75 protein-coding genes, 1 tRNA gene and 1 pseudogene (1 of these 77 cut by a window edge) are annotated in these 82246 nt (G+C 60.8%); 43 read left to right on the forward strand and 34 right to left on the reverse strand.

Annotation, left to right across the window (positions count from 1 at the left end; genetic code table 11):
• The 6 genes in view from M0654_RS13955 to M0654_RS13980 are tightly spaced (at most 47 nt apart) and all read left to right on the forward strand, a layout consistent with a single transcriptional unit that may run on beyond the window.
• Nucleotides 1-778, forward strand: partial view of an AAA family ATPase gene (locus tag M0654_RS13955; RefSeq protein WP_248683659.1) — the 3' portion only. 149 nt of this gene lie to the left of the window's left edge; only the last 778 of its 927 coding nucleotides appear in the window; its start codon lies beyond the left edge, outside the window; its stop codon occupies nucleotides 776-778.
• Nucleotides 779-825: 47 nt separating this feature from the next.
• Nucleotides 826-2052 carry a vWA domain-containing protein gene (locus M0654_RS13960; RefSeq protein ID WP_248683660.1) on the forward strand — a complete coding sequence of 409 codons (1227 nt, stop codon included), beginning with the start codon at nucleotides 826-828 and terminating at the stop codon, nucleotides 2050-2052.
• The gene (locus tag M0654_RS13965; protein ID WP_248683661.1) at nucleotides 2049-2375 is read left to right on the forward strand and encodes an XdhC family protein; all 327 of its coding nucleotides are present in this window, start codon (nucleotides 2049-2051) and stop codon (nucleotides 2373-2375) included. The genes M0654_RS13960 and M0654_RS13965 overlap by 4 nt, the downstream gene beginning before the upstream one ends.
• Nucleotides 2375-3070: an XdhC family protein gene (locus tag M0654_RS13970; RefSeq protein WP_248683662.1), complete on the forward strand. Its 696-nt coding sequence runs from the start codon at nucleotides 2375-2377 to the stop codon at nucleotides 3068-3070. Before M0654_RS13965 ends, M0654_RS13970 begins: the two co-directional genes overlap by 1 nt.
• A gap of 4 nt (nucleotides 3071-3074) precedes the next feature.
• Nucleotides 3075-4709 (forward strand): NTP transferase domain-containing protein, encoded by a 1635-nt coding sequence (locus M0654_RS13975; RefSeq protein WP_248683663.1) that lies wholly within the window; start codon nucleotides 3075-3077, stop codon nucleotides 4707-4709.
• Nucleotides 4710-4717: 8 nt separating this feature from the next.
• Nucleotides 4718-5038, forward strand: a complete 321-nt coding sequence (locus tag M0654_RS13980) for a TfoX/Sxy family protein (protein WP_248683717.1) — start codon at nucleotides 4718-4720, stop codon at nucleotides 5036-5038.
• A 165-nt stretch (nucleotides 5039-5203) separates the two neighbouring features.
• Here the strand turns inward: M0654_RS13980 and M0654_RS13985 are convergent, their stop codons facing one another.
• From M0654_RS13985 to bcp, 5 genes are all read right to left on the reverse strand, one after another.
• Nucleotides 5204-5623 carry an NUDIX domain-containing protein gene (locus M0654_RS13985; RefSeq protein ID WP_248683664.1) on the reverse strand — a complete coding sequence of 140 codons (420 nt, stop codon included), beginning with the start codon at nucleotides 5621-5623 and terminating at the stop codon, nucleotides 5204-5206.
• Nucleotides 5624-5636: 13 nt separating this feature from the next.
• Nucleotides 5637-7151, reverse strand: coding sequence for a DEAD/DEAH box helicase (locus M0654_RS13990; RefSeq protein ID WP_248683665.1), 1515 nt, complete (start codon nucleotides 7149-7151; stop codon nucleotides 5637-5639).
• 208 nt (nucleotides 7152-7359) lie between these two features.
• Nucleotides 7360-8649: a M23 family metallopeptidase gene (locus tag M0654_RS13995; RefSeq protein ID WP_248683666.1), complete on the reverse strand. Its 1290-nt coding sequence runs from the start codon at nucleotides 8647-8649 to the stop codon at nucleotides 7360-7362.
• 93 nt (nucleotides 8650-8742) lie between these two features.
• Complete coding sequence (locus tag M0654_RS14000) at nucleotides 8743-9570, reverse strand: ferritin-like domain-containing protein (RefSeq protein ID WP_118849681.1); 828 nt, start codon at nucleotides 9568-9570, stop codon at nucleotides 8743-8745.
• Between the two features lie 11 nt (nucleotides 9571-9581).
• Entirely contained in the window at nucleotides 9582-10049 is a 468-nt protein-coding gene (bcp, locus tag M0654_RS14005) for a thioredoxin-dependent thiol peroxidase (RefSeq protein ID WP_248683667.1), read from the reverse strand.
• Between the two features lie 127 nt (nucleotides 10050-10176).
• On the opposite strand from bcp, the gene M0654_RS14010 reads away from it, so the two are divergent.
• A complete protein-coding gene (locus M0654_RS14010) occupies nucleotides 10177-13578 on the forward strand; it encodes a YhdP family protein (protein ID WP_248683668.1) in 3402 nt (1133 codons plus the stop codon).
• A gap of 46 nt (nucleotides 13579-13624) precedes the next feature.
• On the opposite strand, the gene tyrS is transcribed toward M0654_RS14010, so the two are convergent.
• Entirely contained in the window at nucleotides 13625-14878 is a 1254-nt protein-coding gene (tyrS, locus tag M0654_RS14015; protein WP_118849684.1) for a tyrosine--tRNA ligase, read from the reverse strand.
• Between the two features lie 231 nt (nucleotides 14879-15109).
• Here tyrS and M0654_RS14020 point away from each other — a divergent pair, with 231 nt between their 5' ends.
• On the forward strand, nucleotides 15110-16306 hold the full coding sequence (locus tag M0654_RS14020) for a GGDEF domain-containing protein (RefSeq protein WP_248683669.1): 1197 nt from the start codon (nucleotides 15110-15112) through the stop codon (nucleotides 16304-16306).
• A gap of 69 nt (nucleotides 16307-16375) precedes the next feature.
• Here M0654_RS14020 and M0654_RS14025 read toward each other — a convergent pair whose 3' ends face one another.
• Nucleotides 16376-17053 carry an alpha/beta hydrolase gene (locus tag M0654_RS14025; protein WP_118849686.1) on the reverse strand — a complete coding sequence of 226 codons (678 nt, stop codon included), beginning with the start codon at nucleotides 17051-17053 and terminating at the stop codon, nucleotides 16376-16378.
• Nucleotides 17054-17288: 235 nt separating this feature from the next.
• Between M0654_RS14025 and M0654_RS14030 the strand changes: the two genes are divergently transcribed.
• The 7 genes from M0654_RS14030 (at nucleotide 17289) to sufA (ending at nucleotide 24320) form a co-directional block, all read left to right on the forward strand.
• Complete coding sequence (locus M0654_RS14030) at nucleotides 17289-18455, forward strand: cysteine desulfurase family protein (RefSeq protein WP_248683670.1); 1167 nt, start codon at nucleotides 17289-17291, stop codon at nucleotides 18453-18455.
• 145 nt (nucleotides 18456-18600) lie between these two features.
• Nucleotides 18601-20070 carry a Fe-S cluster assembly protein SufB gene (gene sufB / locus M0654_RS14035; RefSeq protein WP_118849688.1) on the forward strand — a complete coding sequence of 490 codons (1470 nt, stop codon included), beginning with the start codon at nucleotides 18601-18603 and terminating at the stop codon, nucleotides 20068-20070.
• A 64-nt stretch (nucleotides 20071-20134) separates the two neighbouring features.
• A complete protein-coding gene (gene sufC, locus M0654_RS14040; RefSeq protein ID WP_118849689.1) occupies nucleotides 20135-20890 on the forward strand; it encodes a Fe-S cluster assembly ATPase SufC in 756 nt (251 codons plus the stop codon).
• Nucleotides 20891-20907: 17 nt separating this feature from the next.
• The gene (sufD, locus tag M0654_RS14045) at nucleotides 20908-22182 is read left to right on the forward strand and encodes a Fe-S cluster assembly protein SufD (RefSeq protein ID WP_248683671.1); all 1275 of its coding nucleotides are present in this window, start codon (nucleotides 20908-20910) and stop codon (nucleotides 22180-22182) included.
• 39 nt (nucleotides 22183-22221) lie between these two features.
• Nucleotides 22222-23463 carry a cysteine desulfurase gene (locus M0654_RS14050; protein ID WP_248683672.1) on the forward strand — a complete coding sequence of 414 codons (1242 nt, stop codon included), beginning with the start codon at nucleotides 22222-22224 and terminating at the stop codon, nucleotides 23461-23463.
• A 10-nt stretch (nucleotides 23464-23473) separates the two neighbouring features.
• A complete protein-coding gene (locus M0654_RS14055; RefSeq protein ID WP_118849692.1) occupies nucleotides 23474-23854 on the forward strand; it encodes an SUF system Fe-S cluster assembly protein in 381 nt (126 codons plus the stop codon).
• Nucleotides 23855-23930: 76 nt separating this feature from the next.
• Entirely contained in the window at nucleotides 23931-24320 is a 390-nt protein-coding gene (gene sufA, locus M0654_RS14060) for a Fe-S cluster assembly scaffold SufA (RefSeq protein ID WP_248683673.1), read from the forward strand.
• Nucleotides 24321-24371: 51 nt separating this feature from the next.
• Here sufA and M0654_RS14065 read toward each other — a convergent pair whose 3' ends face one another.
• Genes M0654_RS14065 through M0654_RS14075 form a run of 3 tightly spaced genes read right to left on the reverse strand, consistent with a single transcriptional unit; the run spans nucleotide 24372 to nucleotide 27581 of the window.
• Nucleotides 24372-25577 carry an ABC transporter permease gene (locus M0654_RS14065; RefSeq protein ID WP_248683674.1) on the reverse strand — a complete coding sequence of 402 codons (1206 nt, stop codon included), beginning with the start codon at nucleotides 25575-25577 and terminating at the stop codon, nucleotides 24372-24374.
• Nucleotides 25567-26283, reverse strand: coding sequence for an ABC transporter ATP-binding protein (locus M0654_RS14070; protein WP_248683675.1), 717 nt, complete (start codon nucleotides 26281-26283; stop codon nucleotides 25567-25569). Before M0654_RS14070 ends, M0654_RS14065 begins: the two co-directional genes overlap by 11 nt.
• 8 nt (nucleotides 26284-26291) lie before the next feature.
• Entirely contained in the window at nucleotides 26292-27581 is a 1290-nt protein-coding gene (locus M0654_RS14075; RefSeq protein ID WP_248683718.1) for an efflux RND transporter periplasmic adaptor subunit, read from the reverse strand.
• Between the two features lie 202 nt (nucleotides 27582-27783).
• Here M0654_RS14075 and M0654_RS14080 point away from each other — a divergent pair, with 202 nt between their 5' ends.
• Entirely contained in the window at nucleotides 27784-28044 is a 261-nt protein-coding gene (locus tag M0654_RS14080) for a DUF2171 domain-containing protein (RefSeq protein WP_118851531.1), read from the forward strand.
• A gap of 55 nt (nucleotides 28045-28099) precedes the next feature.
• On the opposite strand, the gene M0654_RS14085 is transcribed toward M0654_RS14080, so the two are convergent.
• From M0654_RS14085 to M0654_RS14100, 5 genes are all read right to left on the reverse strand, one after another.
• Nucleotides 28100-28285 carry a hypothetical protein gene (locus tag M0654_RS14085; RefSeq protein WP_248683676.1) on the reverse strand — a complete coding sequence of 62 codons (186 nt, stop codon included), beginning with the start codon at nucleotides 28283-28285 and terminating at the stop codon, nucleotides 28100-28102.
• An 88-nt stretch (nucleotides 28286-28373) separates the two neighbouring features.
• Nucleotides 28374-28499 carry a hypothetical protein gene (locus tag M0654_RS22790; RefSeq protein WP_282571638.1) on the reverse strand — a complete coding sequence of 42 codons (126 nt, stop codon included), beginning with the start codon at nucleotides 28497-28499 and terminating at the stop codon, nucleotides 28374-28376.
• 117 nt (nucleotides 28500-28616) lie between these two features.
• Nucleotides 28617-28862, reverse strand: a complete 246-nt coding sequence (locus M0654_RS14090; RefSeq protein ID WP_118849697.1) for a DUF982 domain-containing protein — start codon at nucleotides 28860-28862, stop codon at nucleotides 28617-28619.
• A gap of 407 nt (nucleotides 28863-29269) precedes the next feature.
• Nucleotides 29270-30472 carry a hypothetical protein gene (locus M0654_RS14095; RefSeq protein ID WP_248683677.1) on the reverse strand — a complete coding sequence of 401 codons (1203 nt, stop codon included), beginning with the start codon at nucleotides 30470-30472 and terminating at the stop codon, nucleotides 29270-29272.
• Nucleotides 30473-30841: 369 nt separating this feature from the next.
• On the reverse strand, nucleotides 30842-31252 hold the full coding sequence (locus M0654_RS14100) for a DUF1515 domain-containing protein (protein WP_248683678.1): 411 nt from the start codon (nucleotides 31250-31252) through the stop codon (nucleotides 30842-30844).
• 396 nt (nucleotides 31253-31648) lie between these two features.
• Between M0654_RS14100 and M0654_RS14105 the strand changes: the two genes are divergently transcribed.
• A complete protein-coding gene (locus M0654_RS14105) occupies nucleotides 31649-32668 on the forward strand; it encodes a hypothetical protein (RefSeq protein WP_248683679.1) in 1020 nt (339 codons plus the stop codon).
• Between the two features lie 394 nt (nucleotides 32669-33062).
• On the opposite strand, the gene M0654_RS14110 is transcribed toward M0654_RS14105, so the two are convergent.
• The 5 genes from M0654_RS14110 to M0654_RS14130 form a co-directional block, all read right to left on the reverse strand.
• The gene (locus M0654_RS14110; RefSeq protein ID WP_248683719.1) at nucleotides 33063-33305 is read right to left on the reverse strand and encodes a hypothetical protein; all 243 of its coding nucleotides are present in this window, start codon (nucleotides 33303-33305) and stop codon (nucleotides 33063-33065) included.
• Nucleotides 33305-33508 (reverse strand): hypothetical protein, encoded by a 204-nt coding sequence (locus tag M0654_RS14115; protein ID WP_248683680.1) that lies wholly within the window; start codon nucleotides 33506-33508, stop codon nucleotides 33305-33307. The genes M0654_RS14110 and M0654_RS14115 overlap by 1 nt, the downstream gene beginning before the upstream one ends.
• Nucleotides 33505-34218: a hypothetical protein gene (locus M0654_RS14120; RefSeq protein ID WP_248683681.1), complete on the reverse strand. Its 714-nt coding sequence runs from the start codon at nucleotides 34216-34218 to the stop codon at nucleotides 33505-33507. Before M0654_RS14120 ends, M0654_RS14115 begins: the two co-directional genes overlap by 4 nt.
• A gap of 125 nt (nucleotides 34219-34343) precedes the next feature.
• Complete coding sequence (locus tag M0654_RS14125; protein ID WP_248683682.1) at nucleotides 34344-35192, reverse strand: FkbM family methyltransferase; 849 nt, start codon at nucleotides 35190-35192, stop codon at nucleotides 34344-34346.
• Nucleotides 35193-35259: 67 nt separating this feature from the next.
• Nucleotides 35260-37482: a hypothetical protein gene (locus M0654_RS14130; protein WP_248683683.1), complete on the reverse strand. Its 2223-nt coding sequence runs from the start codon at nucleotides 37480-37482 to the stop codon at nucleotides 35260-35262.
• A gap of 13 nt (nucleotides 37483-37495) precedes the next feature.
• On the opposite strand from M0654_RS14130, the gene M0654_RS14135 reads away from it, so the two are divergent.
• Both M0654_RS14135 and M0654_RS14140 read left to right on the forward strand, forming a co-directional pair.
• Nucleotides 37496-37693 carry a hypothetical protein gene (locus tag M0654_RS14135; protein WP_248683684.1) on the forward strand — a complete coding sequence of 66 codons (198 nt, stop codon included), beginning with the start codon at nucleotides 37496-37498 and terminating at the stop codon, nucleotides 37691-37693.
• Between the two features lie 214 nt (nucleotides 37694-37907).
• Complete coding sequence (locus M0654_RS14140) at nucleotides 37908-39098, forward strand: hypothetical protein (protein WP_248683685.1); 1191 nt, start codon at nucleotides 37908-37910, stop codon at nucleotides 39096-39098.
• Nucleotides 39099-39265: 167 nt separating this feature from the next.
• Here the strand turns inward: M0654_RS14140 and M0654_RS14145 are convergent.
• Nucleotides 39266-39341, reverse strand: a tRNA-Lys gene (locus M0654_RS14145).
• Nucleotides 39342-39542: 201 nt separating this feature from the next.
• On the opposite strand from M0654_RS14145, the gene M0654_RS14150 reads away from it, so the two are divergent.
• Both M0654_RS14150 and M0654_RS14155 read left to right on the forward strand, forming a co-directional pair.
• Complete coding sequence (locus tag M0654_RS14150) at nucleotides 39543-40295, forward strand: cytochrome c biogenesis CcdA family protein (protein WP_248683686.1); 753 nt, start codon at nucleotides 39543-39545, stop codon at nucleotides 40293-40295.
• 8 nt (nucleotides 40296-40303) lie between these two features.
• Nucleotides 40304-41266 (forward strand): AEC family transporter, encoded by a 963-nt coding sequence (locus tag M0654_RS14155; RefSeq protein WP_248683687.1) that lies wholly within the window; start codon nucleotides 40304-40306, stop codon nucleotides 41264-41266.
• On the opposite strand, the gene M0654_RS14160 is transcribed toward M0654_RS14155, so the two are convergent.
• Nucleotides 41243-42448, reverse strand: coding sequence for a UbiH/UbiF family hydroxylase (locus M0654_RS14160; protein ID WP_248683688.1), 1206 nt, complete (start codon nucleotides 42446-42448; stop codon nucleotides 41243-41245). The two genes, M0654_RS14155 and M0654_RS14160, sit on opposite strands and share 24 nt — an antisense overlap.
• Nucleotides 42449-42624: 176 nt before the next feature.
• Here M0654_RS14160 and pcsA point away from each other — a divergent pair, with 176 nt between their 5' ends.
• The 8 genes from pcsA to M0654_RS14200 all read left to right on the forward strand — a co-directional run bounded on the left by pcsA (nucleotide 42625) and on the right by M0654_RS14200 (nucleotide 52443).
• Complete coding sequence (pcsA, locus tag M0654_RS14165) at nucleotides 42625-43362, forward strand: phosphatidylcholine synthase (RefSeq protein ID WP_248683720.1); 738 nt, start codon at nucleotides 42625-42627, stop codon at nucleotides 43360-43362.
• 169 nt (nucleotides 43363-43531) lie between these two features.
• A complete protein-coding gene (locus M0654_RS14170) occupies nucleotides 43532-45106 on the forward strand; it encodes an ABC transporter ATP-binding protein (RefSeq protein ID WP_248683689.1) in 1575 nt (524 codons plus the stop codon).
• Complete coding sequence (locus M0654_RS14175; RefSeq protein WP_248683690.1) at nucleotides 45096-46184, forward strand: ABC transporter permease; 1089 nt, start codon at nucleotides 45096-45098, stop codon at nucleotides 46182-46184. The genes M0654_RS14170 and M0654_RS14175 overlap by 11 nt, the downstream gene beginning before the upstream one ends.
• Nucleotides 46184-47098, forward strand: a complete 915-nt coding sequence (locus M0654_RS14180; RefSeq protein ID WP_248683691.1) for an ABC transporter permease — start codon at nucleotides 46184-46186, stop codon at nucleotides 47096-47098. Before M0654_RS14175 ends, M0654_RS14180 begins: the two co-directional genes overlap by 1 nt.
• A gap of 43 nt (nucleotides 47099-47141) precedes the next feature.
• Complete coding sequence (locus tag M0654_RS14185; protein ID WP_248683692.1) at nucleotides 47142-48215, forward strand: BMP family ABC transporter substrate-binding protein; 1074 nt, start codon at nucleotides 47142-47144, stop codon at nucleotides 48213-48215.
• 129 nt (nucleotides 48216-48344) lie between these two features.
• Entirely contained in the window at nucleotides 48345-49706 is a 1362-nt protein-coding gene (gene glmU / locus M0654_RS14190) for a bifunctional UDP-N-acetylglucosamine diphosphorylase/glucosamine-1-phosphate N-acetyltransferase GlmU (protein ID WP_248683693.1), read from the forward strand.
• Nucleotides 49707-49827: 121 nt separating this feature from the next.
• The gene (gene glmS, locus M0654_RS14195; protein WP_248683694.1) at nucleotides 49828-51654 is read left to right on the forward strand and encodes a glutamine--fructose-6-phosphate transaminase (isomerizing); all 1827 of its coding nucleotides are present in this window, start codon (nucleotides 49828-49830) and stop codon (nucleotides 51652-51654) included.
• A gap of 90 nt (nucleotides 51655-51744) precedes the next feature.
• On the forward strand, nucleotides 51745-52443 hold the full coding sequence (locus M0654_RS14200) for a DUF502 domain-containing protein (protein ID WP_118849709.1): 699 nt from the start codon (nucleotides 51745-51747) through the stop codon (nucleotides 52441-52443).
• Here M0654_RS14200 and recG read toward each other — a convergent pair.
• The gene (gene recG / locus M0654_RS14205; RefSeq protein ID WP_248683695.1) at nucleotides 52421-54526 is read right to left on the reverse strand and encodes an ATP-dependent DNA helicase RecG; all 2106 of its coding nucleotides are present in this window, start codon (nucleotides 54524-54526) and stop codon (nucleotides 52421-52423) included. The two genes, M0654_RS14200 and recG, sit on opposite strands and share 23 nt — an antisense overlap.
• Before the next feature lie 89 nt (nucleotides 54527-54615).
• On the opposite strand from recG, the gene M0654_RS14210 reads away from it, so the two are divergent.
• Nucleotides 54616-54945, forward strand: a complete 330-nt coding sequence (locus M0654_RS14210; protein WP_248683696.1) for a succinate dehydrogenase assembly factor 2 — start codon at nucleotides 54616-54618, stop codon at nucleotides 54943-54945.
• On the forward strand, nucleotides 54942-58451 hold the full coding sequence (gene mfd / locus M0654_RS14215; RefSeq protein ID WP_248683697.1) for a transcription-repair coupling factor: 3510 nt from the start codon (nucleotides 54942-54944) through the stop codon (nucleotides 58449-58451). The genes M0654_RS14210 and mfd overlap by 4 nt, the downstream gene beginning before the upstream one ends.
• 89 nt (nucleotides 58452-58540) lie before the next feature.
• On the opposite strand, the gene M0654_RS14220 is transcribed toward mfd, so the two are convergent.
• On the reverse strand, nucleotides 58541-59212 hold the full coding sequence (locus M0654_RS14220; RefSeq protein WP_248683698.1) for a DsbA family oxidoreductase: 672 nt from the start codon (nucleotides 59210-59212) through the stop codon (nucleotides 58541-58543).
• Between the two features lie 35 nt (nucleotides 59213-59247).
• The gene (locus tag M0654_RS14225) at nucleotides 59248-61053 is read right to left on the reverse strand and encodes an extracellular solute-binding protein (protein ID WP_248683699.1); all 1806 of its coding nucleotides are present in this window, start codon (nucleotides 61051-61053) and stop codon (nucleotides 59248-59250) included.
• A gap of 278 nt (nucleotides 61054-61331) precedes the next feature.
• Here M0654_RS14225 and M0654_RS14230 point away from each other — a divergent pair, with 278 nt between their 5' ends.
• Nucleotides 61332-61979: an invasion associated locus B family protein gene (locus tag M0654_RS14230; protein WP_248683700.1), complete on the forward strand. Its 648-nt coding sequence runs from the start codon at nucleotides 61332-61334 to the stop codon at nucleotides 61977-61979.
• A gap of 77 nt (nucleotides 61980-62056) precedes the next feature.
• Here M0654_RS14230 and hspQ read toward each other — a convergent pair whose 3' ends face one another.
• From hspQ to M0654_RS14250, 4 genes and pseudogenes are all read right to left on the reverse strand, one after another.
• Nucleotides 62057-62386 carry a heat shock protein HspQ gene (gene hspQ / locus M0654_RS14235; protein ID WP_118849715.1) on the reverse strand — a complete coding sequence of 110 codons (330 nt, stop codon included), beginning with the start codon at nucleotides 62384-62386 and terminating at the stop codon, nucleotides 62057-62059.
• A gap of 87 nt (nucleotides 62387-62473) precedes the next feature.
• Nucleotides 62474-63402 (reverse strand): annotated as a pseudogene (locus M0654_RS14240) (DMT family transporter).
• An 85-nt stretch (nucleotides 63403-63487) separates the two neighbouring features.
• Complete coding sequence (glnA, locus tag M0654_RS14245; RefSeq protein ID WP_118849717.1) at nucleotides 63488-64897, reverse strand: type I glutamate--ammonia ligase; 1410 nt, start codon at nucleotides 64895-64897, stop codon at nucleotides 63488-63490.
• 69 nt (nucleotides 64898-64966) lie between these two features.
• Nucleotides 64967-65305: a P-II family nitrogen regulator gene (locus tag M0654_RS14250; protein ID WP_007753933.1), complete on the reverse strand. Its 339-nt coding sequence runs from the start codon at nucleotides 65303-65305 to the stop codon at nucleotides 64967-64969.
• Nucleotides 65306-65645: 340 nt separating this feature from the next.
• Between M0654_RS14250 and M0654_RS14255 the strand changes: the two genes are divergently transcribed.
• Complete coding sequence (locus M0654_RS14255) at nucleotides 65646-67133, forward strand: NAD(P)H-hydrate dehydratase (RefSeq protein ID WP_248683701.1); 1488 nt, start codon at nucleotides 65646-65648, stop codon at nucleotides 67131-67133.
• Here the strand turns inward: M0654_RS14255 and M0654_RS14260 are convergent.
• Both M0654_RS14260 and uvrA read right to left on the reverse strand, forming a co-directional pair.
• A complete protein-coding gene (locus M0654_RS14260) occupies nucleotides 67130-67936 on the reverse strand; it encodes a DUF72 domain-containing protein (protein WP_248683702.1) in 807 nt (268 codons plus the stop codon). The genes M0654_RS14255 and M0654_RS14260 overlap by 4 nt on opposite strands.
• A gap of 23 nt (nucleotides 67937-67959) precedes the next feature.
• Nucleotides 67960-70881: an excinuclease ABC subunit UvrA gene (gene uvrA / locus M0654_RS14265; protein ID WP_248683703.1), complete on the reverse strand. Its 2922-nt coding sequence runs from the start codon at nucleotides 70879-70881 to the stop codon at nucleotides 67960-67962.
• A gap of 246 nt (nucleotides 70882-71127) precedes the next feature.
• On the opposite strand from uvrA, the gene M0654_RS14270 reads away from it, so the two are divergent.
• Nucleotides 71128-71676, forward strand: coding sequence for a single-stranded DNA-binding protein (locus M0654_RS14270; protein WP_248683704.1), 549 nt, complete (start codon nucleotides 71128-71130; stop codon nucleotides 71674-71676).
• Nucleotides 71677-71736: 60 nt separating this feature from the next.
• Here M0654_RS14270 and M0654_RS14275 read toward each other — a convergent pair whose 3' ends face one another.
• The gene (locus M0654_RS14275; protein ID WP_118849721.1) at nucleotides 71737-72366 is read right to left on the reverse strand and encodes a MarC family protein; all 630 of its coding nucleotides are present in this window, start codon (nucleotides 72364-72366) and stop codon (nucleotides 71737-71739) included.
• A gap of 227 nt (nucleotides 72367-72593) precedes the next feature.
• On the opposite strand from M0654_RS14275, the gene gyrA reads away from it, so the two are divergent.
• Nucleotides 72594-75434, forward strand: coding sequence for a DNA gyrase subunit A (gene gyrA / locus M0654_RS14280; protein ID WP_390920324.1), 2841 nt, complete (start codon nucleotides 72594-72596; stop codon nucleotides 75432-75434).
• 178 nt (nucleotides 75435-75612) lie between these two features.
• Here gyrA and M0654_RS14285 read toward each other — a convergent pair whose 3' ends face one another.
• A complete protein-coding gene (locus M0654_RS14285) occupies nucleotides 75613-75792 on the reverse strand; it encodes a hypothetical protein (RefSeq protein ID WP_199925244.1) in 180 nt (59 codons plus the stop codon).
• A gap of 312 nt (nucleotides 75793-76104) precedes the next feature.
• Here M0654_RS14285 and coaD point away from each other — a divergent pair, with 312 nt between their 5' ends.
• From coaD to tgt, 5 genes are all read left to right on the forward strand, one after another.
• On the forward strand, nucleotides 76105-76599 hold the full coding sequence (gene coaD / locus M0654_RS14290; protein ID WP_248683705.1) for a pantetheine-phosphate adenylyltransferase: 495 nt from the start codon (nucleotides 76105-76107) through the stop codon (nucleotides 76597-76599).
• A gap of 25 nt (nucleotides 76600-76624) precedes the next feature.
• Nucleotides 76625-77197 carry a peptidylprolyl isomerase gene (locus tag M0654_RS14295; RefSeq protein ID WP_248683706.1) on the forward strand — a complete coding sequence of 191 codons (573 nt, stop codon included), beginning with the start codon at nucleotides 76625-76627 and terminating at the stop codon, nucleotides 77195-77197.
• Between the two features lie 61 nt (nucleotides 77198-77258).
• Nucleotides 77259-77768, forward strand: a complete 510-nt coding sequence (locus tag M0654_RS14300) for a peptidylprolyl isomerase (protein WP_118849726.1) — start codon at nucleotides 77259-77261, stop codon at nucleotides 77766-77768.
• A 72-nt stretch (nucleotides 77769-77840) separates the two neighbouring features.
• Complete coding sequence (gene queA / locus M0654_RS14305) at nucleotides 77841-78926, forward strand: tRNA preQ1(34) S-adenosylmethionine ribosyltransferase-isomerase QueA (RefSeq protein WP_248683707.1); 1086 nt, start codon at nucleotides 77841-77843, stop codon at nucleotides 78924-78926.
• Nucleotides 78923-80053: a tRNA guanosine(34) transglycosylase Tgt gene (tgt, locus tag M0654_RS14310; protein WP_248683708.1), complete on the forward strand. Its 1131-nt coding sequence runs from the start codon at nucleotides 78923-78925 to the stop codon at nucleotides 80051-80053. Before queA ends, tgt begins: the two co-directional genes overlap by 4 nt.
• 53 nt (nucleotides 80054-80106) lie before the next feature.
• Here the strand turns inward: tgt and M0654_RS14315 are convergent, their stop codons facing one another.
• The gene (locus M0654_RS14315; protein ID WP_248683709.1) at nucleotides 80107-80532 is read right to left on the reverse strand and encodes a DUF4864 domain-containing protein; all 426 of its coding nucleotides are present in this window, start codon (nucleotides 80530-80532) and stop codon (nucleotides 80107-80109) included.
• 208 nt (nucleotides 80533-80740) lie between these two features.
• Between M0654_RS14315 and M0654_RS14320 the strand changes: the two genes are divergently transcribed.
• The 3 genes from M0654_RS14320 to M0654_RS14330 are packed head-to-tail and all read left to right on the forward strand — an operon-like array spanning nucleotide 80741 to nucleotide 82161.
• Nucleotides 80741-81325: a J domain-containing protein gene (locus tag M0654_RS14320; RefSeq protein WP_248683710.1), complete on the forward strand. Its 585-nt coding sequence runs from the start codon at nucleotides 80741-80743 to the stop codon at nucleotides 81323-81325.
• Nucleotides 81326-81364: 39 nt separating this feature from the next.
• Entirely contained in the window at nucleotides 81365-81847 is a 483-nt protein-coding gene (locus M0654_RS14325; RefSeq protein WP_248683711.1) for a GNAT family N-acetyltransferase, read from the forward strand.
• Nucleotides 81847-82161, forward strand: coding sequence for a hypothetical protein (locus M0654_RS14330; protein ID WP_248683712.1), 315 nt, complete (start codon nucleotides 81847-81849; stop codon nucleotides 82159-82161). The genes M0654_RS14325 and M0654_RS14330 overlap by 1 nt, the downstream gene beginning before the upstream one ends.
• The last annotated feature ends 85 nt before the right edge of the window (nucleotides 82162-82246 follow it).

The following is an 82246-nucleotide window of genomic DNA, read 5'->3' on the forward strand; positions in this document are numbered from 1 at the left end:
GGCGGGTGTCGGCAAGACGGAGATCGCCAAGAGCATCGCCAAGGCGCTGGACCGGCCGCTGATCCGCCTCCAATGCTACGAGGGGCTCGATTTGTCCTCTGCTGTTTACGAGTGGAATTACCCGGCGCAGATGCTGGACATCCGGCTTTCGGAGGCGGCTGGCGTCAAGGATCGCAACGCTATTGAGGCCAACCTGTTTTCGGAGCGCCACCTGATCCGTCGGCCGGTCCTGCACGCGCTCGGCGAACCAGGCGGGAAGCCGCCTGTCTTCCTGATCGATGAACTCGACCGCACCGACGAGGCATTCGAAGCCTTCCTCCTGGAAGTGCTCTCCGATTTCCAGGTGACGATCCCCGAGTTCGGCACAATCAAGGCCGACGAGCCGCCGATCGTCATCGTGACGACCAACCGCACCCGCGAAATCCACGATGCCCTGAAGCGGCGCTGTCTCTACCATTGGGTTGATTATCCCGATGCCGCGCAGGAGCTGGAGATCATCCGGCGCAAGGTGCCGAACTGTCCGGACATGTTGTCGCAGCAGATCGTGGCTTTCGTGCAGAAGCTCCGAACGCTGCAACTGTTCAAGAATCCCGGTGTGGCGGAGACCATCGACTGGGCGACGGCGCTGACCGAACTTGATCGGGTGGCTCTCGATCCGGAAACGATCGCCGATACGCTCGGGACGCTTCTTAAATATCAGGAAGACATCGGCCGTGTGCGCGGCGGCGAGGGCGAACGTGTGCTGGCCGAGGTCAAAACAGAACTGCAGGCGGGGTAGGCATGTCGGCGGGGTCGGACAAAGCAGCGGGAAACGGTAACGGCTTGATGGTCAGTGACCAAGCCGCGGGTTCTGGCCGCTTTGCCGACAACCTTGTCTATTTCTCCCGCGTCCTGCGCCGTGCAGGGCTGAAGACGGGACCGGCCGCTGCGGCTGACGCAATCGCCGCCGTGGATGCGATCGGGATCGGTTCACGCGAAGAGTTTCATGCCGCGCTATCGGCGGTGTTCGTCAAGCGGCACGAGGATCAACCGGTTTTCGACGAGGCGTTCGAGCTGTTCTGGAGGCCGAGAGATCTTGTCGGCAAGATGATCGCACTGATGTCTCCCAAGGCACCGGCTGGGCGCCAGAGGGAAAAGCAGAGGGCGGGATCGACCCGGGCCGGCGAGGCGTTGACCGCCGAGCAGCAGGGCAAGCCTCCGAAACAAGAACCGCAGGTCGAGGTCGATTCCCGCTTCACCGTGTCCGCCAACGAAGTCTTCAAGCACACGGATTTCGCGCAGATGACGGCCGCAGAACTCGCCCGGGCCCGGCAGGAACTGAAGAAGCTCGCCTTGCCGCTCGACAAGGTTGCGACGCGCAGGTTCAAGAGTTCACATCGGCCACCGATCATCGATCCGCGCGCGACGATGCGCCACGCCATGCGAAGTGGTGGCGATCTCATCCTGCCACGTTTTCGCCAGCGGAAGATGATGCCACCGCCTCTTGTCATCCTCGCCGACATTTCCGGCTCGATGAGCCAATACACGCGAATCTTCCTGCAGTTCGTGCATGCGCTGACAGAGAAGCGGACGCGAGTGCATACCTTCCTGTTCGGTACGCGGCTCACCAACGTGACGCGCGAGATGCGGCGGCGCGATCCCGACGAAGCAATCGCTCTTTGCAGCGATGCGGTACGCGACTGGTCCGGCGGAACCCGGATCGGCTCGACCTTGGCCGAGTTCAACCGCCTTTGGTCGCGACGCGTGCTGGGTCAGGGCGCCGTCGTGCTTCTGATCACCGACGGCCTGGAGCGGGAAGGCGTGGAAGAGCTTGAAACGGAAATGGACCGGCTGCACCGGTCGTGCCGTCGGCTCATCTGGCTGAATCCGTTGCTGCGTTTCGATGGTTTCGAAGCCAAGGCGCGAGGCGTGAAGGCGATGCTTCCGCATGTGGATGAGTTCCGTGCGGTGCACAATCTACAGTCTCTTGCTGACCTCGCGTCAGCCTTGTCGGCAAACATGACGAATGCCGCAGATCCGCGGCGTTATCTGGACATTAGGAGGGTCGCATGACCTCGACAGCAACTTTGGACCCACTCACCACTGCGCAAACCTGGAAGCAGGCGGGACGTGACGTCGCCATCGCAACCGTGGTTGAAACCTGGGGCTCGGCGCCGCGGCCGGCCGGCAGCCATCTGGTGATTGACAGTGACGGCAACTTTGAAGGCTCCGTTTCGGGCGGCTGCGTCGAAGGCGCCGTCATCACCGAAGCGCTGGACGTGATCGGCAGTGGCGCGCCGAGGATGCTGGAATTCGGCGTGGCGGACGAGACCGCGTGGCAGGTGGGGCTCTCCTGCGGCGGGCGGATCAAGGTTTATGTGGAAAGGCTCGGCTGATGCAGCTTGACCTGCTGAAACGGCTGAACGCTGCCCGGAAATCACGCCAGGCGGCGGTGGTGGTGAGCGATCTCGCAAGCGACGAGGTGCGGCTGATCCTCGAAGGAGAGCCGGTCGCCGGTCCTCTCGGCGACGAAGTGGGCAAGGCTTTCCGCAGCGGCAAGGCGGGAACGGTCGAGGTTGAAGGAAAGAACCTGTTCCTGAACGTCCATCTTCCGCCGCCGCGCATCGTCGTTATAGGCGCGGTGCATATTAGCCAGGCTCTGGCGCGCATGGCGCCCGTTGCGGGATACGACCTGACGATCATTGACCCGCGGACTGCCTTTGCAACGGAGGAACGCTTCGAAGGCGTCGAACTCATCGCTGACTGGCCGGAGGATGTGCTGAAGGACCGCCCGCTGGACGCCTATACGGCGCTTGCCGCAGTCACCCACGATCCGAAGATCGATGACTTTCCGCTTTCGGAGGCGCTGCGGTCGGGTTGTTTCTACGTTGGAGCACTCGGCAGCCGAAAAACGCATGCCAAGCGCGTCGAGCGACTGAAGGCCTTGGGACGATCGGAGGCGGAGATTGCCCGCATTTCTGCACCGATCGGCTTGGATATCGGCGCCGCAAGCCCGGCCGAAATCGCGCTCGCGACGCTGGCGCAGATCGTGCAGGCCTTCCGCCGCCGCGAATTTGTCACTGCTGGGTGACCATATGAAGTATGGGCATTTTCCTCTCGCTGAAGCAGAGGGCACAATTCTCGCGCACAGCATCCGGCTGTCGTCGGGCCGCCTCTCGAAAGGCGATGTTGTGACGCGTGGGGAAGTCGAACGGCTGGAGGCCGAAGGCGTAGAGACGGTGGTCGCAGTGCGGCTTGATCCCGAGGATCTTCTCGAGGATCAGGCGGCCCAGGCCATTGCAGGCGCCATCGCGCTGGACGGTTTGCGTTTTTCTGCCGCTACGACGGGGCGCGTCAACGTCTATGCGAAGGAGAATGGCCTGTTCGTTGCGGACAAGGCGGTCATCGACCGGCTGAACCGCATAGACCCGGCCATTACGCTCGCAACCGTGGCTGATCACGCTGCAGTGCGTGCCGGAGACATGGTCGCTACGGTCAAGATCATTCCTCTGGCCGTTTCGGGTCTGAAGGTCCAGGAGGCTGTTGAACTTCTGCGAAATGCCACGCCCTTCGAGGTCAAGCCGTTCCGTCCTCATGCGGTGACATTGATCGCAACAGAGCTGCCGTCGCTGAAGACCTCGGTCATGGATCGAACGGCCAAATTGCTGGAGCAACGCTTGGCACCCTCGGGTAGCCGCCTGGTTCGCGAGATCCGGATCCCGCACAACGCGGACCGGCTGACGGAGGTGCTTACGGAACTCCACCTCGGTGGTCCAAGTGATCCTGCCATGGTCATCATTTTCGGGGCATCGGCCGTCGCCGATCCGCAGGACGTCATTCCCGATGCGATTCGCCGCGCGGGCGGAGAGGTGGAACAGGTTGGCATGCCGGTCGACCCGGGCAACCTGCTTGTGCTGGGATGGATGGGCGATGTTCCGGTTCTGGGGGCACCAGGCTGCGCCCGCTCACCGAAGGAAAACGGTTTCGACTGGGTCTTGAACCGTCTGTTGGCGGGCGAGGTGCCGACGTCGTACGATATCACCGGCATGGGTGTTGGAGGGCTGCTGATGGAGATACCGACGCGGCCCCGACCGCGCGATCTCGCCGAGAAGACGCCGGCAGTTGCCACGGTTGCTGCGGTCTTGCTGGCGGCCGGCCAGGCGCGGCGGATGGGTAGCGACGGCCAGCACAAACTGCTTGCGGAATTCGAGGGCGTGCCGCTGGTGCGCCGTTCGGCGCAGACGCTTTTGTCATCGCAGGTCAGCCCGGTTGTCGCCGTGACGGGCCATCGGCAGGAAGAGGTTGAGGCCGCTCTGGCTGACCTTGACCTCATCACGGCTCATAATCCGGACTTCCCATCGGGCATGGCGAGCTCTCTCGTCACCGGATTTTCACATCCGGCAGTCGCCGAATCGGATGGCATCCTGGTGATGCTCGCCGATATGCCGGGTGTGACCGCCGAGCACATAAGGATGCTCATCTCCGCGTTCCGTGACGCGGATGGCAGGGCGGTGGTTCGCGCGGTGTCGAATGGCAAGCGGGGCAACCCGATCATCCTGCCAAGAGCCACCTACGGCGCTGTCCTGCGGCTGGAGGGCGACGTTGGCGCGCGGGCGATCATCGAGACATCGGGGCTGCCGGTGGTTGATGTGGAGATCGGACCCGCCGCTCATCTCGATGTGGATACCCCGGAGGCCGTGACGGCCGCGGGCGGTGTCCTGAGGGCGTAACGATGGCGATGGACAATGCCGCCATAGAAGAGATGTTTGAAGGCCTCGGTCCCGTATCGATCCGACGGATGTTCGGCGGCAAGGGCATCTATCACCAGGGCCTGATCGTCGCGGTCGATCTTCACGACGAGATCCTGCTCAAGGCCGATGCCGTCAGCGGACCGGAATTTGCGGCGGCCGGCGCGCGGCAGTGGGTCTACCAGAACAAGAAGGGCACGCCGGTGCCAATGCCTTACTGGACGATACCGGATGAGGCGCTCGATGACCCGGACGAGATGCGAAAGTGGGTCCGCCTCGCATTTGAAGCCGCCGTGCGTTCAAGTGGCTAATCTGGAATACATTGTTCGGGGGAAAGGGGTTGATAACGATAGTAAGCCACGCTTACTATCGGGTTGTACTGGAGGCAGCCGGGACGGGTTCCCGGAGATGGCTCGCTTTGATCTATCGCTTTTCATGAAGAGTGCCGCTTCGGTCTTCCGGAGCGGCTTTTTCCTCTAACGGCGCGCGAGCTTTTCGAAAGCGACCTGCGCGAAGGCGGAAAGCGGCTGCGGCAGGTTGTCGAGGTCGAACCAGCCGATGTCCGAGAGCTTGTCCGGCTCGGTGAGCTGAGCCTCACCGGTGAAGTCGCTCGTGATATAGATGAGCGAGACCCAATGCTGCCGGTCCGCTTTGATGATCTGCTCGGTGGGGCAAAGAAACTCAACCCGGCGGATCGTGAGCCCGGTTTCTTCTTCCGCTTCACGGCGTGCGGCGTCCGCAGATGGCTCCATGGGATCCACCTTGCCGCCAACAATGTTCCAGAACCCGGCTTCCGGCGCCTTCAGGCGCTTGCACAGCAGGACCTTGCCATCGTCGCGCTGAAGCACAAGCCCCACGCCAACGCCGGGAAAGTCTGTCCCAGGTTTTGCGGACATCTTGATGACTGCATCAGGTGCGGGCGTTTGCGACGATCAGCATGAAAGCCGGGATATCGTCGCCGAAGCCGACCGGAGTCGGGCCGTCGTCGTGGTCGCGATGGTGGCGCGAACGACGATCGCGAGCGTCGTCGTTGGCAGGATAAGGCCGAGCACTGCGGTTGCCGCCGTTGTTCTGCGGCTTCCTGTCTGACTTGCGCTCAGGTCTCACGTTTTCCACTCTCTGTTCTTCGACAGCCTTCTCGGCCTCGATCTGGACTTCCGGATTCTTTGCCTCGACCGGCTCGGCACGCTCGCGGCTGGACGCACCACGGCGACCGCGGCCACGTTCCTTGGTTTCGTCGCGACCCTTGCGCCCACGACCGGTGTCATGGCTTTCCATTGGCGCGGGCAAGGCAGACAGGTCGCCGTTCAGCCACTCGATCTTCTCGTTGATGAGCTTTTCGATGGCGTCGAGATATTTGGTGTCCGACTTGGTGACGATCGTGAACGCCGCACCCGAACGACCCGCACGACCGGTACGACCGATACGATGGACATAGTCTTCGGCGTGAATCGGTACATCGAAGTTGAAGACGTGGCTAACGTCAGGGATATCGAGACCGCGTGCAGCGACGTCAGACGCTACAAGCAGCGTGATCTTGTTGTCCTTGAAGTTCGCCAGCATCGTGGTGCGCGAACGCTGGTCCATGTCGCCATGCAGCGCCCCGACCGAGAAGCCGTGGCGATCGAGCGACCGGAAGAGGTCGGCGACGTCCTTCTTGCGATTGCAGAAGATGATCGCGTTCTTGAGATCGTCCTGCGCCTTGATCAGCTCGCGGAGCACCGCGCGCTTCTCGTAGTCCTTGGAGTGGGACGCGACGAGGCGCTGGGTCACGGTCTTCGCGGTGGAAGAGGGCTTGGCAACTTCGATACGTTCTGGGTTCTGCAGGAACCGGTCGGCGAGCTTCTGGATCTCCGGTGGCATGGTCGCCGAGAAGAACAGCGTTTGCCGGGTGAACGGGATCATCTTGGCGATCCGCTCGATGTCCGGAATAAAGCCCATGTCCAGCATGCGGTCGGCTTCGTCAATGACGAGGATCTCGACGCCGGTCATCAAAAGCTTGCCGCGCTCGCAGTGGTCAAGCAGGCGGCCTGGCGTGCAGATCAGCACATCGGCGCCACGCTCAAGCTTGCGATCCTGTTCATCGAAGGACACGCCACCGATCAAGAGTGCGACGTTGAGCTTGTGATTCTTGCCGTATTTATCGAAGTTCTCGGCCACCTGCGCGGCCAGTTCGCGGGTCGGCTCCAGGATCAGCGTGCGCGGCATGCGCGCACGAGCACGACCCTTTTCCAGAAGCGTCAGCATCGGCAGAACGAAAGACGCAGTCTTGCCGGTTCCCGTCTGGGCAATACCGCAGATATCGCGGCGCTGCAGCGCAGGCGGAATCGCCCCAGCCTGGATCGGCGTGGGTGTCGAATAACCCGCGTCAGTGACAGCGGACAAGACTTTTTGGCTCAGGCCAAGTTCAGCAAATGTGGTCAAAGGAAGTTCTGTTTCCGTTCCGGTTCTACGCGAACATCTAGACAGGCAAGCCCCGGAAAAGGGGCGCCAACTGGCCGCGACATAGGACCTAAACGCCGGAAAGTCAAGGAAAGCGGGCAATTCCGCTGTGCATTTGGTGAATGAACATCCTAAAGATCGATCCCCCTACCGATATCGCGCGCATGACGAGAGAAGGCGCCTTGAGGGACTAGTTCAGGTAGCTGCCCAGCTTCATTCCAGCGTTGAGGAAATGGACCGGATCAACGGGATTGGAATCGCGCCGGACTTCGTAATGGACATGCGGGCCGGTGGAGCGGCCCGTCGACCCGGCGCGACCGATGACGTCGCCAGTCGCCACCGTGTCTCCTTCGCGAACGAGGATGCGCGACAGATGGCCATAACGGGTGGTGATCCCCTGGCCGTGGTCGACCTCGACGAGGTTTCCGTATCCTGCCGCAGGCCCGGCGATGGTGACCTTGCCGCTGCCGGTGGATTTTACCGGCTGCCCCGTTTCGGCCTTAAAATCGATACCCGCGTGGAGCGCCAGCCGCCCGAGGAATGGGTCGATTCGGTTGCCATAGCGGCTCGTCACCGGATGGCCCGGGGCAGGGTTCCCGAAGGGCAGATTGCGGGCGGTCTCGCGCACGCTCTCAAGCCGGCTTAATTGCGCGTCCAGTTCCTCAAGCGAGGCATCAAAACCGCTGATGTTGAGTTGCGGCGCGACATAGGGGCCGCCGACGCCTTCTTCCGCCTTGTCGCGCGTTTCCGCAGTTGCAACGGATACACCGGTCTTGCGCAGGATGGTGGCAATCGCGTCCGCCGTTTCCGCCGCTCCGGCAGCAAGGTTGTTGATCCGGACGAGCTGTTCCTTCTCGATGTTTTTCAGCGACAGCGTCACCTTTGAGAAGACACGGTCAGCACGATCCGCCATGTTTTCCCGAAGCGGCGTGTAGCCGAGGGCTGCAACGGAGGCAGCCGGCTTCTCAGCGGAGAGCAGCTTGCGAATCACAAGCGCTGCGTCACGTCCGCCCGACAACGAGGCCTGTTTCTCCTTGGTGTCTGCCTTCGGTTCTACCGTGGAATCGGTGAGGCCCGACTCCTCGGCACGGTTCAGGAGGGAGCCGAGCTTCCCGTGGCGGGAAAACAGCGCGTCCTGCTGTTCAAGAAGCTTTTCGACCTTCTGCTCGACGACCTGCTGATCGAGCAGCTGGCGCGACGTTATGCGATCGAGCTGCGCGCGGAGCGCGGCAATCCGGTCCTCGTATTCATGCTGCATGCGCGCCTGCCGCGCCATGGTGGCGCCGATCAGGTCGTCGCGGATGACGAGGTAGGAGGTGGCGGCGAGGTAGCCAATTGCAAAGACGCCAAGGGAGCCGAACACGAGACCGGCCATCCAGGGCCGGATCGTCATGTGGCGGATCTTGTCGCCGCTGGCGAGAATCAGAACGTGCTGCTGTGCGCGTTTACCAAAAACTCGACTGTCGCTTCCCTTACCCACGCGATTCTCCCGGAGATACGACTCATTCGGTCGCTTTCGCTGCGTCAGAAGTACACATGGATATGGTTAACGTTCGCTTTAGCAGGCGCCCGCTCAGGCGTTGCTGGTCGATGTCAGCGACCGGTAAAAGGACGGGGTGAGCCCCGCTTCGGCGCGTGCCACATCGTTGAACGGCGCCTTCAGCGAGCCGCGGAAATTCGCCCGCACCAGTTGCTGGAACGTGGCAGCAGGATCACGTCGTTCGCGGGCGCAAAGGAACCTGAACCACTTCGCGCCGATCGCCACATGGCCCTTCTCGTCGTTGTAGATGACGTCGAGCACCGCCGCCGTTTCCATGTCGCCGGTTTCTCGCATCTTAGCCTGCAGCGACGGCGTGACATCCAGCCCACGCGCCTCAAGGATCAGCGGAACGACGGCGAGCCGCGCCGTCAGATCGTTGCGGGTGGAATGCGCCGCCTGCCACAGACCGTCATGCGCGGGCATGTCGCCATAGTCGGCGCCAAGGTCGTTCAACCGCTCACGCACCATGCGGAAGTGCTTCGCCTCCTCGAACGCCACCTGCATCCAGCCGTCGAAGAAAGAATTCGGCACCGGTTCGGTGGCGAACCTGGCGACGATGTCGAGGGCAAGGTCGACAGCGTTGAGCTCGATATGAGCGATCGAATGGAGGAGGGCGATTCGCCCCTGCTTTGTATGCAGCGATCGTTTTGCCACGGCCTTCGGCGGTACTAGCTCGGGCTTCTCCGGCCGGCCGGGGCGATCCGGCAGCGGCGGATCGAGTGGCGAGCGCAGAGACAGCCGCCGTTCGAACCAGCGTGTGGCACTTTCCTGCGCCAGTCGCGTCTTTCGGTCGAGGTCGGCTGACATGATCGCCGCGGTTGCTCCACCGCGCAGGGACGTGATTGCAAACTCTCTGCTCATCGCTGCCTCGCTTAAAGTGCCTTTGCACTCGCCAGGACTTCTTCTGCATGGCCGGCGACCTTCACCTTCGGCCAGATCCTGGCGATCTTGCCATCTGTGTCGACAAGGAATGTCGTGCGCTCGATCCCCATGTAGCGGCGTCCATACATGGATTTCTCCTTCCAGACGCCATAGCGCTGTGCAACCTGAGTGTCTTCATCCGACCCGAGGATGAGGGACAGGCTGTACTTCTTGGCAAATTTGTCGTGCTTGGAGACGCTGTCAGGTGAGATGCCGATGACGGCCGCTCCGATCGCCTCGAACTCGGGCGCAAGCTCGGTGAAGGAGATCGCTTCCTTCGTGCATCCGCTCGTGTCGTCCTTCGGATAGAAGTAGAGGACGACCGGCCTGCCCGAGAAGGCGCTGAGGGATATCCTGTCGCCGCCGTCGCGCGGAACGTCGAAGTCCGGAGCTGCGTCGCCAACGGTCAAATCAGCCATGGATTTCCTTTCTTTCGCCTGTATCTTGAGTGATATTCGCCGCAATCGGTATATAGTGGCGGGTGCGTCGTCCAGACCAATTGCGTCCTGATGGGCTGCAGAAGCAGAAAGATGAGTTCTCAACCTGATGGCGGAAATTCGAGGTGAAAGGGTTCGTTTCAGCCGGAAAGAAATCCGCCCCTTGCACGAACTCCCTTCTGCCCAGGTAGAAGATCCACTCATCGTCCATTGCCCGCCGCCGCGGTCGCGGTTCAAGCGCATCGGCAAGACCTGCGTGCTGTTTTTCATGCTTGTCATGCTGGCGATCAGCAGCGCCGTTTTTGCCATCGAAGGCGGCATTGTGGACGGCGCCTTGTCATCGCGGGCGCAGACAGCCCTTAATTCGGCGATCGGGCCACGTTATGTCGCCTCGGTTGGCTCGGCCGCGATCCGATTTGATTCCCGTTTCCGCCTGGCTCTCGAAGCCCGCAATGTCGACATCGTGGAGCAGGCGACGGGTGAACACCTAAGCCGCGCCGGTGCCATGCGCATGGCGGTTGATCCCATCGCCCTCTTGAGCGGCCGGGTCTCGATCAAGAACATCGAGGCTGAAGACATACGCCTTGATACCGCGCAACTGCCAGACGGCGACCCGCTTCCGTTGTCGGATGTCCGCGTCGATGCCATGCCAGCCTTGCTGGAACAGGCGTTCCAGCGGTTTGATGAGGCACGAGGCCTGATCGAGCGTACGGGGACCGGCTCCGCCCGCATCTCCGGCATTCAGATTCTTTTGCCCGCCGCGCCTGGGCGCAAGCCTGTCACGCTGATGGTCGAAGATCTACAGGTCGCGCGTAGCGCCGAAGGCGAGATCGAAGTCGGCGGCGTGATCAGTCTGAATGATCGCAAGGCAAAGTTGACCGCAGCCTCGAGCACCGTAAACGGTGTGACGACCGCACTGTCAGCGCGGCTTCAGGGGCTGGAGGTCACGCCGTTTCTTCTCCAGCGCACCGATGACGGGCGTCCGCGCGAGGGGTTTGAAGGCAATCTTGACCTCGAGCTTGCCGCGACCCGCTCGCGCGAGCAGGTCAAGCCGTCGATCACCGCCAAGCTCCGCCAGTCTCCGGGGCACTTCTACTTCGACGGCATCCAGCAGACATTCTCGGGCGCTGAGATCAACGTCGCATACAACTTCGGCAAGAATTCCGTTGAACTCCTGGAGTCGGAAGCTCGCTTCGGGCCGACCATCGTACCCTTCACTGGCGCAGTCATCGACCTGAACCGCCTCGATCCGAACGATACGCGGCTGGGTTTCGGGCTCGACCTGCTGGTGAGCGGCGGCACGGCGGTCGGCGCGACGGAAGACGAGCAGCCGGCGCGTTTCGACCTCAAGGCCAACGGCCGTTACCTTTCGGCAGATCGGGAGCTTCAGTTTGACGAAATGGCCGTCTCCAGCCCGCTCGGGCGGATGGCCGGAGCGCTGAAGGTGCGGTTCAGCAACGAGTCGCCGGAGATCAGCTTTGGTGCGCAACTGCCGGAAATGCAGGTTACGGGCGTCAAGCAGCTCTGGCCGTTCTGGATGGCGCGAAAGCCACGCGACTGGGTGATGGAGAACCTGTTCGGCGGAACGGTCACTAACGGATCAATCGCAGTCTTCATCCCCGCCGGGCGTATGAAGGGCCCGGGGATCCCAATGGAGCTCAACAAGAACGAGCTTCAGATCAGCTTCGATATCGCCGAGGCGCGAATGAACCTTCCGGGCGACGTTCCGCCGCTCCGCAATATCAACGGTCGCTTCGACCTCAAGGGCGAGGTCATGAAGGTCGATGTGGCGCGCGCCGCCTCCTTCTTCCCGTCGGGTCGCTCCGTTGCGGTGGAAGGTGGACGCTTTGCCATTGCTTCAACCTATTCCCAGCCGCTGATGGCGGACCTGACCTTGAAGGTGGCCGGTTCCGCAGACGCCGTGACCGAGCTTGCGAACTTCGAGCCGATCGGCGCATTGAAGGGCACCGGGTTCAAGCCGGATGATTTTTCTGGGCAGGCTCGAGTCGATCTGACAGCGCGGATGGGGCTGATCAAGGCGCACAACCCGCCCAAGCCGACATGGAACGCGCACGCCGACCTCGACAAGGTCGACCTCAAGCCGGAATTCTCCGGTCGGAAGATTTCATCTCTCTCTGGAACGCTCGACGTGGACAACAAGGCCGCCCGCCTTGTCGCCAAGGGCAATATCGATGAGGTACCCGCTGATATCACGCTGGTCGAACCCGTCGATTCCTCTTCCGCCGTAAAGCGGGAGCGGGTCGTAAAAGCCGTGCTCAACAATGCGCAGAGGGAGAAACTTGCTCCGGGCCTTTCCGATGTCATTGACGGGACGATCACCGCCCAGTTCACCCGCATCGACGAGAAGCGTCAGGCGGTGTCGCTTGATCTCGGGCGCGCCACCCTTTCGGTGCCGTGGATCGGCTGGACGAAAGGCAGCGGCGTCCCGGCCAAGGCGGAATTCGACCTATCGGAGGATGGCGAACAGATCGATGTGCGTAACTTCAGGCTCGACGGAGAAGGCTTCGGCGCCAAGGGAGAGCTTGCGCTGGCCGGTGGCTCGCTTGTTTCTGCCAACTTCGCGCAAATGCAGTTGTCACCGTCGGACAGCTATGCCGTCTCCCTGAAGCGCACAAAGGGCGGCTTCGACGTCAGCATCAACGGATCGGTTGTCGACATGCGGCCGGTGATCACCGCGCTCCGTTCTGGCAGTGAGGGCAGCGGGTCTGGCAAAGGCGGGAAGAGCGATACGGACAACACCACCATCCGTGCCAAGGTCGACCGGATGATCGGCTTCCACGACCAGAGCCTCTCCGACGTCACCTTGCTGCTTTCGACCCGTGGGGGCGACATCAAGACGGCCGACTTTTCCGGCGTGACCGAAAGCCGGCAGGCGGTCGTCAGCCGCATGAATGGCGGCGACACGATCTCGATCACCAGCGGTGATGCCGGCGCCGTCACCCGCTTCCTGAACCTCTACGGCAACATGCGCGGCGGCCTTCTGAACTTGCGGCTGCGGGAACAGGGCGACGTCTGGACCGGCGCGATCGACCTGCGCAGCTTCTCTCTGATCAACGAGCAGAAACTGCAATCGCTCGTCTCCACCGCCGACCGTGAAGGGCGCTCGCTCAGTACCGCCGCCAAGCGGGATATCGACGTGACGTCGGCCAAGTTCCAACGTGGTTATGCGAGCCTGCTGTACCGCAACGGTTCTCTTGCGGTGGAAAACGGCGTCGTTCGCGGGGAGCAGATAGGCGCGACCTTCCAGGGCCTGGTCCGGGATGCCAAGGGGCGCATGGAAATGACTGGCACGTTTATGCCTGCCTACGGCCTGAACCGCTTGTTCGGTGAGCTTCCGCTGATCGGCGCGATCCTCGGGAATGGGCGCGACCGTGGACTGCTCGGCATCACCTTCAAGCTCGAAGGCCAGTTCGACAAGCCGAAACTGACGGTCAATCCTCTATCGCTGATTGCTCCCGGCATCTTCCGTCAGATCTTCGAGTTCCAATAGAAAGGCCCGCATGAGCGGGCCTTTCTATATGTTCTGTGCCTGATGATCAGGCGGGGCGCACGAGGATGTGCTTCTTCTTGCCGAGCGACAGCTTGATGACCTGATCGGCCGTCACTTCGCCGCTGCCGATCATTTTGCGTTCGTCGCTAACCGGCTGGTCGTTGATCCTCACCGCTCCGCCCTGGACGTGACGGCGGGCTTCTCCGTTTGAGGCCGCAAGGCCGGCGCGGACGATCAGCGAGAGCAGGCCGATACCGGCCTCCAGTTCGGCAGCCGGCACTTCGATCGAAGGCAGGTTGTCGGAGAGCGCACCCTCTTCGAAGGTCTTGCGAGCCGTTTCCGCGGCCTCTTCGGCAGCCGCGCGGCCGTGAAGAATCGCTGTCACTTCGGTCGCCAGGATCTTCTTTGCCTCGTTGATTTCGGAACCGCCAAGCTGGGCCAGCTTGTTGATCTCCGACATCGGCAGCGTCGTGAACAGCTTTGCGAAGCGGACGACGTCGGCGTCTTCCGTGTTTCGCCAGTACTGCCAGAAGTCGTAGACCGGCAGCAAATCCTTGTTCAGCCAGACAGCGCCGGATGCGGACTTGCCCATCTTCGCACCGGACGAGGTGGTCAGGAGCGGCGAGGTGAGGGCAAACAGCTGCGGCGTCCCCATGCGGTGACCCAGATCGATGCCGTTGATGATGTTGCCCCACTGGTCGGAGCCGCCCATCTGCAGGCGGCAGCCAACGCGCTTGTTGAGCTCCACGAAGTCATAGGCCTGGAGGATCATGTAGTTGAATTCCAGGAATGACAGCGACTGCTCACGATCGAGCCGCGTCTTGACGCTGTCGAAGGACAGCATGCGGTTGACCGAGAAATGGCGGCCGACATCGCGCAGGAACTCGAGGTAGTTCAACGGGCGCAACCAGTCGGCATTGTTGATCATCAGGGCCGGATTGCCGGGACGATCGTAATCGAGGTAGTTCGCGAAGACGTGCTTCAGCGACACGATGTTGTCCTCGATCATCTCGACGGTCATCAGCTTGCGGGCCTCCTCCTTGAAGGAAGGATCGCCCACCATGCCGGTGCCGCCGCCCATCAGCGAGATCGGCTGGTGCCCGGTCTGCTGCAGCCAATGCAGCATCATGATCTGTGTCAGGTGACCGACATGCAGGCTCGACGCCGTCGGGTCATAGCCGATATAGGCAGTCACTTTTTCCTTCGAGAAAAGATCGTCGAGACCAGCCTCATCGGAGACCTGGTGGATGAAACCGCGCTCATCGAGCGTGCGAAGGAAATCAGACTTGAACCTGGACATTGTTTATCTCTGGCAGATGTATGGTGGCCGCGCTCTACCATTATTTTCCGCGGCGTTCACTGCAAAAAGTGACGCAGGTTTTCCATTCGCATGAAGTCGCGAGGCATGAGCAGCCGGATAAAACTGCGGTTAGGAGCAAACTTCCCGCCGTCTTTAACATTTTCTTTTTGTGTATGCCCCTAGACGGGGAAAGGCGATTTCGTCCGGCACACGTTCCGCGATTGATAGGTTATGTCTTCTGCCGTGCTTTTCCTGGTGGTGAATTTTGTCATCGCCACCTGCTTCAGTGCAGTCTTTGCAGTCATCTCGGTTTATAGCCGGTGGCGCCGGGTCGCCATGTCCTTCGCAATCGGTCTTGGCGTCGCGTCGCTGACGATGCTCTTCGAATTTGGAGTTGCTTACGCGGCCGACGCGCGTCCCTGGTCCGCCGGGGTCTATGCTACGGTGCTGGCCGGCATCGTCTTCCTGTGGGCCGGCATCGAGGAACTCTATCGAAAGCCGGTATCGGTATGGCACGGCGTGCTGGTGTTTGTGGCCGGTATGGCGATCTATTTCATCACGCAAAACATTCCGCGTGGGACCTGGCTTTACCCCGTCCTGTATCAAGGCTCCTACGCTGCGGTCGTCTTCGCCGGCACCTACACCGTGTTTCGTTCGAGCCGGCGTGAGCCGCTGGATCGGGCTTTGGGTTTCGCGCTTCTGGTCGGCGCCCTGCATTTCCTCGCCAAGGCCGGCCTCGCCGTCGCACTTGGCTCCGGGGATTCGCCCAAGGATTACATTTCCACCCATTACGCCATTGCCTCACAGAGCATCACGGCCATCATCATCGTTGCCGTCGGGCTGTTGCTGCTTGCAATCCTGACCGTGGACCTCATGGCTGAAGAGCGTGGCAAGGCCGAGCGCGACAGCCTTTCGGGTCTGCGCAACCGCCGTGGTTTTGAGAAGGACGTGCAGGTCGCGATGCTGGGTCCCGTACGAGGCCCGCATTCAGTCATCCTTTGCGATCTCGACCACTTCAAGTCGATCAACGATACCTATGGCCACCACGCCGGCGATGCTGTGATCATCGCCTTCGGCAGCCTTCTCAATCGTGAGGCGCCCGCCGGCGCAATCCTAGGGCGGATCGGTGGTGAGGAGTTTGCGATCTTCCTGCCCAACACGGAGCTCTCTGCAGCCGTCGCGGTCGCCGAGCGGCTGCGATCCGGGATCCGGGCCATGGACGTTCCGGGCATGCCGCAAGGTTTTGTCGTGAGCGCGAGCTTTGGGGTTTCGACTTTTTCCGGCGACAAGGGCTTTGAGGATGCGGTGCGCAATGCCGATGCCGCGCTTTATGATGCCAAGCGGGCCGGTCGTAACCGCGTCCAGACCTTCCAGCCGGCGCGAGTCGCGGTTGCCGGCAAATGGGGCGGGCTCAGCATCGTCCGCTAACTGTCCGCGGCAGGGCGGATACAAAAATGGCCGCTCACTGGCGGCCACTTTCATTCATCTTTTAAGTGTTTAGCGGATGCGCTTGGCGGCCGGCTCCGGCACCAGTTCGCCGTCGAGGCGACGATCGAGGTAATCCTCGCACTCGGCCATCAGCTTTTCGACGTGTCCGTTGAAGAAGTGGTTCGCGCCTTCAACCGTACGGTGGGTGATCAGGATGCCCTTCTGCGTCTTCAGCTTTTCCACAAGACCGTTGACGTCCTTTTCGGGGGCCACCTTGTCGCTGTCGCCATTGATGATGAGGCCGGACGAAGGGCAGGGCGCTAGGAACGAGAAGTCATAGATGTTCGGCTGGGGAGCGATCGACATGAAGCCTTCGATCTCCGGCCGCCGCATGAGGAGCTGCATGCCGATCCAGGCGCCGAAGGAATAACCGGCAACCCAGCAGCTCTTGGAATCAGGGTGAAGGCTTTGCACCCAGTCGAGAGCCGACGCTGCATCCGAGAGCTCGCCCGCACCATGGTCGAACTCGCCCTGGCTGCGCCCGATTCCGCGGAAGTTGAACCGAAGGGTCGTGAAGCCACGCTTCTGGAACATGTAGAAGAGCTGGTAGACGATCTGGTTGTTCATCGTGCCGCCGAACTGCGGATGCGGATGAAGGATGATCGCGATCGGTGCGCTCTTTTCCTTGGATGGCTGGTAGCGACCTTCCAGGCGGCCTGCAGGGCCGTTGAAAATGACTTCGGGCATCGGTACTCCGGTCAACGTGCTTGAGGTTCTGGCCGGTTTTTCGCGTCGAGTTTGACTTGACGAAGCCGCTCAGCTTTTCTAGAACCCAGTTTAGAACCATTCGAAACTTTGGGCAGTCCCTTCGGACGCCCGATGGGACGTCTCATAAGGCAAGGCTGGCCGAAAATTCAAGGAAAATGCGGCCTTCGACTTCCCTTAGTTATCGACTTATTTAGATTCGGAACCTGATCAGGCAATGGCGTTGAACCGCATCTATCTGGACTGGAACGCAACGGCGCCGTTATCGGCGGCCGCTCGCGCGGCCATGCTGGACGCCTTTGACCTGCCGGGTAACGCATCATCCGTTCATGCCGAGGGTCGCGCAGCGCGGAACATGCTGGATAAGGCGCGCCGCCAGGTCGCAGCACTCGTTGCAGCAGAGCCTGCAAATGTGACCTTTGTCAGCGGCGCGACGGAAGCCGCAAACTTCCTGCTGACGCCGGATTACCGGATGGGCCGGGCACCGATCCGGATCGGCAGGCTTTATGTATCTGCGATCGAGCATCCAGCGATCCGCGAAGGCGGGCGATTTGAGCCCGTGGATGTGGTGGAAGTTCCTGTGACGCCCGCGGGCGTGCTGGATCTCGTGGCGCTGGAGAGCCTGCTGTCGGCGCATGACAAGACGACCGGCATGCCGATGGTCGCGGTCATGCTCGTCAACAATGAGACGGGGATTATCCAACCTGTCCGGGAAGCTGCAGCACTCGTGCATGCTGCTGGTGGGCTGATGATCGTGGATGCCGTGCAGGCGGTTGGTCGCATGGGGGTTGATATCCAGGCTCTCGATGCAGACTTTATGATCATCTCGTCGCACAAGATCGGCGGTCCGAAGGGCGCCGGTGCAGTTATTTCGCGCGGCGAAGTACTGATGCCGAAGCCGCTCATCCGCGGTGGCGGACAGGAAAAGGGACACCGCTCCGGCACGGAAAACTTCCATGCCGTTATCGGCTTCGGCGCGGCCGCGGAAGCGGCGGGAGCCGATGTCTCGGGACGCAATGCTGCTATCGAAGCTCTTCGTGCGCGGTTGGAAGAAGGCATGCGGCGGGCAGCGCCGGACGTCATCATTCATGGTGCGTCGGTTGCAAGAGTGGCAAACACCAGCTTCTTCACCTTGCCGGGGCTGAAGTCGGAGACCGGCCAGATCGCCTTTGATCTCGAGGGCGTCGCTTTATCGGCTGGCTCGGCCTGCTCGTCCGGCAAGGTCGGCGAGAGTCACGTGCTGACGGCCATGGGCCATGATCCGAAGCTTGGCGCGCTGCGCATTTCGCTCGGTCCGGAGACCACGCAAGCCGATGTGGATCGAGCGATCGCCGCCTTTGCGAAAATTGCTGGTCGTCGGAAAACGACCGGAGAGGCAGCCTAGCTGTCGACACTTTGCGGAAACGCAAATTTCCGCTTGCCAAAAGGTGTGAAAACCGCCTTCTGGCGCCTACATGAGGGAGGCTTACGTCCTCCTGAAAGAAAGACAGAATTGCCGGAATTTGACCCGGCAAGATTTGGAGTATGACATGCCTGCTGTCCAGGAAACCATCGATCAGGTCCGCGGGATCGACATCGATCAGTATAAATACGGTTTCGAAACCGTCATCGAAGTGGACAAGGCGCCCAAAGGGCTTTCAGAAGACATCATTCGCTTCATATCGGCCAAGAAGCAGGAGCCGGAATGGATGCTCGAGTGGCGCCTGGATGCCTACAAGCGTTGGCTGACCATGGAAGAGCCGACCTGGGCGCGCGTCGATTACCCCAAGATCGACTTCAACGACATCTACTATTATGCCGCTCCGAAGAACGTGACGGGACCGACCTCGCTCGACGAAGTCGACCCGGAACTGCTGAAGACCTATGAGAAGCTCGGCATCCCGCTTCGCGAGCAGGAGATCCTAGCTGGCGTCAAGACTTCGAAGGTGGCCGTCGACGCCGTGTTCGACTCGGTCTCTGTTGTCACGACCTTCAAGGAAGAGCTGAAGAAGGCCGGCGTGATTTTCATGTCGATCTCGGAAGCCATCCGCGAACATCCTGACCTGATCAAGAAGTATCTCGGCTCGGTCGTCCCGACCTCCGACAACTATTACGCAACGCTGAACGCTGCCGTGTTCACCGACGGATCCTTTGTCTTCGTTCCCAAGGGCGTTCGTTGCCCGATGGAGCTGTCGACCTATTTCCGTATCAACGAAAAGAACACCGGCCAGTTCGAGCGCACGCTGATCATTGCCGAGGAAGGCGCCTATGTGTCCTACCTCGAAGGCTGCACCGCGCCGCAGCGCGATGAAAACCAGTTGCATGCTGCCGTGGTCGAGCTCGTCGCGCTCGATGATGCCGAGATCAAGTACTCGACGGTTCAGAACTGGTTCCCGGGCGATGCCCAGGGCAAGGGCGGGATCTACAACTTCGTCACCAAGCGTGGCGATTGCCGTGGCGCACGCTCGAAGATCTCCTGGACCCAGGTCGAGACCGGTTCGGCCATCACCTGGAAGTACCCGAGCTGCATCCTGCGCGGTGACGACAGCCGTGGCGAGTTCTACTCGATTGCCGTTTCCAACGGCCACCAGCAGATCGACTCTGGCACGAAGATGATCCACCTCGGCAAGAACACGTCGAGCCGTATCATTTCCAAGGGTATTTCGGCTGGCAAGTCGAACAACACCTATCGCGGCCAGGTTTCCATCCATCGCCGGGCCGAAAACGCACGCAACTTCACCAACTGCGATTCCTTGCTGATTGGCGACAAGTGCGGTGCGCACACGGTTCCATACATCGACGTGAAGAACGCCTCAGCCAAGATCGAACACGAGGCAACGACGTCGAAGATTTCCGACGACCAGAAGTTCTACGTGATGCAGCGTGGCATTCCCGAAGAGGAGGCAATCGCGCTCATCGTCAACGGCTTCGTCAAGGAAGTCATTCAGGAATTGCCGATGGAATTCGCTGTTGAGGCGCAGAAGCTGATCGGCATCTCGCTCGAAGGTTCCGTGGGCTGATCGCCCTTTCAACGAATTCGCTCGCGCCCCGTGCGCCATGAACTATGTCCGGAAAGAAATTAAGATGCTTGAGATCAAGAACCTGCACGCTCGTATCGCTGAAGATGGCACTGAGATTATCCGCGGCCTGAACCTGACGGTTAAGCCGGGCGAAGTGGCCGCCATCATGGGCCCGAACGGCTCCGGCAAGTCGACGCTTTCCTATATCCTCTCGGGCCGCGAAGACTACGAAGTCACCGAAGGGGAGATCCTGTTCAACGGAGAGAACATCCTTGAACTGGATCCGGCGGAGCGCGCCGCCAAGGGCGTCTTCCTGGCCTTCCAGTATCCCGTGGAGATCCCGGGCGTTGCCACCATGCAGTTCCTCAAGGTAGCGATGAACGAGCAGCGCAAGGCACGCGGCGAAGCCGAACTGACGACGCCGGACTTCATCCGCCGCGTCAAGGAAGCTGCCGACAAGCTGAAGATCGACCAGGCCATGCTGCGCCGTCCGCTCAACGTCGGTTTTTCCGGCGGTGAAAAGAAGCGTGCCGAGATCCTGCAGATGGCGCTGCTTGAACCGAACCTCTGCATCCTCGACGAAACCGACTCTGGGCTCGACATTGATGCCCTGAAGATCGTGGCCGACGGCGTCAACGCGCTGAAGTCTCCGGACCGCGCCACGATCGTGATCACCCACTACCAGCGCCTGCTCGACTATATCGTGCCGGACACCGTTCACGTCCTCTACAAGGGCCAGATCATCCGCTCCGGCGACAAGTCGCTGGCGCTTCAGCTCGAAGAAAACGGCTATGCCGACATCATCGGGGAAGCTGCGTAAGGCGAAGGAGAAGCGTGATGAACATGCAGACGACACCTCGTCTCACCGCCGCCGAGTCAGCCCTGGTTGAAGCCTTCAGCGGCCAGATCGGCCAACTGCCGGGCAACGGCGCCGTTATCGGCAGCCGTGATCGCCTGCTCGACGACCTGAAGAAGTCGGGCCTGCCGACGCGCCGCATCGAGTCCTGGCACTATACAGACCTGAAGACGCTGCTCCGCAGCCTGCCTGCGACCGCACCGGCTTCTGCCATCGACCCGATCGCTCCAGTGCTTGAAGGCTCTACCGTTCTTTCGGTGCTGCAGGGCGCTGCGACGTCCGAGGCCTTGATCGACGGCGTCGAAGTCACGACCTACCACGATCAGCTGGTGGATGGCTCCGCTGCAGCTGCGCTGACGGCACTCGACAAGGACGACGCCATCGGGCGCATCAACGGCAGCTTTGTTCGCGATGGTTTTGCCCTCAACGTGCCGGCGAATATCGAAGTGGCGCAGCCGATCGAGTTGCAGGCGCTGCATGCCGGCGGCCAGATCCACACCCGCTTTCCCGCTACCTTTGGCGCGGCATCCAAGGCAACGATCATCGAGCGTCACCAGTCGGTGACGGAGGGTGATGCTTTCGTTTCGTCGATCAGCGACGTGGTGCTCGAAGACGGCGCGGAAGTCACCTGGATCATCCTGCAGCAGCAGGGTGCCACCGACACGCATCTCGGCCAGATTCGCATCAAGCTCGGCACGGAAGCGAAACTTCGGCTATTCGTGGTGAACGCCGGCGGCAAGCTGGTTCGCCAGGAACTACGGATCGAAGTTGAAGGCGAGGGCGCTGAGCTTACGCTGCGTGGCGTCAACCTTCTGGGCGGCGACAGCCACACGGACGTGACGCTGGTGCTTGGCCACAATGTGCCAAATACCAATTCGACGGAGATCATCCGCAACGTCGTGTTTGACAAGGCAAGCGGCGTGTTCCAGGGCATGATCCGGGTCGCGCCGGATGCCCAGAAGACGGATGCGAAGATGGCATGCAACACCTTGCTGCTGTCCGATGACGCGGATTTTTCGGCGAAGCCCGAACTTGAAATCTTCGCTGATGACGTGATCTGCGGCCACGGTGCAACCGTCGCCGATATCGATCGCAACCATCTCTTCTACCTGATGGCGCGTGGCGTGCGGGAGAACAAGGCGCGAGCCATGTTGGTCAATGCCTTCGTGGCCGAGATCGTCGAAGAGCTGGAAGACGAAGCGCTTGTCGAGGCGCTGGAAGCGATCATCTCGACCTGGCTCGAAAAGCACGCCTGACCGGCGTCGCTTTTCGACACGCGCTCAAGGAGAATGACGATGGACCAGAACGTGCAGTCTGGCGTCTATGACGTGGAAGCCATCCGAAAGGATTTTCCGATCCTGTCGACGATGGTGCATGGCAAGCCCCTCGTCTATCTCGACAACGGAGCGTCCGCGCAGAAGCCGCAGGTCGTGATTGATGCCATCAGTCACGCCTATTCAGCTGAATATGCGAACGTCCATCGCGGCCTGCACCATCTGTCGAACGCTGCGACGGAAGCCTACGAAGCGGCGCGCGCAAAGGTGCGCCGGTTCCTGAACGCGGGTTCGATCGACGAGATCGTCTTCACCAAGAACTCGACGGAAGCGATCAACACGGTCGCTTATGGTTGGGGCGTGCCAAAGATCGGCGAGGGTGACGAGATCGTCATCTCGATCATGGAGCACCACTCCAACATTGTGCCCTGGCATTTCCTGCGGGAGCGTCAGGGTGCAAAACTTGTCTGGGTGCCGGTGGATGACGAGGGCGCCTTCCACATCGAAGACTTCGAGAACTCGCTGACGGAAAAGACGAAACTCGTCGCCATCACGCATATGTCGAATGCGCTCGGCACCGTCGTTCCGGTCAAGGAAATCTGCCGCATCGCACACGAGCGGGGCATTCCAGTGCTCGTTGATGGTAGCCAGGGTGCGGTGCATATGCCGGTCGATGTCCAGGACATCGATTGCGACTGGTATGTGATGACCGGGCACAAGCTCTACGGTCCGTCCGGCATCGGCGTGCTATACGGCAAGACGAACCGTCTGAAGGAAATGCGCCCCTTCCAGGGTGGCGGCGAAATGATCTTCGACGTTACCGAAGACAACGTCACCTACAACGATCCGCCGCATCGTTTCGAAGCCGGCACGCCGCCAATCGTGCAGGCAATTGGTCTCGGCTATGCGTTGGACTACATGGAGAAGGTGGGTCGTGCCGCGATCGCTCGCCATGAAGCCGATCTTGCGGCCTACGCGGCAGAGCGGCTGCGGGCCATCAACTCGCTGCGCATCATTGGCAATGCGCCGGGCAAGGGCGGCATCTTTTCCTTTGAGCTTGCGGGGATCCACGCGCACGATGTGTCCATGGTGATCGACCGTAAGGGCGTGGCGGTGCGCGCCGGTACCCATTGCGCCATGCCGCTCTTGAAACGCTTCGGCGTCACCTCCACATGCCGGGCATCGTTCGGCATGTACAATACGCGCGCGGAAGTAGACGCGCTTGCCGATGCGCTGGAATATGCGCGCAACTTCTTTGCCTGAGGATGATGCCATGGCCGTCGAAGAAACCGAGTTCAAGTGGGATGCCCGTGAAGGGATCATCCAGTCGGCAATTCCAGCAGATGAACTCGCTCGCCTGTCCGACGATATCGTCGCGGCCCTGAAAACGGTCTATGATCCGGAAATCCCTGCCGACATCTTCGAACTGGGCCTCGTCTACAAGATCGACATCGAAGATGACCGCATGGTGAAGATCGTCATGACCCTGACCGCGCCTGGTTGCCCGGTTGCCGGCGAGATGCCTGGCTGGGTCGAGAATGCCGTTGGCGCCGTGGAAGGCGTGTCTGGCGTCGAAGTGGAGATGACGTTTGATCCGCCGTGGACGCCCGAGCGAATGTCGGAAGAGGCCCAGGTGGCCGTCGGCTGGTATTGATCCATTTACATCCAGATCTTACATTAATGCCATGAAGCGGCGGGCCTTGAACCCGCTTGCGGAAGGAGAATAGTCCATGGGTTTTGCAGTGATGACGATGACGGAGGCAGCCTCCGCGCGTGTCAGGCAGATCGTCGCCGGTTCCGGCCCTGATGCAAAAGGCATTCGTGTCGGCATCAAGAAGGGCGGCTGCGCCGGGATGGAATACACCATCGATCTCGTGACCGAGCCGAACCCGAAGGACGACCTCATCGAGCGGGAAGGTGCTCGGGTCTGGATTGAGCCCTCCGCAGTGCTTTATCTGCTTGGCACGGAAATGGATTTCGAGGTGACCAAAATGCGCTCCGGCTTCACCTTCGTGAACCCGAACCAGACATCCGCCTGCGGCTGTGGCGAGTCCGTGGAACTGAAGCCCGCTGATCTGGCAGCACTTGCCAAGCAGCGTGAAGCGGAAGCCCACGCCTGATCCAAGGCAACATTCTCGTTTTTTTTCAAAGGGCCGATTCGGGCCCTTTTCTTATTCGTGGCGCAGGGCCTCAATCGGATTGAGCTCCGCCGCCCGGCGCGCCGGGAAGTAGCCAAAAATCATGCCGATCGCTGCGGAGAAGGCGAAGGCGAGCATGATGATGGTCGGGCTGACCACGAACGGCACGCCGAGGAAACTGACGACGCCGAAGGCGAGGCCAAGGCCCGCTACAATCCCCGACACACCGCCGAAGATCGACAGCATCACCGCTTCTACCAGGAACTGCGTCAACACCTGACGTTCCAGGGCGCCGATCGCAAGGCGAATGCCGATCTCACGCGTTCGCTCCGTAACAGACACCAGCATGATGTTCATGATGCCGATGCCGCCTACAAGCAGGCTGACGGCTGCCACTGCACCGAGAAGACCGGTAAGCAGCACCGTCGTGCCGGTCATGGCCGCGGCGATCTGCGACATGTCGTTGACCGAGAAGTCATCCTGGCGGCCGATGCCGATGCGGCGACGTTCGCGCAGCAGGTTCTCGACATCCGATTGAACCTTGGCGGTCGAGACGCCATCCTGTGCCGAGAGGATGATGCTGGAAATGGTCGTCGTGCCACCGATGCGGCGCTGGTGCAGCTTGAGCGGCATGATCACCGTGTCATCCTGATCATCACCCATGCCGGATTGACCTTTGACCGCCAGCACCCCCACGACTGGGCAGGCGACATTGCTGACCCGGATATTTTGGCCCACGGGATTGGCCGACCCGAACAGTTCCTTGCGCACCGTCTCGCCGATGATGCAGGCCGCCTGGCTGCCGCGATCCTCGTTCGGCAGGAACTCGCGACCGAGCGCGATCGTCCAATCCTGGGCGATAAGGTAGTCATTGGTGGTGCCGATGACGCTGGAGGAATGGTTGGCGCCGCCCGCAATGATCGTTGCCGTGCCGCGGTTCACCGGCGCCACTGCGCGCAGGCCGCTCACCTGGTCCTGGATTGCCAGCACATCCTTGTCGCTAAAACGCTTGGCCTCACTGCTGGCACGCCCCGGGCCCCAGTGGCCCGGACGCACGAAGAGCGTATTGGTACCGAGCCGCGAAAGTTCTGCCTGAACCTTTGCAGTGGTGCCATTGCCGACCGTGACCATGGCAATCACGGCAGCGACGCCGATGACCACGCCCAGCACGGTGAGGAAGGACCGCAGCATATTGCGGCTGATGGCCCGCCAAGCGAGCTTCGCGGTCTCAAAGAACATGCTCGGCCTCCGCGTTCTGGAGTTCGTCCGACGCAAGGTGCCCGTCCACGAAGCGCAGCAGGCGCTTGCCGTAGGCGGCGATGTCTTCCTCGTGCGTCACCATGATAACCGTGATGCCGTTCTCACGGTTGAGTCGGGTGATGAGGTCCATGATCTCGACGCTGGTCTTGGTGTCCAGGTTGCCGGTCGGCTCGTCGGCAAGCAATACGGCCGGATCCGTGACGATGGCGCGGGCGATTGCCACGCGCTGCTGCTGGCCGCCGGACAACTCCTGCGTCGTATGGTTCTCGCGTCCGGCAAGTCCCACCTGTTCAAGTGCCAGCAGCGCACGCCGCCGTCGCTCCCGTTGCTCCATGCCACGATAAACCAGCGGCAACTCCACATTCTCGACCGCCGAGGTGCGGGCAAGAAGGTTGAAGCCCTGGAAAACGAAACCGAGCATGTGACGGCGCAGCAGCGTCAGCTGGGAACGGTCGAAGGCGCTCGTCGGGATTCCCTGGAAAAGGTATTCCCCGGATGTGGGCACGTCCAAGCCGCCAATGATGTTCATCGCGGTGGACTTGCCAGAACCCGACGGTCCCATGATCGCGACGAACTCGCCGGAGGTTATGGACAGGTTGATCTTGTCCAGCGCGCGAATGGTGGCTTCACCACGACCGTATGATTTCGACAGGTCCTTGAACGTGATGAGGGGAGGCAGCGTCATCTCGGCCCTCAGTTGTTACGTGCGACGGCGTCCGTCACCAACTGGTCGCCAGGCTTGATGTCACCGGAGGTGACAACCGTGAACTCACCGTCTGTCGGACCTGTTTCGACCCGAACCCGCTGCGGTGGCGCACCATCGCGACGGACGTAAACGGCCCGGGTGTTTGCCGCGGCATCATCGGCACTGCCGCCGCGGTTTCCACCACGCGGCCGCGGAGGCGAGAAGAGACGGGTCAGGAAGTTGCCGCGAGCGCGTGCGGTCGTTGGCGGCGAGTAGCGAAGCGCCGCATTTGGCACCAGAAGCGCGTCTTCAACAGACTTGACGGTGATGTCTGCCGTTGCCGTCATACCGGGGCGCAGCAGCAGATCACTGTTGTCGACCGTCAGAACCGCCTTGTAGGTGACGACGTTGGAGACGGTTTCCGAGGCGAAGCGCACGGCCTGGATGGTCGCCGGGAACTGCCGCTCCGGATAGGCATCCACCGTGAAAACGGCACTTTGCCCTTCCTGCACCTGGCCGACATCGGCCTCATCGACCGCCACTTGCAACTCCATCTGCTTCAGGTCGCCGGCGATGGTGAAGAGCACCGGCGCATTGAGCGATGAAGCAACTGTCTGGCCCGGATCAACGGCCCGCGTCAGCACGATGCCGTCGATCGGCGACACGATCTTGAGCTTTGCAAGATTGAGCTCGGCCAATCGCAAAGCTGCCTCGGCGGACAGCACGGACGCTTCCGCCACCGATTTCGCTGCAAGCGCCGACTGGTAGGCAAAGCGGGCGGCATCGAGTTCCTGTTGCGTGGAGATGCGGTTCGTCACCAGGCCGGTCAGCCGGTCGAAGGTGTTCTTGGCGGAAGCCGCTTCCGCTTCTGCGCGCAGCACGCTCGCCTGCGCCGATGCCAACTGGGCGCGGGCATTCTGCACATCCGCTTCCTGCTTGCTCGTATCGAGCTCCGCCAGCACCTCGCCCTGCGTTACCGCGCTGTTGAAACTGACATTGACCTTGCGGACGGTGCCGGAAAGCTCGCTGGAGATGTCCACCTGGTCGGTGGGCTGGACAGACCCGGTTGCCGTGACCACCACTGACAAGTCACCCACCTTGGCGGGGCGCGTTGGATAGTCATAGCGTGGACCGCTGCTGCCCATGTAGAAGTAAGCGACGCCGGCTACCACCAGAATTAGCAGCGTTAGCAGCGGCCAAAGGAACCTGCGTTTCTTCCGTCCACCCGGGGAGCCGGCCAGGATCGCGGCCAGATCAGGCTCGGAACGTTTTGCCGCTGGGTCAGGCGCATTCTGCATGTTCAACCGATACTCCTTGCAATGCGGCTGCATCATGACGGAAAGCAGCCACCGTCTTGCGCCTTCCATGACATAGGTCGCGCCTGCGTCCTACTTAAACATAGGTAAGGTGACATGCGGCGCGTAACCGCCAGCTTCTTTTGTGCACCATGCATCCATCGGCATGTTCACGCGTTCCTCACGCGCAACAAAGGAGATCACCATGATCGAAGCAGGACAAATCAAGGAACATGCCGAAGTGATCGGCGCCGATGGTGCGCATGTCGGCACGGTTGATCGTGTCGAAGGCGGTCGCATCAAGTTGACGAAGAAGGATAGCGGGCAGGGCAGGCACGAAGGCCACCACCACTTCATCCCGCTTGATCTCGTCGCTGATATCGAAGGTGACCGCGTGCGCCTTTCTGCAAACGGCGACGTGGCCATCACTTTCGAAGAAGAAGACGGCGGCAAGAGCGTCCAGTAAAAGCGTTCGAAACGAAGAAAACCGGCGACCTAAGATCGCCGGTTTTCTTTTGCCGCTACTGCGACAGGGCAGGCACTCCGAAGCGTTCGGGCAAGAATGCTGTTTCAGCCGGTGAACCGCTGAGACGTGCGGATTTCGCGGCGGCCGTTACCGTCGGCGTTTCCGGATGCATCAGAAGTGCTACGAGCAGTCCGCCTGCGACAGCTGATCCAAGTGCCAGTATCATGTTCTGTATAGTCATCGCCAACCCTCCTTGTTGCAGGAGAACAACGTCAGACGCGCCTTGTTCCTCAGTGTGTGCGGCAGTTCAAAAAGATGAAATCTTAAAGTCAGTTCATTGCTGAAAGTTCAGCCGGCGAGGCCAGCAGCGTGCTGTCCCCGATCGACTTGTCCATATACTTGAATACCAGAATACTGAGGACCGAGCCGAGCAGGACCACAAATATGATGCGCATGCGTTTCTCCTTCGGCATGGTAACGGCATCACCAATCCAAGGTTCCGCTGCGCGAAACACTGCTTCGTGAAGTCTCGTGGCCGAGCTACTTTGAGAGTCGTGCTGGCCTGCGTCAAATCAAGATCTAATGAGGATACCGGCTTCCGCGGCGGCATCCGCAAAAGCCTTGCGCGCGTCTTCCGGCTTGCGTTTGCCAGCATCGACAGCGGCACAGACTGCGAGCGCGCGATCGAGAAGCGTGCCATCCTCAGTCGGCCAATCCTCAATCATCGCCCATGCTGCTGCCTGGGTGGTTTCGATGGTTGTCTCAACCGGCGGCTCGCCGAGCCGCACGAGAACGGGCTTTTTCCAGGGAGTGTTCATGCTGTGTATGTTTCCGGAATGGTCGAACGCGGAGGATTCGGCGCTGCGCTTCCTGATAGGAGTCCACGGCATCTTAATCCAGTATCTTCCGTAGGAAGTCGCACTTTTCGGCTCGACCAAAACGCTAAGGGCACCGACCGCCGAAGCGGGTGCCCTTAAAGCCTTGAAGATGAATATGTTGGCAGATCCTGGCCGCGCACGCACAGCCCAGTTACGGGATCACCCCTCTGCCTATTCTAAATTAGCGGAGGCCAAGCAGGCTCAGAACGGCCAAGATAATAACGACTGCGCCGACCAACCAAACGATGCTGTTCATGAGAAACCCCTTTCCGATCAAACCATCAGCGAATGCTGACGGAGTGGGAAATGCACAGCCCCGCTTGTTGTTCCCGCCAAGCCTTGAAGACCTAGCGTTCACGCAGCGGGGCCGAGGCTGATGCGTTTGACAAAACCTTCAGCGCGATCAGGAAGAACACGAACAGCGGCGCGAAATAGATCCGTCCGTCGTGCAGCGGGAAGATCACGTATTTTGCTGCCACGGACAGAAGACAGGTGAGCAGCAGGATCTGCGACCTGACGTCAGGCACCGCGTGGCGGAAGTAAATCCGCACCCCCAGGGACAGCGCGATGACATAGGCCGCAAGCCAGGTGTTGTGAAAGAGGGACCGGTAGAGGTTGAGAGCGATAGCGGTCAGGTAGACCTTCAAGGAGAAGTCTGGCCTGAAATTGGTCATGTCCTCCTGGATCTGGTAGGTCGAGAACCAGAAGTGCGGCCACCAGCCGATGCTGTGCACGCTGTGGTCGGCAATCCGCCAGCACACGAAGCTGACCGCGAAGGTCAGTGCAAAGATCCTGATGTTTCGGTCGCCGAGGTACCAGGCGAGCGCCATCAAGATGCCGGCGACGGCGATCTGGTCGGGACGGGTGAGGATGGCGAGAAACAGCAGGGCTGAGCCTAGCCAGTTTCTTTCTCGATCATAACCGAGAAGCGCGGCGATAAGCAGCGTGTTGCCGAGAAAGTCCGGCTGCTGTGTGACAGCAAATCCTTGCAGTTGCAGCACGAACATCAGGGCGACGACCAGCGGGGCGAAACCGGAGAGCCGCGTTGCGCTCAGCCATAGAACGATCGAGACGGACAGAATGATGAGCGCCACCGCGTTGATGACATCGAAGGCCGCAAGCGGCCCGACGAAACGCTCCAGGACCTGCAGCAGCGAGATGTACAACCACTTTATCTCGTACATGCCTAACATGGACATGAAGGCGGTCGCGTCGGTGAACTGCCGTTGGCGGTACGCATCCAGTTGCGTCAGTTCGGTGAATTCCTCAACCGACGTGGCCTGTTGAAGGATGGAATAGGCGTGCTGATGAATCTCCTCGGCAGAGCCGAACTGATCCCGCACGCTGGCGGCGATGTAGGGCAGGGCGTCCCAGTTGTAGATCGGCCGGAGTTGGGCGATTGCCAAAAACGCGATGGTGAAGCCGGCCAGGCTGAGAAAAGCAACGATCCCCGCGTGGCGCCAGTAGAAGGTGCTCGCTCCCCTTGCCACGGACGCACCAAAAGCTCTCAAAGCACCACGAAAGCCATCATCTTTTCTGGCGTCAAGCATGTGATTCTACCGTCCTGTGCCGTGGGCGCAATCAATTGTCGCCATCGTCGGAATCCAGCATCGTCGGAACATTAGGGACGGGCTGCCCTAAACGAGCGTTAATTCGACGCGATCGCGTGGCAGAGGTGCAACATAGGCTTAACGAAGGGGAAAAGAGGCGGCCGAGTCCGAATGTATCGGGCGGGCGTACGTGGGGTGCAGGGAAGCACCAGTGTCGGTTTTGGCTATCCTCAGTGTCGGAAGAAAGGTGGTGAGAGCGCAGGGATTCGAACCCTGGACCTACTGATTAAAAGTCAGGTTAGGATCGAACTTTCTCAATCACTTGCGGGGAGGGCGACGTGGAACTATGAAGCCTTACGTGCTTTCCCGTTAATCGATGCGGAGCCACTTCCGGACGATCGTCACGGCCGCTTCACCCATGTAGATCAGGACGCTGGCGCCGGTGACGCCGATCGCGACCAGCAGCGCGGAGAAGCCCCAGCCTAGCGTCTTGATCCTCTTCCAGTCCTCGAGCGAGGGCTGCACTGCCTGATGGTTTTCTTCGACCTTCGTCGTCAGCTGCGAGATAACATCCCGCTGCTGTGTGACCGTTTGACCGGAAAGGATGACCGTTGTTTCCATCTCGTTGATCCGGTTGGTCTGGTCGTCGAGGCGCGCATGGATCCTGGAGCGGTTTTCCCGCGCGGCCTCGCGCTCATCGTTGAAGTCCTCCCGAAGTTGCCGGAAGGCCTCGCCGAGCCGGCCGAGCTCCCGCATGATATCTTCGTTGGATGTAGCCACAGCGCGCTCCGGATCTCGATGCTGCAGACTACATCGATCGCGCTATGGTCAAATGCTCAGCCACTAACCATGCGAGCAAATCGCGGTAGCCATATTTGGTGTCAGATCAAGTGCCGGCATTCTGATAAGAGCGCATCATGGCTGTCTTCCAGCGCGCGGAGATAGGATAAAAGCCGAACCACACCTGCGGCCGCACTCGACCGCGAACAATGCCGTTGCGCTCGGGCAGACATTGCTCGACGATGCTTAAGGAGGATGGCGAGCATGCCATCTTCCTGGGGATCTACGAGAACCCCCGCATTGCGGGCGGGATCGTCGCCAAACGGTTCAATACGACACGAATGTATAAAATATCGAGGGGGCGCAAGGCGCCGTGCACAATAGCAGGAGGAGTGTTTGAGCATAGATCGTATCGGAACCAAGGGACGATGCGTCTTCTGTGGGGAAAAGCTTTTCAAGAAAAACGAAGAGCATGTGATCCCAAAATGGGCAATGCGAGAAACGGGAACCACTGGAACGGCGAGGCCCTTCTATGCAAAGCTGCACTCAAGCCGGGGCTATATACGCGTTCATGAACCGTGGCGAAAGCTAACAGTGCCAGCTCACCAATCTTGTAATTCGGAATTTTCACAACTTGAGAATTTAGCAAGAACTGCATTGCTAGCCATCCAAAGCGGCGACGAGGTAACGCCTCGCCAACTAGGCCAGTTCGCCGACTGGATAGATAAAGTGAGGGTGGGATTTTGGTGGTGGGTCGTCTCCCGCAGTGGGAATCCGCTAAACGTTCCAATGACTTTTGGGATTGCGGACAGACTCGGGACGAAAGACAGATTGATCCGCGTTTCGCTACTAGACTGCACGACAGAAGGTTTGAATATATTAGGTGCGAGTTCGTTGGGTTTTCAAAACCAACCGTCTGCATTCGCGCTTCGATTCAACAACGTTCTGGTGCTCTCTGTCTCGTCAGATTTCATCTTGGCGGAACGGATGGGTTACGCATATCCCACCCACTGGAACCATAGTTCAGACGGGCTGATCGAAATAGAGTTGGCCGAAGGGCGCGGCGCCCCTCGAATCCCGATCTTCCCCCGATTGTTCGGCATCCCCGGGACGGCCGCCTACCAGACACTTTCTGGTCCGGACAAGTCTCCGCTTATGGTGGTCGATAACGAGCAAGTTAAGCCGTTTCCAACATCTAGGTTTGGGTCACGATGGCAGAATATTTCCGTGAGTGGCGCGTGCGCTTTGCTTGAGATGGAGGTTCGTGCTTACCAATGGCTGCTTCTGCAACAATCAGCAGCGCAGGGAGCTAAAATCTCGCCGGTCTTCCGTGACTTGGTGCTAACCGAACACAATAAAACAATATCGGCCATTTCTCGTGCTTATTTCGATCGAGCGCTGCCAGTCTTGAGGTGAAGCCGAGCTCCCATCGCCTTATGGCGAGGTGGGTTTGCGCCTCGTGTAGCGGATCAGAAGGGACAGAGGCGGTAGGACGCCTCACTAGACTGATGGATCTTTCCATCAGGGGAAATACGCCATGAAGGGTGAAGATGACGATTTCCCGCCTAGGGAGCCGCTGTAGCTCTGGACGCCATGGACAGCCGCGTTGATGGCATCGCGGCCAGTTCTCAGGGGTGTCCGTGTGGCGGTGAAGGTTCTGGTAACCATGCGGAGCTCCTACTTCCTACAGCCGGGATCGGCTCGGCACTGCTTGTTGTTCGACGAGATGGCAGGACCAGCCGCGCCGTCCTGAGAGGCGGCACGGGCCGCGGCCGGATCGGCGAAGGTCACCAGCTGATAGCCGGAGCCCTCAGTCGCAGGATTGCTCTGGCAGGCCGCTGTCACGCATGAACACAAGGCAACGATCGCGAGGCGAAAGCTTCTTGAAATCTGCATTGTTTCTCTCCAGTTGCCCGACGCGCTCGATCGCGCGCTTGCCTTCCTCGATCGCGGCCGCGTCGCGCTCGATCGACTGGCCGTACTTGCAGGCCGGCACGGTGGCGAGCGCCACGCCGATCAGGATGCCGGGGATAAGCTTCAGCCAGGCCAGCATCACTTGGCCCACCCCAGCTTGCGGGCCAGTATGTAGCAGATCTCGGAGGCCGCGCCGGCGGCGACCCCGATGCCAACCTCAATGGCCTGCTGCAGGTCGACGTCGTCGGCAATCTGCAGGCCGACGTCCGGAGCAATCAGCCCCTTCGCTATCAATGCGCCTGCGCGGTAACGCAGGCCGATCCGGATCAGAACAGCGGTCATCGGCTGCCCCCGAACAACTTGATCAGGGCGGCAAAGAGCTTCGCCCAGGCCGACGGCTCCGGCACGGGGGAGAAATCGGTCATAGCGGGCGGCGTAGGGCCAGAGTTTTCCGGCTTGGCAATCGGTGTCGGGGCATGGCGGATTTCCTCTTTTGCCGCCTGCAGCACCGTTCGGAGCATGGCTTCCACCATCTCCGGCGTGATCAGTGACTTGTTCAGGCCGTCGCCGGCGTAATAGCTCTGGCCTCGGCGGACTTGGCGGTGGGCACCCTTGCAGTCAGCAAGAACCGGGAAGCTTGCCCACTCCTGAGCCAGGGCCTTGCCAAAGGCGATGATCGCTGTTCTGCCGTCGATGAAGTCGTTGTAGCCGCGGCGGAGGAGGAGGTAGTAGGCGAGGCGATCCTGCAGGGGGCCGTTGAAAGGCACATCGCCGCGGAGCGCCGGGATCTCCTTGGCGATGCCAATGAGGGTGGCGCGCATGAACTGACCTGCGCCAGCCGCGCTCGACTTGAAGCGCTTTGTCCAGTCGGCCTGGGCGTCGATCACTTCGCCGAGCGACATCGAGGTAAGGGGCTTTGGTAGCTTGGACTGGTTGTGCCCGTAGATCACCTCGTAGCAGGCCGGACGGTTCTTGCCGGTTTCCGTCCTGTAGATGAATTCGAGCAGCAGCATGGCGTGTGCCGGCACTGCGATTGGCAGGATCTTTGTCATGGAAACGGCCCCAGCTTTGAAACTGGAGCCGATGGTAAGGCCGAAGGGGTGGCGTCAAATGATGGACGGGCTCAGATACATCTTTGACGGCAACTGCATGGCCGGCTTCGGGTGTGTGTCCCTCCCTAGTGAGGCATCATCGCTATCAGGCCTGCAGCCTTTCTCTTCGTCTCAGCCGATGCTTCCTTCGCTACGGCGGCATTGATGTTGCGCTGCCAATAGGCGGCGCAGATCCGAAGGATGTTTCTGTTTGCCAGCTCAGATTCCCGCACAAAAAGGATGTTGTGCTGCCAGCGATGCCGTTGGATGTCCCGCAGGATTGGCACGAGCCCAACGGTGGCGAGGCGGTCTACGACTTCCATATCAAGGATCTGCCCCTCCCAGCGCTTCTGCCCCTCAAGCTCCGCAAAAAGCGCTACGCAGTTCGTCAATGCCTTCGGTCCGCCGTCCAAGATCTGCCCGATTGCCCCCTCGACATCGATCCACATAACGTTTCGCTTCGAAGAGACGTTCGAGAAATTGTCAAGACGTACGGCATCCACCTCATACGTTGCAACGCTATCAAGCTCCTTGTAGGTCAGGATGCTGCCCATGGAAGCATACTCGTGATCAGTCCCAGGGACCTGAAATTTAAGCTTGGTATCTTTGTCCGCAATGCACTGGTGCAAGTATTCGATGCCCATTTCCTCGGCCTGCTTCTTGAAGCGAGCTACGACCTTGGGATTGGCCTCGAACGCTACCGCTCGCGCCGTCGGTAGCCGTGGCTTGATGCGTCTCGAGAAATCGGCGGCATGAGCACCGATCTCCAGGCAAACGTCAGGCTTAAGCTCAGCTACGATGTCCACGACAACTTCTGCTAGGTCGTGAACTGTCCTCGTTCGAGCAGGCCGATGCTCGGCCTTATCCGACGGCAAGGCGCTGATAAGCATGGCCTCCTGAATGCCCAAAATGAACTTCGCGTAGTCGTTGCTCATTACCCCTCCTAAAACTTGTAAGGGAGATCATGCACAACCGTATGAAGCCTTGCAACGACTTTTCGATTTAGGCCGCCAGATACGAAAAACTTCCTCTGAGCACAGATGTGCTGGTCAGATTTGCATCCGTCACAGCCGCGCGGCCTGTCGCGGCATTTTGGTAGAGCGTCATGACACCAGAGGTGAAGCAAACTCCCATGACAGGTGATGTAAGCCCGGCCATTCCCTGAGCCATCAAGTCAGCGGTCCCGTTATTGCTTGCGGGTGCAACCGGGAGATCAATGGTGACATTGCCCGTGAGAGATCCCTTGGCTGTCAATTCGAGGATGAATTCGATCGTGATGACGTCGCCTGTTCGCTTCCATGCCCCTGAGCGTTGGGCAGAATACACGATGCCGGTCGAAGCATTGTTGATCTTCAAAGTCGGCGAGAAGGTCCCTTCGTCGCGGATTACCGCCATCGTCTGTACACGTGGGTTCCCGCTGATCTGATACTCCTTCTCGACTGTCCTGTTCCGCGCGCGGATACGCCATGAATAGTTGTCCAGCATCTGGATCTGTACAGCTGCGAAGGCCGGGAACGCCACCCCATTCAGATCAGCGATTATGGGGAAATTTGCTGCCGCGAACTGCACGAACGTCTCGTCGGTAGCGGTCATGTAATCAAGAAGATCCCCCAGGCCCGTAAACGCTCCTCCTGTCGCGGGGTTGGTGAGAGAAACTAGGCGCCCATTTCTGAAGGGCGATATGACGCTCCCGAAAGATCCGACTGCCCTGTCTTGGATGTCAACCGAGTCCTCCCCTGCAGAAAACCACTCGATGATAACCCGGGACATCGCGTCGTTGTTCACTACAGCCCCGGATCTAAGCATCGCGAGAGTGAAGACACGGTTGTCGCTGGTGATGAACCCGCCCTCACACTCTATGCGAGCGACCGTGGGTGGTGATGGTAAATCTTCAATGATTGCTTTGAGATCGGAAGCTTTGATCAGAGCTTCCGTTAACTGGCGGCCCTTGAAATCGAACACCTTTACGCCGTGGGTCGAGTAACCCAGTTCGGGTTGAGCCGGATCCCAGTACCCCCCCACTGTGTGGATGATATAATCTTCGGCCAGCACCAAGCCCTGCGATTTCGGGAAGGTGTTCGTGATGGCGGCGGCCATTGCTCCAGAGTTGGCTGTTCCGGAGATGTTATCAGCATCGTTGCCCGTGCCCGCAATGCCGAAGTCGACAATCCCTTTTGCTGCGTAGGTCTCGTCGTAGAAGGTATGCAGATACTTCCGACGAACGCTCACCGGCGCACCGCTGCTTTCGACCAGCCGGCGGCGTCCTCGACCTGCAAGTTGAACCTTCAGTGGGACCGAGAAAAGCGAGCCGCCGCTCGGGTTTGCCAGCCGCGTCATTGTTGCCGGAAGAGTGGTGACGTTATAGCGCCCGATCTGGTTAGAGCCGTTGCCCATCCCGATATCAAGATAACGGGTGCTTCCGTCATACCAAATCACTGCGCCCTCATTGTACTGAGCGCCGGCGGAGAAGCACGATATATAGGGACCTGGGACTAGGCCATCCGGCGTGTCTACGGCCTGCCGCACCTCAATCCAGCACCAGTCGTTAAGCCCCGAGCCTGGGTTTTTAAGGAAGAAAAACTGCCCGGCTCGCTCATCCAGCAAAACACCTTGATCGTAGAAGCCGTTGTAGTTGTACTGCTCGACGAGAGTAGGCGCGTCAGGAAAGCCGCCTGGCAGGATCGCATGAATTCTCATCCTGTGGCGGTTCTGAAAGTCCGGCCGAAGACCTTGCTTAACCGTGCTGCCGAGCCTGCGATAACCGACATCCTCGCTGCGATACCATGTCCTTCCATCAGCCGACGTGAAGTTGTCGGCGCTGCCGTTGTCCTGGTCGATGAACAGCCCGCCAAGGCCATCGCCCGCAACAACGTCGCCACGCAAGTCGACGGCTTTGATTATTTCAGGGATTGATGCCGCCGCGGCATCCGCTCTGGCGTCGAAAGCAAACCGACCGCTTGCCGCACCGATCGCAGCCGCCGCGGCCGCCTCGGCACGTCCTGCGCTGACCTCATCCGAGGGCCTATTCAAAAGCTTCCCATGCATATCCCAGCCGAGCAGGCTGGACTGGTCCGGGCTAGGTAGTGTCTGCTTAGCAGCGCCGAAATCTACTTTCAGGGCGCGGTCAATGTCCCGGGCGTGCTCCTGCTGAATGATTTTGGTTCGATCGAGTTCATCGTCCGTCAGTTTGCTGTTGAACTTGCCGTCCCTGACGATGGAGCCCACCCAGGACGCCTTGATGCAGCGCGCCATGGATGCGCTGGCAGACATGCGGGCAGGCCGGGAAGCGCTCGAGGCGCTGGAGCGTCACCAGATGCAGGTGCGCATGGCGCGCTCATCCTTCATCGTCGAGGCCGCTGCCTCGTTGGCCGAGCTCCGTTCTGGCCGACCGCTGATGGATCTTCTCACCTGCGACCGCCTCGAGGCGGTTGGCTGATCTTCAATTGGCGTCCCCCGCCGCAACGGGGACGCCAAAGGCGGGGCGGGAGTGACGATGTTACCCCCACGGCGGACCTCAAGCCCCGCCTGATCTCTCCCCGGCAGAACTCCTCCCTGCCGTTACCGTAGCCGAGAGAAGGCGGCTCCGGCACCTGGGCCCGCCGGCGTGTGTATCGAGTTGCCGGCGGGCTTTTCTATGGAAAGGTGTTTCGATGACAATCAAGATCAAGCATGTCGAATGGCGCGACGGCCGCCCGCGCTTCCGCCCGGGCAAGGCAATGCAAGCCATGGGCTACAAGTCGGCCGACCTGAAGCATGCCGACGGCCGCTGGTACAGCCAGGGCGAAGCGCTCGACTGGTCGAATAACCTTGTCGCGGAACTCGAGCAGCGCCGGCTCAACGAACCGATGGTGACTGCGCCGCCGGCGTCGATCGCCGCGCCGACCGTGATCCAGAAAGTCTCGGTCTATCCTCTTTCCCGCCTCATGGAAGACTGGCTCCGGAGCCCTCGCGTGCTCACCAAGGCGCCAGCGACGGTGAAGGACTATAAGCAGAAGGCGCGGGTGTTGGAGAACTGGGATCCGGATCTCTGGGCTTCGGAAGTGGCCGCGCTCGACCAGGTTATCTGCTTCGGGCTCTATGAGGAGCTCTGGCAAGCGAAGGGGCTGGCGACAGCCCGCGGCGCGATGACCATCCTCGGCATGGCAATCAAGTGGGGCATGCGCTCCGGCCGCGTGAAGGGGTTGACGATCAACCCGGCGCGGGATCTCGACATGCAGCAGCCGCCTCCGCGTGCGCGCTTCATCACCCGGGAGGAGTTCGACCACCTGGTGAAAACGGCCGAAGGTCCGCCGTTCCGCCGGATCGACTTCGCCGACATGCTTTACTGTGGCGTCTGGACCAGCCAGCGCCAGTACGACCGGTTGCACCTGCAACTGGGCGCCTTCAAGAACGGCCGCTTCGTGTTGCGCCAGAACAAGACGGGCGCGATCGTCAACCCGCCGGTCGCAAAGCCCTACCAGAAGCGCCTGGACGCAGCGGCCATCAGGCGCAAGGAGCAGGGCAAGCTCTCGCCCTTCGCGCACCTCAACGAGGCCACCTGGCAGCCGTGGAACCACTGGACCTATCGCAACCTGTTCTCCGAAATCCGCGCCAAGGCCGGCGAAACCATGCCGAGCTGCAAGACGATCATGGAAAAGGATCTGCGCGCCACGGGCGTTACCTGGATGGCGCTGGCCGGTAACACCCTGCCGCAGATCTGCGCCGTGTCTGGGCACTCGCTGCAGGGCGCACACATGATCCTGAAGCACTACCTCGCGCTTCATCCGGAGATGGCGACGACGGCGATCGGCAACCTTGTTACCTGGTACGACGGTGGCGGCAGCACCACCATGGCGATTTAGCCGCTAGTTAGCAGCAGGATGTAGTCGGCCGACAGCCGTTGTTGATCATGCACGCGCGCGTGAAGAAGAGTTCCAAGCGTGGAATTACCGTGGAACAGTTTGGAATTGTGGCTATTCCACCGACACATCAGGAAAACGAAAGAACCGTTTGTTTTCCTGATGGTGAGTGGTGAGAGCGAAGGGGTTCGAACCCTTGACCTACTGATTAAAAGTCAGTTGCTCTACCGACTGAGCTACGCTCTCCCATGGCCGCGGCGAGCGCTTGCCTGAAAGTGCGCGGAACATATGCAGGCGCCCTTGTGGGGTCAACCGCAAAAACAGCAAAAATGTGGGCGGCCCCTCCTTTTTCCACGGGGCCGTCGAAAAGGTGATTGGCAAAGTTCCGCCCGACCCATTACCTGACGCCTTGGTGGGCGCGGTAGCGTCACCAAGTCGGAGCGTGACGTGTCGATTGCCGAAATTTCCTTGTTAAGTGCGCTGATTGCCGGTGCGCTTTCGTTTCTTTCTCCTTGCGTACTCCCACTCGTGCCGCCGTATCTCTGTTACATGGCGGGCATTTCCGTCGACCAGTTCCGGGGCGGCACGTCAGGCGCGGTCGCCGAATCGTCGGCGCGACGCGCCGTCTTGCCCGCCGCTTTGGCTTTCACGCTCGGTTTTGCTACCGTCTTCGTCGCCCTCGGTGCTGGCGCCTCGACAATCGGCGTTTTGCTGCGACAGCATCTCGATCTCCTATCGAAGATCGGCGGCATCATCATCATCATCATGGGCCTGAATTTTCTCGGGGTGCTGCGCATCGGCATGCTGTCTCGCGAGGCGCGCTTTCAGGGGGGCGGGCAACCTGCCACGCTATCCGGCGCCTATGTCATGGGACTTGCCTTCGCCTTTGGCTGGACGCCGTGCATTGGGCCGGTGCTGGGAGCTATCCTTGGCGTCGCCGCGTCGCGGGAGACGGTGGGCGATGGCGCCATCCTGCTCGCGGTCTACTCCCTTGGCCTCGCGGTGCCGTTCTGGATCGCCGCAGGTTTCTCTGGCGCATTCATGCGCTTCCTCGCGAAGTTCCGTCGGCATCTCGGCCTGGTGGAAAAGGCAATGGGGGTGTTCTTGATCCTGACGGGCCTTGCCTTCATCTTCGGTTTTGTCACCTCCGCGGCCATCTGGTTCCAGCAGACCTTCCCAATCCTGATGCAAATCGGCTAACGGGACTGATGGCTGATATCATCGCATTGCTTCTGCCCTTTTTCGGGCTGATCCTCATCGGTTACGTCGCAGCCAAGGTGACGCGGCAGCCGGCAGAGGCGCTCGGCTGGATGAACACCTTCATCATTTACGCGGCCTTGCCGGCGCTGTTCTTCAAGCTCGTTTCCCGTACGCCGGTCGAAGAGTTGACGCGGATCGACTTCATCCTTGGCGAGGTTGGCGCAACCTATCTCGTGTTCTTCACGCTGTTTGCCATTGGCTACGTCATCCGCCGCAACTCACTCGGCGATTGCACGATCCAGTCCTTAGCCGGCGCTTATGGCAATATCGGTTACATGGGGCCCGGGCTGGCGCTGCTTGCGCTCGGCGAATCTGCCGCGGTGCCGGTGGCGCTGATCGTGTGTTTCGAGAACGCCTTCCATTTCATCATGGCGCCGGCGTTGATGGCCGTCGCAGGCGGCGACAAGCGTCCGGCCGGAGAGGTCGCGATCGATATTGCCAAGAAGGTCGCGGTGCACCCGTTCATCCTGTCGACCGTTTTCGGCTTTGCGTTTGCGGCCTTTGCCGTGGAACCGCCAGACGCGTTCAGCACGCTTGTGGATTACCTGGCACAGGCCGCAGCACCCTGCGCCCTGTTCGCCATGGGTGTGACGCTGGCGCTACGGCCGATCAAGCGCGTGCCGGTCGAGATCGGTTACATTTCGCTCGCTAAACTCGTCATCCTGCCGGCAACGACCTATGTGGTGCTGTCGCTTGTCGGCAGTTTCGAGCCGGTCTGGGTCTACTCCGCGATCCTGTTGTCGGCGCTGCCAACGGCCACGAACGTCTTCGTGCTCGGACAACAATATGGCGTGTGGCAGGAGAGGGCGTCCGCCAGCATCCTCATCACGACGATTCTGTCTGTCGCGACACTACCGGTGGTGCTCTACCTCATCCACTCCGGTGCCTTACCGGCGGACCTCTTTCCGTAAGGACTCCATCACCGCCCGCAGCCCACGTCCGGGCTCGATACCTTCGCGCATCAGCAGGTTTCGGAGCGGCGGTGCGTTTGTCAGCACATGCAAGCCTGCGGCGCGGACCATCTGGGTCGGCAGGAAATCCGACAACAGCGAACGGTTGAGGAGATCGACACCCAGGGTGCGGGTCATCACGTCGGCGCGGCGGCGGCTGTTGAAGTGGTCGCCGGCATCGGCACGGATGGCGCGGTCCGCGGCGCCCGTCGCGAACTCGTCGTGAAGGGTAATGATATCGCGCAGCGACAGGTTCAGTCCCTGCGCGCCAATCGGCGGGAAGGCGTGAGCCGCCTCACCGATCAGGGCCAAGCGTCCCTTGCCGAAGCGATCCGCCATCAGGCTGGAGAGTGGCCACGCCTGCGGCGCGGCTTCCACTGTCACCTTGCCCAGCATCGACTGCATGCGCTCCTCAACGCGGCGCGAAAGCTCCTCAATCGACAACTGGAGAAGCTCTTCGGCCTGTTTCGGCTTCACCACCCAGACCAGGCTAGAGCGGGAGCCGGGAAGGGGCACCTGCGTGAAGGGGCCGCTCTCGGTATGGAACTCGGTGGAGATATTGCCGTGTCCCAGCGAATGGCCGAAGTTCAACACAAGCGCGGTCTGGGGATATGACCAGCGCCGGGTGCCAATGCCAGCAGCCTCGCGCGCCTTGGAATTACGGCCATCGGCAGCCACGACGAACTTGGTTTCGAATACCGAGCCGTCATTGAGCGTCAGCGCCACCTTGTCGGATCCGAAGTCGTAGCTCTTAACCTCGCCGTCGTGCCGCTCGATGTTCGGCTCGGCCGAGACAGCGGCGTCGAGCACATCCAGAAGCGCGTGGTTTGGCATGTTATAGCCGAAGGCATAGAGCCCAACATCCTGTGCCCGGAACTGCGCCGTCGGCGCCCTCAGCAAGCGCCGCGTACCATCGATGATCTGCATAACGGAAAGCGGTGCGGCAGACGGAGCGATGTCCTGCCAGACGCCCAGCCGATCAAGGAACTGGATGGAATGGTCCATCAACGCGGTGGTCCGTTGGTCGTTCGGGCTCGTCGGGGGCGCAATGGCCAGAACCTTGCGGCCAGCCCGTGCCAGCGCCAGTGCGGCGACCGACCCTGCCAGCCCTCCACCCACAACTGCGATTTCCAAACCTTGCATACCGGTCGTCCTGCTTTGCATTCCTGAACAGGGCGTTATGTAGAACGCCGCGGCAGCCTTATCCATGGGGTAGCGTGCCGCATTGGTGAAAAGGCTGGGATGGCTGGCGCAGCGCGCCGCAGACGGTTGCAATGTCACCTGTTTGGCCGCATACCTGCCGAACTGTCGAGGAGTGGATGCAGGGCGTGATCAGACGAATCTTCAATTATCGTAAGGTGCCCTACGCGGAAATCCGTGCCTTCTCCGTCCATCTATTGACCGCGTCCGGGTCGTTCCTGGCGTTCCTCGGGGTTGTGGCTGCGGCGGAGCGGCGTTTCGTCGACATGTTCTGGTGGCTTGGGCTCGCGCTTCTGGTTGACGGCATCGATGGCCCGATTGCACGCAAGGTGAAGGTCAAGGAAGTCCTGCCGAACTGGTCGGGCGACACGCTCGACAACATCATCGACTACGTCACCTATGTGCTGCTGCCGGCGTTTGCGCTCTACCAAAGCGGCATGATCGGTGAGCCATGGTCCTTTGTCGCGGCCGGTGCGATCGTCGTGTCGAGTGCAGTCTATTATGCAGACATGGGCATGAAGACGGACGAATATTTCTTCTCCGGCTTCCCCGTCGTCTGGAACATGGTGATCTTTACGCTCTTCGTAATCGACGCGAGCGCCACAAGCTCGCTTGCCGTGGTTTCGATCGCCGTTATCCTCACCTTCTTCCCAATCAACTTCCTGCATCCGGTCCGCGTCAAACGGCTGAGGCCGCTCAACCTTGCGGTCGGCTTTATCTGGTGTGCGCTCGGCGGTTACTCGCTGCTGCTGCACTTCCAGTCGCCGGACTGGGTCATCTGGGGCGTGGTCATCAGCGGCATCTACCTCTTCTGCATTGGCGGCATCCTGCAGGCTTTTCCAAACCTTGGAAAATGACGTGTGGTGTTAAGTAAGCCGCACCTTTGGTGTTGTGCGAAGCAACAAAAACGGTATCAATATGTCATCGGCCGCTCGGGTCCTGCTTGTGAAGCGGCTGCAAAAAACAATGCGCTGTCATGCCATTAAGCCTCGTTAGAAGGTGGCAAAGTCGGCGACAGGGGGTTCGGTGACTTTATCCGCAGGTCCAACAAGCGTTCCGCTTTTGTCGGTCCGAGGTTTGACCAAGCTGTTCGGGAGCTTTGCGGCCTGCAACGGCGTTGATCTCGATATCGCTCCAGGCGAAATCCACGCATTGCTGGGCGAGAACGGCGCGGGCAAGTCCACGCTGGTCAAGATGCTGTTCGGCGTGCTGCAGCCGAGCGCAGGCGAGATCCTCTGGGAGGGTCGCAGCGTCGCCATCAATTCTCCGGGCGAGGCTCGCCAGCTTGGCATCGGGATGGTGTTCCAGCACTTTTCCCTGTTCGAGGCGCTGACGGTTGCCGAAAACATCGCCCTTTCTCTCGACCCGAAGATATCGCTCGCCAAGATTTCCGACGAAGCCGCCGCCTTGTCCAAGGCTTATGGGCTGCCGCTCGATCCGAATGCTCATGTCGCCGACCTTTCCGTGGGCGAACGCCAACGCATCGAGATCGTCCGCGCGCTGCTGCAGAACCCGAAGCTGATCATTCTGGACGAGCCGACCTCGGTCCTGACGCCGCAGGAAGCGGATCGCTTGTTCGAGACCCTGTTCAAGCTGCGGTCGGAAGGGCGCTCGGTGCTTTACATCAGTCACCGGCTCGAGGAAGTGCAGAGGATCTGCGACCGTGCAACGGTTCTACGGCATGGTAAGGTCACCGGTGCGTGCGACCCGAAGCAGGAGACGCCGGGCTCCCTCGCTCGCATGATGGTGGGCTCGGAAGTGGCTCAGGTTCATCGTGATGGCAATGCCGCGCTTGGTGAGGTGGGGCTGGAGGTCAGGAACCTCAGCGTTCCGGCTCGCACACCATTTGCGATGTCCCTGAAGAATATCTCGATGACGGTGCGTGCTGGCGAGGTTCTCGCGGTTGCGGGTGTGGCTGGCAACGGCCAGAGCGAGTTGTTCGACGCGCTATCTGGCGAATTCCCTGTGACCGATGACGCTGCAATCCGTATCCGCGGCAAGGCTGTCGGTCGCCTGGGTATCAACGGTCGGCGCCTGTTGGGTGCCGGGTTCGTGCCGGAAGAGCGTCACGGGCACGCGGCCGTCTCGGCCATGTCGCTATCGGACAACCTTCTGCTCGCCCGCAGTCGTTCGGACAAGCGGGCGTTTTTGTCGGGCGGTGCGGCCTCGATCATTCGCTATGATGCGATCCGTTCCGCCGCCCGCCGCATCTGCGAAAAGATGGACGTGCGCAAGAGCGGCGACGACCCGCTTGCCGGGTCACTGTCCGGTGGCAACCTGCAGAAATTCATCGTCGGTCGTGAGCTGGATCGGCAGCCGACCGTGCTGATCGTGAACCAGCCGACGTGGGGCGTGGATGCCGGTGCCGCAAGCCGCATCCGCCAAGCCTTGATCGACCTGGCCAAGGCCGGCTCGGCTGTGGTCGTCATCAGCCAGGATCTCGACGAGATCTTCGAGGTGGCGACGAACATCGCGGTGATCTCCGAAGGCAGGCTTTCTCCAGCCGAGCCGGCGGGCTCGCTGACGCTGGAGCGTATCGGACTGTTGATGGGGGGCATTCACGAGAGCCATCCTGTGCCGGAGGCTGCGCATGCGCATTGAACTTCAAAAGCGTGCGCGCGTCTCGACGCTCTTCTCGATCGTATCGCCGATACTGGCTCTTGCTTTGACGCTGGTGTTCGGTGGCATCATGTTCTGGTTGCTCGGCAAAAGCCCGCTCGGAGCGCTCCACAGCTTCTTCATCGAACCTTTGCTGGAAGTATGGTCGCTGCACGAGCTTGCGATCAAGGCTGCGCCGCTGATCCTGATCGGCGTCGGCCTTGCCGTCTGCTACCGGTCGAACAACTGGAATATCGGCGCCGAGGGTCAGTTCACGATCGGCGCAATAACGGGCTCGATCCTGCCGGTGCTGAACCCCGACTGGCACTCGCCGCTGATCCTGCCGCTGATGCTGGTCATGGGCATGCTGGGCGGTGCACTTTATGCCGGAATTCCGGCACTCCTGAAGACAAGGTTCAACACCAATGAAATCCTGACGAGCCTGATGCTCGTCTATATCGCGCAGCTTTTCCTGGACTGGCTGGTGCGTGGGCCGTGGCGCGACCCACAGGGCTATAACTTCCCCCAGACCAAGAGCTTCCAGATCGAAGCCGTCCTGCCGGAAATCCTGGCGTCAGGGCGCGCGCATTGGGCCTTCATCTTCGCCATCATTGCGGCGATCGCGCTCTGGTTCATGATGCGCTTCATGCTGAAGGGCTTTGAAGTGTCTGTGCTTGGCCAGTCGGAGCGGGCAGGGCGTTTCGCCGGTTTTTCGGCACGCAAGATGGTTTGGTTCTCGATGCTGCTGTCCGGCGCCCTGGCGGGTCTCGCGGGTATCTCTGAAGTTTCGGGCTCCATCGGCCACGTGCAGCCGAGCATCTCGCCGGGCTACGGCTTCACCGCGATCATCGTGGCTTTCCTCGGTCGATTGAATCCCTTGGGGATCATTGCTTCCGGCCTCGTTCTTGCACTCACCTACCTTGGGGGAGAGGCAGCACAGCTGTCGATCGGCATTTCGGACAAGGTCAGCCGCGTCTTCCAGGGCCTGCTTCTCTTCTTCGTGCTCTCCTGTGACACGCTGATCCACTACCGCATCCGCTTGCACTTCGGGCGCACAAAACCTGCCGAGGTGGCCGGCTGATGTTTGAAGCGATCCTCCTTACTGTCATCACCGCCTCCACCCCGCTGGTCATCGCCGCGCTTGGCGAGCTGGTGACCGAGCGCGCTGGCGTGCTGAACCTCGGCGTCGAAGGCATGATGATCATGGGCGCCGTTTGCGCCTTCGCCACCGCACAAATCACCGGCTCGCCCTACCTTGGCATCCTCGGCGGCATCCTGGGTGGCGGCCTGTTCTCGCTGCTGTTCGGTTTCCTGACGCTGACGTTGGTCGCCAACCAGGTGGCGACAGGCCTCGCCCTGACGATCCTCGGCCTCGGCCTGTCCGGCCAGATCGGTGAAAGCTTCGTCGGCCAGTCGGGCATCAAGCTGCAGCCGATCGCCATTCCGTTCCTGTCGCAACTGCCGCTTGTCGGTCGGGTGCTCTTCGCGCAGGACCTGACCTTCTACCTGTCGATCGCGCTCGTCATCGGCATCAGCTGGTTCCTGTTCAAGAGCCGTGCAGGGCTGAAGGTCCGGGCGATCGGCGACAACCACGGCTCTGCCCACGCGCTCGGCATCCATGTCATCCGCACACGTTACCTTGCGGTGCTGTTTGGTGGCGCCTGCGCCGGGCTTGCCGGAGCGCAGCTGTCGCTCGTCTACACCCCGCAATGGGTGGAAAACATGTCAGCCGGCCGCGGCTGGATTGCGCTTGCCCTCGTGGTGTTTGCGTCATGGCGGCCATGGCGCGTGCTCGCAGGCGGTTACCTTTTCGGCGCCGTCACCATCGGCCAGCTTCACGCGCAGGCCTTCGGGCTTGGCGTGCCCTCGCAACTTCTGTCCGCACTTCCGTATGCGGCCACTATTGTCGTGCTGATTATCATCTCGCATAATCGCCGCACGACCCTCATCAATACGCCGGCGTCGCTCGGGAAGCCTTTTGTGCCCGAACGGTGACCGCGATACCAGATCACGTGCTTCAGCCAGTAGAGGTTAGGAAATGAAGAAACTGATTATCGCACTTGCCGCATCGGCCGCCCTGCTGGGCGGATTCTCGACCGGCGCCCAGGCCCAGGAAAAGAAGAAGGTCTGTTTCATTTACGTCGGCTCCAAGACGGACGGCGGCTGGACGCAGGCTCATGACATCGGCCGCCAGGAGTTGCAAAAGACGCTGGGCGACAAGATCGAAACGCCTTACCTCGAAAACGTACCGGAAGGTCCGGATGCCGAGCGCGCGATCGAGCGCATGGCTCGTTCCGGCTGCGCGATGATCTTCACGACCTCGTTCGGCTTCATGGACGCCACCGTAAAGGTTGCTGCCAAGTTCCCGGACGTGAAGTTTGAGCATGCGACCGGCTTCAAGGCCGCACCTAACCTCGCGACCTACAACTCACGCTTCTACGAAGGCCGCTACATCCAGGGCCAGATCGCCGCGAAGATGTCGAAGAAGGGTCTTGCCGGCTACATCGCATCCTTCCCGATCCCGGAAGTTGTCATGGGCATCAACGCCTTCGAACTTGGCGCTAAGTCCATCAACCCGAACTTCAAGCTGAAGGTGGTCTGGGCCAACACCTGGTTCGACCCGGGCAAGGAAGCCGACGCAGCCAAGGCTTTGATCGATCAGGGCGTCGACGTCCTGACGCAGCACACGGATACGACGGCTCCAATGCAGGTTGCCGCAGAGCGTGGCATCCCGGCATTCGGCCAGGCTTCCGACATGATCGCGGCCGGCCCGAAGACGCAGTTGACGGCAATCGTCGACACCTGGGGCGCTTATTACATCAAGCGCACGCAGGCGCTTCTCGACGGCACCTGGAAGTCCGAGCAGATCTGGGACGGCCTGAAGGACGGCATCCTGACCATGGCGCCCTACACCAACATGCCTGACGACGTGAAGGCGATGGCGGAAGAAACCGAAGCCAAGATCAAGTCCGGGGAACTGCACCCGTTCACGGGCCCGATCAACAAGCAGGACGGTTCTCCGTGGCTGAAGGCTGGCGAGAAGCCGGAAGACGGCGTGCTGCTCGGCATGAACTTCTACGTCGAAGGCGTGGACGACAAGCTGCCGCAGTAAGCGGACCGCAGAACACTCAAGGGGCGTCTTCGGGCGCCTTTTTTTGTTTCTGGCCTACACACTGCGTTTGTCGCGCGGCATCCAACTCGGTGCTACAACCCGCGCGATCGTAAATAGGGAGATTCGTGTATGAGCCGCTCATGCCTTGCCGTGATCCTGGCCGCCGGTGACAGCACCCGGATGAAGTCATCGAAATCGAAGGTGCTTCATGACGTGGCCGGGCGCCCGATGATCGCCCATGTCATGGCGGCGGTGGCTTCGGCAGGTGTGTCGGATGCAGCCTTGGTGGTTGGTCGCGATGCGGACGCGGTCGCCAAAGCGGCCGCATTGGAGGGCTTGAAAGTCGAGACCGTTCTGCAGACCGAGCGTCGCGGAACGGGGCATGCCGTACTGACCGCAAAAGATGCCATCGCGCGAGGCTATGACGACGTCATTGTCACCTACGGTGACGTGCCGCTGGTGCAGCCGTCCTCGTTCGCGGCAGCGCGCGAACGACTTGCAGAAGGTGCCGACGTTGTCGTCATCGGCTTCCACACAGACAAGCCCACCGGCTACGGCCGGCTTCTGGTCGAAGGCGGCGAGTTGATTGCTATCCGGGAAGAACGCGACGCGACGGATGAAGAGCGCAAGGTAACCTGGTGCAACAGCGGCCTGATGGCGATCAACGGCCGCAAGGCGCTGGCTTTCCTTGAGCAGATCACCAACAACAACGCCAAGGGAGAATATTACCTGACGGATGTCGTGGAGATCGCACGCTCTGCTGGCGGCAAGGTGGTGGCCGTGGATGCGCCGGAAACCGAGGTGGCGGGCTGCAACAACCGCGCCGAACTCGCCTATCTCGAAAAGCTGTGGCAGCAGCGCCGGCGCCATGAACTCATGGTTTCGGGCGTAACGATGATTGCTCCGGAAACGGTGTTCCTTTCCTTTGATACAGAAATCGGCCAGGACGCGGTGATCGAGCCTAACGTCGTCTTCGGTCCAGGTGCCGTTATTGAGGAAGGCGCCATCATCCACGCTTTTTCACACATCGAGGGCGCCCGCGTCGCAAGTGGTGCGACGGTGGGGCCTTTCGCACGGTTGCGCCCCGGTGCGGACCTGATGGAAGGCGCCAAGGTCGGTAACTTCTGTGAGGTGAAGAATGCGACGATCGCCGAAGGCGCGAAGGTTAATCACCTCACCTATATTGGCGACGCGGCGGTGGGCGCCAAATCCAACATTGGAGCAGGGACCATCACCTGCAACTATGACGGCGTGAACAAACACAAGACGACAATCGGCGCGAATGCATTTATTGGCTCGAATTCCTCGCTCGTGGCGCCAGTGACGATTGGGGATGGATCCTATGTGGCCTCGGGCAGCGTCATCACGGAAGACGTGCCTGCCAATGCGCTGGCGCTCGGGCGCGCGCGGCAGGAGGTGAAGCCGGAGCGCGCCAGCGTGATCCGTGAGCGGGCGCTGGCACTGAAGGCCGCCAAGAAGGCGTCCAAGTAAAGTTAGGCACTGTAGGTCGAAGCTGCATTTCAGTCGTTCATCAAATGTGTGATCGGAGGACTTGCGGCCACAAGGGAAGCCGCTAGGTCTTTGCCGGCTGAGCGGAGCGTGAGGGGTTGATATGTGCGGGATTGTTGGGATCGTTGGGCAGGAGCCGGTTGCCGGTCGTCTGGTGGATGCACTGCGGCGGCTTGAATACCGCGGTTACGACTCTGCAGGCGTCGCCACTATCCATGACGGCCGGCTCGACCGGCGCCGCGCGGAAGGCAAGCTCTTCAACCTCGAAAAGAAGCTCGACGAGGAACCGCTTCCCGGGATCATCGGCATCGCTCATACCCGCTGGGCCACGCATGGCGTGCCGAACGTAACCAATGCCCATCCGCATTTCGTGGATGGCGTGGCCGTCGTCCACAACGGTATCATCGAGAACTTCTCGGAACTGAAGGACGAACTGGTCAGCGACGGCGCGGTCTTCAAGAGCCAGACGGATACGGAGGTCGTGGCTCACCTTCTCGCGAAATATCGTCGGGAGGGGATGAGCCAAAGGCAGGCGATGCTTGCCATGCTTAACCGCGTTGCCGGCGCCTATGCTCTGGTGGTGATCTTCCAGGACGACCCGAACACCATCATGGCCGCACGCTTCGGCCCGCCGCTTGCCATCGGCCACGGCCGCGGCGAGATGTTCTTGGGCTCGGACGCCATCGCGCTTGCGCCTTTCACCACCGAGATCACCTATCTCGTTGACGGCGATTGCGCGATCATGACGCGCAACGGCGTCGAGATCATCGACTACGACGGCGAGCCATTGGTTCGAAAGAGCCAGATCTCGCAAGCCGCTGCCTTCATGGTCGACAAGGGCAACCACCGCCACTTCATGGAGAAGGAGATCTACGAGCAGCCGGAGATCATCTCCCATGCGCTCGGACACTATATCGATTTCGCAAGCCACACAGTGAAGCCGAACCAAAGCGATATCGACTTCGGTGCTGTCTCCGGTCTCGCCATCTCGGCCTGCGGCACGGCCTATTTGTCCGGCCTCGTCGGCAAATACTGGTTTGAGCGTTATGCGCGCCTGCCGGTCGAGATCGACGTTGCCTCCGAGTTCCGCTATCGCGAACTACCTCTGTCGCCATCTCAGGCAGCCCTGTTCATCTCACAGTCCGGCGAAACGGCCGACACGCTGGCTTCGTTGCGCTACTGCAAGGAGCAGGGGCTGAAGATCGGTGCGGTGGTGAACGTGAAGGAATCGACCATCGCACGTGAATCGGATGCGATTTTTCCAATCCTTGCCGGCCCGGAAATCGGCGTCGCCTCGACCAAGGCCTTCACCTGCCAGTTGGCGGTGCTTGCCGCGCTTGCGATCGGGGCAGGGCGCGCCCGTGGCACGGTGACAGCGGCCGACGAGAAGGCGATGGTCAAGCATCTCGCCGAAATGCCGCGCATCATGAGCCGGGTGCTCAACGAGATCCAGCCGCAGGTCGAGGCGCTGTCCCGCGAGCTTTCGCGTTTCAAGGACGTGCTGTATCTCGGTCGCGGCACCAGTTATCCGCTGGCGCTCGAAGGCGCGCTGAAGCTCAAGGAAATCTCCTACATCCATGCCGAAGGTTATGCGGCGGGTGAGCTCAAGCATGGCCCGATCGCACTGATCGATGAAAATATGCCGGTGATCGTGATTGCGCCACATGACCGCTTCTTCGAGAAGACGATTTCCAACATGCAGGAAGTCGCCGCGCGCGGCGGCAGGATCATCTTCATTACGGATGAAGCGGGTGCTGCTGCATCGAAGCTCCCGACCATGGCGACGATCACGTTGCCGAATGTGGATGAGATCATCTCACCGATGATCTACTCGCTGCCGATCCAGTTGCTGGCCTATCATACGGCCGTCTTCATGGGTACGGACGTCGACCAGCCGCGCAACCTCGCGAAGTCGGTCACCGTGGAGTGATCACCCATCGCTTTTCCTTGCATCGCAGCATGGCATCCGGCATTGTCGCCACGAATGAGCCGCAATGCGCAGATGATGTAAGGAAACCCGATGAGCGACAGTCCAGAGCGAATCTCGCTGGCCGGCCGCCTCAGGAACAATTTCCTCACCGGCCTGATCATCTGTGCGCCTCTGGCGATCACGATATGGCTGACCTTCACCTTCATTGATTGGGCGGACAGCTGGGTTACGCCCTACATTCCGCAGCGTTACGATCCACAATATTACCTGGATGTCGCGATCCCTGGTACCGGCCTGCTGATTGCCGTCTTGCTGATCACCATCGTCGGTTTCCTGGGCAAGAACCTGATCGGCCGCTCGATCGTCAACTTTGGCGAATCGATCCTTCATCGCATGCCACTGGTGCGCACGATCTACCGCAGCGTGAAGCAGATCCTGGAGACGGTGCTGAAAGAGCAGTCGACCTCCTTCAAGAAATGCGGCCTCATCGAGTTCCCGAGCCCCGGAATGTGGGCACTGGTGTTCATCTCGGGTGATGCGCAGGGGGAAATCGCTGCAAAACTCAATGCTGATGGCGAGGAAATGATCGGCGTCTTCCTGCCCCCAACACCGGTGCCGACCGCGGGCTTTCTGATGTTCGTGCCGAGAAGCAAGGTCATCATGCTCGACATGACGCCGGAAGAGGGTGCTCGCCTGTTGATCTCGGGCGGCCTGATCGCCCCGGAATACAAGCCGCAGGGACAACCGGTTCCGGCTCTTGTTGCACCTATCCGGCCCGCAGGAACCTGATCGCCTCGTCACGCCGGTGCAGGTAAAGCAGCGTCCGCAGCGCTTGCCCGCGTTCGCTCGTCAGGTCCGGGTCGCGCTCGAGCAGGTAGGCTGCATCCTTTCGGGCGATCTCGAGAAGGTCCGCATGCGCCTCCAGGCTCGCCAGCCGAAAGCCGGGCGTGCCGGACTGGCGTGTACCAAGCAGTTCGCCTTCACCGCGCAGCTTCAGGTCTTCTTCGGCGATCAGGAAGCCATCCTCGCTGTCGCGCAGGATCGAAAGACGCGCGCGGCCGGTTTCGCTGAGCGGCCCCTTGTAAAGCAGGATGCAGGTCGAGGCCTCGCTACCGCGCCCGACACGGCCCCTCAACTGGTGAAGCTGCGCGAGCCCGAAGCGCTCGGCATGCTCGATGACCATGATGGTCGCATCAGGCACGTCCACACCGACCTCAACCACAGTCGTCGCGACTAGCAGGCGGATCTGACCGTCCTTGAACGCGCCCATCACCGCATCCTTTTCAGGTCCAGCCATCCGCCCGTGAATGAGCCCGACATTCTCCCGCCCAAGTTCGGCGGCGAGCACCGCGAACCGCTCCTCCGCCGACATCAGCTCCGAAACGTCCGATTCCTCCACGAGTGGGCAGATCCAGTAGGCCTTCTTGCCTTCAGCAATCACACTCCTGAGGCGGCCGACGATATCGCCGATCCGCTCGGTGGGGATCGTCACGGTCTGGATTGGCTTGCGCCCGGCAGGTTTCTCGGTGAGTTTCGACACGTCCATGTCGCCGAAGGCCGCAAGCACGAGCGTGCGCGGGATCGGCGTCGCCGTCATCACCAGCATGTGCGGCGAGATGCCCTTTGCGGTCAGACGCAGTCGCTGGTGCACGCCGAAACGATGCTGTTCATCGACCACCGCGAGAAGCAGGTTCTTGTAGTTGATCGCATCTTGGAACAGCGCATGGGTGCCGATGATGATCTGTGCCTCGCCAGATGCGATCCGCTCGATGATGTTTTCCCGCTCGCGTCCCTTGGTCCGCCCCGTCAGGACCTCCACGGAAATGCCCGCCGCGGCGGCCAGCTTTGAGATCGTCGCATGGTGCTGGCGGGAAAGAATTTCTGTGGGCGCCATCAGCACCGCCTGACCACCCGCTTCAACCGCGGCCGCCATGGCAAGCAGGGCTACGAGCGTCTTGCCTGCTCCAACATCGCCCTGCAGCAGGCGCAGCATTCGTTCCTCGCCAGCCATGTCGGCAAGGATCTGCTCCACCGCCGTGGACTGGCTGGGGGTAGGGGTGAACGGCAGTGCCTTCAGGATTTTCGCGGCCAGCGCGCCTTCGACGCGGATTGGCTTACCCGGAACCTTGCGCACCTTCTGGCGCACCAGCGACAGGGATACCTGACCGGCGAGAAATTCGTCATAGGCAAGCCTCCGCCGCGCCGGCGCTTGCGGATCAATATCCTTGTCGTCGCGTGGGTCATGAAGCCGCCGGAACGCATCGGCGACGGACGGAAAGCCCTGGTGCTGCACGAGGCTCAGGTCCGCCCACTCCGCCAGTTCCGGGATACGTGCCGTCGCACCTTCGATGGCTTTCCTGAGAGTCTTCGGCGTCAGGCCTGCGGTCAGCGGATAGACGGGCTCCACCAGCGGCATGTCCTCGGCTTCTGACGCTTTCACCATCAGATCAGGGTGCACCATCGAGGCGCGGCCGTTGAACCAGTCGACCTTGCCGCTCACGACAACCTGTTCGTCTATGGGCAGTGACTTTGCCAGCCAATCACCCTTTGCGCGGAAGAAGGTGAGCGCCAGTTCGCCGGTTTCGTCGTGCAGAAACACGCGGTAAGGAACATTGGGCTTGCCGCGCGGCGGCGGCTGATGGCGGTCAACGCGACCTTCGATGGTGACAATGGCGCCCTGCGGCGCAAAGGCAATCCCGGGCTTGTTGCGGCGGTCGATCAGCGAATAAGGTGCGTGGAACAGGAGATCCACCACCCGGGCGTCCTCCTCGTCTGCGCCCGTCACCTTCGCAATCAGGTCCGCAATCTTCGGCCCAACACCGGGCAGGGAAGAAACGGAGGCGAAAAGGGGATCAAGCAGAGCCGGACGCATGAACGTTAGATGCGATAGATTTTGCACGCTTGGCAAGGTGACGCGGCGAGAAAACGGCCCTATATGATCCGCAAAACAGGGACTTGCACATGACTGGACTGGCGCGCACAAGCGCGGACCTCGACCCGCGCCGCCGGCGCATTCTTTACCGCTGCTGGCATCGCGGCATCCGCGAAATGGATCTGGTTTTCGGCAGCTTTGCCGAGGCCGAGATTACCACACTTTCCGAAACCGAACTCGACGAATTCGAGCAGATCATGGCCGAGGATGACCACGACCTGCACGCCTGGATTACCGGCGCAAGACCACTGCCGGCGGACCGAAACACGCCACTTTTTGCGCGCGTTGCCGCTTACGAGCCGGATTTTGATCCCGTCACCAAAGCTTCGCTTCAGGAAAAGCTGGGACAGCCTGAATGATCTCCGGATTCGATGCAAAGAAGATCGCGGCCTCCTCGGTGCCGATGATCATCGGCGGCGTGCCAACCGGCATGGAGCCGATGGTACTCGCCGAACTGGTGCGGGCCGGTCAGTCGGTGGCCTACGTCATGTCGGATGGCCAGAAACTCCTCGACCTCGAGCAGATGCTGTCCTTCGTCGCACCGGAAATACCGGTGCTGACGCTGCCGGCCTGGGACTGCCTGCCTTACGATCGGGTTTCGCCGAGTGCCGATGTCTCCGCCCGTAGACTTTCTGCGCTTTCGGGGCTGATCTCGCACGCGAAGAAACCGCACGCTGCGATCGTCCTGATCACCGTCAACGCCATGCTGCAGAAGATTGCGCCGGCGGAGGTGATCGAGAGCCTGGCGTTCTCCGCCAAGCCCGGCAACCAGATCCGGATGGACGATATTGCCGCTCGGCTGGAGCGCAACGGCTTTGAGCGCGTCGCGACGGTTCGGGAGGTCGGTGAGTTCGCCGTTCGCGGTGGTATCCTCGACGTGTTCGTTCCCGGCACAGAGGAGCCGGTGCGGCTCGATTTCTTCGGCGATACGCTCGAGACGATCCGTTCCTTCGACCCGGCGAGCCAGAGGACGACAGGGCAGGCCCGATCACTCGATCTCAACCCTATGAGCGAGGTGACGCTGACGCCGGATACGATCAGCCGTTTCCGCAAGAACTATCTGTCACTGTTTGGAGCCGCGACGCGCGATGATGCGCTGTACCAGGCGGTCTCCGAAGGACGCCGTTATGCCGGCATGGAGCACTGGCTGCCGCTGTTCTACGACAGGCTGGAAACCGCCTTCGACTACCTCAAGGGCTTTCGCATCGTCACCGATCACAATGCCCGCGAAGCGGCGAGTGAGCGATCGAAGCTGGTGCTTGATTATTTCGAGGCGCGTCGGGATTCTGGCTCGCAAGGCAAGGGGCTGACGGCGCAGGCGACGCCCTACAAGCCGGTCTCGCCGGGGCAGCTCTACCTCGATGCCAAAGCCTTCGGCGACGCGCTGGATGAGGCAGGCGCGCTGCGGCTCACGCCATTCAACGAGATGGATGCAGAAGCACGCCGCGTCGTGACCGTTGATGCCCATGTTGGCCCGCGTTGGGCCAAGGCCCAGGCCGAGAAGACGGATAGCGACGAGCGCATCAATGTCTTCGACTTGGTGGTGAAGCATATCGCCGACAAACGTGCCGCGGGCAGCAAAGTGCTTGTCACCGGCTGGTCCGCAGGATCGCTCGACCGCCTGCTGCAGGTGCTGGACGAGCGCGGCCTTAAGCGGATCCGCCAGATCGACAAGCTGGCTGACCTCAACAAGCTCGAAAAGGGGGAGGCCGCCGCCGCCGTGCTTAGCCTGGAAGGCGGTTTCGAAACCGGTGACCTCGTCGTCATCGGCGAACAGGACATCCTCGGCGACCGCATGGTGCGCCGTGGCAAGCGCCGCAAGCGCGCTGCGGACTTCCTGACCGAGGTCGCGGGCCTCGACGAAGGCTCGCTTGTCGTGCACGCCGAGCATGGTATCGGCAAGTTCGTCGGCCTGGTTACGATCGAAGCGGCCGGCGCGCCGCGAGCCTGCCTTGAGCTTCACTACGCCGACCAAGCCAAGCTCTTCCTGCCGGTTGAAAACATCGACCTCCTGTCGCGTTACGGCTCCGATGCCGCCGAAGCCCAACTTGACAAGCTGGGCGGTGGTGCCTGGCAGGCCCGCAAGGCAAAGCTGAAGAAGCGCCTGCTCGACATGGCAGGTGACCTCATCCGCATTGCCGCCACCCGAATGGTGCGGCGTGCCCCGGTGCTGTCGACGCCGGAAGGGCTCTATGACGAGTTTGCGGCACGCTTTCCTTATGACGAAACCGAAGATCAGGAAAACGCAATCGAATCGGTCCGCGAAGACCTGGCGGCCGGACGCCCGATGGACCGCCTGGTGTGCGGCGACGTCGGTTTCGGCAAGACCGAGGTGGCGTTGCGTGCTGCCTTCTTCGCGGCCATGAACGGTGCGCAGGTAGCGGTGGTTGTTCCGACGACGCTGCTGGCCCGCCAGCATTTCAAGACCTTCAGCGAACGTTTCCGCGGCCTGCCGATCAAGATCGCCCAGGCCTCGCGCCTGGTCTCGGCGAAGGAACTGGCGCAGACCAAGAAAGACCTGGCGGACGGCAAGGTCGACATTGTTGTCGGCACCCATGCGCTGCTGGGCACAGGCATCCAGTTCGCCAACCTCAGCCTGCTGATCATCGACGAAGAGCAGCATTTCGGCGTCAAGCACAAGGAGCGGCTGAAGGAGTTGAAGAGCGACGTGCATGTGCTGACGCTTTCGGCAACACCGATCCCGCGCACGCTGCAGCTTGCTATGACCGGGGTGCGGGAACTTTCCCTCATCACCACGCCACCGGTGGACCGCATGGCGGTGCGCACCTTCATTTCGCCTTTCGACCCGCTGGTGATCCGCGAAACGTTGATGCGCGAGCACTACCGTGGCGGACAGAGTTTCTACGTCTGCCCGCGGCTCGCCGACTTGCCGGAGATCCAGGCCTTCCTTCAATCGGATGTGCCGGAACTGAAGGTTGCCGTCGCGCACGGCCAGATGGCCGCTGGCGAACTCGAAGACATCATGAACGCCTTCTACGACGGCAAATATGATGTTCTGCTTTCGACAACGATCGTTGAATCAGGTCTGGACGTGCCCACGGCCAACACTCTGATCGTGCACCGTGCCGACATGTTCGGCCTGGCGCAGCTCTACCAACTGCGTGGCCGCGTCGGCCGTTCGAAGGTGAGGGCGTTTGCCCTCTTCACCTTGCCGGTGAACAAGCAACTGACGGTTACGGCGGAACGCCGCCTCAAGGTGCTCCAGTCGCTTGACACGTTGGGCGCTGGTTTCCAGCTGGCCAGCCATGACCTCGACATCCGCGGTGCCGGCAACCTGCTTGGCGAAGAGCAGTCCGGTCACATCAAGGAAGTCGGCTTCGAGCTCTATCAGCAGATGCTGGAAGAAGCGGTCGCCGAGGTGAAGGGCGAGAGCGACATCGTCGACACCGGCTGGTCGCCACAGATCTCCGTCGGCATCACGGTAATGATCCCCGAAAACTACGTGCCGGACCTGCATCTGCGCATGGGCCTCTACCGCCGGCTTGGCGAACTCGAGGACCTGCAGGAAATCGATGGTTTCGGTGCCGAGATGGTCGACCGCTTTGGACCGATGCCGGTCGAAGTCCAGAACCTGCTCAAGGTGGTCTACATCAAATCCTTGTGCCGCACGGCCAATGTCGAAAAGCTGGATGCAGGGCCGAAGGGCGTCGTCGTCACCTTCCGCGATAAGCAGTTCCCGAACCCGGCCGCGTTGGTTGGTTACATCGCCAAGCAGGGCGTGATGGCCAAGATCCGTCCGGACCAGAGCGTCTTCCTCAACCGCGATCTGCCGACACCGGAAAAGCGGCTGACGGTCGCTGCCCAGATCATGAAGCAGTTCGCCGAGCTTGCGAAGGCGAGCTAGGCCGACTGCAAACAGAACCGCCGCCTCTTGAAACAAGGGCGGCGGTTTGAACGATTTGATATGGATGCCGTGGCGATCGGCGTCTGGCATTAGATCATGCTCTTGCGAGCCTCGCCCTTGAGCTTGGCGATCTCGCGCAGGGCGTTCGACAACACGTCCGGCGTCTGAGCCCCGCTCACCGCGTACTGGCCGTCGATGATGAAGAAGGGCACGCCGTTGACGCCCATCTTCTGGGCCGCGTCGATCTCCGACAGAACCGTTTCCTTGTCTGCATCCGTCTTAAGAAGATTTTCGATCACCTTGCGGTCGAGACCACAGGCTTCGGCGATATCGGCCAGTACCGCGTGGTCGCCGACATTACGCCCTTCCTCGAAGTTCGCCTTGAAGAGCGCGCTTGCCACCCGGTCTTGCGCCTCACGACCTTCCATCAGCGCCCAGTGCAGCAGCCGGTGGGCATCGAGGGTATTGGGGCCAATCTTGATCGCTTCGAAGTTATAGCGGATGCCGACTTCTTCGCCGAGCTTGGTGAGCATCCCGTGGGAGCGCTCCACCGCATCCTTGCCGCCCAGCTTCTCCGCCAGGTGCTTTTGATGGTCGACGCCTTCCGGCGGATGCTCCGGATTGAGCCGGTAGGGGCGCCAGTTGATGTCGACGCCGATCTCATCCTGCACATCTGCAATCGCGAGCTCCAGGCGAGCCTTGCCGAGATAGCACCACGGGCAGACGATGTCCGAGACGATGTCGATGGTGATGCGTTCCATGGCAAGTGTCCTTTCCGAGTGGATGCCGCGCGGCCTTATTGCGCGCGTTTGTCCCACCACGTGTTGAGCTGGTAGCCGTAAAGCGGCAGCTTCTCGGGGTAGCTGATATGGCTCCATCGCGCCACCCATTGATCGGGAATGTGATAGAGCGGCACGAGATAGTGGCCGGAGAGCAGCATCCGGTCGTAAGCCCTCACCGTCGCCTCGAAATCCGGTTGGCTGCGCACCGTCATCATCGACCCGATCAGACGGTCGAGATCCGGATCGGCCGCGCCGGCGAAGTTGAAGCTGCCCTGCCGATCCTTCGACGCAGAGCCCCATCGGTTCACTTGTTCAATGCCCGGGGACAGCGACGACGGATAGGACTTCACGATCATGTCGTAGTCGAAGTTGCCCGAACGCGCCTGGTATTGTGCGTCATCGACGGTGCGGATCGACATATCGACCCCGATCATCCGCAACGTCCGCTGGTAGGCGATGGCAAGCTTCTCCTGGTCGGCAGTCTGCGTCATCACCTCGAAGGCGAGAGGCTTGCCAGCAGCATCCGACATGCGGCCGTTCTTGATCGTGTAGCCGCCGGCCTTCAGCTTCTCCACCGCCTGGCGAAGAACCTTTCGGTCGGCACCCGAACCGTCGGTCCTGGGCTGGCGGTAGCTGCCATCGAGAATGGCCGGCGCCACCTTGTCCTTGGCAGCGCCCAGCAGTTCGAGTTCCCTGGGCTCTGCGGGATTGCCGAGCGCGCTCAGCGGCGAGTTCTGCCAATAGCTTTCGGTGCGCGTATAGGCGCCGTCAAACAGGTTGCGGTTCACCCACTCGAAGTCGAACGCGAGCGACAGGCCTTCGCGAACATTGGCATCAGCGAAGATCGGACGGCGGGTGTTGAACACGAAGCCCAGCATGCCGGTCGGCAATTGCGGCTTGAAGGACTCCTTCAATACGTCGCCGCGCTGCACCGCCGGAAAATCATAAGCCCGCGTCCAGTGGGTCGGGCTGCCTTCGAGGTAGATGTCGACAGCACCCTTCTTGAAGGCTTCGAACAGCGTGTTCTCCTGGAGGAAATATTCCACCGAGATCTGGTCGTAGTTGTCGAACCCGATTTTCGAAGGGATATCCGCGCCCCAGTAATCGGGATTGCGCTCGTAGACGATCCGTTCGCCCGGCGAGACAGCCTTGACCCGGTATGGCCCCGAACCGATAGGGTACTTCAGCGTGCTCTGGTCGAAACGCTCGGGGTCGATGGCATGCTTGGGCAGGATCGGCGTGGCGCTCGCCAGGATCAGCGGGAATTCGCGGTCCGCCTTCTCGTTGAAGGTAAAGCGCACGCTGTGCTCGCCAACCTTTTCCATCTTCTCTACGGCAGCCAGCCGGCCGGAGAAGGGGATGCGTCCCTTGTCGCGCAAGAGCTCCATGGTGAAGATGACATCCTCAGGCTTCACCGGTTCCCCGTCAGACCATTTCGCCTTGGGATTGAGGTTGAACTGGATGTAGGTGCGGTCGTCGTCCATCTCGACTGTTTCGGCCAGCAGGCCGTAGAGCGAGAACGGCTCGTCGCTGGAGCGCGTCATCAGCGATTCGAACAAGAGGTTGCCGAAGATTGTGTCCCACAGGCCGCGCGCCGTCGTTCGCATGCTCTTCAGGATGAACGGGTTCAGGTTGTCGAACGTGCCGACAACGCCGTAGCTGATCCGGCCGCCCTTCTTCACGTCCGGCTTCACATACGGGAAGTGTTGGTAGCTAGAAGGGAGCGCCGGCTCACCCCGCATGGCGATGCCGTGAACCGGTTCTGCGGTCGCTTGTGAGCCTATAAGGAGAGCGGCGATGAATGGCAGCAGGTGTCGCATGGTTCTCGAAGATCAGGTTTGATTCGCCTCCAAGGTAACGGAAGCGCGCGCGTCGACCAATGGCTGTTCCGCCTGCAGTCTGGCCGTCGTCGTTAACGTTTTATCACAAAATTGGACGAGGGGACTGGATATCGGACCGGTCGCGATGTAACAGGTTGCCGGACGGGCGGGTCATTCAATTGCCTCATTTGAACGACAGGTGACGGGCAGTAGGACACCCCGACGGAGTTTGTTCGGCGATGGCCGGCCCCAACGGTTTTCAGGAGACGGATCTCGTTATGATGCTTAAGGCAACCCAAGTTCTGCGGACGGCTATGTCCGCCCTTGCTCTTTCGGTCGGTGCAAGCGCGCTGCCGGTTGCAGCTTCTGCCCAGGACGCTCCCGCCGCGGCTGCTCCGGGTGCCCCGCCGCTCGGTTGGTTCAAGACCTGCACCAAGCAGGATGACAGCGATCTCTGCGTGGTACAGAACATCATCGCCGCCCAGAACGGCCAGTTGATCACCGCTGTCGGCCTCATCACCGTTGAAGGCAAGGTGAACCGCAAGATCCTGCAGGTTTCCGTGCCGACCGCGCGCCTCGTACCCCCGGGCATCGTGATGCAGATCGATGGCGGCAAGGGCCAGAAACTCGACTACGTGGTCTGCCTGCCGGACAAGTGCACCGCTGAAGTGCCGCTGACCGACGCGATGATCACCAGCATGAAGAAGGGTACCGAAGTGATCTTCACCTCGGTCAACTTCCGCCGTGCGCCGAACCCGATCAAGATTCCGCTGACCGGCTTCACCGGCGCCTTCGACGGCCCGGCCATGCCGCAGGAGCAGATTGCCCAGAGCCAGCGCAGCCTTGAAGAAGGCCTGCAGAAGAAGGCTGAAGAGACCCGCAAGAAGCTTGAGGATGCGCAGAACGCAGCCAAGCAGGGTCAGTAAGATCCTTCACGGACCACTGAACAAAAAGGCCGGCGTTTTCGCCGGCCTTTTTATTTGTGCTCGAACTTGTGGCTGGTTCAGTGCGCCAGGATGACCTTCGGCTTCAACTGGCCTGAAGGCGCGCGGTCGAAGATCTGGTAGACCTGCGGGTTGCGCAGAGGCATCTCGCTCTCATCATGCTCAAGGTTTTGCTCCGAAACATAAGCGACGTATTCGCTTTCGTCGTTTTCGGCGAGCAGATGGTAGAACGGCTGGTCTTTCGCTGGGCGGATTTCGGCTGGAATAGAATTCCACCATTCGTCTGTATTGGCGAATTCCGGATCCACATCGAACACCACGCCCCTGAACGGAAAGACCTTGTGGCGAACCACTTCACCGATGGTAAATTTGGCGTTTCTCTGTTTCATGGTGCGACGTCCTTTCGGAACCTAATGTGGGAATAATTTTCTCCGACATCAAGAGACTAATGCATGTCGCTGGTCTTCGTTCCACTGCTAAGCATTGCGCAGGCGGGGCCGTTTCATCTTGGCCGTGGCGAGAATTACACCACCGAGCACGAGAATGATTCCAACGGCCTGGTAGGTCTCGAATGTTTCCCCGAGGAAGATCACCGCCATGATGATCGAGACCGGAGGCATCATGTAAAGCGTTGCGCCTGCAGTCGCCGGGGCAAAGACGCGCACCGTGTGCTGGAAGCAGAAAAAGGCGGCAAGGGAGGCAAGGAGGATGATGCCGGCGATCATCGACCAGGCGTTCAGCGTGGAGGGTAGCAGGCCACCATTCCAGTGCTCCCAGATCGCAGGCGGCAGGAGCACGAGCGATCCGGAAAAGGACATCAGCCCGAAGAGCGTCAGTGGCGGCACCGCTTGCGCGGCTGGACGGCGCAGAAGGACCGAATAGACGCCAAGGCGATTGCGGCGCTCAGCATGCCGAAGTCGCCGATGTTGAACCGCATATGCGTGAGGGCGGCCAGATCGCCGCGCAACACGATTGCCGCGACGCCGGCAAAAGCGACGATCATGCCCAGCAGTTCACGCAAGCTGATGCGCCGCCCCGCAAAAAGCCCATTCCAGCAGGATGATGAAAAGCGACGACGTGGTGTAGATCAGCGTGGCGTTGGAAGCGGTCGTCAAGGTCAACGCCCAATAGACCAGCCCGCCGCAGATGCCGATGCTCAGGAAGCCGAGCCATAACCATAGCCAGGTGTGGTTCCGGACAAAGCCGCGCGCTACCGGCCAGGTTGCGTACAAGATCGGCACCATGATCAGGCCTGACCCGAACCAGCGGACGAAGGCGGTGATGAACGGTCCGATCTCGCCGATGATGCCGCGCCCGAAAATCAGGTTGCTCGAAAGAAGACCGGCGCCATCACGAAGAGGAGCCAGTCGCCAGGCCGGGGCGACTTCGGAGTAGGCGAGGGCATCGGCGCACCATGCAGTGACAAGACGGCTGAAACGGAAACGGCGGGCCGGAGCCCGCCGCTGAACGCGTGTGACGTGTCGACCCGATCAGGCCGAGTAGTACATGTCGAACTCGACCGGGTGCGGCGTCATTTCGAAGCGCATGACTTCCGTCATCTTGAGCTCGATGTAGGCGTCGATCTGGTCGTCATCGAATACACCGCCGGCGGTCAGGAACTTGCGGTCCTTGTCGAGGCTTTCGAGCGCTTCGCGCAGCGAGCCGCAAACCGTCGGGATCTTCTTCAACTCCTTCGGCGGCAGGTCGTAGAGATCCTTGTCCATGGCCTTGCCCGGGTGGATCTTGTTCTTGATGCCGTCGAGGCCGGCCATCAGCATGGCAGCGAAGCCGAGATAGGGGTTCTGTGCCGGGTCGGGGAAGCGAACTTCGACACGTTTTGCCTTCGGGTTGGAGCCGAAAGGAATGCGGCAGGACGCAGAACGGTTGCGGGCGGAATAGGCCAGCAGCACCGGCGCTTCATAACCAGGAACGAGACGCTTGTAGGAGTTCGTCGTCGGGTTGGTGAAGGCGTTGATCGCCTTGGCGTGCTTGATGATGCCGCCGATATAATACAGGCAGCTCTCCGACAGACCGGCATATTCATCGCCAGCAAAGGTCGGCTTGCCATCCTTCCAGATCGACTGGTGGACGTGCATGCCCGAACCGTTGTCGCCGAAGACCGGCTTCGGCATGAAGGTCGCCGTCTTGCCATAGGCATTGGCAACCTGGTGCACGACGTATTTGTAGATCTGCATCTTGTCGGCGTTGCGCACCAGCGTGTCGAACTTCACGCCGAGCTCGTGCTGGGCGGACGCTACTTCGTGGTGATGCTTTTCGACGACGACGCCCATTTCAGCGAGGACCGTCAGCATTTCGGAGCGCATGTCCTGCAGGCTGTCGACCGGCGGAACCGGGAAGTAACCGCCCTTGACACGCGGACGGTGGCCAAGGTTGCCGGTCTCGTAGTCGGTATCGTCGTTAGACGGCAGTTCGGACGAGTCGAGCTTGAAGCCGGTGTTATAAGGATCCGCCTTGTACTTGACGTCGTCAAAGACGAAGAACTCGGGCTCAGGCCCAACGAACACGGTGTCGCCGATCCCGGATGCCTTCAGGTAGGCTTCGGCCTTCTTGGCGGTGCCGCGCGGATCGCGGTTATAGGCTTCCCCAGAAACCGGATCCAGGATGTCGCAGATGATGACCATGGTCGACTGCGCGAAGAAGGGGTCCATGTGCACGGTCGCCGGATCCGGCATCAGCACCATGTCGGACTCGTTGATGGCCTTCCATCCGCCGATCGAGGAGCCGTCAAACATGACGCCGTCGGTGAACATGTCCTCGTCGACAGCGGCAACGTCCATGGTGACGTGCTGCAGCTTGCCGCGGGGATCGGTAAAGCGAAGGTCCACGAACTTGACGTCGTTTTCCTTGATTTGTTTCATGATTTCGCTTGCGCTCGTCATATGAACTTCCTCGATGTGCGATGACGATGAAGCCTGCGCTGAGTGCGGCAGGACAATGAATGGCGGGCTTTATATAGCGTCGACGCCGGTTTCGCCGGTCCGGATGCGGATGACCTCTTCGACATTCGAAACGAATATCTTGCCGTCTCCAATCCGTCCAGTTTGGGCGGCATTCCGAATGGCTTCGATGACGGCGTCGGCATTCTCGTCCGCCAGGACGACCTCAACCTTGACCTTCGGAAGGAAGTCAACGACGTACTCGGCGCCTCGGTAAAGCTCGGTATGCCCTTTTTGACGGCCGAAGCCCTTCGCTTCGGTGACGGTAATGCCCTGCAGGCCGACTTCCTGAAGGGCTTCCTTCACCTCGTCGAGCTTGAAAGGCTTGATGATCGCTTCGATCTTTTTCATGAGAAACTATGTCTCCGCTTCTCCCCTGGCGCAGGTCTTTACCTGCGTGCGCCTACAAATGCAGGTATCGTGCCAAAGTCGGAAGAGACATTCAAAAAAATAATGCGGTTTTGCACGAAAACCGGACGACTTTCCCAAACGCTGGCCGTGGCGGGGATAGTGAGGCCGGAGCGGTCGAGAACATCGTTGGTGAAGGACGCGATAGATCAGAAGTGCGAGCGGGCTTTCGAAGCAATAGATGCGCCTTGCGCCTATTCGGTGTGCAAATGCCTGCCATTTCGGCATCAGGCAGTCTGAAATTCCGCTTGTTTTCTGACCATGCTGCAGTTCCAATAACCTCATGAAGCAGGAAATCAGCAATCTCATCCTGACACCGACAGAAATGGCCGCCGCAGATGCGTCCAGCGCTCAATCCGGCATTCCCTCGTTGGACCTGATGGAGCGGGCAGGGCGCGCTGTCGCTGCGTCAGCCTTGCGGCACTTTCCAGGGGCACGTCGATTTGCCGTCCTTTGCGGACCCGGAAACAATGGCGGCGATGGCTATGTCACGGCGAGAGCGCTCACCGAAGCAGGCGCCAAAGTTGTCGTGCATTACCTCTGGGACGTGAACGCGCTGAAGGGAGATGCAAAGCGCGCCCTGGAGCTATGTCCTTTGCCACCCCAAAGATTGGAGCTCTACGAGCCCGCGCGAGGCGATGTGGTTGTCGATGCCTTGTTCGGGGCGGGGCTGGCACGGGAGGTTCCGGAAACCATCGTCAACCTGATCAGGTGTGTGGAGCAACGCGGTGTTCCAGTTCTCGCGGTCGATCTTCCGTCGGGCGTCTGCGGCAAGCGCGGCACTATGCTCGGCGCTGCCTTCCGCGCCAGCCATACCGTCACCTTCATGACGCGAAAACCCGGCCACCTCCTGCTTCCCGGGCGTTCTCTGTGCGGCGACATCGAGGTTTTCGACATCGGCATCCCGCACAGGATCATCCATTCTGTTGCTGGCCAAACGCGCGAGAACGCGCCCGATCTCTGGCGCCACCTGATCCCGACACCGGGCGAGGAAACGCACAAATACCGTCGCGGCCACCTTGCCGTGTTTTCCGGCCCCGCAGGCAAAACCGGCGCCGCCCGCCTCTCCGCGACAGCAGGATTGCACGCCGGCGCTGGCTTGGTGACGGTGGCGGCGCCGCCGGACGCGATGGCGGACAATGCGGCTCACCTCACAGCAGTGATGCTGCACGAGGTCAACGACATGGACGCCCTCCGGGAGTGGCTGGAGACCGCCAAGCTATCAGCTTTCGTGCTCGGGCCAGGCTTTGGCGTCGGGAAAAAGGCGCGTGATTTTGTCCTGGCGCTGGACGGACGCCCACTCGTGCTCGACGCAGACGGGATCACATCCTTCAGCAACCACCGCGCGCTGCTGTTCGACGCCTATGCGGGAGGAGCGACACAGTTGGTGCTCACGCCGCACGAAGGCGAATTCGGACGGCTGTTTCCGGATCTTGCTGATGACGCTGAACTCGGCAAGGTTGAGAAGGCCGTCGCGGCAGCAAAACTCACCAATGCCGCCATCGTCTACAAGGGTGCGGACACCGTCATCGCCGCCCCGGATGGGCGGGCCTTTATCAACAGCAACGCGCCGCCATGGCTTGCGACCGCCGGATCCGGCGATGTGCTCGCCGGGATGATTGGCGCTCTTTTGGCTCAAGGCGTGCCTGCCTTCGAGGCGGCGGCGGCAGGCGTCTATCTGCATGGCGAGGCCGCCAGGCGCGCAGGGCCAGGAATGACGGCAGAGGATCTTGCCAAGGCCGCCGGCGCAAAACTGGCGCCGCTCGGCTAGCCGTCGAGCTTTTCCTGCAGGGCCATCGCGCCATAGGGGGCATTGACCTTGCCCTCATGGATGAAGAAGGCGAACACGTCGCGCGGTTGCTGCTTGGGCTTGCGGCTCGGGTTGATCAGCGGCAGGTCGTCCGGCACGCCGCCTTCCGACCATATCCGCAGCCGATCGGACCAAGCCTGCAGTTCGTCCTCGGAATAACATGTCTTGATCGCGTCCGATCCCTTCTGAAGTCGGGCATAAGCGAAGTCAGCCGTGACATCCGCAATCATCGGGTACTCGGCGTGTTCGGCACAGACGGGCGCGACATTATACTTTGCCAGTAGTTCCACGAACTCCGGTACCTTGAAGCTGTCATGCCGCACTTCGACAACGTGCCTGAGCGGTAGCCCCGAAAGCTCGGCAGGAAGAAGCTGGAGGAAAGCTTCGAAATCTTCGGGCTCGAACCTCTTCGTCGGCGCGAATTGCCAAAGCAGCGGACCGAGGTGTTCGCCAAGCTCAGCAAGGCCTTGCGAGAGAAACTTATCGATCGACGGACCGGCCTCCGCAAGCACCTTCCGGTTCGTGGTGAAGCGGCTCGCCTTCAGCGAAAAGATGAAACCTTCGGGCACTTCCGAAGCCCATTTGGCGAAGGTTTCGGGCTTTTGCGACCCGTAGTAGGTGCCGTTGACCTCGATCACCTTGAGCTTGCTCGCAGCATATTCAAGCTGCCGCTTCTTCGGCAGCTTGTCAGGATAGAACGTGACTTCCCACGGCTCGAAGGTCCAACCGCCAATGCCCGTCCGGATCGTACCTGCCTTGCTCATCGCTCCCCCCAACGCGCGGAAACTTATTCCGCGGCTTCGATTTTCTTGAACGGCCGGCGCTCCAGAAGCTCCTTGAGGAACTGGCCGGTGTAAGACCGTTTTTCCTTGACCACTTGTTCCGGCGTACCGGCGGCAACGACTTCACCGCCTCCGGTACCGCCTTCCGGGCCGATGTCGATGATCCAGTCGGCGGTCTTGATGACCTCGAGATTGTGCTCGATCACCACTACCGAATTGCCCTGGTTGACGAGCTCGTGCAGCATTTCCAGCAGCTTGGCGACGTCATGGAAATGCAGCCCCGTAGTCGGCTCGTCGAGGATATAAAGCGTGCGCCCGGTCGACCGCTTCGACAATTCCTTGGCTAGCTTGACGCGCTGCGCCTCGCCACCCGAAAGCGTGTTCGCCTGCTGTCCGACCTTGATATAACCAAGACCGACATCAAACAGCGACTGCAGCTTGTCGCGCACGGCCGGAACGGCGGAGAAGAACTCGACGCCCTCTTCGACCGTCATGTCCAGCACGTCGGCTATCGACTTGCCCTTGAAGGTGACATCCAGCGTCTCGCGGTTGTAGCGCTTGCCGTGGCAGACATCGCAGGTGACATAGACGTCCGGCAGGAAGTGCATCTCGATCTTGATCACGCCATCGCCCTGGCAGGCTTCGCAGCGGCCGCCCTTGACGTTGAACGAGAAACGGCCGGGCTGGTAACCGCGCGCCTTTGCTTCCGGCAGGCCGGCAAACCAGTCGCGGATCGGCGTGAAGGCGCCGGTATAGGTCGCCGGGTTGGAGCGCGGCGTGCGACCAATCGGCGACTGGTCGATGTCGATCACCTTGTCGATATGCTCGAACCCGTCGATCCGGTCGTGTTCGGCCGGGATTTCGCGCGCGCCCATGACGCGACGTGCAGCCGCCTTGTAAAGCGTCTCGATCAGGAAGGTGGACTTGCCACCGCCAGAAACGCCCGTCACCGCCGTGAAGACACCAAGCGGGATCGCCGCGGTGACATTCTTCAGGTTGTTGCCACGGGCACCAAAGACCTTGAGCTCCTTGCCCTTCTTCGGCTTGCGCCGTTCCGCCGGGATAGCGACGCCAAGTTCGCCCGACAGGTACTTGCCGGTCAGAGATTTCGGGTTCGCCATCACCTGCTGCGGCGTTCCTTCGGCAACAATCTGGCCGCCGTGGATACCGGCAGCGGGGCCGATATCGACCACGTAATCCGCCGTTAGAATCGCGTCCTCGTCATGCTCCACAACGATCACCGTATTGCCGATGTCGCGCAGGTGCTTGAGCGTTTCGAGCAGGCGGGCATTGTCGCGCTGGTGCAGGCCGATCGACGGCTCGTCAAGAACATAGAGCACGCCGGTAAGACCTGAGCCGATCTGCGATGCGAGCCGGATACGCTGGCTTTCACCACCTGACAGGGTGCCGGAATTGCGCGACAGGCTGAGGTAATCCAGCCCGACGTCGTTCAGGAAGCGAAGGCGCTCGCGGATCTCTTTCAGGATTCGAACTGCGATCTCATTCTGCTTGGCGTTCAACTGCTCCGGCAGCGCCTCGAACCAGTCGCGCGCCACCTTGATCGACATGTCCGTAACCTGGCCGATATGCAGCTTGTTAATCTTCACCGCCAGCGCCTCTGGCTTCAGACGGAAACCGTTGCAGGCGGGGCAGGGGGCGGCCGACATGTAGCGCTCGATCTCCTCGCGCGCCCAGGCCGAATCTGTTTCCTTCCAGCGCCGTTCAAGGTTCGGAACGATGCCCTCGAAGTTCTTCACCGTCTTGTAGGAGCGGGCGCCATCGGCATAGTGGAACTCGATCTTCTCCTCGGTCCCATGCAGGATCGCCTTCTGGGCCACTTCCGACAGCTCGTTCCAGCGGCTCGATAGCTTGAAGCCAAAAGAATTGCCAAGCGCCTCGAGCGTCTGGTTGTAATATGGCGAACTGGATTTTGCCCAAGGCGAGATCGCTCCATCCCGCAGTGTTCGCGCGGGCTCCGGCACGATCAGATTCTCGTCCACCTTCTGTTGCGAGCCGAGACCATCGCAAGTCGGGCAGGCGCCGAAGGGATTGTTGAAGGAAAATAGCCGAGGCTCAATTTCCGGGATGGTGAAGCCGGACACAGGGCAGGCGAACTTTTCGGAGAACAGCACCCGTTCATGAGTTTCGTTGAGCGACTTGTTAGCCGAACCGCCGGCAGCGGTTTCTGAGGCAGGCAGCGGCTTGTCGGCGAACTCAGCGATCGCCAGGCCGTCCGCGAGCTTCAGTGATGTCTCGAGGCTGTCCGCCAGACGCGCCGAGATGTCGGAGCGAACCACGAGGCGGTCAACGACAACATCGATGTCGTGCTTGTACTTCTTGTCCAGCGCAGGGACATCGGCAATCTCGTAGAACTGCCCGTCGACCTTTACGCGCTGGAAGCCCTTCTTCATCAGTTCAGCGAGTTCCTTCTTGTACTCGCCTTTGCGGCCGCGGATCATCGGCGCCAGGATGTAGAGGCGCGTGCCTTCCTCGAAGGTGAGGATGCGGTCGACCATCTGGCTGACGGTCTGGCTTTCAATTGGAAGCCCCGTCGCAGGTGAATAAGGAACGCCCACGCGCGCGAATAGCAGGCGCATGTAGTCGTAGATCTCGGTGACGGTGCCGACTGTTGAACGCGGATTGCGCGACGTCGTCTTCTGTTCGATGGAGATCGCCGGGGAAAGACCCTCGATCTGGTCGACATCCGGCTTCTGCATCATCTCCAGGAACTGGCGCGCATAGGCCGAAAGGCTCTCGACGTAACGCCGCTGGCCTTCCGCATAAATGGTATCGAATGCTAGGGAAGACTTGCCGGAGCCGGACAATCCCGTCATCACGATCAGTGAGTTGCGCGGAAGATCGAGATCGATCCCCTTCAAATTGTGCTCGCGCGCACCACGTATCGAAATGGTCTTTAGTTCACTCATCGTCATGCCTTCGGGGGAGGTTTGAAGGTCCTTATGTAGTGATTGATCGGCGGGTGTCGAGCCGAAACCGGCTCAGGTCACCGGCCAATTCGACTCGGATTGACTCCAGTATAATCACGAACTAGAACAAATAAAGAACAAAATACACTGTGGATTACGATTGTGAACCGCCCCATGCTCGGCAAGCTTGGGGTAAGGTGAGGCGGAAACGAAGAGCCGCTGTGCGGCGGCGGATAAGGTGAGACTATGGCTGGAAGCGTCAACAAGGTTATACTCATTGGTAATGTTGGAGCAGATCCGGAGATCCGCCGCACCCAGGACGGCCGGCCGATCGCAAATCTGCGCGTCGCAACGTCCGAACAGTGGCGGGATCGCAATACCGGCGAGCGCCGTGAAAAGACCGAATGGCACAATGTTGTGGTCTTCAACGAAGGCCTGACCAAGGTTGTGGAGCAATACGTCAAGAAGGGCGCCAAGCTCTACATCGAGGGCCAGCTCCAGACCCGCAAGTGGCAGGACCAGAGCGGCAATGACCGTTACTCGACCGAAATCGTGCTCCAGGGCTTCAACTCCACCCTGACCATGCTGGATGGTCGCGGCGAAGGCGGCGGCGATCGTGGCGGTTACGGCGGTGGTGGTGGCCGCGGCAACGACTTCGGCGGTGGCGGTGATGACTTCGGTGGCGGTGGCGATTACGAGCGCCGTCCGTCCGGTGGCGGTGCAGGCCGCGGCGGCAGCCAGCCCGCGAGTGGCGGAGGTTTCTCCCGCGATCTCGACGACGACATCCCGTTCTGACTAGACACAAAAATGGCGGCCTCGGGCCGCCATTTTCTTTGGTGATGTCTTCGCGCTAGCTCAGAGGTTGAAGGCCGAGCGGATCCCGTCGAGAACGAACTGCACGGAAAGTGCGGCAAGGATCACACCAAGCAGTCGCGTCAGGATGGCGCGTCCCGTTACCCCGAGGAAACGGTCAAGCTGCTCTGCGATCAAAAGGGTCGCGTAAAGCACCGCCATGATCAGCGCGATGATGCCGATGAGCAGCGCCCGGTCTAGCGGGCCGGGGAACGTCCCGGAAAGCAGTACGGTGGCGGAGATCGCGCCTGGCCCGGCGATCAGCGGCAGGGCGAGAGGGAAAACCGAGATATTCTGGATATGGTCGATGGTGATCGCCGCCTTGGATGTCTTTTCCTTGCGCTCCTGCCGGCGCTCAAACACCATCTCGAACGAGATCCAGAACAGAAGCAGGCCGCCGGCGATGCGGAAGGCCCCGATCGAAATGCCGAGCAGGCCGAGCACGCTTGAGCCGAACAGCGCAAAGACGGCAAGGATCCCGAAGGCAATGATCGAGCCCCGGAAAGCCACCTGGCGGCGCTGCACCGCCGTCATCCCGACGGTGAGACCCAAGAACACCGGGGCAAGCCCGGGCGGGTCGAGGGTCACCAACATCGTCGTCAGGGCATTGACCAGCATATCTGGCGTTGGCATCGGCTCTCCTTCTGGGCTGCAAATCCTTGCAGTTGGGTCGCAAGATTGTTAGGACAAGCCAACCGGGAATGGAAGCCTGCCAAGGCGACGGCTTGAACGTTCCTGGACCTCTGAATACGGCGCATCCAAGCCGCGAAATCTGTTCAAAACCTTGCCCGAAATTGGCGCCTCCCGCTGCTTTCGGCTATAAAAATGCAACTGATTCCGAACAAAGATCGTGATCCGATTTGACTGAACAAAGCACACCCGGCGGCGGAAAGCTGCCTCCAGGCATCGAACCCATTTCCATCATGGAAGAGATGCAGCGGTCCTATCTCGATTACGCCATGAGCGTCATCGTCAGCCGCGCGCTTCCTGACGTTCGTGATGGATTGAAGCCGGTTCACCGGCGCATCCTCTACGGGATGTCCGAACTCGGCATCGACTGGAACAAGAAATATGTGAAGTGCGCCCGCGTCACCGGGGACGTGATGGGTAAATACCATCCGCACGGCAATGCTGCGATCTATGACGCCTTGGCGCGTATGGCGCAAGACTGGTCACTCCGCCTGCCGCTGATCGATGGCCAAGGGAACTTCGGTTCCATCGATGGTGACCCGCCAGCAGCCGAACGTTACACCGAATGCCGTCTGCAGAGGGCGGCGCATACCTTGCTCGACGATCTCGACAAGGAAACGGTCGACTTCCGCGACAACTACGACGGCACGCTATCCGAGCCCGTCGTCGTCCCTGCGAAGTTCCCGAACCTGCTGGTGAACGGCGCGGGCGGCATTGCCGTCGGCATGGCGACCAACATCCCGCCGCACAACCTGTCGGAAGTCATCGACGGCTGCATCGCGCTGATCGATAATCCGGCCATCGAACTGTCTGAACTGATGCAGATCATTCCCGGCCCGGACTTCCCGACCGGCGCTCTGATCCTCGGCCGTTCCGGCATCCGCTCCGCTTATGAGACCGGCCGCGGCTCGGTCATCATGCGCGGGCGCGCGTTCATCGAACCGATGCGCGGTGACCGCGAGCAGATCATCATCACCGAAGTTCCCTACCAGGTGAACAAGGCGACGATGGTCGAAAAAATCGGCGAACTGGTGCGCGAAAAGCGCATCGAGGGCATCTCTGACCTGCGCGACGAGTCCGACCGCCAGGGTTACCGCGTTGTCATCGAGTTGAAGCGCGATGCCAATGCCGAGGTGATCCTCAACCAGCTCTACCGCTACACCCCGCTGCAGACCTCGTTCGGCTGCAACATGGTGGCGCTCAATGGCGGCAAGCCGGAGCAACTTTCGCTGCTCGACATGCTGCGGGCGTTTGTCTCCTTCCGCGAGGAAGTTGTCAGCCGCCGCACCAAATACCTGCTGCGCAAGGCGCGTGAGCGCGCCCACGTCTTGGTCGGCCTTGCGATTGCGGTTGCCAATATCGACGAGATCATCAGCCTGATCCGCCGTGCGCCTGATCCGGCGACTGCGCGCGAGCAGTTGATGACGCGCCGCTGGCCGGCCCATGACGTCGAGCCGTTGATCCGCCTGATCGACGACCCGCGCCACAAGATCAACGAGGACGGCACCTACAACCTCTCGGAAGAGCAGGCCCGCGCGATCCTCGAACTGCGTCTTGCACGACTGACCGCTCTCGGCCGCGATGAAATCGCCGACGAGTTGAACAAGATCGGCGCGGAAATCAGCGACTACCTGGACATCCTGTCGTCGCGCATCCGCATCCTTTCGATCGTCAAGGAAGAACTCGCCGGCGTTCGTGACGAGTTCGGCACGCCGCGCCGCACCGAGATCATGGAAGGCGGCCCCGACATGGACGATGAGGATCTCATCGCCCGTGAAGACATGGTGGTCACCGTTTCGCACCTCGGTTACATCAAGCGCGTGCCGCTCGGCACCTACCGCGCGCAGCGCCGTGGCGGCAAGGGCCGTTCCGGCATGTCGACGCGCGACGAAGATTTCGTGACGCGGCTGTTCGTGGCAAACACGCATACGCCGGTCCTGTTCTTCTCCTCGCGCGGCATCGTCTACAAGGAAAAGGTCTGGCGCCTGCCGATCGGCACGCCGCAGTCCCGCGGCAAGGCGTTGATCAACATGTTGCCGCTGGAGCCGGGCGAGCGGATCACCACGATCATGCCGTTGCCAGAAGACGAGACGACGTGGGACAACCTCGACGTCATGTTCTCGACGACCCGGGGCACGGTACGCCGTAACAAGCTGTCCGACTTCATCCAGGTGAACCGGAATGGCAAAATCGCCATGAAGCTCGACGACGAGGGCGATGAAATCCTCTCCGTCGAAACATGCACCGAACGCGACGACGTGCTTCTGACGACCGCGCTCGGCCAATGCATCCGCTTCCCGGTCGATGACGTGCGCGTCTTTGCCGGCCGCAACTCGATCGGCGTCCGCGGCATCTCGCTGGCCCCAGGCGACCGCATCATCTCGATGACCATCGTCGGCCACGTGGATGCTGAGCCTTGGGAACGTGCAGCCTACCTGAAGCGGTCCGCGATCGAGCGTCGTGCCGCTGGTGTCGACGAAGACGACATCGCCCTGGTAGGCGAGGAAGTCACCGAAGAGGGACAACTGTCCGACGAGCGTTACGAGGAACTGAAGGCCCGCGAGCAGTTCGTGCTTACCGTTTCTGAAAAGGGCTTCGGCAAGCGCTCCTCGTCCTACGATTTCCGCACCTCGGGTCGAGGCGGCAAGGGTATCCGCGCCACCGATACCTCGAAGACGGCCGAAATCGGCGAACTCGTGGCTGCCTTCCCGGTCGAGGAGAAGGACCAGATCATGCTCGTCTCTGACGGCGGCGTTCTGATCCGCGTCCCGGTCGACGGCATCCGCATCGCAAGCCGCGCCACCAAGGGCGTCACGATCTTCTCGACGGCCAAGGACGAGAAGGTGGTGTCTGTCGAGCGCATCAGCGAGCCGGAAGGTGACGACGACAACGGTGTTGTCCTGCCTGACGAGATCACCGGCGAGAGTGGTAACGTCGGTGCTGAGGCTGAGACCGAGAACGATGCACCGGCAGCCAACGACGGCTCCGAAAACGGTGACGCGACCGAATAGGTCGCGCTGCCAACACCGAAAGACAAACAGAAAGCCGGAGGATGAACATCCTCCGGCTTTTCTATTCAGGATCTAATTCGGGTATCTCGGCGAGGCGGACCTGGCGGCAGTGCAGGCGTCGCCACCGGAAGGGCAGGATCGGGGGCACATCGTCAGAAGGACGGCTGCCCCGCTAAACTCAATAGTAGGAGAACTGCTGGTAGCGGCCGGTCATCTGCGGGTACTCGATGTCACCGACGCTGGACTTCTCCTGGTACAAGGTAACCGTGGCGGTGAGCATCAGCGCGACCATTGCGCTCCATACGAGGTTGATCATCGTGATCTTGTCGGGCATCGCCGTTTTGCGTCTCGCGATCATCATCGTCTTCCTTTTCTTTTTTCTCCCAGCCACGTCGAGCGCAGCCAAGTCCATCTTATGAGAGCCATTTACACGGCTTGCTCTGAAGCATGCTTGAATGGCCCGTTCATCTGACGTTCAGAAACGGAAGCCGTTTCCGGTTCACCGGCCAAGCACGCCCGATATATCCGGGAGATAAACACAACGCCGCTGAAGCGACCTTGAATGGCGTATTCATCTGAGGTTCAGGCGAGAGCTTGCGAGAACTTCGCGTACGTGACAAAAGGCCAGCGACATTTGGGACATGGCCCTCCAGGGCCGGATAGGCTGGCGATGACAACTGCTTTTTATCCGGGGTCTTTCGATCCGATGACGAACGGCCACCTCGATGTGCTGGTGCAGGCACTCAACGTTGCCGACCAGGTCATCGTCGCGATCGGCGTTCATCCGGGCAAGTCGCCGATGTTCTCGTTTGAAGAGCGCGCCGAGCTTATCCGCGCGTCCCTGCAGGAGGCTCTGCCGGCAAAGGCCGAAAAACTGTCGGTCGTCGCCTTCGACAACCTCGTGATCGACGCTGCACGCACCGCTGGCGCATCGCTGCTGATCCGCGGGCTGCGCGACGGAACCGATCTGGATTACGAAATGCAGATGGCCGGCATGAACCGCCAGATGGCGCCCGACATCCAGACCGTGTTTCTGCCGGCAGGGGTTGCCACGCGCCCTATTACCGGCACATTGGTCCGACAGATCGCCGCGATGGGCGGAGACGTGAGCGCGTTCGTGCCAGCATCCGTCCTTCAGGCTCTCAACAGCAAATTGAAACGCTGACGCGTTTCTGAACCGGAGTTCTTTCATGAAACTGCTAACCATTGCTCTGGCTGGCGCTTTTGCCCTTGCTTCCATGGTTCTGCCTGCCGCCGCAGCACCGGATGACTTCCTGACGATCCAGTTGAAGGACGGCCCGGTCGTCGTCCAGTTGATGCCGGAAGTGGCGCCGAAGCATGTGGCGCAGATCAAGGCGCTGGCTGCCAAGGGCGAATACGACAACGTGGTTTTCCATCGCGTTATCGAGGGCTTCATGGCGCAGACCGGCGACGTGCAGTTCGGCAAAGAGGGCTCCTCGAGCTTCAACCCGCAGCGCGCCGGAATGGGTGGATCATCGCTTCCGGATATCCCGGCTGAGTTCTCCAAGGTGCCGTTCGAACGTGGCGTCGTCGGCATGGCCCGTTCGCAGGATCCGAATTCCGCAAATTCCCAGTTCTTCATCATGTTCACGCGCTACCCGAGCCTCGACAACCAGTACACGGTCGTCGGCAAGGTCGTGTCGGGCATGGAGCATGTCGGCAAGATCAAGCGCGGACAGGGTGGCAATGGCGAAGTCACCAACCCGGACAAGATGATCAAGGTATCGGTCGGCAAGCAGTAACCAGCAGATAGCAAAGGCGTCAGATCCGATATCGGGCGACGCCCAACAAAGGAGAAGGCATATGGCCGAGATCAAGGATCCGGAAAACACCCTCATCATGGAAACCACCAAGGGCAAGGTCGTGATCTCGCTCATGCCGGATCTGGCACCGGGTCACGTTGCACGGATCAAGGAACTTGCACGCGAAAACGCCTACGACGGCGTTGTCTTCCACCGCGTCATTCCGGACTTCATGGCCCAGACGGGTGACGTAAAGTTCGGCAAGAAGGGTGGCGAAAGCTTCAACCCGGCACGTGCCGGCATGGGCGGTTCGGAGAAGCCGGACCTCAAGGCCGAATTCTCGGCTGTTCCGCACGTCCGCGGCACCTGCTCGATGGCGCGTTCGCAGAGCCCGAATTCCGCCAACTCGCAGTTCTTCATCTGCTTTACGGATGCTCCCTGGCTGAACAAGCAATACACCGTCTGGGGCCAGGTCATCGAAGGCATGGAAAACATCGACCAGATCAAGAAGGGCGAACCCGTTCAGGATCCTGACTCGATCGTTTCCCTGCGCGTCGCCGCAGACGTCTGATCTCACTTTACCAGCAACCCGCTCCGCCGATCGCGGCGGAGCGGGTTTCGCGTTTCTGCACGGTCCCCTCCCATGCGTGTCGATTTGTTCGATTTCGATCTACCCGAAGAAAACATTGCGCTGCGGCCAGTGAGCCCACGCGACAGCGCGCGGCTGCTCGTCGTGAAGCCGGAGGCCGATCCTGCGCTGGCAGATCATCGCGTGTCGGAACTTGCAAGCTTCCTGAAGCCTGGCGACGCGCTGGTGTTCAACGACACCAAGGTCATCCCGGCGCAGCTCGAAGGCATCCGCCATCGCGAGGGGGCAGGTGGGCAGCAGGTGTCGGCAACGCTCCACATGCGCACCGCACCGGATGTCTGGAAGGCCTTTGCCAAGCCCGGCAAGCGGATCAAGATCGGCGACCGCATCCAGTTCGGGGAAGATGCCACCGTATGCCTGCTGGGCTCCCTGGTCGCGACCGTTGAGGACAAGGGTGAGGGCGGCGAGGTGACGCTGCGCTTCGAACTGTCCGGACCGGCGCTCGACGAAGCGATCATGACCGTCGGGCATATCCCGCTGCCTCCCTATATTGCCGCCAAACGCCCGGAAGACGAACAGGACCACAAGGACTACCAGACGATCTACGCGCGCGAAGAAGGCGCCGTCGCGGCCCCGACCGCCGGCCTTCATTTTACGCCGGAGCTTTTTGCCAAGCTCGATGCGGCCGGTATCCAGCGCCATTTCGTGACGCTACACGTCGGGGCAGGGACGTTCCTGCCGGTCAAGGCGGATGACACCACAGACCACAAGATGCACCAGGAAATCGGCTATGTAAGCGCCGAGACCGCCGCCAGCCTCAACGCTGTCGGGCGTGCCGGCGGCCGCATTGTCTGCGTCGGCACCACATCACTGCGGCTGATCGAGAGCGCCGCGCAGGACGACGGCACGGTCGCCCCGTGGAGTGGCGCGACCGGTATCTTCATTACCCCCGGCTACCGCTTCAAAGCAGTCGACATGCTGATGACCAATTTCCACTTGCCGAAATCAACGCTGTTCATGCTGGTTTCGGCCTTCTCCGGCCTCGACACCATGCGGGCCGCATATTCCCACGCCATTTCCTCGGGCTACCGCTTTTACTCTTATGGTGACGCGAGCCTGCTTTTCCGGAACGACCGATGACCGATACTTTTCAGTTCAATCTCAAAGCCACCAGTGACGGCGCCCGCTTGGGCGAGATCACCATGCCGCGTGGCACGATCCGCACGCCTGCGTTCATGCCGGTCGGCACCGTTGGCACCGTCAAGGCCATGTATCTCGACCAGGTGCGCGATACCGGCGCCGACATCATCCTCGGCAACACCTACCACCTGATGCTCCGCCCCGGTGCTGAGCGCGTCGCGCGGCTGGGTGGCCTGCACAAGCTGATCCGTTGGGAACACCCGATCCTGACCGATAGCGGCGGTTTCCAGGTGATGTCGCTTTCGGGGCTGCGCAAGCTCGACGAGAAGGGCGTAACCTTCAAGAGCCACGTCGACGGAAGCCTGCACCACATGTCGCCGGAGCGTTCGATCGAGATCCAGGGCCTGCTCGGCTCGGATATCCAGATGCAGCTCGACGAATGCGTGGCGCTGCCGGCAGAGCCAAAGGAAATCGAGCGCGCGATGGAGCTTTCGCTGCGCTGGGCCGAGCGCTGCCGTGTTGCCTTCGGGGAACAGCCGGGCAAGGCGATGTTCGGCATCGTCCAGGGCGGCGATCAGCCTGCACTCCGCATCCGCTCCGCCGAGGGCCTGAAGCAACTGGATCTCAAGGGTTATGCAGTGGGTGGCCTTGCTGTCGGCGAGCCGCAGGACGTGATGCTGCGCATGCTCGAGACGACGCTGCCGGTACTGCCAACGGAAAAGCCACGCTACCTCATGGGCGTCGGCACGCCGGACGACATCCTGAAGTCGGTGGCACGGGGCATCGACATGTTCGACTGTGTCATGCCGACCCGTTCGGGGCGCCACGGGCTTGCCTTCACCCGCCGCGGCCGCGTCAACATCCGCAACGCCCGCCATGCGGAAGACATGCGGCCGCTGGACGAAGAATCGAGTTGCCCAGCCGCGCGCGACTATTCCCGCGCCTACCTTCATCACCTGATCCGCTCGGACGAAGCGCTTGGCGGCATGTTGCTCTCCTGGAACAACTTGCATTATTACCAGGACCTGATGAAGGGCATTCGCCAGTCGATCGCCGAGGGCCGTTTTGCGGACTTCTTCGCCGAGACACAAGACGCCTGGGCCAAGGGTGACATTGATCCGGTATAGGCGCTGGGGTAGGGGGCGCGTCCTGCTTCCCCACTGTCGGATTGATGCTCGGCTCAGATCCCCTGGCTCACGGTATTGCGGATCATCCGCACGCCGTTGACCTTATAGCTGCCGTCGTCCATCAGCCGGACCTCGTAGATCGCCGTCCAGTCCTTGCCTTCCTTGGCGCTGATCATCACCTCCTGAAGCACAACCTCACCGCCGCCGATGAGCGTTGATCTGCCGAAGGCATAGGAACTGGCTGCATAGACTGGTTGGTAGCTCTTGCGCACCATCTGCAGGAACTGGTCCTTGTTTGGATAAAGGCTGCGGATGCCGGGCGAGGCATAGGAATAAGCCGTCTCGGCGTCGTTCCCCACCAGAGCCGAGATCTGTGCGGCGATCACCGCCTGGGCGTCGGCCACAGGATCCTCAGCTTTGGCTGCCGAAACCGGCAAGAGCAGCAAAGTCAGGATGACAAAAACGAACCGTGCAGACATAGGCTGTTTCTCCTTCGACACAGATAGGCTAGCGCCGTGACGCGCAAGGAGAAGAGGGACGGACGAGAAATTTACGATCGCGCCGAATCTCGATAGTTGGGGAGGGAGTGTTGCCGCCCCCAAAATGGCCACAAGCCTTTATATGGGTTGAGCGCATGGTCCTAAGCCGCTACCACAACACAATGATTATGCGAAAGCAGGTGACACTGTGATCGACCCTTACGAACTTCTCGGTGTTTCCCAGGACGCCGATGGCCAGGCCATCAAGAACGCCTACCGCAAGCGCGCCAAGACCGCTCATCCGGATGCCGGAGGAGATGTCGACGCGTTCGCCAAGCTGACGGCGTCCTACGAGCTCCTGTCGGACCCGCTGCGTCGCAAGGTCTATGATGACACGGGATTCGATCCGGAACTCGCCGACAGCAAGGATCTTCAGGGGCTGGTTATCCTGGAGACGCTGGTCAACGACATCATTCTGGATGAGCGGGAACCGGGGAGTTTTGACCCTGTGGCCGCCATGCGCCGCAAGCTCACCGACAAGATCGTCAACGCCCGCTTCCACATCCTGGAGATGGAACGCCACCGGGCGCGCATCCGCAACCACATGGACCGCATAGGCAAGAAGCCTGAAGCCGATGTCCTCGGCCGGATGCTGAAATCGCGCTGCGAGACGATCAACGAAGCGATCGCAAAGGCCGAGACCGAGATCAGCAATATCGAAAAAGCCTATGGCATGCTCGACGGCTATTCCTACGAAGTGGACGTCGTTGAGGTCAAATCCGCTGCCGAATGAGCCAGCAGTCCAGCAGAATTATATACCGACGGAGAAGTCATGCCCTTAGCGATCCGCGCGGCAACGCGAAGTGATGCCGCAACCTTGCTGCGCTTCATTCGCGAACTGGCGATCTACGAGAAAGCCGAACACGAAGTTGCCGCGACGCTGGAGACAATCGAGGAATCGATCTTTGGTCCCAGGTCGGTGACACGGGCACTGATCTGCGAGCGCGACGGTGAGGCGATCGGCATGGCGATCTGGTTCTTCAGCTATTCGACCTGGCAGGCTCGCAACGGACTCTATCTTGAGGACCTTTACGTAACCCCGGCGGCGCGTGGGCTTGGCGCAGGCAAGGCGCTCCTGAAGAGGCTCGCCCAGATCGCCGTCGAAAACAACTGCGGCCGCTTCGAGTGGAGCGTGCTCGATTGGAACGAACCAGCCATCAAGGTCTACGACGCAATCGGTGCGGATCCGATGAAGGAATGGATCCGGTATCGGCTTGCAGGCGACTCGTTGAAAAGCTTCGCCGAAAGCGCGTGATGAACCCGGGAGGTCAGCAGGAGCCGCCGCCGGATTTTTTCGGGGCGCTTTCGCTGATCCCACACGGATATGGCGAAGGACGGTTCGACGGGCGGCGCTGGGGCGTGACGGTCAAGCGATCGGAAGACAATCGTCGCGTCTGGCTCTTCGCGGACGAGCTGGCAGGAACGGACATCGTCAGCTTCAATCTCTATGTGCTGGAAACCGGCCCGCGGCTGAAGCCGTGCGAGATGTCGTCGGGCAAGGTGATGGAGTTCGTCATTGGCTACAGGCCAGATGCGGCTGGATCACCAGAGGATAGGGCAACTGTATAACTGTCCGAGCATCGAGAGCCATATCGGATGTGGCGGGGGAGTTGAAATGTCCGCCAGCCTGCAAAAAAGAAATGTCCGAGAAGTC

The sequence above is a fragment of the Neorhizobium turbinariae genome, assembly GCF_023223505.1.
In the GTDB taxonomy this organism is placed as follows: Bacteria; Pseudomonadota; Alphaproteobacteria; order Rhizobiales; family Rhizobiaceae; genus Neorhizobium; species Neorhizobium turbinariae.

Excerpts from the sequence above, each read along its gene's own strand:
- M0654_RS13960 (WP_248683660.1), top strand. The coding sequence starts at position 826 with ATGGTCAGTGACCAAGCCGCGGGTTCTGGCCGCTTTGCCGACAACCTT.
- M0654_RS13965 (WP_248683661.1), top strand. The coding sequence starts at position 2,049 with ATGACCTCGACAGCAACTTTGGACCCACTCACCACTGCGCAAACCTGG.
- M0654_RS13970 (WP_248683662.1), top strand. The coding sequence starts at position 2,375 with ATGCAGCTTGACCTGCTGAAACGGCTGAACGCTGCCCGGAAATCACGC.
- M0654_RS13975 (WP_248683663.1), top strand. The coding sequence starts at position 3,075 with ATGAAGTATGGGCATTTTCCTCTCGCTGAAGCAGAGGGCACAATTCTC.
- M0654_RS13980 (WP_248683717.1), top strand. The coding sequence starts at position 4,718 with ATGGACAATGCCGCCATAGAAGAGATGTTTGAAGGCCTCGGTCCCGTA.
- M0654_RS13985 (WP_248683664.1), bottom strand. The coding sequence starts at position 5,623 with ATGTCCGCAAAACCTGGGACAGACTTTCCCGGCGTTGGCGTGGGGCTT.
- M0654_RS14000 (WP_118849681.1), bottom strand. The coding sequence starts at position 9,570 with ATGAGCAGAGAGTTTGCAATCACGTCCCTGCGCGGTGGAGCAACCGCG.
- bcp (WP_248683667.1), bottom strand. The coding sequence starts at position 10,049 with ATGGCTGATTTGACCGTTGGCGACGCAGCTCCGGACTTCGACGTTCCG.
- M0654_RS14010 (WP_248683668.1), top strand. The coding sequence starts at position 10,177 with ATGGCGGAAATTCGAGGTGAAAGGGTTCGTTTCAGCCGGAAAGAAATC.
- tyrS (WP_118849684.1), bottom strand. The coding sequence starts at position 14,878 with ATGTCCAGGTTCAAGTCTGATTTCCTTCGCACGCTCGATGAGCGCGGT.
- M0654_RS14020 (WP_248683669.1), top strand. The coding sequence starts at position 15,110 with ATGTCTTCTGCCGTGCTTTTCCTGGTGGTGAATTTTGTCATCGCCACC.
- M0654_RS14025 (WP_118849686.1), bottom strand. The coding sequence starts at position 17,053 with ATGCCCGAAGTCATTTTCAACGGCCCTGCAGGCCGCCTGGAAGGTCGC.
- M0654_RS14030 (WP_248683670.1), top strand. The coding sequence starts at position 17,289 with ATGGCGTTGAACCGCATCTATCTGGACTGGAACGCAACGGCGCCGTTA.
- sufB (WP_118849688.1), top strand. The coding sequence starts at position 18,601 with ATGCCTGCTGTCCAGGAAACCATCGATCAGGTCCGCGGGATCGACATC.
- sufC (WP_118849689.1), top strand. The coding sequence starts at position 20,135 with ATGCTTGAGATCAAGAACCTGCACGCTCGTATCGCTGAAGATGGCACT.
- sufD (WP_248683671.1), top strand. The coding sequence starts at position 20,908 with ATGAACATGCAGACGACACCTCGTCTCACCGCCGCCGAGTCAGCCCTG.
- M0654_RS14050 (WP_248683672.1), top strand. The coding sequence starts at position 22,222 with ATGGACCAGAACGTGCAGTCTGGCGTCTATGACGTGGAAGCCATCCGA.
- M0654_RS14055 (WP_118849692.1), top strand. The coding sequence starts at position 23,474 with ATGGCCGTCGAAGAAACCGAGTTCAAGTGGGATGCCCGTGAAGGGATC.
- sufA (WP_248683673.1), top strand. The coding sequence starts at position 23,931 with ATGGGTTTTGCAGTGATGACGATGACGGAGGCAGCCTCCGCGCGTGTC.
- M0654_RS14065 (WP_248683674.1), bottom strand. The coding sequence starts at position 25,577 with ATGTTCTTTGAGACCGCGAAGCTCGCTTGGCGGGCCATCAGCCGCAAT.
- M0654_RS14070 (WP_248683675.1), bottom strand. The coding sequence starts at position 26,283 with ATGACGCTGCCTCCCCTCATCACGTTCAAGGACCTGTCGAAATCATAC.
- M0654_RS14075 (WP_248683718.1), bottom strand. The coding sequence starts at position 27,581 with ATGCAGAATGCGCCTGACCCAGCGGCAAAACGTTCCGAGCCTGATCTG.
- M0654_RS14080 (WP_118851531.1), top strand. The coding sequence starts at position 27,784 with ATGATCGAAGCAGGACAAATCAAGGAACATGCCGAAGTGATCGGCGCC.
- M0654_RS14085 (WP_248683676.1), bottom strand. The coding sequence starts at position 28,285 with ATGACTATACAGAACATGATACTGGCACTTGGATCAGCTGTCGCAGGC.
- M0654_RS22790 (WP_282571638.1), bottom strand. The coding sequence starts at position 28,499 with ATGCGCATCATATTTGTGGTCCTGCTCGGCTCGGTCCTCAGTATTCTG.
- M0654_RS14090 (WP_118849697.1), bottom strand. The coding sequence starts at position 28,862 with ATGAACACTCCCTGGAAAAAGCCCGTTCTCGTGCGGCTCGGCGAGCCG.
- M0654_RS14095 (WP_248683677.1), bottom strand. The coding sequence starts at position 30,472 with ATGCTTGACGCCAGAAAAGATGATGGCTTTCGTGGTGCTTTGAGAGCT.
- M0654_RS14110 (WP_248683719.1), bottom strand. The coding sequence starts at position 33,305 with ATGCTGGCCTGGCTGAAGCTTATCCCCGGCATCCTGATCGGCGTGGCG.
- M0654_RS14115 (WP_248683680.1), bottom strand. The coding sequence starts at position 33,508 with ATGACCGCTGTTCTGATCCGGATCGGCCTGCGTTACCGCGCAGGCGCA.
- M0654_RS14120 (WP_248683681.1), bottom strand. The coding sequence starts at position 34,218 with ATGACAAAGATCCTGCCAATCGCAGTGCCGGCACACGCCATGCTGCTG.
- M0654_RS14125 (WP_248683682.1), bottom strand. The coding sequence starts at position 35,192 with ATGAGCAACGACTACGCGAAGTTCATTTTGGGCATTCAGGAGGCCATG.
- M0654_RS14135 (WP_248683684.1), top strand. The coding sequence starts at position 37,496 with ATGCAGCGCGCCATGGATGCGCTGGCAGACATGCGGGCAGGCCGGGAA.
- M0654_RS14140 (WP_248683685.1), top strand. The coding sequence starts at position 37,908 with ATGACAATCAAGATCAAGCATGTCGAATGGCGCGACGGCCGCCCGCGC.
- M0654_RS14155 (WP_248683687.1), top strand. The coding sequence starts at position 40,304 with ATGGCTGATATCATCGCATTGCTTCTGCCCTTTTTCGGGCTGATCCTC.
- M0654_RS14160 (WP_248683688.1), bottom strand. The coding sequence starts at position 42,448 with ATGCAAGGTTTGGAAATCGCAGTTGTGGGTGGAGGGCTGGCAGGGTCG.
- pcsA (WP_248683720.1), top strand. The coding sequence starts at position 42,625 with ATGCAGGGCGTGATCAGACGAATCTTCAATTATCGTAAGGTGCCCTAC.
- M0654_RS14175 (WP_248683690.1), top strand. The coding sequence starts at position 45,096 with ATGCGCATTGAACTTCAAAAGCGTGCGCGCGTCTCGACGCTCTTCTCG.
- M0654_RS14180 (WP_248683691.1), top strand. The coding sequence starts at position 46,184 with ATGTTTGAAGCGATCCTCCTTACTGTCATCACCGCCTCCACCCCGCTG.
- M0654_RS14185 (WP_248683692.1), top strand. The coding sequence starts at position 47,142 with ATGAAGAAACTGATTATCGCACTTGCCGCATCGGCCGCCCTGCTGGGC.
- glmU (WP_248683693.1), top strand. The coding sequence starts at position 48,345 with ATGAGCCGCTCATGCCTTGCCGTGATCCTGGCCGCCGGTGACAGCACC.
- glmS (WP_248683694.1), top strand. The coding sequence starts at position 49,828 with ATGTGCGGGATTGTTGGGATCGTTGGGCAGGAGCCGGTTGCCGGTCGT.
- M0654_RS14200 (WP_118849709.1), top strand. The coding sequence starts at position 51,745 with ATGAGCGACAGTCCAGAGCGAATCTCGCTGGCCGGCCGCCTCAGGAAC.
- recG (WP_248683695.1), bottom strand. The coding sequence starts at position 54,526 with ATGCGTCCGGCTCTGCTTGATCCCCTTTTCGCCTCCGTTTCTTCCCTG.
- M0654_RS14210 (WP_248683696.1), top strand. The coding sequence starts at position 54,616 with ATGACTGGACTGGCGCGCACAAGCGCGGACCTCGACCCGCGCCGCCGG.
- mfd (WP_248683697.1), top strand. The coding sequence starts at position 54,942 with ATGATCTCCGGATTCGATGCAAAGAAGATCGCGGCCTCCTCGGTGCCG.
- M0654_RS14220 (WP_248683698.1), bottom strand. The coding sequence starts at position 59,212 with ATGGAACGCATCACCATCGACATCGTCTCGGACATCGTCTGCCCGTGG.
- M0654_RS14225 (WP_248683699.1), bottom strand. The coding sequence starts at position 61,053 with ATGCGACACCTGCTGCCATTCATCGCCGCTCTCCTTATAGGCTCACAA.
- M0654_RS14230 (WP_248683700.1), top strand. The coding sequence starts at position 61,332 with ATGATGCTTAAGGCAACCCAAGTTCTGCGGACGGCTATGTCCGCCCTT.
- hspQ (WP_118849715.1), bottom strand. The coding sequence starts at position 62,386 with ATGAAACAGAGAAACGCCAAATTTACCATCGGTGAAGTGGTTCGCCAC.
- glnA (WP_118849717.1), bottom strand. The coding sequence starts at position 64,897 with ATGACGAGCGCAAGCGAAATCATGAAACAAATCAAGGAAAACGACGTC.
- M0654_RS14250 (WP_007753933.1), bottom strand. The coding sequence starts at position 65,305 with ATGAAAAAGATCGAAGCGATCATCAAGCCTTTCAAGCTCGACGAGGTG.
- M0654_RS14255 (WP_248683701.1), top strand. The coding sequence starts at position 65,646 with ATGAAGCAGGAAATCAGCAATCTCATCCTGACACCGACAGAAATGGCC.
- M0654_RS14260 (WP_248683702.1), bottom strand. The coding sequence starts at position 67,936 with ATGAGCAAGGCAGGTACGATCCGGACGGGCATTGGCGGTTGGACCTTC.
- uvrA (WP_248683703.1), bottom strand. The coding sequence starts at position 70,881 with ATGAGTGAACTAAAGACCATTTCGATACGTGGTGCGCGCGAGCACAAT.
- M0654_RS14270 (WP_248683704.1), top strand. The coding sequence starts at position 71,128 with ATGGCTGGAAGCGTCAACAAGGTTATACTCATTGGTAATGTTGGAGCA.
- M0654_RS14275 (WP_118849721.1), bottom strand. The coding sequence starts at position 72,366 with ATGCCAACGCCAGATATGCTGGTCAATGCCCTGACGACGATGTTGGTG.
- M0654_RS14285 (WP_199925244.1), bottom strand. The coding sequence starts at position 75,792 with ATGATCGCGAGACGCAAAACGGCGATGCCCGACAAGATCACGATGATC.
- coaD (WP_248683705.1), top strand. The coding sequence starts at position 76,105 with ATGACAACTGCTTTTTATCCGGGGTCTTTCGATCCGATGACGAACGGC.
- M0654_RS14295 (WP_248683706.1), top strand. The coding sequence starts at position 76,625 with ATGAAACTGCTAACCATTGCTCTGGCTGGCGCTTTTGCCCTTGCTTCC.
- M0654_RS14300 (WP_118849726.1), top strand. The coding sequence starts at position 77,259 with ATGGCCGAGATCAAGGATCCGGAAAACACCCTCATCATGGAAACCACC.
- queA (WP_248683707.1), top strand. The coding sequence starts at position 77,841 with ATGCGTGTCGATTTGTTCGATTTCGATCTACCCGAAGAAAACATTGCG.
- tgt (WP_248683708.1), top strand. The coding sequence starts at position 78,923 with ATGACCGATACTTTTCAGTTCAATCTCAAAGCCACCAGTGACGGCGCC.
- M0654_RS14315 (WP_248683709.1), bottom strand. The coding sequence starts at position 80,532 with ATGTCTGCACGGTTCGTTTTTGTCATCCTGACTTTGCTGCTCTTGCCG.
- M0654_RS14325 (WP_248683711.1), top strand. The coding sequence starts at position 81,365 with ATGCCCTTAGCGATCCGCGCGGCAACGCGAAGTGATGCCGCAACCTTG.
- M0654_RS14330 (WP_248683712.1), top strand. The coding sequence starts at position 81,847 with ATGAACCCGGGAGGTCAGCAGGAGCCGCCGCCGGATTTTTTCGGGGCG.